80 protein-coding genes and 1 pseudogene are annotated in these 94775 nt (G+C 72.6%); 43 read left to right on the top strand and 38 right to left on the bottom strand.

The annotated features are described in order from the left end of the window. The 3 genes from HCN51_RS43050 to HCN51_RS43040 all read right to left on the bottom strand — a co-directional run. The coding region (locus HCN51_RS43050; RefSeq protein WP_206068546.1) for an early set domain-containing protein at positions 1-485 on the bottom strand (485 nt) is incomplete at its 3' end. 181 nt (positions 486-666) lie between these two features. Beyond that, positions 667-1647, bottom strand: coding sequence for a LacI family DNA-binding transcriptional regulator (locus HCN51_RS43045; RefSeq protein WP_240973838.1), 981 nt, complete (start codon positions 1645-1647; stop codon positions 667-669). 124 nt (positions 1648-1771) lie between these two features. Then, positions 1772-2833, bottom strand: a complete 1062-nt coding sequence (locus tag HCN51_RS43040; protein ID WP_168017761.1) for a LacI family DNA-binding transcriptional regulator — start codon at positions 2831-2833, stop codon at positions 1772-1774. A gap of 166 nt (positions 2834-2999) precedes the next feature. Here HCN51_RS43040 and HCN51_RS43035 point away from each other — a divergent pair, with 166 nt between their 5' ends. Genes HCN51_RS43035 through HCN51_RS43020 form a run of 4 tightly spaced genes read left to right on the top strand, consistent with a single transcriptional unit; the run spans position 3000 to position 7745 of the window. Then, complete coding sequence (locus HCN51_RS43035; protein ID WP_168017760.1) at positions 3000-4313, top strand: ABC transporter substrate-binding protein; 1314 nt, start codon at positions 3000-3002, stop codon at positions 4311-4313. A 1-nt stretch (position 4314) separates the two neighbouring features. Beyond that, positions 4315-5241: an ABC transporter permease subunit gene (locus HCN51_RS43030; protein WP_168017759.1), complete on the top strand. Its 927-nt coding sequence runs from the start codon at positions 4315-4317 to the stop codon at positions 5239-5241. Between the two features lie 49 nt (positions 5242-5290). Further along, positions 5291-6106, top strand: coding sequence for a carbohydrate ABC transporter permease (locus tag HCN51_RS43025; protein WP_206068544.1), 816 nt, complete (start codon positions 5291-5293; stop codon positions 6104-6106). Between the two features lie 25 nt (positions 6107-6131). After that, entirely contained in the window at positions 6132-7745 is a 1614-nt protein-coding gene (locus HCN51_RS43020) for a GH39 family glycosyl hydrolase (protein ID WP_168017757.1), read from the top strand. 52 nt (positions 7746-7797) lie between these two features. Here HCN51_RS43020 and HCN51_RS43015 read toward each other — a convergent pair whose 3' ends face one another. The 3 genes from HCN51_RS43015 to HCN51_RS43005 are packed head-to-tail and all read right to left on the bottom strand — an operon-like array spanning position 7798 to position 12114. Next, positions 7798-9375 carry a glycoside hydrolase family 27 protein gene (locus tag HCN51_RS43015; RefSeq protein WP_168017756.1) on the bottom strand — a complete coding sequence of 526 codons (1578 nt, stop codon included), beginning with the start codon at positions 9373-9375 and terminating at the stop codon, positions 7798-7800. A 22-nt stretch (positions 9376-9397) separates the two neighbouring features. Next, complete coding sequence (locus HCN51_RS43010) at positions 9398-10765, bottom strand: glycoside hydrolase family 43 protein (RefSeq protein ID WP_168017755.1); 1368 nt, start codon at positions 10763-10765, stop codon at positions 9398-9400. An 8-nt stretch (positions 10766-10773) separates the two neighbouring features. Continuing rightward, positions 10774-12114 (bottom strand): extracellular catalytic domain type 1 short-chain-length polyhydroxyalkanoate depolymerase, encoded by a 1341-nt coding sequence (locus HCN51_RS43005; protein WP_240973837.1) that lies wholly within the window; start codon positions 12112-12114, stop codon positions 10774-10776. A 464-nt stretch (positions 12115-12578) separates the two neighbouring features. On the opposite strand from HCN51_RS43005, the gene HCN51_RS43000 reads away from it, so the two are divergent. Both HCN51_RS43000 and HCN51_RS62640 read left to right on the top strand, forming a co-directional pair. Further along, positions 12579-14036 (top strand): endo-1,4-beta-xylanase, encoded by a 1458-nt coding sequence (locus HCN51_RS43000; protein WP_206068543.1) that lies wholly within the window; start codon positions 12579-12581, stop codon positions 14034-14036. A 165-nt stretch (positions 14037-14201) separates the two neighbouring features. Then, positions 14202-14429: pseudogene (locus HCN51_RS62640) on the top strand (hemerythrin domain-containing protein); the annotation flags it as partial. A 46-nt stretch (positions 14430-14475) separates the two neighbouring features. On the opposite strand, the gene HCN51_RS42995 reads toward HCN51_RS62640, so the two are convergent. The 5 genes from HCN51_RS42995 to HCN51_RS42975 all read right to left on the bottom strand — a co-directional run bounded on the left by HCN51_RS42995 (position 14476) and on the right by HCN51_RS42975 (position 22332). Then, positions 14476-17085, bottom strand: a complete 2610-nt coding sequence (locus tag HCN51_RS42995; RefSeq protein WP_168017754.1) for a multicopper oxidase domain-containing protein — start codon at positions 17083-17085, stop codon at positions 14476-14478. Positions 17086-17117: 32 nt separating this feature from the next. Then, positions 17118-18341: an MFS transporter gene (locus HCN51_RS42990; RefSeq protein WP_168017753.1), complete on the bottom strand. Its 1224-nt coding sequence runs from the start codon at positions 18339-18341 to the stop codon at positions 17118-17120. 181 nt (positions 18342-18522) lie between these two features. Continuing rightward, on the bottom strand, positions 18523-18933 hold the full coding sequence (locus HCN51_RS42985) for a DUF7144 family membrane protein (protein ID WP_080037986.1): 411 nt from the start codon (positions 18931-18933) through the stop codon (positions 18523-18525). 123 nt (positions 18934-19056) lie between these two features. After that, positions 19057-20583, bottom strand: coding sequence for a carboxylesterase/lipase family protein (locus HCN51_RS42980; protein WP_168017752.1), 1527 nt, complete (start codon positions 20581-20583; stop codon positions 19057-19059). Between the two features lie 573 nt (positions 20584-21156). Further along, a complete protein-coding gene (locus tag HCN51_RS42975) occupies positions 21157-22332 on the bottom strand; it encodes a hypothetical protein (protein ID WP_206068542.1) in 1176 nt (391 codons plus the stop codon). Between the two features lie 422 nt (positions 22333-22754). Between HCN51_RS42975 and HCN51_RS42970 the strand changes: the two genes are divergently transcribed. Further along, complete coding sequence (locus tag HCN51_RS42970) at positions 22755-23936, top strand: L,D-transpeptidase (RefSeq protein ID WP_168017751.1); 1182 nt, start codon at positions 22755-22757, stop codon at positions 23934-23936. Here the strand turns inward: HCN51_RS42970 and HCN51_RS42965 are convergent. The 3 genes from HCN51_RS42965 to HCN51_RS42955 are packed head-to-tail and all read right to left on the bottom strand — an operon-like array spanning position 23913 to position 25022. Beyond that, on the bottom strand, positions 23913-24281 hold the full coding sequence (locus HCN51_RS42965; RefSeq protein WP_168017750.1) for an ArsR/SmtB family transcription factor: 369 nt from the start codon (positions 24279-24281) through the stop codon (positions 23913-23915). The genes HCN51_RS42970 and HCN51_RS42965 overlap by 24 nt on opposite strands. Before the next feature lie 47 nt (positions 24282-24328). Further along, a complete protein-coding gene (locus tag HCN51_RS42960) occupies positions 24329-24649 on the bottom strand; it encodes a DMT family transporter (RefSeq protein WP_168017749.1) in 321 nt (106 codons plus the stop codon). Positions 24650-24677: 28 nt separating this feature from the next. Next, the gene (locus tag HCN51_RS42955; RefSeq protein WP_080037981.1) at positions 24678-25022 is read right to left on the bottom strand and encodes a DMT family transporter; all 345 of its coding nucleotides are present in this window, start codon (positions 25020-25022) and stop codon (positions 24678-24680) included. 115 nt (positions 25023-25137) lie between these two features. Between HCN51_RS42955 and HCN51_RS42950 the strand changes: the two genes are divergently transcribed. Then, positions 25138-25599 carry a MarR family winged helix-turn-helix transcriptional regulator gene (locus HCN51_RS42950; RefSeq protein ID WP_168017748.1) on the top strand — a complete coding sequence of 154 codons (462 nt, stop codon included), beginning with the start codon at positions 25138-25140 and terminating at the stop codon, positions 25597-25599. 637 nt (positions 25600-26236) lie between these two features. On the opposite strand, the gene HCN51_RS42940 is transcribed toward HCN51_RS42950, so the two are convergent. Together HCN51_RS42940 and xynC are read right to left on the bottom strand one after the other, a co-directional pair. Continuing rightward, positions 26237-29059: a glycosyl hydrolase family 95 catalytic domain-containing protein gene (locus HCN51_RS42940; RefSeq protein WP_168017747.1), complete on the bottom strand. Its 2823-nt coding sequence runs from the start codon at positions 29057-29059 to the stop codon at positions 26237-26239. A gap of 24 nt (positions 29060-29083) precedes the next feature. Beyond that, the gene (xynC, locus tag HCN51_RS42935) at positions 29084-30841 is read right to left on the bottom strand and encodes a glucuronoarabinoxylan endo-1,4-beta-xylanase XynC (RefSeq protein ID WP_277350227.1); all 1758 of its coding nucleotides are present in this window, start codon (positions 30839-30841) and stop codon (positions 29084-29086) included. Between the two features lie 688 nt (positions 30842-31529). Between xynC and HCN51_RS42930 the strand changes: the two genes are divergently transcribed. The 7 genes from HCN51_RS42930 to HCN51_RS42900 all read left to right on the top strand — a co-directional run bounded on the left by HCN51_RS42930 (position 31530) and on the right by HCN51_RS42900 (position 41766). After that, positions 31530-34256 carry a beta-L-arabinofuranosidase domain-containing protein gene (locus tag HCN51_RS42930; RefSeq protein WP_168017746.1) on the top strand — a complete coding sequence of 909 codons (2727 nt, stop codon included), beginning with the start codon at positions 31530-31532 and terminating at the stop codon, positions 34254-34256. Next, the gene (locus tag HCN51_RS42925) at positions 34253-36280 is read left to right on the top strand and encodes an RICIN domain-containing protein (protein WP_206068541.1); all 2028 of its coding nucleotides are present in this window, start codon (positions 34253-34255) and stop codon (positions 36278-36280) included. Before HCN51_RS42930 ends, HCN51_RS42925 begins: the two co-directional genes overlap by 4 nt. A 49-nt stretch (positions 36281-36329) precedes the next feature. Beyond that, positions 36330-37754 carry a non-reducing end alpha-L-arabinofuranosidase family hydrolase gene (locus tag HCN51_RS42920; protein ID WP_428981571.1) on the top strand — a complete coding sequence of 475 codons (1425 nt, stop codon included), beginning with the start codon at positions 36330-36332 and terminating at the stop codon, positions 37752-37754. 129 nt (positions 37755-37883) lie between these two features. Further along, the gene (locus tag HCN51_RS42915) at positions 37884-38900 is read left to right on the top strand and encodes a LacI family DNA-binding transcriptional regulator (RefSeq protein ID WP_168017744.1); all 1017 of its coding nucleotides are present in this window, start codon (positions 37884-37886) and stop codon (positions 38898-38900) included. A 109-nt stretch (positions 38901-39009) separates the two neighbouring features. After that, positions 39010-40146 carry a Gfo/Idh/MocA family protein gene (locus HCN51_RS42910; RefSeq protein WP_168017743.1) on the top strand — a complete coding sequence of 379 codons (1137 nt, stop codon included), beginning with the start codon at positions 39010-39012 and terminating at the stop codon, positions 40144-40146. Further along, positions 40139-41047 (top strand): DUF6807 domain-containing protein, encoded by a 909-nt coding sequence (locus tag HCN51_RS42905; RefSeq protein WP_168017742.1) that lies wholly within the window; start codon positions 40139-40141, stop codon positions 41045-41047. The genes HCN51_RS42910 and HCN51_RS42905 overlap by 8 nt, the downstream gene beginning before the upstream one ends. Next, on the top strand, positions 41044-41766 hold the full coding sequence (locus HCN51_RS42900) for a cupin domain-containing protein (protein ID WP_168017741.1): 723 nt from the start codon (positions 41044-41046) through the stop codon (positions 41764-41766). The genes HCN51_RS42905 and HCN51_RS42900 overlap by 4 nt, the downstream gene beginning before the upstream one ends. A gap of 63 nt (positions 41767-41829) precedes the next feature. Here the strand turns inward: HCN51_RS42900 and HCN51_RS42895 are convergent, their stop codons facing one another. Together HCN51_RS42895 and HCN51_RS42890 are read right to left on the bottom strand one after the other, a co-directional pair. Further along, positions 41830-43086 (bottom strand): glycoside hydrolase family 30 protein, encoded by a 1257-nt coding sequence (locus HCN51_RS42895; protein ID WP_240973836.1) that lies wholly within the window; start codon positions 43084-43086, stop codon positions 41830-41832. Between the two features lie 101 nt (positions 43087-43187). After that, entirely contained in the window at positions 43188-44195 is a 1008-nt protein-coding gene (locus tag HCN51_RS42890; protein WP_168017739.1) for a substrate-binding domain-containing protein, read from the bottom strand. 174 nt (positions 44196-44369) lie between these two features. Here HCN51_RS42890 and HCN51_RS42885 point away from each other — a divergent pair, with 174 nt between their 5' ends. Further along, positions 44370-45815: a glycoside hydrolase gene (locus HCN51_RS42885; RefSeq protein ID WP_168017738.1), complete on the top strand. Its 1446-nt coding sequence runs from the start codon at positions 44370-44372 to the stop codon at positions 45813-45815. A 30-nt stretch (positions 45816-45845) separates the two neighbouring features. On the opposite strand, the gene HCN51_RS42880 is transcribed toward HCN51_RS42885, so the two are convergent. Then, entirely contained in the window at positions 45846-47144 is a 1299-nt protein-coding gene (locus HCN51_RS42880; protein WP_240973835.1) for a cytochrome P450, read from the bottom strand. Positions 47145-47229: 85 nt separating this feature from the next. Then, the gene (locus HCN51_RS42875; protein ID WP_080037966.1) at positions 47230-47538 is read right to left on the bottom strand and encodes a hypothetical protein; all 309 of its coding nucleotides are present in this window, start codon (positions 47536-47538) and stop codon (positions 47230-47232) included. Between the two features lie 234 nt (positions 47539-47772). Between HCN51_RS42875 and HCN51_RS42870 the strand changes: the two genes are divergently transcribed. The 7 genes from HCN51_RS42870 (at position 47773) to HCN51_RS42840 (ending at position 56414) form a co-directional block, all read left to right on the top strand. After that, positions 47773-48354, top strand: a complete 582-nt coding sequence (locus tag HCN51_RS42870; RefSeq protein WP_230466091.1) for a hemerythrin domain-containing protein — start codon at positions 47773-47775, stop codon at positions 48352-48354. A gap of 66 nt (positions 48355-48420) precedes the next feature. Beyond that, positions 48421-49044: a hemerythrin domain-containing protein gene (locus HCN51_RS42865; RefSeq protein WP_168017737.1), complete on the top strand. Its 624-nt coding sequence runs from the start codon at positions 48421-48423 to the stop codon at positions 49042-49044. Between the two features lie 95 nt (positions 49045-49139). Next, entirely contained in the window at positions 49140-50285 is a 1146-nt protein-coding gene (locus HCN51_RS42860; protein WP_346434000.1) for a carboxylate-amine ligase, read from the top strand. A gap of 10 nt (positions 50286-50295) precedes the next feature. Then, positions 50296-52083, top strand: coding sequence for an N-acetylglutaminylglutamine amidotransferase (locus HCN51_RS42855; RefSeq protein WP_168017736.1), 1788 nt, complete (start codon positions 50296-50298; stop codon positions 52081-52083). A gap of 65 nt (positions 52084-52148) precedes the next feature. After that, the gene (locus tag HCN51_RS42850; protein ID WP_346433999.1) at positions 52149-53960 is read left to right on the top strand and encodes an alpha/beta fold hydrolase; all 1812 of its coding nucleotides are present in this window, start codon (positions 52149-52151) and stop codon (positions 53958-53960) included. A gap of 381 nt (positions 53961-54341) precedes the next feature. After that, entirely contained in the window at positions 54342-55310 is a 969-nt protein-coding gene (locus HCN51_RS42845) for an SDR family oxidoreductase (protein ID WP_168017734.1), read from the top strand. A gap of 69 nt (positions 55311-55379) precedes the next feature. Next, on the top strand, positions 55380-56414 hold the full coding sequence (locus HCN51_RS42840) for a C45 family autoproteolytic acyltransferase/hydrolase (RefSeq protein ID WP_168017733.1): 1035 nt from the start codon (positions 55380-55382) through the stop codon (positions 56412-56414). Between the two features lie 52 nt (positions 56415-56466). Here the strand turns inward: HCN51_RS42840 and HCN51_RS42835 are convergent, their stop codons facing one another. The 4 genes from HCN51_RS42835 to HCN51_RS42820 all read right to left on the bottom strand — a co-directional run bounded on the left by HCN51_RS42835 (position 56467) and on the right by HCN51_RS42820 (position 59965). Then, positions 56467-57372 (bottom strand): ABC transporter permease, encoded by a 906-nt coding sequence (locus HCN51_RS42835; protein ID WP_168017732.1) that lies wholly within the window; start codon positions 57370-57372, stop codon positions 56467-56469. Positions 57373-57499: 127 nt separating this feature from the next. Then, positions 57500-58087, bottom strand: a complete 588-nt coding sequence (locus tag HCN51_RS42830; RefSeq protein WP_168017731.1) for a TetR family transcriptional regulator — start codon at positions 58085-58087, stop codon at positions 57500-57502. A 41-nt stretch (positions 58088-58128) separates the two neighbouring features. Continuing rightward, complete coding sequence (locus HCN51_RS42825; protein ID WP_168017730.1) at positions 58129-59028, bottom strand: LysR family transcriptional regulator; 900 nt, start codon at positions 59026-59028, stop codon at positions 58129-58131. Positions 59029-59095: 67 nt separating this feature from the next. Then, a complete protein-coding gene (locus HCN51_RS42820; protein WP_168017729.1) occupies positions 59096-59965 on the bottom strand; it encodes a hypothetical protein in 870 nt (289 codons plus the stop codon). Positions 59966-60132: 167 nt separating this feature from the next. Here HCN51_RS42820 and HCN51_RS42815 point away from each other — a divergent pair, with 167 nt between their 5' ends. Together HCN51_RS42815 and HCN51_RS42810 are read left to right on the top strand one after the other, a co-directional pair. Next, complete coding sequence (locus tag HCN51_RS42815; protein WP_168017728.1) at positions 60133-60882, top strand: HAD family hydrolase; 750 nt, start codon at positions 60133-60135, stop codon at positions 60880-60882. Continuing rightward, positions 60879-63806 carry a pyridoxamine 5'-phosphate oxidase family protein gene (locus HCN51_RS42810; RefSeq protein WP_240973834.1) on the top strand — a complete coding sequence of 976 codons (2928 nt, stop codon included), beginning with the start codon at positions 60879-60881 and terminating at the stop codon, positions 63804-63806. The genes HCN51_RS42815 and HCN51_RS42810 overlap by 4 nt, the downstream gene beginning before the upstream one ends. A 13-nt stretch (positions 63807-63819) precedes the next feature. Here HCN51_RS42810 and HCN51_RS42800 read toward each other — a convergent pair whose 3' ends face one another. The 5 genes from HCN51_RS42800 to HCN51_RS42780 form a co-directional block, all read right to left on the bottom strand. Next, positions 63820-64938: an esterase-like activity of phytase family protein gene (locus HCN51_RS42800; protein ID WP_168017727.1), complete on the bottom strand. Its 1119-nt coding sequence runs from the start codon at positions 64936-64938 to the stop codon at positions 63820-63822. A gap of 190 nt (positions 64939-65128) precedes the next feature. Beyond that, positions 65129-65749: a TetR/AcrR family transcriptional regulator C-terminal domain-containing protein gene (locus tag HCN51_RS42795; RefSeq protein ID WP_240973833.1), complete on the bottom strand. Its 621-nt coding sequence runs from the start codon at positions 65747-65749 to the stop codon at positions 65129-65131. Between the two features lie 51 nt (positions 65750-65800). After that, positions 65801-66604 carry a putative protein N(5)-glutamine methyltransferase gene (locus tag HCN51_RS42790; protein ID WP_168017726.1) on the bottom strand — a complete coding sequence of 268 codons (804 nt, stop codon included), beginning with the start codon at positions 66602-66604 and terminating at the stop codon, positions 65801-65803. Between the two features lie 407 nt (positions 66605-67011). Further along, a complete protein-coding gene (locus HCN51_RS42785; protein WP_168017725.1) occupies positions 67012-67692 on the bottom strand; it encodes a TetR/AcrR family transcriptional regulator in 681 nt (226 codons plus the stop codon). Positions 67693-67819: 127 nt separating this feature from the next. Beyond that, positions 67820-68647, bottom strand: coding sequence for an NAD(P)H-binding protein (locus HCN51_RS42780; RefSeq protein WP_168017724.1), 828 nt, complete (start codon positions 68645-68647; stop codon positions 67820-67822). A gap of 60 nt (positions 68648-68707) precedes the next feature. Here HCN51_RS42780 and HCN51_RS42775 point away from each other — a divergent pair, with 60 nt between their 5' ends. After that, positions 68708-69187: a MarR family winged helix-turn-helix transcriptional regulator gene (locus HCN51_RS42775; protein WP_080046628.1), complete on the top strand. Its 480-nt coding sequence runs from the start codon at positions 68708-68710 to the stop codon at positions 69185-69187. 28 nt (positions 69188-69215) lie between these two features. Here the strand turns inward: HCN51_RS42775 and HCN51_RS42770 are convergent, their stop codons facing one another. Next, positions 69216-70361, bottom strand: a complete 1146-nt coding sequence (locus HCN51_RS42770; protein WP_168017723.1) for an FAD-dependent oxidoreductase — start codon at positions 70359-70361, stop codon at positions 69216-69218. Positions 70362-70545: 184 nt separating this feature from the next. On the opposite strand from HCN51_RS42770, the gene HCN51_RS42765 reads away from it, so the two are divergent. Continuing rightward, positions 70546-71133, top strand: a complete 588-nt coding sequence (locus HCN51_RS42765; RefSeq protein WP_168017722.1) for a TetR/AcrR family transcriptional regulator — start codon at positions 70546-70548, stop codon at positions 71131-71133. 7 nt (positions 71134-71140) lie between these two features. Here HCN51_RS42765 and HCN51_RS42760 read toward each other — a convergent pair whose 3' ends face one another. Together HCN51_RS42760 and HCN51_RS42755 are read right to left on the bottom strand one after the other, a co-directional pair. Continuing rightward, complete coding sequence (locus HCN51_RS42760; RefSeq protein ID WP_346433998.1) at positions 71141-72355, bottom strand: NAD(P)-binding domain-containing protein; 1215 nt, start codon at positions 72353-72355, stop codon at positions 71141-71143. A gap of 87 nt (positions 72356-72442) precedes the next feature. Continuing rightward, entirely contained in the window at positions 72443-72991 is a 549-nt protein-coding gene (locus tag HCN51_RS42755) for an OsmC family protein (protein ID WP_168017721.1), read from the bottom strand. 74 nt (positions 72992-73065) lie between these two features. On the opposite strand from HCN51_RS42755, the gene metX reads away from it, so the two are divergent. The 8 genes from metX (at position 73066) to HCN51_RS42715 (ending at position 80403) form a co-directional block, all read left to right on the top strand. Beyond that, positions 73066-74277 carry a homoserine O-acetyltransferase MetX gene (gene metX, locus HCN51_RS42750; protein WP_168017720.1) on the top strand — a complete coding sequence of 404 codons (1212 nt, stop codon included), beginning with the start codon at positions 73066-73068 and terminating at the stop codon, positions 74275-74277. Next, a complete protein-coding gene (locus tag HCN51_RS42745; RefSeq protein ID WP_346433997.1) occupies positions 74274-75653 on the top strand; it encodes an O-acetylhomoserine aminocarboxypropyltransferase/cysteine synthase family protein in 1380 nt (459 codons plus the stop codon). Before metX ends, HCN51_RS42745 begins: the two co-directional genes overlap by 4 nt. Next, complete coding sequence (locus HCN51_RS42740) at positions 75650-76132, top strand: CoA-binding protein (RefSeq protein ID WP_168017719.1); 483 nt, start codon at positions 75650-75652, stop codon at positions 76130-76132. The genes HCN51_RS42745 and HCN51_RS42740 overlap by 4 nt, the downstream gene beginning before the upstream one ends. 122 nt (positions 76133-76254) lie before the next feature. Then, complete coding sequence (locus tag HCN51_RS42735) at positions 76255-77106, top strand: ABC transporter permease (RefSeq protein ID WP_346433996.1); 852 nt, start codon at positions 76255-76257, stop codon at positions 77104-77106. Positions 77107-77137: 31 nt separating this feature from the next. Next, positions 77138-78166 (top strand): taurine ABC transporter substrate-binding protein, encoded by a 1029-nt coding sequence (locus HCN51_RS42730; RefSeq protein ID WP_168017717.1) that lies wholly within the window; start codon positions 77138-77140, stop codon positions 78164-78166. Continuing rightward, positions 78150-78929 carry an ABC transporter ATP-binding protein gene (locus tag HCN51_RS42725; RefSeq protein WP_080037942.1) on the top strand — a complete coding sequence of 260 codons (780 nt, stop codon included), beginning with the start codon at positions 78150-78152 and terminating at the stop codon, positions 78927-78929. Before HCN51_RS42730 ends, HCN51_RS42725 begins: the two co-directional genes overlap by 17 nt. Before the next feature lie 76 nt (positions 78930-79005). Further along, positions 79006-79872 carry a TauD/TfdA dioxygenase family protein gene (locus tag HCN51_RS42720; RefSeq protein WP_168017716.1) on the top strand — a complete coding sequence of 289 codons (867 nt, stop codon included), beginning with the start codon at positions 79006-79008 and terminating at the stop codon, positions 79870-79872. 24 nt (positions 79873-79896) lie between these two features. Beyond that, the gene (locus HCN51_RS42715; RefSeq protein WP_168017715.1) at positions 79897-80403 is read left to right on the top strand and encodes a nucleotidyltransferase domain-containing protein; all 507 of its coding nucleotides are present in this window, start codon (positions 79897-79899) and stop codon (positions 80401-80403) included. A 78-nt stretch (positions 80404-80481) separates the two neighbouring features. Here the strand turns inward: HCN51_RS42715 and HCN51_RS42710 are convergent, their stop codons facing one another. After that, a complete protein-coding gene (locus HCN51_RS42710; RefSeq protein WP_168017714.1) occupies positions 80482-80931 on the bottom strand; it encodes a hypothetical protein in 450 nt (149 codons plus the stop codon). Between the two features lie 373 nt (positions 80932-81304). Between HCN51_RS42710 and HCN51_RS42705 the strand changes: the two genes are divergently transcribed. From HCN51_RS42705 to HCN51_RS42695, 3 genes are read left to right on the top strand one after another with little or no spacing between them, the layout of a single operon-like run. Continuing rightward, on the top strand, positions 81305-82324 hold the full coding sequence (locus HCN51_RS42705; protein WP_168017713.1) for a CNNM domain-containing protein: 1020 nt from the start codon (positions 81305-81307) through the stop codon (positions 82322-82324). Further along, positions 82321-83661 carry a CNNM domain-containing protein gene (locus HCN51_RS42700; RefSeq protein ID WP_168017712.1) on the top strand — a complete coding sequence of 447 codons (1341 nt, stop codon included), beginning with the start codon at positions 82321-82323 and terminating at the stop codon, positions 83659-83661. Before HCN51_RS42705 ends, HCN51_RS42700 begins: the two co-directional genes overlap by 4 nt. Continuing rightward, a complete protein-coding gene (locus HCN51_RS42695; protein WP_168017711.1) occupies positions 83658-84674 on the top strand; it encodes a CNNM domain-containing protein in 1017 nt (338 codons plus the stop codon). The genes HCN51_RS42700 and HCN51_RS42695 overlap by 4 nt, the downstream gene beginning before the upstream one ends. Positions 84675-84750: 76 nt before the next feature. On the opposite strand, the gene HCN51_RS42690 is transcribed toward HCN51_RS42695, so the two are convergent. Continuing rightward, positions 84751-85605 carry an NAD(P)H-binding protein gene (locus HCN51_RS42690; protein WP_168017710.1) on the bottom strand — a complete coding sequence of 285 codons (855 nt, stop codon included), beginning with the start codon at positions 85603-85605 and terminating at the stop codon, positions 84751-84753. Positions 85606-85703: 98 nt separating this feature from the next. Between HCN51_RS42690 and HCN51_RS42685 the strand changes: the two genes are divergently transcribed. Continuing rightward, complete coding sequence (locus tag HCN51_RS42685) at positions 85704-86159, top strand: MarR family transcriptional regulator (RefSeq protein ID WP_168017709.1); 456 nt, start codon at positions 85704-85706, stop codon at positions 86157-86159. 52 nt (positions 86160-86211) lie between these two features. Here the strand turns inward: HCN51_RS42685 and HCN51_RS42680 are convergent, their stop codons facing one another. From HCN51_RS42680 to HCN51_RS42670, 3 genes are all read right to left on the bottom strand, one after another. After that, positions 86212-86586 carry a hypothetical protein gene (locus HCN51_RS42680; protein WP_168017708.1) on the bottom strand — a complete coding sequence of 125 codons (375 nt, stop codon included), beginning with the start codon at positions 86584-86586 and terminating at the stop codon, positions 86212-86214. 176 nt (positions 86587-86762) lie between these two features. Continuing rightward, a complete protein-coding gene (locus HCN51_RS42675; protein WP_168017707.1) occupies positions 86763-87776 on the bottom strand; it encodes a universal stress protein in 1014 nt (337 codons plus the stop codon). Positions 87777-88206: 430 nt separating this feature from the next. Next, complete coding sequence (locus HCN51_RS42670) at positions 88207-88980, bottom strand: DUF6544 family protein (protein ID WP_168017706.1); 774 nt, start codon at positions 88978-88980, stop codon at positions 88207-88209. Between the two features lie 426 nt (positions 88981-89406). Between HCN51_RS42670 and HCN51_RS42665 the strand changes: the two genes are divergently transcribed. Then, complete coding sequence (locus HCN51_RS42665; protein WP_168017705.1) at positions 89407-90171, top strand: HAD family hydrolase; 765 nt, start codon at positions 89407-89409, stop codon at positions 90169-90171. Here HCN51_RS42665 and HCN51_RS42660 read toward each other — a convergent pair. Continuing rightward, complete coding sequence (locus HCN51_RS42660; protein WP_206068539.1) at positions 90116-91465, bottom strand: YbfB/YjiJ family MFS transporter; 1350 nt, start codon at positions 91463-91465, stop codon at positions 90116-90118. The genes HCN51_RS42665 and HCN51_RS42660 overlap by 56 nt on opposite strands. Positions 91466-91665: 200 nt before the next feature. Here HCN51_RS42660 and HCN51_RS42655 point away from each other — a divergent pair, with 200 nt between their 5' ends. The 3 genes from HCN51_RS42655 to HCN51_RS42645 are packed head-to-tail and all read left to right on the top strand — an operon-like array spanning position 91666 to position 94699. After that, positions 91666-92574 carry an ABC transporter ATP-binding protein gene (locus HCN51_RS42655; protein WP_168017704.1) on the top strand — a complete coding sequence of 303 codons (909 nt, stop codon included), beginning with the start codon at positions 91666-91668 and terminating at the stop codon, positions 92572-92574. A gap of 25 nt (positions 92575-92599) precedes the next feature. Then, positions 92600-93340, top strand: coding sequence for an ABC transporter permease (locus HCN51_RS42650; protein ID WP_168017703.1), 741 nt, complete (start codon positions 92600-92602; stop codon positions 93338-93340). A 3-nt stretch (positions 93341-93343) separates the two neighbouring features. After that, positions 93344-94699 (top strand): histidine kinase, encoded by a 1356-nt coding sequence (locus HCN51_RS42645; protein ID WP_168017702.1) that lies wholly within the window; start codon positions 93344-93346, stop codon positions 94697-94699. The last annotated feature ends 76 nt before the right edge of the window (positions 94700-94775 follow it).

The raw sequence follows: 94775 nt of genomic DNA, 5'->3' as shown, positions 1-94775 counted from the left end.
GTGCCGCCCTGCCCCTGCGGCACGTCCGCGAGCAGGCGCACCGACTCGCCGGGCACGAAGAACGTGCTCCACAGCGGCTTGGAGGCCACGCCGGTGCTGTTCGTCGGATCCTTGAGCCCCTTGGTGTCATCACCCGTGACCTGGTACGAGTACAGGCCGGGCTTGAGCGGGCCGAGGACGCCGGACCAGACGTCGCCCCGCCGGGTCAGGCCGTACTCGGCCCAGGTGGCGGAGGGGCCGAAGTTGCCCTCGATGACGACCTGCGACACCTGGCCCACGCTGGCCTCGACGGCGGCGGCCGGGAGGCTGAAGGAGGCGTAACCGTCCTGGGAGAGGTTGAGCCACGGCGTGTCGGCCGCGGCCACGGCCGGGCGCGGCGCGGCTAACGCGGTGGCGATCAGCACGGCCCCGGTGACGGCCGCGTGGAGCCGGCGGCGCCCGCCCTGGGCGCGTGAGCTGCCGTGATAGGTTCCGGATGAAGGCATGCTTGAAGTCCCTTCGCGGGCCGGCTCCGGATGGCACCCGGCCGGCCCGATCTTTTTGCGCACAAACGTTGCTTGATCGATAAAGTTGTTATTGATCGATAAAGCTGTGATGACTGTGGTGTCCGCACCTCCGTTGGGGATCGATCGGGGAGGTGACGCGCGCCCGCGGGCGGCGTCAAGATTAGGGTGCTGCCGCGGTGGAGCCGCGCGTCACCAGGCGGGTCGGGAGCACGATCCGGCCGGGGCCCTCCCAGTCGCCGCACACCAGCGACTTGAGCATCCGGGCCGCCTCGTGGCCGAGCCGGTACATCGACTGGTCGACCGTGGTCAGCCCCGGCTCGCCGAGCGCGGACTCCGGGATGTTGTCGAACCCGGCCACCGACAGGTCACCGGGCACGCTCAGCCCCAGCTCCCTGGCGACCTCCAGGGTCTTCAGCGCCATCCCGTCGTTCGCCGCGAAGATCGCCGTCGGGCGGTCGGGCCGCTCCAGCAGCTCCCGCGCGAGCGGCGCCGCGGACTCGGCGTTGAAGTCGCCCCGCGCGATCAGGGCCGGGTCGGCCGCGATGCCGGCCGCGGCCAGCGCTCTGCGGTAACCCTCCTCCCGCGACCACGCGGCCTCCAGGCTGGAGCGGCCCGCGATGAAGCCGATGCGCCGGTGCCCCAGGGCGAGGAGGTGCTCGACCACGGCGGTGGCGCCCGCGAGGTTGTCGGCCGTCACCGCCGGCACCGTGGAGCCCATGGCGGGATCGATCGCGACGACCGGGGTGCCGCTGCGCACCTCGCCCGAGGGGGTTACCACGATGCAGCCGTCGGTGAGGGTGCCCGCCAGGCGGGCCAGGTGCCGCTGCTCCCAGCCCTCGGAGTAGGTGCCGTACAGGTCGCTGTTGGCGTAGATGATGAGGTCGAAGCCCGATTGGCTCAACGCGTCCATCACCCCTTTGAGCACCTCGGCCGTGTAGGACTGGAAGCTGTGGGTGACCAGCCCGAGCACGTTGGTGCGGCTGCGCCGCAGGCTCGTCGCGACGAGGCTCGACTCGTAGCCGAGCCGCTCGATCGCCGCGCGCACGTGGGCGACGGTGCTCGCGCTGACGCCGTAGCGCCCGTTGACCACCCGGGACACGGTCGCGGTGGACACGCCCGCCAAGCGTGCGACATCGCTCATCGTCACCGGCGCGCCGCCCTCGGCCATGCCGCCCTCACACGTTGCAATCGTTATCGGTTACGTTTGCAGCGCCAAGGTAAGCGATCAGGATGTCGGAAACAAGACCTTTTCACCAGGCCGTTCATCAGGTAGAAACATTGCCCGGAGCGTGTGGTCCCGGCCCGGTCGAGTCGCGGACACTCAGCGTCGTGGCGAGCTGGAGGTGGCGCGAGGCGGGCTGCACGCCGTCGGCCATGCCGAGGACGGTCTCGACCGCCATCCGGCCCATGCCGACGAGCGGCTGCCGCACCGACGTGAGCCGGGGCGTGGTCCACTGCGTCTGCGGCGTGTCGTCGAACCCGGTGACCGACAGCTCGCCGGGCACGGCGATGCCGAGCTCCTTGGCCGCGGCGAGCACCCCGACGGCGATCTCGTCGTTGCCCGCGACGATCGCGGTCGGCCGCTCGGGCAGCGAGAGCAGGTCGCGTCCGTGCCGCTGCCCCGCCTCGACGGCGAAGGCCTCGTGGCGCACCAGCGCGCGGTCGGGCGTGATGCCGGCCGAGTCGAGCGCGGCCTGGTAGCCGTGAAAGCGCTCCAGCGAGGGGGCCGAGCCGAGCGGCCCGCCGATCCAGCCGATGCGGCGGTGGCCGAGCCTGATCACGTGCTCGGTGGCCGAGCGGCCGCCCGCCCAGTTGGTGGAGCCGATGCTGACCAGGCGTGACTCGGTCGTGTCGATGGGGTCGATCGTCACGATCGGCAGCTCCAGCTCCTCGGCCGCGAGCAGCATCGCGTCGGGCATGGCGACGGCCAGCGCGATGAGGCCGACGACCCCGGAGGCCCGCTGCTCCTCCATCCAGCCGCGCGCCACCGCCGGGCTGGTGCTGACCGGCTCGCCCGGCGGCAGCCGCAGCAGCAGCTCGGCCTGCGCGGCGGTCGCGGCCACGAGGATGCCCTGGAGCACGGTGCCGGCGTAGCGGGACTCGACGATGTCGAGCACGGTGACGAGGGTGCGCTCGCGGGGCTGCTCGTGCCGTGCGGCCGTCGGCTTGTAGCCGATCTCGGCCATGACGCCGAGCACCAGATCGCGCGTCTTCGCCCCCACGTCGCTGCGACCGTTGAGCACCTTCGACGCGGTCGTCGGCGAGACGCCGGCCAGCCGGGCGACGTCCGCCAGCGTGGGCCGCTCGGAACGACCTCGCCGTCCCATCCAGGCTCCTTCCAGCAGGGCTTGCGAAATTATTTCGAAACCTACCACGAACGTTCCCGCCGGGTCGCCGCCCGTTGACAGGCGGCAGAGCAGGCTCCTAAGGTCTGCGCAACACCGAACATGTTGCGAATTATTTTCGTAACCAGCAGGACGAGAGGAGAGGCCGATGCGGCTCTCCCGCAAGCTCAGGCTCCTTTCCGCGGCCCTCGCGCCACTGCTCGCGCTGACCGCCTGCTCCGGCGGCAGCGGCGGCGGCGGGACGGGCCCGAGCGCGAACGAGCAGGTGAAGATCAAGGTTTGGAGCTGGGACGGCACCGTCGAAGGCGCCGTGGCCGGCTTCCAGGCCGCCAACCCGAACATCAAGGTCGAGGTCGTCAACGCGGGCTCCTCCCAGGACGAGTACAAGGCGCTCGACAACGCCATCCAGGCCGGCTCCGGCGTGCCCGACCTGGTGATGTTCGAGTACTTCGCCGTGCCGTACTTCGCCATCCCCGGCAAGCTCGCCGACCTCGGCGAGTTCGGCGCCGGCAAGCTCCAGCAGGACTACGTGCCCGCCGCGTGGAGCGACGTGACCGTGGGCGGCAAGGTCTACGCGCTGCCCTCCGACTACGGCCCGTCGGCGATGTTCTACAACGAGGCCACGCTGAAGAAGGCCGGCGTCGACAAGCCGCCGGCCACGTGGGACGAGTACTACGAGGCCGCCAAGAAGGTCCGCGCGCTCGGCGGCGACCACTACATCGCCCAGGACACCGGCGACATCTTCTTCCTGCTCTCGCTCATCTGGCAGGCCGGGGGCCGCCCATTCAAGGTGGACGGCACGAAGGTGCACATCGACTTCACCGACGCCGGCACGACCAAGGCCGTGGCCTTCTGGCAGAAGATGCTCGACGAGGGCCTGATCAACACGAAGATCACCGGCTGGTCCGACGACTGGAACCGGGCGCTCAACGACGGCAGCCTCGCCACCCAGACGATGGGCGGCTGGCTGACCTCGACGCTGCCCGAGCGCGCCCCGAAGGCCAGCGGCGACTTCAAGGTCGCCCTCATGCCGCAGTGGGAGCCGGGCACCAAGGTCGGGGCCGCCAACGGCGGCAGCTCCTTCGGCATCCCGGCGGCGGCCGAGCACAAGAAGGCGGCCTACAAGTTCCTGGAGTACTTCGCGCACGGCAAGGGGCTGTCGTCCCGCGTGGAGGCGGGCGCCTTCGTGCCGAACCTGTCGGTGCTGGACGACAAGGCGTTCCGCGACAAGGAGAGCACCTACTTCGGCGGCCAGAAGGTCGGCGCGGTGCTCGCCGAGGCCTCGGAGATCGTCGGCAGCGGCTGGCAGTACCCGCCGTTCTTCGAGTGGGCCCGCTCGATCTACGGCGACCTCGCCTCGCCGTTCTACACCACCGGCAAGGGCTCGCTGGCCGAGATCCTGGAGCAGTGGCGGCAGCGCTGCATCCAGTACGGCAACGAGCAGGGCTTCGAGGTGAGCTAGCGTGGCCCAGGCCCGTCAGCCCGACGCCGCCGCCGCTGCCCGCGGCCCGCGCAAGCCGCGCAGGCCGCAGGCGGGGCTGGCGTTCATCGCGCCCTTCGCGGCGCTGTTCGCCCTCGTGTTCATCGTGCCCATCCTGTACGCCGCCTACCTCAGCTTCTTCCAGGACAGGCTGGTCGGCGGCACCACGTTCGTCGGGCTCGACAACTACGCCAAGCTGGTGCGGGACCCGCAGTTCTGGGACGGCGTGGCGCGCGTGGCCCGGTTCACGCTCGTCCAGGTGCCGATCATGCTGGTGCTGTCCATGGCGCTGGCGCTGGCGCTCGACTCCATGCGCCTGCACGGCACGAAGTTCCTGCGGGTGACGATCTTCCTGCCGTACGCGGTGCCGGCGATCGTCTCGACGCTCATGTGGGGGTTCCTGCTGGGCGTCAAGTACGGCCTGTTCGGCAGCCTCAACAAGGCCCTGGGCACGGATTTCGACCCGTTCTCCCCCGGCACCACGCTCATCTCCATCGGAGTGATGGTGACGTGGGCGTTCACCGGCTTCAACATGCTCATCTTCTACGCCGCGCTCAAGGCGGTGCCGCGCGAGCTGTACGAGGCGGCCGCGATCGACGGCGCGAACGAGCTGCAGGTCGTGCGGGCGATCAAGCTGCCCGCGCTGCGCGGCTCGCTGGTCGTCACGGTCATCTTCTCGATCATCGGCACGTTCCAGATGTTCAACGAGCCGCAGATCCTGCCCTCGATGGTGGCCAACAGCGGCGTGACCACCTTCTACACGCCCAACCTGTACGCCTACAACCTGGCGTTCACCGGGTCCCAGCAGGGCTACGCGGCGGCGCTCGCCCTCGTCATGGCGGCGATCACGATCGCCGTCGCTTACGCCGTCCAGATCAGGGGGTTGCGCAATGCCTCGTCCGGCCGCTAGCCGCCTGCACACCGTGGGCAACCCGAGGAAGAGCACCACGCTCACGGTGATGACGGCCCTGTTCACCCTGTACTGCCTGCTGCCGCTGGTGTGGCTGGTGATCAACGCGACCAAGTCGCAGGCCGACTTCGTCTCGACGTTCGGGCTGGGGCCCGGCCGCGAGTTCGCGCTGTGGGACAACATCGCGCAGGTGTTCACCTACCAGGACGGGATCTTCGCCCGGTGGCTGCTCAACACCGTGCTCTACGTCGTCGTCGGCGCGACCGTGTCGACGTTCCTGGCCGCGCTCGGCGGGTACGCGCTGGCCAAGCTCGACTTCACCGGCAAGCGGGTGTTCCTCCTGGTCGTGCTGGGGTCGATCTCGGTGCCCGGCATCGCCCTGGCGATCCCGCAGTTCCTGCTGTTCGCGCAGCTCGGCATGACCGACACGCCGTGGGCGGTGCTCATCCCGTCCTTCATCAACCCGTTCGGGCTGTACCTGATGTGGGTGTTCACGGCCGAGGCGGTGCCGTCGGGGCTGCTGGAGGCGGCCAAGATCGACGGGGCCGGCGAGTTCAGGACGTTCCTGCAGATCGCGCTGCCGCTGCTGGCGCCGGCGGGCGTGACGGTGCTGCTGTTCTCGTTCGTGTCGATCTGGAACAACTACTTCCTGCCGCTGATCATGCTCAAGGATCCGGACTGGTATCCGCTGACGGTCGGCATCAACCAGTGGAACAAGCTCGGCTCGTCGGCCGGCAACGGCGCGCTCGTCCAGAACCTGGTGATCACCTCCGCGCTGCTGACGATCGTCCCGCTGATCATCGCGTTCCTCAGCCTGCAGCGGTACTGGCAGTCGGGCCTGGCGCTGGGCGCCGTCAAGGGCTGACCCTCTCCCCAACAGAAATGAGACCATGAACATCTGGATCGACGGCAGGCCGTGCGACGAGAGCGCGCTCCCGCACGTCTGGAGCCGGTGCGTCGGCGCCGGGCGGGCGAACGAGGCGCTGCGCGCCGACTGGCAGCGGCAGTTCGCCGAGATCGCCGCCCTCGGGGTGCGCTACCTCCGCTTCCACGGCGTCTTCCACGACGACATGTTCGTCTACCGGGCCCGCTACGGCGGCGGCTTCGGCCCCGACGCCCCGCTGCCCGCCCCCGTCCACACCTTCAGCTACGTGGACAAGGTGTTCGACTTCCTGCTCGACCACGGCGTGCGGCCCTTCGTCGAGCTGGGCTTCATGCCGCGCGACCTGGCGACCCAGACGGAGACCGTGTTCTGGTGGGGCGCCCACTGCAGCCCGCCCAACGACATGGAGCGCTGGGTCGAGCTGGTCACCCGGTCGGTCGAGCACTGGATCGGCCGCTACGGCCTGGACGAGGTGCGGCAGTGGCGCTTCGAGGTGTGGAACGAGCCGAACCTGGTCCCGCACTTCTGGACCGGCACCAAGACCGAGTACTTCGAGCTGTACGAGCGGACCGTGCGGGCGATCAAGGCCATCGACCCCGAGCTGAAGGTGGGCGGGCCCGCCACCAGCGTCTTCGTGCCGGACGACCGCTACAAGGGCGAGGTGGAGGACCGCTCCGCCGCGTTCGCCACCGCCGCCGCCGAGGACGTGGACGCGCTCGACTGGCGGCCGGTCTGGATCGAGGACTTCATCGCCTGGTGCGCCGAGCGCGAGCTGCCGGTCGACTTCATCTCCACCCACACCTACCCCACCGACTTCGCCTACGGCGCCAGCGGCGAGGCCGTGCAGATCACCCGGTACGCCGACGCCACGTACGACGACCTGACCCTGCTGCGCGAGCTGGTGCGCGGCAGCGCCTACCCCGACGCGGAGATCCACATCACCGAGTGGTCGACGTCGCCGTCCGCCCGCGACTTCATCCACGACACGCCGTTCGCGGCGGCCGCCATCACGCGGTCCTACCTGCAGTGCGCGACGCTGGCCGACTCGATCGCCTACTGGACCTTCACCGACGTGTTCGAGGAGGGCGGCGCGGGCATCGGGCCGTTCCACGGCGGGTTCGGCCTGGTCAACGAGGACGGGGTGCACAAGCCGACGTTCCACGCGTTCGCGATGCTGGCCCGGCTCGGGGACCGGGCGCTGCTGACGACGCCGCACGGGGTGGTGACGCGCGACAGCCGCACGTCGGCCGTCTCGGCGGTGTTCTTCAACTATCCCGAGGAGATGGGCGGCAAGGGGGTGGGGTCGGCGACCTCGTACGCGGCGGCCCGCTCGCTGGCCGGGGTGGGGCCGAGCCGGCGGATCCGACACTCGATCGGCGGGCTGGAGCCCGGCACCACGTTCCTGGTGGAGGTCGTGGACTGGCAGCACGGGAACGCCGCCGAAGCCTGGTACCGGCTCGGGTCGCCGCTGAACCTGTCCAGGGAGCAGGGCGCGTACCTGAGAGGGGTCGCCGATTCGCTGCTCAGGTACGCGCTGACCGTGCCCGCCGACGGGGTCCTGCACCTCGACGTCGAGCTCGCCCCGTGGGCGGTCATGTCCCTGCGCCAGTCGGGCGCGTAGCCCGGGTGGTCGCGCCGGAGGCGGTGGACCCCGCCGCCTCCGGCGCGGGACTTCAGGTGCGGGTCCAGCGCTGGTTGGCGCCGCCGTTGCAGGACCAGATGACCAGCTTGGTGCCGTTGGCGGTGGCGTTGTTGGGCACGTCCAGGCACTTGTTCGCGCCCACGGCCGTGATCGTGCCGTCGCTGTTGAGCCGCCACTGCTGGTTGGTCTGCCCGTTGCAGTCCCAGATGATCACGTTGGTGCCGTCGGCGGTGCCGCGGTTGTAGACGTCCAGGCACTTGGTGCCGAAGACGCGCAGCTCGCCGCTCGCGGTGGGCGTCCACTGCTGGTTCGGCTGGCCGTTGCAGTCCCAGATCTGCGCCTGCGCGCCGTTCGTCGCGGCGGCGCCGGTGACGTCCAGGCAGCGGCCCGAGCCGACGCCCTTGATCGTGCCGGTCGGCGTGGGCGTGATGCCGCCGCCGGTGACGAGGAACATGGCCGCCCCGTGCCCCGGCACGGACGCGCTGATCGTCCCCGTCGAGGTCGAGGTCGTGTGCGCCCACAGGTCACGCACCGTGTAGGAGGCGACCGAGCCCAGGCCCAGGGCGGCGGCGGTGGTGGAGATCGTCGAGGTCGAGGTGCCCCGGTTGAGCAGGACGACCGCGACCGAGCCGTTCGACATCGGCTTGCGCCACACCTCCAGGTTCCCGTTGTCGCTGATCTTGTGGCCCTGCCGGCCGCCCCAGTCCTGGTTGACCGCGATGACCTCGGTGTTCGTCAGGATGGTACGGGTCTCGGCGCTCATCGACCGGATGTCGTTGCCCGCGATGAGCGGGGCGTTCAGCAGCGACCACAGGCTGAAGTGCGCGCGCCCCTCGGTCGCCGTCAGCGAGCCGACGCCCACCTCCAGCATGTCCGGGTCGTTCCAGCCGCCCGGCCCCGAGTACGCCTCCAGCCCCACCTGCTGGTCGAGGATGCCCATGATGGAGTTCCAGTTGGCGGCGATGTCGCCCGTGGTGCGCCAGGAGTTGCCGACCGGCATCCCCCACGTCCACACGCTCTCCTGGCCCCAGTTGCACAGGCTGAACAGGATCGGCCGGCCGGTGGCGGCCAGCGCGTCCCGCATGGCGGTGTAGCGCTGCTGCCCGCTCTTGCCCTGGTGGTCGCCGCAGTTGTCGTACTTCAGGTAGTCGATGCCCCACGACGCCCACAGCGCGGCGTCGCGCTGTTCGTACCCCAGGCTGGCGGGGTAGCCCGCGCACGTGGTCGTGCCCGCCGAGGAGTAGATGCCGAGCTTCAGCCCCTTGGAGTGCACGTAGTCGGCCAGCGCCTTCATGCCGCTGGGGAACTTCTGCGGGTCCGCCACCAGATCGCCGGCGGCGTTGCGGCTCTTGGTCGACCAGCAGTCGTCGATGTTGACGTAGGTGTAGCCCGCCGCCGCCATGCCGCTGGAGACCATGATGTCCGCGGTCTGCCGGATCAGGCTCTCGTTGACGTTGCAGAAGAAGGTGTTCCAGTCGTTCCACCCCATCTGCGGGGTGCGGGCGAGCCCGTTGTCCAGGGCCGCGGCCGGCGTCGTGCCGCCGCCGGCGGCGACCAGGGCGCCGGCCGCCAGTAACGCCGCCAGGAGCCCTCTCATGATCTTGCGCATCCGGTTCCTCCTGTCCCGCCGGTCAGCCGCCGTTGAACTGCCACCAGTTCACGTTGAACAGGTAGCCGCTGCCGCCGGCGTACCTGAAGTACAGGTCGTGCGTGCCCGTCGCGCCACTCACCGGGCAGGTGACGGTCGTCCACGTCTGCCAGCCGCCGGTGCCGGGCACGGTGCACGTCCCCACGAGCTGGCCGTTGGCGCCGTCGAGGCGCAGCTCGATCCGGCCGCCGGAGCTCGCCGAGGCCACGCGGGCGGTGAAGGAGGTCGCGCCGGAGCCGAAGGCGACGCCCTTGACCTTGATGTAGTCGCCGTTCTCGATCCAGCCGACGTTCATGCCGCCCTCGCTGGCGCGCTCGGTCTCCACGCCGCTCTCCCAGGCGATCGTCTCGGCCTCCTGGCGCACGTACGGGTTCAGCGTCCCCACCTGCGGCGCCCCGGCCGTGGTCATCGTGATCGTCGGGATGGTGCCGTCGGCGTTGTAGGTGAACTTCTCCACCGCCACCGAGCGGGTGTAACCGCCGCCGCCCGGCAGCGCGCCGTTGTGGTAGAAGAAGTACGACCCGCCGTTGAAGTCGACGATGCCGGCGTGGTTGGTGAAGCTGCCGCCCTGCGTCGGCATGACCGTCCCCCGGTACGTCCAGGGGCCGGTGGGGCCGGGCGCCGTCGAGTAGGCGATGAACTCCGAGCAGCAGCGGGCGGCGAAGACGTTGTAGTAGAGGCCGTTGCGCTTGAAGATCCAGGGCCCCTCCTCGTACAGGGTGGGCCGGCTCGCGTTGCCGGTGCGGGTGCCGAACCCGGCCGTGGTCAGCGGGATCTGCGTGGGGCTGCCCGAGTACGAGATCATGTCGGCGTTCAGCCGGACGTACCACAGGTTCGGGTTGCCCCAGTACAGGTACGCCTGGCCGTTGTCGTCGATGAACACCGTGGGGTCGATCTCGCCGTTCCTGACCAGCGGGCGGCCGATGGCGTCGGTGAAGGGCCCGGTGGGGCTGGTGGAGACGCCGACGCCGATGGCCATCTGGCCGCTGGCCCGGTCCTTGACCGGCACGTACCAGTAGAACTTGCCGTTGCGCTCGATCGTCTGGCCGGCCCACGCGTCCGCGCTCGCCCAGGCGAAGGTGGACACGCTCATCGGGGAGCCGTGGTCGGTCCAGTTCACCATGTCCGCCGACGACCAGACCCGCCACTCCTTCATCGTGAAGTAGGTCGAGCCGTCCTCGTCGTGCCCGGTGTAGAGGTAGACGCGGCCGTTGTGCACCAGCGGGGCCGGGTCGGCGGTGTAGATGGTCTGGACGATCGGGTTGTCGGCCCTGGCCGGGCCGGTGATCACGGTCGCGGTGCAGAGCAGCGCCACGATCACGAGCCCGGCGCGCCGGAGTGCGGATGCCATTCTGTTCATCAGGCCCTGCTCCACTTCTGGTTCGCGCCGCCGTGGCAGGTGTAGAGCTGCAGCCGGGTGCCGTTGGCGGTGCCCTGGCCGACCGCGTCCAGGCACAGCCCCGACTGCACGCCGGTGATCGTGCCGTCCGTGTTGACGCGCCACTTCTGGTTGGCGCCGCCGTGGCAGGCGTAGATCTGGATGCGGGCGCCGTTGCCGGTGCCGGCGGCGTCCAGGCACTTGCTGCCGTAGACCTTCAGCTCGTCGGCGGAGGTCCGCGTCCACTGCTGGTTGGCCTGGCCGTTGCAGTCCCACAGCTGCACCTGCGTGCCGTCAGCGGTGCCGTTGTTCGGGACGTCCACGCAGCGGCCCGAGCCGACGCCCTTGATGGGCGCGGCCCCGTCGCCGGGCGTCGGGGTGGACGAGCCGCCGTCGTCCAGGCCGAAGAAGCGGATCGCGTACGCGGCCATCCCGGTGTGCGGCAGGTTGTGGCCGGCGCCGCTGATCGTGTACGACTCCACCTGCCCGGACCCGAACACCCGCCTGGTCCAGCCGGACTGCGGGCTGTCGGTCGAGGTGGGCGTCTGGCTCAGCCCGTGCACGTTCGTCCACTGGTCGACCTCCTCCTGCAGCATGGAGTACGCCAGGACGTTGTCGGCGGTGCCGTGCCAGGCCATCACGCGCGGCCGGGGCCCGGTGTAGCCCGGGTAGGCGTTCCTGACCAGGTCGCCCCACTGCTGCGGCGTCTTGTCGCCGCAGCCGGCCGGCCCGAGGCAGCCGTAGGGGACGCCGGCGAACGGCGCGCCCGCCTTGAACACGTCGGGGTAGGTGGCCAGCAGGTTGAGCGTCTCCATGGCGCCGGAGGAGAAGCCGGTGGCGAACACCCGCTCGGGGTCGCCGTTGTAGCGCTGCAGGGCGTAGCTCACCATGGACACGATCGACACGGGGTCGCTGCCGCCGGCGTGGCGCAGGGCCTCGTTCGACCACACGTCGAAGCAGTTCGACATGCCGTTGGCGCTCTTGTTCGCCTGCGGGTAGATGACGACGAAGCCGTACCGGTCGGCCAGGGAGGCGAACTCGGTGCCCTGGTGGAAGCCGGGGGCCCAGCCGTTGCAGCCGTGCATCGCGACCAGCACGCCCGGCCTGGCCGCCACCCGGTCGGGCACGTAGATGTACATCCGCAGGCCGCCGGGGTTGTTGCCGAAGCCCGTCACCTCGGTCAGGGCCGCGGCCGACGCGCGGGGCGCGCCCGCGAGAAACATGGCCAGCACGGTAGCCGCGACCGCGACCAGTGCCGCCAGGGCGCCGGCGAAGCCCGCGTACCCTCTCCTGCGCGCTTGCATGTCGTGCGCCTCTCTCATCGTTCCGCCTCCCGCTGTTAGCGCTAACAATCTGGAGCGCCGATCGGACTGCTGATCTTCGGGCCGGTGGGGGCCGGTGGCGGAGGGAGCAAATCCGAGGCGGAAAGGTACTGTCAAGACCAGTCAGGGCGGCGGTCGGGTGGCGGGGGTCGCGGCCGCCACGCTCACCTCGTATTTTCGGTTCCGGAGGCGAATGATCGGCATGAAACTTTCACGCCGAAATCATCCCGACCCGCCGATTCGAAAGTTTCAGGACCCGCGCTTCCCTATACAACGAGGCCAATCCGCCTACCCGCAAGGAGGTGATCCCGAAACTTTTCAGCTTTTCCTTGACAATTTTCGGGACGCTTCCCAAACTGAGTGCCCGAGACGATCTCCCCCATGACATGTCGCGCTCCCCATGAGCGCGGGTGCGGCCGGCCGGCACGCTCCTCCCCCCAGGATTCGTTTATGGAGGCTCAGGCATGAGCGTGAACGCCATGTCCCCATCCACCGCCCCCCGCCCGCGCGGCGCCCGCCGCCGCGCGATCATCGCCAGCGCGCTCGGCGCACTCGGCCTGATCACCGCGTTCGCGACGGCGATCCCCGCCGACGCCGCCGCCAGCACGCTCGGCGCCGCCGCCGAGCAGAGCGGCCGCTACTTCGGCACCGCCATCGCCGCCGGCAGGCTCGGCGACTCGGCCTACACGACGATCGCCAGCCGCGAGTTCAACATGGTGACCGCCGAGAACGAGATGAAGATCGACGCCACCGAGCCCAACCGGGGGCAGTTCAACTTCAGCAGCGGCGACCGCGTCTACAACTGGGCCGTGCAGAACGGCAAGCGCGTGCGCGGCCACACCCTGGCCTGGCACGCCCAGCAGCCCGGCTGGATGCAGTCGCTGTCGGGCAGCTCGCTGCGCCAGGCGATGATCGACCACATCAACGGCGTCATGAACCACTACAAGGGCAAGATCTACGCCTGGGACGTGGTCAACGAGGCGTTCGCCGACGGCAACTCCGGCGGCCGGCGCGACTCCAACCTCCAGCGCACCGGCAACGACTGGATCGAGGTCGCCTTCCGCACCGCGCGCAACGCCGACCCCGCCGCCAAGCTCTGCTACAACGACTACAACATCGAGAACTGGACCTGGGCCAAGACGCAGGGCGTCTACAACATGGTCAGGGACTTCAAGTCGCGGGGCGTGCCGATCGACTGCGTCGGCTTCCAGTCCCACTTCAACAGCGGCAGCCCGTACAACAGCAACTTCCGCACCACCCTGCAGAGCTTCGCCGCCCTCGGCGTGGACGTGCAGATCACCGAGCTGGACATCCAGGGCGCCTCGCCCTCCACCTACGCCGCGGTCGTCAACGACTGCCTGGCCGTGCCCCGCTGCAACGGCATCACCGTGTGGGGCGTGCGCGACCAGGACTCCTGGCGCTCCGGCGACACCCCGCTGCTGTTCAGCGGCAGCAACAAGAAGCCGGCCTACGACGCCGTGCTGAACGCGCTCAACGGCGGCACCACCACGACGCCGACGCCGGGCGGGAACGCCGGGCAGATCAAGGGCACCGCCTCCGGCCGCTGCGTGGACGTCCCGAACAACAGCACCAGCGACGGCCAGCAGGTGCAGCTCTGGGACTGCAACAACGGCAGCAACCAGCAGTGGTCGCAGACCTCCGCCGGTGAGCTGAAGGTGTACGGCAGCAAGTGCCTGGACGCCGGCGGCAGCGGCAACGGCGCCCGGATCCAGATCTACGCCTGCCACGGCGGCGCCAACCAGCAGTGGCGCGTCAACAGCGACGGCAGCATCGTGGGCGTCCAGTCCAACCTGTGCCTCGACGCCATCGGCCAGGGCACGGCCAACGGCACCGGGCTGCAGCTCTACACCTGCCACGGCGGCGGCAACCAGAAGTGGACCTACACCCCCACCTCCGGCTGACCCGCTGAGCGGCGGTCACGGACAGAGCCGGGCCTCGGTGGCGGCAGTAGCCGCCGGGGCCCGGCTCGGCAATGGACGGACGGCCCGCCACCGCAGCACCTTCGGCCATGCACTCCCCGCGCCCCGGCCGCCAGGGTGAGAGCAGGAGCCAGAAGGCGTGGACACATGTGCGATTACTGCGGTTGCCGGGACTTTCCGCTGATCGGCCACCTGTCCCAGGAGCACAGGGACATCCAGGAGTGCGCGGGGGCGCTGCGCCGGGCCCTGCGCGAAGGGCGGCACGGCGAGGCGGCCGCCCTCCTGGACGAGCTGCTGACCCGGCTGCTCCCGCACACCGCCGCCGAGGAGGGCGGGCTGTTCGCCGAGCTGCGCGCCGAAGGGTCGCTGGCCGGGGAGGTGGAGCGGCGATCTGGCGAGACGACCTGGCGCGGCCACCCTGTCACCTCACCTGGAACAGGCCGTGCGCGCCCGCCTCCGCCCGGCGCATCGCGTGGTCCACCACGGGATAGGTGCCCGCCTCGGGGAAGACCAGCTCGGCGAACCCGCCCTGGGCCGGCGCCAGGTCGAGCACCTGCGCCCCGCCCGGCTCGCCCGCCCGCAGCAGGTACGCGCCCTCCTTGTAGACGGTGTCGAACGGCGCGCCGACCACGTGCAGCGCCGCACCGGAGCCGGGCCCGGCCGCGACCGCCCAGATGCGCACCCGCTCCCCCGCCCTGGCCTGGAGCGGGGCGTGGTCGTAGCCGGCGGCGGTGCCGTTGAACATCCAGCCGTCCGGGGCGCCCTGCCGGATCTTGGCCACCTGGGCGTCGCCGCCCGGCTCGCCCAGGTACACCTCGCCGTGCACGAGCAGGAACTCGCGGTCCACCGCCGCCAGGCCGGGCGGGTCGATGACGACCGCGCCGTACATGCCGTTGGCCAGGTGCTGGCTCATCGGCATGGTCGAGCAGTGGTACAGCCACGCGCCCGCGTGCTCCGCCCGGAAGCGGTAGGTCAGCCGCTCCCCCGGCTGGATCGTCCGCATCACGCCGTCCGGCGCGTTCGCCCCGGCGTGGAAGTCGAGGCCATGCCCCATCGAGCCGGCGTTGACGAACGTCACCACGAACACGTCCCCGACCTTGCCGCGCAGCACCGGGCCCGGCACGGTGCCGTTGAACGTCCACACCCGCTGCCTGACCCCGGGCGCCACCTCCTGGACGGCCGTGTCGGTGGCGCGCAGCTCCACGTGGTGCTCGGTGCCGCCGGGCGCGGGGCGCAGCGTCGCGTCGTACGGCCGCCAGCCCTGGGACATGGGCGCGGCCGGGTCCAGCTTCGGGTGGGCCCCGTGGCCGGCGCCTTCCGCCGTGCCGCGGGCGCCTTCCGCTGTGTCGCCGGTGTCTTCCGCTGTTCCGGTCGGGACGATGCGCATGCTCATGCCCGCCGGCCGGTGCCCCGCGACCGTGCACCAGCCGTCCACCACCCCGGCCAGGGGCGGCAGGGTCAGCGTGGCGCTCCGGCCGGGGGCCAGCAGCGGGGTGCGCTCCCCGGTGGCCAGGCGCAGGTCGTGGCGCTGGGCGTCGGCGTTCGTCACGCGCAACGTCAGCACGGTGCCGGCGGGCGCCTCGATCACCGCCGGTCGGATGCTCATCCCCGCCAAGGTCACCTCGACCGTCCGGGAGCCGGTCGCGGTCACCGGCCATGATTCGCTCGTCGAGGCGACGACGACCGCGGCGGCGGTCAGCAGGCAGCCCACGGCCACCCCGGCGAGCGCGGGCAGGGACCGCCGCCACCTGCCGCCGCCTTCCGGGCCCGGTGCCCGGCCGCGGGTCACTTCCGGGCCGGGGGCCCGGCCGCGGGTCAGCGCGGTCACGGCCAGGGCGACGAAGGTCAGGACCGCGCCCAGCACCAGCGCCCAGCCCAGCACCGTCACCGGCCGCGGCACGGGCAGCGCGAGCAGCGGCACGCCGAGGTTGAGCGCCGCCAGCCGCACCGGCCAGCCGCGCTCCAGCAGCGCCGCGTTCTCCTTGAACCGGGCCGGGCCGCCGCCCAGCACCGCGGGCAGCAGGTGCAGCAGCGACCCGAGCAGCACCTGGGCGACGAACCCGGCCAGCACCAGCGGCAGCAGCGGCTCCAGCGCGGCGGCGACCTCGTCGGGCGTCCGGGTGGCGACGATCACCAGGTCGGCGGCCAGCGCCACCTCGAACCAGCCGGCGGCGGCGGCCAGCGTCCACGAGGCGCCGGTGTGCGGGCGCCGCCGCCGCAGCGCCTCGGCCAGCGGCACGAACGCCGCCAGTCCCCCGGCGGCGTAGGCGACCAGCCCGGCCAGGGCCGTCCACCGCGAGCCCGCCAGGAGCCCGCCCACGGTGAGCGCGAGCCCGGGCGCGGCCAGCCACAGCCCCGCGCGGGACGCCCGCCGCGTGCCGTCCGCCATGCGGGTGCGCAGCACCGTCGGCCACAGCGTGAACAGCGTGCCGAGCACGGTCAGGCCGACCCAGCCGAGCAGGTTCACCTGGGCGTGCGCGGCCTGCAGCCGCTCGTGCGCCGCCCCGTGCGCGGCGTGCGCGGCCAGCAGCCCGCCGAGGACGCCGCCGGTCGCGAGGGCGGCGGCGGCGCTGACGTACCAGCCGATGACGTGCCCGAAGCGGCCGGGCAGCGCCTGCCGCACCAGCCGGACCAGGACGGCGGCGTGCCCCAGCACCACCCCGGCGACCAGCGCCGCGCCCGCCACCGCCGCCTGCCACGGCCCCGTCGCGACGCCGGCCAGCACCGCCGCCGTGCCCGCGTTGAGCAGGGCGAGGCGGGCCAGTCCCGCCCGCCGGGACGGGGTGCGCACGCGCAGCAGCGCCACCGTGAAGTGCTCGCTCCAGACGAGGATCGCGGTGGAGACCGCGCCGAGGAGGAACACGTGGATCAGCAGCCAGCGCGGCGCCGGCAGGGCCTCGCCCGCCAGCGCGGTCGCCACGGTCAGGGCCAGCCAGGCGATCACGATCGCGTTCGCCCGCAGGTGCCAGGAGGCACGCGAGCGCGGCAGCGGCGGCCTGCCGGTCTCCACGCGGATGTCGACCGCGCCCACCCGGTCACCTCCTTGTCGTCGGGTGTCCCGGCTCAGCGGGCACCGGCGGGCTCGGCCGGGCGCCGGGCGGCCAGCGCACGGACCGCGGTGACCGTGAGGGCCAGGGTCAGGGCGGCGGTGACGGCCAGCAGGGCCAGGCCCAGCCCGTACGAGCCGAGCCGCCCGTACAGGAAGCCCATCACCAGGGGCGGCATGAAGCCGCCGAGACCGCCGGCGGCGCCGACCAGCCCGGTGACCGAGCCGACCTTGTCGGCGGGGGCGACCAGCGCGACCAGCGCGAAGGTGGCGCCGCTGCCGGCGCCCAGCGCGGCGGCCATGGTCAGGAAGGCGAGTGTGCCGACCGGCATCAGGCCGGGCGTGAGCGCCTGCACCCCCGCCATGACGGCGATCACCGCGAACACGCCGGTCAGCACCCGTACGGGGCCGAACCGGTCGGACAGCCAGCCGCCGAGCGGCCGGGCCAGGACGGCGAGCGCGACGAACCCGGCCATCCGGTTGGCGGCGTCGGCCTGCTCCAGGCCGTAGCCGGCCTGGAGGTAGGCGGGCAGGTAGACGGAGAAGGCCACGTAGCCGCCGAACGCGACCGCGTACAGCACGCACGCCTGCCACGTGATCGTCAGCTTCGCGGTGGCGGCCATGCGGGCGAGCAGCGGCTCGCTCGCGACGCTGCGGCCGGGCGCGTCCCGCAGCACCAGCCAGGCGACGGCGGCGTATCCGGCCAGGGCCGCCGCGGTGAGCAGGAACGGGGTGGCGGCGCCGCCGGCACGGACCAGGGGCACCGTGGTCAGCGCGCCGATCGCGGTGCCGCCCATCCCGGCGCCGAACACGCCGATCGCCAGGCCGCGCCGGTGTGGCGGGAACCAGGCGTTGACGAACGGCACGCCGACGGCGAAGACGGTGCCGCCGATGCCCAGGAAGAATCCGCCGGCGAGGAGCGCCGGCAGCGACGTCTGCCCGAACAGGCCGATGAACAGCACGGGCACGATGGTGGCGGCGGAGATCAGCGGGAACATCACCCGGCCGCCGAAGCGGTCGGTGAGCGCGCCGACGGGGATGCGGCCGAGCGAGCCGACGATCACCGGCACGGCGACCAGGAGCGCCTGCTGGCCCGCGGACAGGCCGAGCAGGTCCTTGAAGCGCGGGCCCAGCGGGCTGAGCAGGGCCCAGGCCCAGAAGTTCACCGCGAAGCCGGCGGTCGCCAGGCTCAGCATGAGCACGGGTCTGCGGTTCGTCATGGCGGTCGTCGTGTTCGTCATGCCTTCCTCACCTGTCGCGAGCCACGGGGGCGGCCGCCGCTGCCTGCGGCGCGTCTCTCATCCCAGCTCACGGGGCCTGGCGCGGCCTATGGACGAAGGTCCCGGCCTTATGGGACTTACGGCGGGGCACGACGGACGCCCCCTGGCCGGGAAGGCCAGAGGGCGTCCTTTCAAGGGGGGCTCAGGTGTCGAGTTGCCTGGCCTCGCGGCCGTGCACGATGAGGGCGTAGAGCACCAGCACGTCCACCGCGATGACCGCCAGCGACCACCACGGGTTCACGCCGATCCAGGTGAGCTGGGTCATCGCGTTCAGCATGACCAGGATCGCGGCGACCACGCGGGCCCACGTCTGGCCGACGCTCACGGCGAGGCCGGTGGCGAGGAGCACCACGCCGAAGATCAGGTGCAGCCATCCCCAGGTGGACACGTCGAAGAACAGCAGCCGCAGCGGCGTGCGGACGTAGACGTCGTCGTTGATGACCGCGTACAGGCCCCCGATGATGTTGAAGACGCCGGCGATGATCATGAGCATCCCGGCGAACCAGATCCAGCCGACCCAGCCGCTGACGTGCCGTGTGTGATGGTAGGTCATCGAAGCACCCTCCCCCTTCGGCCCTGACCCCGTGTCGGGCTCGTGGTCCCGTTCCGGCCTCCCCCTACCCCGATCGAACCCCCCAAAAGCACATAAAAAGGTATATATCGGACAGGCTTCACGTCAGCGTGGGCCGAGCGGGAGCGGATCGAAGGCGTACCCCGCCCACAGCGCGCGCGACGTCTCCTCCGGATACGCCGCCACGGCCGGCTCGGCGCCGACGACCCAGGCGAGGCGCTCTTCCGGCTCGTACGCCGGCCAGCCCGGATCTCCCGTCGCCGCGAAAGCGGTCCAGGCCGCCCGCACCCTGGCCGACAGCTCCGCCGCGGCCGGCGGCGGCTCCTGGCCGAGCAGCAGGGCCGCCACTCCCTCGGTCAGATTCCCGAACGTCAACGGCAGGCCGAGGCCGTGACAGGCGCCCAGCACGTCACCGCCCATGCCGGGGGCCGGCCAGGTCAGCTCGAACAGGCGGGTGCCGCCGCCGCGCCGCTGATGGGCCTCGGCCAGGCGCAGCGACGGCATCCGGAACAACCAGTCCGAGTGCACCAGCTCGAACAGCCGCTCCTCACCGGCGTCCGGGAAGGCGGCCCGGTAGGCGGCCGGGTCGGGGGCCAGCTGCCGCAGCGCGGCGTCCGTGCGTTCGGCGGTGATCTGGCCGAGGTCGCCCTTGATCAGCATGAAGAGGCGGTACTCGTCGCGATTGTGCCCGACGATCAACTCCACACCGGACGCGCCGTCCGCGGCCCCGGGCGCGGGCCCGTCCGGCACGGACCTCCATGGCACGTCGGGCAGCACCTCGCCGTCCACGACCGGCGCGAACGGCGTCTGGACGTACGCGGCTCCGCCCCACCGCGGGCAGCCGCCCGACTTGTCCGCCACCGCGTCACCGGCGTCGATCAGCCGCTCCGGCGGCAGGTTCCCCAGCTCGCCCGCGTCCGGAGGCAGGCCCAGCTCGGCGGCCACGGCGGCGGCGATGTCCGCGGCCACCTCGGCGGAGAAGAACAGGCCCGGCACGCTCAACGCGATCGCCCGGCGGAACAGCCCCGCGGCCGAGGGCATGGTCATCAGCGCCGCGATGCTGCCCGCGCCCGCCGACTCGCCGAAGACGGTGACCCGGTCCGGGTCCCCGCCGAACGCCGCGATGTTGTCACGCACCCACCGCAGCGCCGCCACCTGGTCGAGCAGGCCGCGGTTGGCCGGCGCCCCACGGAAGTGCCCGAAGCCCTCCGCCGAGACCCGGTAGTCGAACGTGACCACGACCACGCCGTCACCGGCCAGCACCCGGCCGTCGAAGAGCGGGTCGCCGGACCAGCCGTACATGTATCCGCCACCCTGGATCCACACCATCACCGGCAGCCGGGCGGCACCCAGGCTCGGGGACCAGACGTTGACGGTCAGCCAGTCGCCGTCGCCGCCGTCCGCGCGGGACGCGCCGAGCAGCCGCGACTGCGGCGGCGGCGCCCCGAACGTCACCGCCTCCCGCACCCCGTCCCACGGCTCGGCCGGCACCGGCGCGGCCAGCCGGAGCGCCCCGATCGGCGGCCGCCCGAACGGCACGCCGCGGAACACGGCCACGCCGCCCTCCATCCGGCCGCGCAGCCTGCCCGCCCTCACCCTGACCTCGGGACCTGCGGATCCGATGGCGCCCATGACACGCTCCTCGTCCGGGATACCGGCCTCCACGGGCCGGGCGCGGCCATCCTCCCCCGGCCGCCGCACCCACCGCACCCGGATAAACCACCGGCCCCGGTCCCCCGACGGCTTCAGGGGCCGCGGCGGGCGCGCCGGCGCGGCGGGCGGCGGCAGCGCGGTGGCAGCGCGGTGGCAGCGCGTGAACGGCACCGCCGATCACGACATCTCACGGACCGCCGACCCGGCGGACGGCCACGGGCCGGTGCGGACGTCCGCGAGCAGGACGGACGTGGCGCCGGGACGATCGCCTCGGTGCCAGGCCCGGTGCGGAGGCCGCGCAGCGCCGCGAACGGGTCGAGCGCGGCTTGGCCGCCAGTGACGCGGTGCTCGTCGCCGGAGCGGCCGGCCATAACGGCGGCCCGGTCCACACGGGCCGGGCCGCCCTGAGTGGCCCCCCGCATCCGCCGGAGGCGACTGGCCGAAAGCGACTCGCAGGCGATGCGCCCGTGGCAGGCGACTGGCTCGGCGAAGGCGACTCGGCCACCGACGGCGGCTCGCCCACCGAGGCGGCGAGGGTGCGGGGTGGGTGGTTCAGCACCAGGTCAGCGTGGAGTTCACCCGTGTCACGTTGCTGATCGTGTTGTTGCTGCCGGTGCACGGGCTCCACCGGATGCCGGTGTTGCTGACCGTCAGGTTCTGGAACCGGATGCCCGACGACGGCGGGAACTCCGTGCGGGCCGCGATGCGCACCTCGCCGCCGCCGCTGATCGTGCCCGACACGCCCGCGATGACGACGTTGTAGCAGTTCTCCACCAGGACGGAGTTGTTGCCGGTGTTGGCGATGTCGACCCGGTCGATGGTGGCGCCGCCGCTCTCCGAGACGCAGAAGACGCCGCGGCCGCCGCCGCGCGCCTTGACGGTGCCGACGCGGATGTTGTTCGGGTAGGAACTGCCGATGCGGCCGTTGCGGTTGGCCATGCGGAAGGCCGCGTAGCCGGTGCCGGCGCCGGCGTTGTCGGCGTCCACGGTGCCGATCGTGGCGTTGATGGTCTGGTTGAGCAGCAGGCCCGACTCGCCGACGCTGCGGGCCGTCACGGTGCCGACGGTGAGGCCGTCCACGCCGTACGTCTCCATGGCGTGCGAGCCGGCACCTTGCACGTACACGTTGTCGACCCGGACGTTGCGGGTCCACTGGCTGGTGTCGCCGCGGTTGTCGATGCGGACACCGAGGCCCGCGCCGAGCCGCATGTCGATCTGGCCGAGCCAGACGTTGGTGACGTTGCGCAGGAAGATGCCGTAGACGGGGGTGCCGGTGACGTTGAGGTACGGGACCTCGATGTTCGTGGTGCCCCGGGAGTAGACCGGCGCGTAGTCGCCGCTGCCGGAGCCGGTGACGTTGATCGTGCCGCAGACCGACAGGGACGTGTGACTGGGCAGCGAGATCCGGCTGCCGGCGCTCATCGAGCCGTTGCCGCGCACGACGATCCGCTGGATGGAGGTGCGCCCGGCGGTGAGGCTGCCGATGCCCGCCTGGACGGCCGCCCGGAAGTCGGTGCCGGTGTAGACGGCGGCGCCGGCGCTGTTGCGGGCGGTCCAGGTGCTGCCGCTGACCGTCACCTGCGCCTGGAAGGTGCCGTCGCCGCAGGCCGCGGCGGAGGCGGGGGGCGAGCCGAGTGCGAGGCCGCCCGCGAGGACGGCGAGGACCGCGCCGATCCGGGCGAGCCTGCGGCCCTTTTCGGGGGTGCGTAACGCGGGAGTGGTGGTCATGAGTTCCTCCGTTGCGTCGAGGGACGTCTCGCGGCCTTTCTTTGAACGTTTCAGAGAGGTTCGAGGCACGGCGGGCCGTCGAAGGGCCGAGGAGAGTCACGCAGCGTCGCCGCGACCCCGTACTTCATGGGCCGGACATCGAACTCTCGAAGCGCACCTCGTCACGGGATGTACATAACCGGGATAAAAACGATTCAGGCCGCCTTGCCCCCGAGAGGTTAAGGATCGATCACGGTGGTGTCAAGCGGGGTGACGTACGGGTGGGCGTGGCGGGTTTCCGCAGGGCTCTTGAACGTCCGCGAAAGACGAATGACGCTACCGCATGATTACACAGAGTGACGGGCATAACACTTCTCGTCCCGAAGAGGGATCACCTAGTCCGAAATAGGCCCATGTGTCGGGAGAAGTTGGGGGCATCGGCGATGCGGAACGGCAGCACCATCCTCGTCAGCACGTCCACGGCGGTGCTGCTCGTGACCGCCGGCTGCGCCTCGGGCGGCGGCACCGGCGCGCCGCCTCAGGAGTCCCGGCCGCTCCCGCCGCCCGGCCTGACGATCACGCCGGTGGACGGCGCGAAGAAGGTCCCGCCGGACACGGGGATCGGCGTCCGGGTCACCGGCGGCAAGGTCACCGCGCTGTCGGTCGCCGACGCCAAGGGGCGCGAAGTCAGCGGGGTCCTGGCGGCCGATGGCACGTGGCGGCCGCGCTGGCCGTTGCGGCCGGCCACGACGTACACGGTGCGGGCGCAGGCCACCGGCGCCGACGGCAGGCAGATGGTCACGGAAAGGTCCGCGTTCACCACGCTGAAGCCGAGGAAGGTGCTGGAGATCGGCATGTCGCCGCTGGACGGCGAGAGGGTCGGCGTGGGGATGCCGATCCAGGTCCTGCTGTCGAAGCCGGTGACCGCACGCGAGGACCGGGCGGCGGTGGAGCGGTCGCTGGAGGTGCGGATGTCGCAGCCGGTCGAGGGTGCGTGGAGCTGGGTGAGCGACCGGGAGGTGCAGTTCAGGCCGCGCGAGTACTGGCCGAGCGGCGAGCGGGTCACGGTGGTCGCCCACCTGGCGGGTCTGCGGATCGGCGGCGGCTTCTGGGGGACCAAGGACCGCACGTTGTCCTTCACCGTCGGCCCCGAGCACATCACCACGATCCGGAACAAGACGCACCGGGCGATCGTCCGCAAGAACGGCGAGGTCGTCCGGAGGATCCCGGTCAGCCTGGGCAAGCCGGGCTACGAGAGCTGGTCCGGCACCATGATCGCCCAGGAGAAGGCGGAGGACTTCCTGATGGACTCCGCCACGATCGGCATCCCGGGCGAGTACTTCCACCACACGAAGTGGAACGTGCGGATGACGTACAGCGGCATGTTCTTCCACGCCGCCCCCTGGTCGACCGGCGCGCAGGGCCGCCGCAACGTCAGCCACGGCTGCGTGAACGCGAGCACGAGCAACGCCCGCTGGTTCTACGGCTTCACGCAGCGGGGCGACATCATCGAGGTGACGGGCACCTCGCGGCGGCTGCGGTTCGGCAACGGGCCGACGCCCTGGGCCAAGTCGTGGCAGGAGTGGCTGGCGGGCAGCGCCCTAAACACTTCGACCGACGCCTGAGAGCAGCGCACCCGAGGGGGTGTCGGCCGCGACGAGGGCCAGCAGCCCGGGGAAGGCCCGCTCGACCTCGTCGCGGCGCAGCGCGTTCATGCGCGAGGTGCCGACGTAGTACTGCCGGATCAGGCCGGCCTCGCGCAGCACGTTGAAGTGGTGGGTGGCGGTGGACTTGCTGACCGGCAGGTCGATGACGCCGCACCGCAGGTCCTCGCCGGCGGCGTGCAGCTCGCGGACGATCTGCCGGCGCACCGGGTCGACCAGGGCTTCGAGGACCTGCTGCAGGCTGATCTCGGCGGGGTCGGGGTGCGGCGGCACCCGGTCCTGCCCGGCTCGTCGCGCTGTGACCATGGTCCCCATCGTACGACAACCATCGAACCATGCCGTCCCGGACGGGATCAGACGCCCGCCGCGATCTTGAGCAGGAGGACGCCGCCGATGATCGCGGCGAACGAGCCGAGCTTGGCCGGGGTGATCCGCTCCTTGTAGATGAGGGCGCCGAGCACGACCGTGCCGATGGAGCCGACGCCGGTCCAGATGGTGTAGCCCACGCCGACGTCGAGGGTGCGCAGCGCAAGGCTGAGGGTGAAGATGCCGCCGGCCGCCGCCAGCAGCGTGAAGACCGACGGCCACAGGCGGGTGAAGCCGCGGGTGGCGTTGGTGCCGAGGGCGAAGCAGATCTCGAAGACGATCGCGATGGACAGGTAGATCCAGGCCATGGTACGGAAACCTTTCTATGGGAGCGGGTCAGGCGGCGGACGGCTTGCTCGCGGACAGGCGGTCGGAGAGCTTGAGCCCGAGCACGCCGCCGATGATCAGCACGAACGCCAGGGCCTTCCAGATCGTGATCTGCTCGCCGAAGATGACGGCGCCGAGCACGACGGTGCCGACGGAGCCGATGCCCGTCCACACGGTGTAGCCGACGCCGACGTCCAGCGTGCGCAGGGCGAGGCTGAGGAAGAAGATGCCGCCGGCCGCCGCGCCCGCCGTGAGCAGGGACGGCCAGAGCTGCGTGAAGCCTTCGGTGGCGTTGGTGGCCAGGGCGAAGACGACCTCGAAGACGGCGGCGACGAGCAGGTAGATCCAGGCCATCACATGACTCCTATTTGTATGTATCTGCAAGTAAATGCCCGATGGGCAGAATGATGTATGTACATGTATTCTTCTGTCAAGCCGGTCTTCAAGATCCTGGAACGAGGAGATCCCCATGGCCTCCGAAGCCCCCGCCGCGCCGCCCGTCCCGGACGTCGCCGCGACCTGGCACCGCGTGCTGCTCCTGCACGCCAGGGTGGAGAGCAGGCTCGCCACCGCCCTGCAGCGCCACCACGGCATCGGCCTGTCGGAGTACCGGGCGCTCGGCCACCTCGCCGCCTCCCCCACCAGCGAGCTGCGCATGCAGGAGCTGGCCGACAAGGTCGGGCTCAACCAGAGCTCGGTGACCCGCCTGGTCGCCCGGCTGAACGCGGCCGGCTTCGCCTACCGCGACCTGTGCCCCGACGACAAGCGGGGCGTCTACACCGTCATCACCGAGGCGGGCCGGGCCAGGCACGCGGAGGCGAGCCGCACGTACGAGGAGACCCTGAGCGCCGCGCTGGAGGCGGCGGGCCAGGCGGACCCCCAGCTCTCCGGCACGCTCGCGGCGCTGAGCGCGCGGGTCGGCGGGGAGTAGCGGCAGCACGGCAGAGCACCGCTGCGCGAAGCGTCATCCTCTCCCCCGGGACGGGCCGTCGGCCCCGTTCCGGGAAAGCAGGACAGCGAGGCAGGAGAGGCGCATGCGTGGAGCAGTTCCGTACGCCCCGGGAGACGTCCGCGTCGAGGACCGCCCCGACCCGGAGATCATCGAGCCCACCGACGCGATCATCCGCCTGTCGGCGACCTGCATCTGCGGCTCCGACCTGTGGCCCTCCGGGGCGTGGACGAGCCCGAGGGAGCGGCGCGGTCGGGTTGTGCGGCGTGCTGGCCGCCAAGCGGCTGGGTGCCGAGCGGACCATCGCGATGAGCCGGCACGCGCCCCGGCAGGCGCTGGCCCGCCGGTTCGGCGCCACCGACCTCGTCACCGAGCGCGGCGACCAGGGCGTGGCACGGATCAAGGAGCTGCCGGGTGACGAGCTGTCCATGTCCCTGGTGCACCTGCTCGGCCTGTTCATGTCCCTGGTGCACCTGCTCGGCCTGTTCATGTCCCTGGTGCACCTGCACGGCGACCCCGCCCCGGTCCGTGCGTACCTGCCGGAGCTGATCGACCTGATCTGCAGCCGGGCCATCGACCCGGGCCACGTCTTCAGCCCTGACGATCAGCCCCCGACGGCTCAGACACCGGTGACGGTCCACTGGTTGTTGGTGCTGGAGTTCGGCGCCCACAGGGCCACCGTCGAGCCGGCGGTGCTGTTGCCCATGCCGTCCAGGGCGGTGCCGGTGCCCCGGTTGATGATCTGGTAGCGGCCGTTGCCGGTGCTGTTGAGCCGCCACTGCTGGTTGTTGCCGCCGCTCCAGGCCGCCTGCCGGGCGCTGGCGCCGTTGGCGGTGCTGCCCCAGCTGTCGATGACCATGCCGTTGGTGCGGTTGACGATGCGGTACCAGCCGCTGCCCAGGTCCACGAGCTGCCACTGCAGGTTGGTGCTGCCGTCCCAGCTCCACTGCTTGAGCACCGAGCCGGAGGCGACGTTGCCGCCGCTGTCCAGCACCAGGCCGGTGGTGACGTTCGCGATCCGCACGTAGGCGGCCGGCGGCCCGGAGGCGGTCATCCGGTACGTGTGCCCGGCCTGCCCGGTCAGCCCGATGACGTCGGACTCCGGCCTGGTGACGGTGACGGCCTCGCCGGTCGCGGCGTCGGTCACCTGGTGGCTGCCGGTGAACATGCGGCCGCGCACGTAGACGGTGCCGCCCCGGTCGAAGGTGACGCGGATCTCGGTGGCCGCGCCGGAGCTCCAGGTGGCGTCCACGGTGTAGCCGCCGCGTCCGCGCAGGCCCTGCACCTTGCCGTTCGGCCAGGCGGGCGGCAGGGCCGGCAGGACGTGCAGCTCGCCGTTGTGGCTCTGCAGCAGCATCTCGGCGATGCCGGAGGTGGCGCCGAAGTTGCCGTCGATCTGGAACGGCGGGTGCAGGTCGAACATGTTGGGCGCCAGCCGGTCCGGGGTCACCAGCAGGCGCAGCAGCGTGTGCGCGCGTGTGCCCTCCTCCATGCGCGCCCAGTAGTTGACCTTCCAGGCCAGCGACCAGCCGGTCCCGTCGTCGCCGCGCAGCTCCAGGGTGCGGCGGGCGGCGGCGTGCAGGGCCGGGGTGCCGCGTTTGGTGATCTGGTTGCTGGGGTGCAGGCCGTACAGGTGCGAGATGTGCCGGTGGTTGGGCTCGGTCTCGACCCAGTCGTACAGCCATTCCTGGATGTTGCCGCGCGAGCCGGTCTTCATCGGCGCGAGCCGGTCGCGGGCGGCCAGGACGCGCGCGCGGAAGTCGGCGTCGACGCCGAGCGCCTGCCCCGCCTGGGCGCAGCCGTTGAACAGGTCGCGCAGGATCTGGTTGTCCATCGTGGGGCCGGCGCAGACGCTGACGCCGGAGTGGTGGGCCAGCTCCGGCGAGTTCGACGGGTTGGTGACCAGGTAGCGCAGGGTCGGCTCCTCCACGAGGGTGTCGAGGAAGAACTGGGCGGCGCCCTTCAGCGCCGGGTAGTTCTGCCGCAGGAAGTCCAGGTCGCCGGTGAAGGTGTAGTGCTCCCAGATGAGGCTGGCCAACCACGCGCCGCCGGTCTGCCACATGCCCCACAGGGCGCCGTCCACGACGGATGTCGCGCGCCAGGCGTCGGTGTTGTGGTGGGTCACCCAGCCGCCCGCGTTGTACTGCACGCGGGCCGTGCGGGCGCCGGTGATCGCCAGCTCGTTGATCATCTTGAACACCGGCTCGAAGCACTCCGGCAGGTTCGTCGTGTCGGCCGGCCAGTAGTTCATCGGCAGGTTCGCGTTGATCGTGTACTTCGAGTCCCACGCCGGGGTCAGCGAGTCGTTCCAGATGCCCTGGAGGTTGGCCGGCTGGGTGCCCGGGCGGGAGGAGCTGATCAGCAGGTAGCGGCCGTACTGGAAGAGCAGCGCCGAGAACTGCGGGTCGTCGGTGGTGGCGTGCCGGGAGATGCGCACGTCCGTCGTCTGGTCGGCCGCCGCGGTACGCCCGAGGTCGAGCGTCGTACGGCCGAAGAGCCGCTGGTAGTCGGCGACGTGCCGGGCACGCAGGTCGTCGTAGGAGCGGCCGGCGGCCGCGTCGAGGTGGCGGCGGGCGATGCCCTGGTAGTCGCCGCTCACGTCGCGGAAGTCGACGTAGCTGGTGCCGATGGAGATCAGCACGGTCACGCTGTCGGCGGACCTGACCTGCAGCGTGCCGCCGGAGCTGGTGACGGTGCCGCCCGTGGCGACGGCCCTGGCCAGCGCCAGGAACCGGACCCGCCCGGCCACGCCCTCCATGTCGCCCGAGACGCCGTCGAGCGCGACCGTGGCCGCGTCCGGGCTGGAGCGGGTGGTGCGCTGCGGGCTGTCGAACGTCGCCGAGAACGTGATCGAGCCGGGCCGGTCGGCGGTCAGGCGCAGCGCGATCACCTGGTCCGGCGCGCTGGCGATCGTCTCTCGGCGGTAGCGCACGCCGTTCTGCAGGTACGACACGCCCGCCGTGGCGGTGGTCAGGTCGAGGTGGCGGGTGTACTCGCTGACGCCGGAGGTGCCGCCGAGGGTGAGCCGCAGGTTGCCGACGGTCTGGTAGGCGAGCTGGCCCGCCGGGCTGCCGAGCATGTTCTGGTCGATCAGGCTCTGGGCCTGGCTCCACTGGTTCTGGAAGACGAGCTGCCGGATCTGGCCCAGCGCCGCCGCGCCCTTGGTGTTGCTCTGGTCGTACGGGCCGCCCGCCCACACGGTGTCCTCGTTGAGCTGCAGCCGCTCGACGTCGACGTTGCCGAACACCATGGCGCCCAGGCGGCCGTTGCCGATCGGCAGGGCGCGCAGCCAGTCGGTGCCGGCGCCCTCGTCGTACCACAGGGCCAGGTCACCCGCCGGGGAGGCGGCCGCGTGGGCGGTGGCCGGCCACATCGGCAGCATGGCGGCACCGGCTCCGGCCGCGCCGAACCGCAGCACTTGCCTTCGCGATAAGTCAGACATGTCGCTTCCCTCGGGGGATGGTGGTCAGCCGACCCGGACGAGCTGCCATTGCTGGTTGGCGCCGCCCCAGTCGTCGTACTGGACGATGTTGGCGCCGTCGGCGGTGGAGGCGCCCTGCACCTCCAGGGCCTTGCCGCTGTTGCGGTTGATCAGGCGGACGTAACCGCCGGACTCGGCCGGCCGCCACTGCTGGTTGGTGCCGTTCAGGTCGGTCCACTGGACGACGGCGCCGCCGTTGGCGGTGGAGAAGCCGGAGACGTCCAGCACCTTGCCGGACAGCCGGGACTTGATGCGGTAGTAGCCGCCGCCCGCGTCGACGAACTGCCACTGCTGCTGGTCGCCGTTGTTGCGGGTCCACTGGGTGATGCGCGCGCCGTCGGCGGTGGACAGGTTGTAGACGTCCAGGGCCTTGCCGCTGTTGCGGTTGACCAGCACGTACCAGGCGGTGGTGTCGATCCCGCCGCCGGGCGTCTGCGTCACGCCCGTCACGAACGTCGTCACGCTGCGGGCGGGCAGGGTAGCCGTGAACGAGCCGTTCGAGACGGCGGCCGTGCCCTGCGCGGCGACGTTCCTGCTCGCGTCCGTCACCCAGGACGAGACGCTGGAGGCGGTGCCGCTCGCCAGCGTGAACTGCTGGCTCACCGCGGAGGCCGCCTTGTTGACCGCCACGACGGCGACCGTGCCGTCACCGCCCTGGTACGCCGAGACGTAGACGTTCGACACCGGGTTGGCCGTCGCGTCGATCCGCACGTAACCGGGGCGGACGAACCTGGCGAACTGCGCCATGCAGGCGCCGCGCTTGCTGAGCTGCCCGTCCTCCCGCATCGGCCCGTAGCTGCGCCTGATGTACCACCAGACGTACGCCTGGAACTCGGCGTCCACCATCGCGTGGTGGACGTGCTCGCCCACGTCGAGCGCCTGCGGCCACAGGTCGGCCGAGTCGGTGCTGTTGGGGTAGTACACCTCGGTCATCCACAGCTCCTTGCCCGCGCCCTTCTGCTTGAACAGCGGGTACGGGAAGTTGGCGTAGGAGGTGCCGTAGAGGTGGGCGCCGATGATGTCGACGTTGGCCAGCGCCGTGGCGTCGTTGAGTATCGGGTCCGACATGTTCTTCAGGTACTGGAACGACTCGGGGGCGATGACCCTGGTGCTGATCGAGCCGGCGTTCTCCCGTAAGAAGCGCACCATCTCGGTGGCGGTCCACCACGTCCATTCCTGGGCGTAGTCGGGCTCGTTCTGCACCGAGATGCCGTACAGGTTGACGCCGTTGTTGCGCAGGTGGGTGGTGAAGTCGTTGAGGTGCTGGGCGTAGGCGGCGTACGAGGAGTACTTCAGGCGCCGGGCGTTGGTCTGGCTGCCGCGCACGAACGTCTCGACCATGGAGGCGGGCGGGTTCCACGGGGAGGCGATGACGGCCGCCCCGAGCTCGGCCGCACGCCGCGCCGTGGCCAGGTCGCGGCTCCAGTCCGCCTGGTTCTCCGGGACGGGGATGCGCAGCACGGAGAAGCCCAGGCGGCCGTCGCCGGTGCCGAACGCGGTGTCCCGCTGGGCGGCGGTCAGGTCGCCGATCCAGGCCGCGTGGGCCATGCCGCCGAAGCCCCTGATCGTCTGCCGCCGCGCCGACGGGTCGATGACCACCGCGGCGGCGGCCGTCGCGGGCGTCGCCGTGGCCGCGAGCACCGGGAGAGCGCCCATCGTGGCCAGGACGGCTCTGCGGCTCAGCGGGCGACGGCCGCCCGCCTGCTGATCGGCCGCCCGCCGATCGGCCGGGCCTTGCGTCATGTCTCCTCCTAGTGGCTGGTGGGCGCGGCACGCCGAAGGGCGAGCCGGTCCGGGCATGGCAGGGAGAGGGAGTCGGCGGCGGCGTCGGAGCGCACGCGGGCGAGCAGCCGGTCCCGGCGGACCGGCTTCCTGGCGCGAGCGGCGGCTAGCAGCGCGGGCCGTTTGTTCGCGTTAACATCTCTTGCAGGAAGGTAAGGCTCTGACTGCCGCTCGTCAACAGAGCCCGGTCCAGAAACTTAACGAAGATCGGGTCCGGCACTCGCCCAGGCCGCCGATGAGCGGTGTCGGCCCAGGACAGGGCGGCAAGTGCTCCTGTCACGCGCGATGACCACGCTTCAGAGACGGCAACTTAACCGCTGATCTTTCGCAACTTACCCTGTTGCCTTCGAGTAACTTCTGTGAAACTTTCACAGTCACCAGCAGTGCGGCGTGATCTCCTGGAGGCGCGAAACTCCAGGCGGGACGCCGTTCCGGCGGCGACCGCCCACGTGGCGAGGGGTGCCCCTCGTTGACGTGAGGGCGGGCCGTCGGATGTACTCCGCGACAACGCACAAGGGAGTCGGCCGCACGGCTGTCCGCAGGACCGGATGTTAGCGCTAACAACACACCGCAGACCATCCGAGGCCCGGCCTCGTGAACGCGTGCCCGGCGGCGGCCGGGCACGCGCCCCGACCTCGAAGGAGTTCCCATGTCCTTGAGCCGTCGCCAGCTCTTACAGGCCGCGGGCGCGACCGCCGCCCTCACGGTCGCCGGAGAAGTGGCCGGCGCTGCACCCGCCCTGGCCGCGGTCGCGTGGGCCAGGCCCGACATCGGGGTCTCGGCCTACGAGTTCGACCTCGGCCAGGTCCGGCTGACCTCCGGCCGCCTGCTGGACAACCAGAACCGCACGCTCAGCTACCTGCGCTTCGTCGACGTCGACCGGATGCTGTACGTCTTCCGCGCCAACCACCGGCTCTCCACCGGCGGTGCGGCGGCCAACGGCGGCTGGGACGCGCCCAGCTTCCCGTTCCGCTCCCACATGCAGGGCCACTTCCTGACCGCGTGGGCGCAGGCGTACGCCGTGCTCGGCGACACCACCTGCCGCGACAAGGCCGCCTACATGGTGGCCGAGCTGGCGAAGTGCCAGGCCAACAACGGCGCCGCCGGCTTCACCGCGGGCTACCTGTCCGGCTTCCCCGAATCCGACATCACCGCCCTGGAGAACCGCACGCTGAGCAACGGCAACGTGCCGTACTACTGCATCCACAAGACCCTGGCAGGGCTGCTGGACGTGTGGCGGCTGACCGGCAACACCCAGGCCAGGACCGTCCTGCTGGCCCTGGCGGGCTGGGTGGACACCCGCACGTCGCGGCTGAGTGCAAGCCAGATGCAGGCCATGCTCGGCACCGAGTTCGGCGGCATGAACGCCGTGCTGACGGACCTGTACCAGATGACCGGCGACTCCCGCTGGCTGGCCACGGCGCAGCGGTTCGACCACGCGGCCGTGTTCAACCCGCTGGCCGCGGGCCAGGACCAGCTCAACGGGCTGCACGCCAACACGCAGGTGCCCAAGTGGATCGGCGCGGCCCGCGAGTACAAGGCGACGGGCACCACCCGCTACCGCGACATCGCCGCCAACGCCTGGTCGATCACCGTCGGCGCGCACTCGTACGTCAACGGCTCCAACAGCCAGGCCGAGCACTTCCGCGCCCCGAACGCGATCGCCGCCTACCTGAGCAGGGACACCGGCGAGGCCTGCAACACCTACAACATGCTCAAGCTGACCCGCGAGCTGTGGCTGCTGTCGCCGAGCCGGGCCGACTACTTCGACTTCTACGAGAACGCGCTGTTCAACCACCTGCTCGGCCAGCAGAACCCGGCCGACGCGCACGGGCACGTCACCTACTTCACGCCGCTCAACCCCGGCGGGCGCCGCGGAGTCGGCCCGGCCTGGGGCGGCGGCACCTGGAGCACGGACTACAACTCCTTCTGGTGCTGCCAGGGCACCGGCATCGAGACCAACACCAAGCTGATGGACTCGATCTACTTCCACAACGGCACCACGCTGTTCGTGAACCTGTTCGTGCCCTCCACGCTCACCTGGAGCCAGCGCGGCATCACGGTCACCCAGACGACCTCCTACCCGGTGAGCGACACGACGTCGTTGCAGGTCACCGGGGACGTGAGCGGCTCCTGGTCGATGCGGATCCGCATCCCGGCCTGGACGCAGGACGCGACGATCAGCGTCAACGGGGTCCAGCAGGACGTGGCCACCACCCCGGGCTCCTACGCCGATCTCACCCGCACGTGGGCCTCGGGCGACACCGTGACCGTGCGGCTGCCCATGCGGGTGATGATGAAGGCCGCCAACGACAACGCCGCCCTGGCCGCCGCCGTCTACGGCCCCGTCGTGCTGTCGGGCAACTACGGCAACACCTCGCTGTCGTCGGCCCCGTCGCTGACGCCGTCGTCGATCACCCGGACCAGCACGTCGTCCCTGGCCTTCACCGCCACCGCCAACGGCGCGAGCGTCGGCCTGGGCCCGTTCTACGACGCCTCCGCCCACAACTACGTCGTCTACTGGAACACCGGCGGCCAGGGCGGGACGGGCGCGGCGAGCTTCCGGCTGCTCAACGCGGCCAGCGGGCTGGCGCTCGGCATCCAGAACATGTCCACCGCCGACGGCGGCCTGGCCCTGCAGTGGACCGACAACGGCACCGCCGACCACGACTGGATCCCGGTCGCCGACGGCAGCGCGGTGCGCCTGCGCAACGCGAACAGCGGCAAGGTGCTCGGCGTCGAGAACATGTCCACCGCCGACAACGCCCGGGTGCTCCAGTGGAGCGACAACGGCACCGCCGACCACCGCTGGACGATCACCGACGTGGGCGACGGCTCCGTCAAGATCCGCAACGTCAACAGCTCCAAGCTGCTCGGCATCCAGAACGGCTCGACCGCCAACGGCGCGCAGGCCGTCCAGGACTCCGACAACGGCGGCGCCGACAACCAGTGGCGGCTGGTGCCGAACGGCGCGCGGCGCATCCAGAACGTCGGCACCGGCATGGTGCTGGGCGTCACCGGCATGTCGACGGCCGACGGCGCGCTCGTCGTGCAGTGGGGCGACACCGGCACCGCCGACCACCTGTGGACGGCGATCGTCGACACCGGCGGCTACCTGCGGCTGCGCGTCTCCCACAGCCAGAAGGTGCTGGGCGTGGAGGGCGGGGCCACCGCCGCCGGGTCGCGCGTCGTGCAGTGGGGCGACACCGGCACCGCCGACCACCGCTGGCGGCTGCGCCACACCTCCGGCTTCACCTTCCGCATCCAGTGCGCCAATGGCGGCCGGGTCCTCGGCCTGGCCGGCACGTCCCAGGGCGCGCAGGTGGTGCTCGCCGACGACAACGGCTCGACCAACAACCTCTGGAGGTTCCTGTGAGACGCGTGCTCGCGCTGCTCTCGACACTGCTTCTCCTGGGCCTGTTACCCGTGCCCCAGGCGTCGGCGGCGACGGTCGACCCGAACGCCTGGTACGTGCTGGTCAACCGCAACAGCGGCAAGGCCCTGGACGTCTACAACCTGTCCACCGCCGACGGCGCCCGCATCACCCAGTGGACCCGCAACAACGGCGACCAGCAGCAGTGGCAGTTCGTCGACTCCGGCGGCGGCTACTACCGCATCAAGTCCCGCCTGTCGGGCAAGGTGCTGGACGTCTCCGGCGCCTCCACGGCGAACGGCGCGAGCGTCGTCCAGTGGAGCGACCACAACGGCACCAACCAGCAGTGGCGGCTGGCCGACTCCCCCGACGGCCACGTCCGCCTGATCAACCGCAACAGCAACAAGGCCCTCGAAGTGCAGAACGCCTCCACCGCCGACGGCGGCAACATCGTCCAGTACGACGACTGGGGCGGCGCCAACCAGCAGTGGCAGCTCGTGCCCATGGGCGGCGGCAACCCCGATCCCGGCGGCGGCACCTACAACAACCCGGTCGTCTGGCAGGACTTCGCCGACGGCGACATCATCCGCGTCGGCGACGCCTACTACTACTCGGCCTCGACGATGCACTACTCGCCGGGCGCGCCCATCCTGCGCTCGTACAACCTGGTCGACTGGGAGTACGCGGGACACTCGGTGCCGAGGCTCGACTTCGGCTCCAGCGCCTACGACCTCAACGGCGGCCGGGCGTACGTGAAGGGCATCTGGGCCTCGACCCTGAACTACCGGCCCAGCAACAGCACCTACTACTGGATCGGCTGCGTCGAGTTCAACCGGACCTATGTCTATACGGCGTCCGCCGTGGACGGCACGTGGACCAAGCGCTCGCAGATCAACAACTGCTACTACGACGCCGGCCTGCTGGTCGACACCGACGACACCATGTACGTCGCCTACGGCAACACCACCATCAGCGTCGCCCAGCTCTCGGCCGACGGGCTCAGCCAGGTGCGCAGCCAGCAGGTGTTCCAGACGCCGAGCAGCGTCGGCACCCTCGAGGGCGCCCGCTTCTACAAGCGGAACGGCTACTACTACATCTGGCTGACCCGCCCCGCCAACGGCCAGTACGTGCTGCGCTCCACCTCGCCGTGGGGCCCGTACGAGATGCGCCAGGTCCTGCTGAACATGCCGGGCCCCATCTCCGGCGGCGGCGTGCCGCACCAGGGCGGCCTCGTCCAGACGCAGGGCGGCGACTGGTACTACATGTCGTTCGTCGACGCCTATCCCGGCGGCCGGGTGCCGGCGCTCGCGCCGATCACGTGGTCCGGCGACTGGCCGACGATCCAGACCGTGAACGGCGGCTGGGGCGCCACGTACCCGAAGCCGAACATCCAGACCAGCAAGACCGTCGCGTCCATGATCGGCCCGGACATGTTCACCTCGCCCACGCTCGGCCACCGCTGGGAGTGGAACCACAACCCCGACACCAGCCGCTACTCCACCGGCAACGGCCTGCGCCTGCAGACCGCGACCGTCACCAACGACCTCTACAACGCCCGCAACACGCTCACCCACCGCATCCAGGGCCCGTCGTCCACGGCGACGATCGAGCTCGACTACTCGCAGATGGCCAACGGCGACCGCGCCGGCCTGGCGATGCTGCGCGACCAGTCGGCCTGGATCGGCGTCAAGCGCGACAACGGCGTCAACCGGGTGGTGATGACCAACGGCCTGACCATGAACGGCTCGTGGCAGACCACCGGCACCGGCACCGAGGCGGCGGGCGCGAACATCTCGGGCGGCCGCATCTGGCTGCGGGTCAACGCCGACATCCGGCCCGGCTCCGGCAGAACGGCCCGCTTCTCCTACAGCACCGACGGCACCACGTTCGTCAGTCTCGGCCCGGCGTTCACGCTGAACAACGCCTGGCAGTTCTTCATGGGTTACCGCTTCGGCATCTTCAACTACGCCACCCAGTCCCTCGGCGGAGCGGTGACCGTGCGCCGCTTCGACCTCACCACCCCCTGACAGGAAAGGCACACACGTGAGATCCAGATCCCTGACCGTCCTCGCGACGGTGGCCACCTTACTGGCGAGCCTGTTCATCGGCCTGCAGACGCAGCCGGCGAACGCGGCCACCGTGGACACCACCGCCTGGTACGTCCTGGTCAACCGCAACAGCGGCAAGGCCCTGGACGTCTACAACCTGGCGACCAACGACGGGGCCCGCATCACGCAGTGGACCCGCAACAACGGCAACCAGCAGCAGTGGCAGTTCGTCGACTCCGGTGGCGGCTACTACCGGATCAAGTCCCGGCTGTCCAGCAAGGTCCTGGACGTCTACAACTTCTCCACCGCCAACGGCGGCTCCATCGTCCAGTGGTCCGACCTGAACGGCACCAACCAGCAGTGGCGGCTGGCCGACAGCTCCGACGGCTACGTGCGCTTCATCAACCGCAACAGCAACAAGGCGCTGGAGGTGCAGGGCGCCTCGACCGCCGACGGCGGCAACATCGTCCAGTACGACGACTGGGGCGGCACCAACCAGCAGTGGCAGCTCGTCAAGGTGGACGGCGGCACCGGCAACCCCGGCCAGTGCGACCTGCCCTCGTCCTACCGGTGGACCTCGACCGGGCCCCTGGCCACCCCGAAGGCGGGCTGGGTCTCGCTCAAGGACTTCACCGTCGCCCCCTACAACGGCAAGCACCTCGTCTACGCCACGACGCACGACACCGGCACGCGCTGGGGCTCGATGAACTTCAGCCCCTTCACCAACTGGTCGGAGATGGCCACGGCGAGCCAGAACGCCATGACCAACTCCACGGTCGCGCCCACGCTGTTCTACTTCGCGCCGAAGAACATCTGGGTGCTGGCCTACCAGTGGGGCGGGACCGCGTTCTCGTACCGGACCTCGACCGACCCGACCAACCCGAACGGCTGGTCGGCGCAGCAGACGCTGTTCTCCGGCAGCATCTCCGGCTCGGGGACGGGCCCCATCGACCAGACCGTCATCGGTGACGGCACGAACATGTACCTGTTCTTCGCCGGGGACAACGGCAAGATCTACCGGGCCAGCATGCCGATCGGGAACTTCCCCGGCAGCTTCGGCTCGACGTCCACGGTGATCATGAGCGACTCGACGAACAACCTGTTCGAGGCCGTTCAGGTCTACAAGCTCAAGGACCAGAACAAGTACCTCATGCTCGTCGAGGCGATCGGCGCGCAGGGCCGCTACTTCCGCTCGTTCACGGCCACCAGCCTGAACGGCTCGTGGACGCCGCAGGCCGCGACCGAGAGCAACCCGTTCGCCGGCAAGGCCAACAGCGGCGCCACGTGGACCAACGACATCAGCCACGGTGAGCTGATCCGCACCAGCGCCGACCAGACCTTCACCGTCGACCCCTGCAACCTGCAGCTCCTCTACCAGGGGCGCAGCCCCAACTCGGGCGGCGACTACGGTTTGCTGCCCTACCGGCCGGGCCTGCTGACCCTGCAGCGCTGACGGCGTGACAGCCCTGGACACGGCCGGCTGGGGACGTGTCCAGGGCTCTCGCCCTCTATGGGGCGAAAAATCCGATCTTGGTGCTGCGGGGCCGCCCGCCCGCGGGGGCTCGCTGGCTAGACTGCCGCCATGACCACGGAGTCGTCCCCTCTCACCATCGCCCAGCTCGCCGAGCTGGCCGGCGTGTCCACCGCGACGGTCTCCAAGGTCGTGAACGGCCGCTCCGAGGTCTCCTCCGAGACCCGCGCCGCCGTGGAGGAGCTGATCCGCCTGCACGGCTACCGCCGCCAGCGCCGCCGCTCCACCCCGACCGCCCTGGTCGAGCTGGTCTTCCACGCGCTCGAAGGCGACTACCCCGTCGAGATCACCAAGGGCGTCGCCCAGGTCGCGCGCGAGCACGACCTCACCGTGGGCATCTCCGACCTGCACCGCGACCACACCGCCGCCGACGCCTGGATCGACGGCGTGCTGCGGCGCCGCCCGAGCGGCGTGATCGCCGTGTTCTCCGGCCTGACGGAGGCGCAGCACGAGCAGCTGACCCGCCGTGAGATCCCGCTGGTGCTGCTCGACCCGGCCGACGCCCCCGGCAAGAACGTCCCCTCGGTCGGCGCGGGCAACTGGAACGGCGGGCTCACCGCCACCCGCCACCTGCTGGAGCTGGGGCACCGCCGCATCGCGATCATCACGGGGCCCGACTCCGCACTGTCCAGCCGGGCCCGGCTCGACGGCTACCGCACCGCCCTCGACATGGCCGGCGTGCCCGCCGACCCGGAGCTGATCGGCCGGGGCGACTTCCTCATCGAGGGCGGCCTGGCCGCGGCGCACCGGATGTTGTGCCTGCCCGACCGCCCCACCGCGATCTTCGCCACCAACGACGGCCAGGCGATCGGCGTCTACCACGCGGCCCACCGGCTCGGCCTGCGCATCCCGGACGACCTGAGCGTGGTCGGCTTCGACGACCTCCCCTCGATGCGGTGGGCCATCCCGCCGCTGACCACCGTCCGCCAGCCGCTCAGCCAGATGGCCGCCGCGGCCACCCGGATGCTGCTCCAGCTCGCCAACGGCGAGGAGCTCGCGCAGAGCCGCATCGAGCTGGCCACGGAGCTGGTCGTCCGCGACAGCACCGCCCCTCCCCCTCTCTCCTGACCTCCGTCCAGGGGGTTGACCCTCGCGGGCTGATCGACATAGGTTGACCAGGCAAAAGTGATCGATCACTTCTGGGTGGGCCCAGGGGTGTCGTCCGAAGGAGTTACGCATGCCTGCGTCCTCGCCCCCGATCCGGGTCGCCGTCATCGGCGCCGGGGGCATCGCGAAAGCCTGTCACCTTCCCGCCCTGGCCGCCGCCGGCGACGAGGTGGAGATCGTCGCCGTGTGCGACGTCGACCCCGCCCGTACCCGCGAGGTCGCCGACGCCTTCGGCGTCCCGGCCCGCCACACCGACCCCGGCGAGATGCTGGCCGCGCACCGCCCCGACCTGGTGGTGGTCGCCACGCCGCCGGTCGCGCACCGCGAGGCGGTCACGGCGAGCCTGGACGCGGGCGCGTGGGTGTGGTGCGAGAAGCCGCCGACGCTGTCGCTGGCCGAGTACGACGAGATCACCGCCCACGAGCGGGACGGCGGCCCGTACGCGAGCTACGTCTTCCAGCACCGCTTCGGCAGCGCGGCACAGAGGCTGCGGCGGCACATCGGCGACGGCGAGCTGGGCGCGCCGCTCGTCGCCGTGTGCAACACGCTGTGGTACCGCGGCCACGACTACTTCGAGGTGCCGTGGCGCGGCAAGTGGGAGACCGAGGGCGGCGGCCCCACCATGGGCCACGGCATCCACCAGATGGACCTCATGCTGAGCCTGCTCGGCGACTGGCAGGAGGTGCACGCCGTCGCGGCCACGCTCGGCCGCCGGGTCGAGACGGAGGACGTGTCGTTCGCGATCGTCCGCTTCGCGTCGGGCGCGGTCGCCTCGGTCGTCAACAGCGTCCTGTCCCCGCGCGAGACGAGCTACCTGCGCTTCGACTTCGCCGACGCCACGGTGGAGGTCGAGCACCTGTACGGCTACGACAACGGCAACTGGCGCTGGACGCCCGCCCCGCACGTCACCGACCAGGACCGCATCGCCGGCTGGGCGCCGGAGGAGAACACGCCCAGCTCGCACCGCGCCCAGCTCGCCGCCCTGCTGGCCGCCATGAGGGCCGGCGAGCGGCCCCAGGCCGGCGGCGCCGACGGCCGGCGCGTCATGGAGCTGATCACCGGCATGTACCAGTCGGCGCTCACCGGCCGCCCGGTCTCCCGGGCCGAGCTCGTCCCCGCCAACCCCTTCTACCACGCGCTGAACGGCGGCGACCCGCGGGCCGCCGCCGCCCGCCTGCGCCCCTCCAAGGAGAGCACCCATGCCTGAACCCCGGCTCAGCGTCCGCGACGCGGGCAAGTCCGTGATCATCACCGCCGGAGACGTGGACATCGCGCAGTACGTCCACCACCCGGACGCCCCCGACTCCGAGTCGCCCAAGCCCTACCTCCACCCGATCCGCAGCCTGTCCGGCGCGCCCATGTCGAGCTACCGGCCGCACGACCACCGCTGGCACAAGGGCCTGCAGATGACGTGGGCGCACCTGTCGGGGCAGAACTTCTGGGGCGGCCCGACCTTCTCGGCCGAGCGCGGCTACCACTCGCGCGACGACCACGGGCACATGAACCACCTCGGCTTCACCGAGCTGTCCTGCGACGGCGAGCGGGTCGTGGCCGAGGAGAGCCTGCACTGGGTCTCCTCGAAGGGCGAGCACTGGATCACCGAGCGCCGCCGCCAGGTCTTCCACGGCGTGGACGCCGCGCGCGGCCTCTGGGCGCTGGACTTCACCACGTCGCTGCGCAACGTCCGCGGCGCCACGCTGGAGTTCGGCAGCCCCACCACGCACGGCCGGCCGCTGGCCGGGTACGCCGGCTACTTCTGGCGCGGCCCCCGCTCCTGGACCGGCGGCACGATCGTCGCCGCCGGCGGCCGGGGCGGGCAGGAGATGATGGGCGAGCAGGCGCCGTGGCTGGCCATCGTCGGGCAGCACGACGAGATCGACGGCGGCGGCACCGTGCTGGCCTTCGCCGGGCACTCCAGCGCGTCCGTGCCGATCAAGTGGTTCGTCCGGAACGAGGCGTTCGCCGTGATCAGCCCGTCCCCGTCGTTCGACGAGGAGATCGCGCTCGCCGACGGGGACACGCTGGAGCTGGCGCACCGCTACGTGTTCATCGACCACATGTGCGAGCGGGACGAGCTGGAGGCGCTCGGGGCGGAGTTCGCCCTGTGACGCCGCTGTTCCCCGGCGGCACCTCGATCAGCGACCTCGCGGTCTACGACTGGGAGTGCGCCGACGGGGTGCACGGCGGCACGCCGCACCTGCACACGGTCTCGACCGAGGCGTACGTCGTGACCGCCGGGCGCGGCGAGGTGCACACGCTCAGCGCCGCGGGCTTCGCCCGCGACCGGCTGGAGCCGGGCTCGGTGTTGTGGTTCTCGCCCGGGACGATCCACCGCCTGGTCAACGAGGACGGCCTCCGGCTGGTGGTGATCATGCAGAACGCGGGCCTGCCCGAGGCCGGGGACGCCGTCCTCACCTTCCCCTCCGCCGTCCTGCGCGACCCCGACGCCTACCGGGCCGCCGCCACGCTGCCGGAGCAGGCGTCCGAGGACGAGCGGGCGGCGGCCGCGCGGGCCCGCCGGGACCTGGCGATCGACGGGTTCGGGCAGCTCCTGCGGGAGGTGGAGGAGCGAGGCGGGCAGGCCCTGGCGGACTTCCACCGGCTCGCCGTGGAGATCGTCCGGCCGCGGGCCGCGTCCTGGAAGGAGCTGTGGAACGGGACCGTCGCGGCCGAGACCGAGCGCACCCGCGCCCACCTCGACGCCATCGAGAGCGGCGATCCCGCCCATCTCGGGCAGGCCACCGTGGTCAGGACCGCACCCAGGCCGGGGCCGCGCGCCTTCGGCATGTGCGGGCGGCTGCGCACCTGGACGCCGCTGACGGGCTGACGACACCGGCCTGACGACACCGGGCCGCCGGGGCACACGCCCCGGCGGGCCGGGGTGAGGTGATCAGGGCAGGACGATCGTGGTCAGGCCGCGCGGCGGGAACGTCACCGCCCCGTCGAGGATCGGCACCCGGGCCAGCGAGGCGGTCGCGTCCGTCAGGTACACCTCGGCCGGCTCGTCCACGTCCTCCCACGTGCGCGGCGCCACGCCGGTGTTGAGCACCTCGACCACGCGCGAGCCGTCGCGGTTGCGGAACGCGCACACCTTCAGCGACGGCACCGCGCCCGCCGCCCCGATCCTGACCGCCCCCGGCCGGATGAACCTGCTGAAGGCGGCCAGCGCCCACATGCGCTTCGAGACCCGGTACGTCCCCGTCTCCTCGTCGATCCGCAGCAGCGCCCGGGTGTTGCCCTTCGAGGCGCCCAGCCAGTAGAGGTAGCCGGAGACGTTGGCGAAGGTGAGCGCGTCGTGCACGGCGGAGGCGATCGTGTAGCCGTCGGAGCCGGTGCCGTCGTACCAGCTCTCGTTCCACGTGCTGCCGTTCGGGTTCCACTCCGACATCCAGGTGGGCCGCCTGGTCGGCAGCGGCGCGTCGACGGGCGTGCCGTAGCCGTGGCCGGTGAAGACCTTCACCCAGCGGCGGGCCTCGGGATCGGCGGCGATGGCCGCGATGTACGCCCTGGCCTCGTTCCAGCCCAGCGACTCGCAGCACACCAGCCGCACGCCCGAGGCGAGCGGCCCGAGGATCTTGACGAACTCGGCGGCCTCCTGCGGCGTGAACCGCATCGAGGGGTGTGGGGCGGTCCAGTCGGGCTCGTTGGCGAAGGCGAGGTCGGTGATCCGGATGCCCTCCTGCCGGTAGAACCTCGTGTACTGCACCAGGTAGTCGGCGTAGGCGCGGCGCCATTCGGGCTTGAGCCGGCCGCCGTTCTTGTCGTCGCCGTTGTCCTTCATGTAGCCGGGCGCGCTCCAGGCGACGGCGAAGAACCGCTTCACGCCGTACTCCTGCGCCGCCTTGGCCACCCAGAGCTGGCTGTTGTCGTCGCCGTCCCAGACGTAGCGGGGCGGGGCGTCGGGGCCGCCCGGGTCCTCCGGCTGGATCGAGACCATGTCGTCGTACGGGCTGCCGGCCGGCGCCGAGCCGATGCCCAGGCGCAGGATGGTCAGCCCGGCCCCCTTGACGGGGTCGAACCACAGGTCGAGGATCTCGCGGCGCGTCTGCTCGGGCAGGGTTTTGAGCAGCTCGTTGCGCCGGAAGGCGGTGGAGATGCCGAACCCGTCGATCTCCTGATGCCGGACCTGGTCATCAAGGGTGATCATCCGCGGAGCGGCCGGCCGCGTTGCGCTCATCGCTGGAGCTCCGGGCGGGTAGGGTCCATGGCGCCATAGAGTTAGCACATCAGCGCCGTCGGGCTCAACGGTCATGCCCGGCGGGGCGGCGGGCCGGCCGACTCGCGCACGATGACCCGGTTGATCGAGCGTTCGGGCGGCGGCGGGGCGGGCTCGCCGCGTACGGCCGCGATGAGCCTGGCCATCGCCTCCCGGCCCTGCACCTCGCGGTCGACGGCCACGGTCGACAGCGAGGGGGTGGCGAAGCGCCCCAGCTCCTCGTCGTCCCAGCCGAACACGCTGACGTCGCCGGGCACCCGCCAGCCGCGCGACAGCGCGCCCCGCACGGCGCCCATGGCCACGTGGTCGTTGCCGGCGACGATCGCGGTGACGCCGCACCCGTCGGGCAGGCCGCGCACGGCGTCGTAGCCGGACTGGGGGCTCCAGTCGCCGAGGGCGACGCCGTAGGAGGTGAGCCCGAGGCGCTCGACCGTCTCCTCGTAGACGAGCTTGCGGTTGCGGGCGGAGGCCCAGCTCTGCGCGCCCGCGATGTGGAAGAAGACGCGGTGGCCGAGCGAGGCGAGATACTCGACGATCTCCCGGACGGGGGAGGCGTCGGCGAGCTCGTTGACGCCGCGCAGCTTGTCGTCGTAGTCGCCGGTGACGACGACGGGCACCGGCGAGGCGGCGGGGTCGATCTCCATCGGCGTCAGCGACAGGATGCCCTCGACATGCCCCGACGCGGCCAGCTCCAGCACCCGCTCCGCCCTGGCGCGCGGGTCGCCCTCGACGCTGACGACCTCCAGCTGGAAGCCCTCCTCGTGGGCGGTGGCGGAGGCGGCCCGCAGCAGGCGCACGGGCCACTGGTAGCTGGAGACGGGCAGGGTGATGGCCAGCCGGTTGGTGCGGCGGGTGCGCATGGAGCGGGCGACGAGGTTGGGGCGGTAGTTGAACTGCTGGACGACCGAGTCGATCTTCGCGCGAGTGGCCGGTTTCAGGGTCTCGTTGTGCCGGAAGTATCGGGACACGGTCTGGTGGGAGACCCCCGCGAGCCGGGCCACCTCATGGATGGTGAGGCGCGGCGTCTCGACCTCGTCCACGTGACCCCTTCCCTCGCTCCGCGCGTCACAGCCTAGCCGCTCCCCCGCTCACCGGGGCATTGACGCAGATGTGATCGATCACTAGTCTGCCTCGGAACGCAAAAGTGATCGATAACTTAGCGTCCGGCGGCCTCCGGCCGTCCCCACCCCCCGCACAGACCAGAGGAGCAGAGGGTGCTTCGATCCCTCACCGTCGCGGCGGCACTCGTGCCCGCCATCGCCCTGACCGGTCCCGCCGCCGGCGCCGCACCCAAGCCGCAGCTCGACATCCAGCGGTCACAGACGCACCAGACCATCGACGGGTTCGGCTACTCCACCGCGTTCCAGCGCGCCACGCTCGTGCACAACCTCTCCCCCGCCAAGCAGGCGGAGGTGCTCGACCTCCTCCTCGACCGCCGCAAGGGCGCCGCGCCCAGCATCCTGCGCCTCGGCATCGGCTCCTCGGCCACGAACGTCTACGACTCCATGCTGTCCATCCAGCCGGCGGACCCGGGCGGCCCCGACGCCCCGCCGAAGTACACCTGGGACGGCTGGGACGGCGGCCAGGTCTGGTTCTCCAAGGAGGCCCGGCGGCGCGGCGTCGAGCGGTTCTACGCCGACGCCTGGAGCGCCCCCGGCTACATGAAGACCAACGGGACCGACATCAACGGCGGCTCCCTGTGCGGCCTGCAAGGCGCCACCTGCGCCGGCGGCGACTGGCGCGCGGCCTACGCCCGCTACCTGGTCCAGTACGCCAAGTTCTACGAGCGGGAAGGCATCCGGATCTCCGACCTCGCCTTCCTGAACGAGCCCGACTGGACCACCGGCTACGCCTCCATGCGCTTCACCCCGGCCCAGGCCGCCGAGTTCGTCAAGGTGCTCGGCCCCTACGCCGACCAGGCCGGACTCAACGTGGTGTGCTGCGAGTCGATCGGCTGGAAGAACTCCGAGGCCTACGCCCAGGCCATCGAGAACGACCCCGAGGCCCGCGAGCACCTCGACATCATGTCCGGCCACGGCTACGCCAGCGGCGCCGACTTCCCGCTGCCCACCTCCAAGCGCACCTGGATGTCGGAATGGGCGCCGTCCAGCGTCGCCGACGGCTGGAACGAGGCGTGGGACAGCAGCACGGACAGCGACACGGACAGCGGCACGGACAGCGGTAAGGTCACCGACGGCATCAACGTCGCCGAGCGCATCCACGACACCCTGGCCCTGTCCGGCAGCACCGCGTTCGTCTACTGGCTCGGCGGGTCCCGGGGGAAGACCGCCGCGCTGATCCAGATCGACGACGCCGCCGACGCCTACCGCGTCTCGTCGCGGCTCTACGCCTTCGCCGCCTACAGCCGCTTCATCCGGCCCGGCGCCGTCCGCCTCGGTGTCGACGGGGCCGCCGGCGGGCTGAAGGTCTCCGCGTACCGCAACACGGACGGCACCGAAGTGGTCGAGCTGCTCAACACCTCCACCGAGCCCGTGACCACCACCGTCGACCTGAAGCGGCCCGACGCCTACCTGACGGACTCCGGCCACAACCTTGAGCGGGACCAGTCGCTGGTCTCCCGGCGAGGCCCCCACACCTCCGTCACCCTCGCGCCGCGATCGCTCACCACGCTGGTCAGCGACCACCCGCAGCACGACTGATCCCCGGCGGCTCACGGGCCTCCCACGGGGTCACCGGTGCAGGGCGCGCTCCTGCGGGCGGGTGACCGCCGGGCGGGCGCCGGTCAGGAGGAAGCCGCTCGCCGGGCGCGTCGGGATGCGCCGCAGGGAGATGGTCAGGTCCTGGTCGGGGACGTCGTAGTCCAGCGCGGCGAGCCGGGCCGCCAGGGTGCGCAGCAGGGCGAGCGTGATGCCCTCGCCAGGGCAGCGGTGGCCGGTGCGCGCGTCGCCGCCGCCCTGCGGGATCAGCTCGTACGGGCCCGGCTCGCGGCCGACGAAGCGCCCCGGGTCGAAGGTGTACGGGTCGTCCCACAGGCCGGGGTCGTGGTTCTGGCCGTAGATGTCGAGCAGCACCAGGCTGCCCTCGGGGATGCGCTCGCCCGCCCAGGACAGGTCGCGGACCGCCCGGCCGCCGACGAACGGGGCGAACGGGTAGAAGCGCCGCACCTCCTGCGCGAACGCCTCGGCGTAGGCGGCGTCGCCGTCACGGAGTGCCTGGCGGTGGCGGGGCCAGCGGTGCAGGGCGTGGGCGGCGAAGGCCACGTACCAGGTGACCGCCACGGTCGGGCGGATGATGTTGAGCAGCTCGACGGCCGCCGTGTGGGCGTCCAGCGGCTCGCCGTCGGCGTCGCGGTGCGCGACGACGGCGGTGAACGCCGAGCCGTCCGGCGCGAACGCCGAGCCGTCCGGCGTGCCGGCCTGGTGCGGCGCGGCGGCCATGCCGTCGCGGAATCGCTGCACCAACGCGGTCAGCCACGCCTCGCGGCGCCTGCGGGCCAGGCGGCCCCGCACGTTCCTGGGACCGCCGCTGCCGAAGCCGTCGACCATGGCCGTCAGGTCGGCGGCCAGGGACGGGACGTCGGCCTCGTCGAGCGGGATGCCCGCCCACCGGCACACGCTCCTGGCCAGCACCCGGGCGGTCTCGTCGAACAGGACGACCGGCCGCCCGTCGCCCCACCGGGCCACCGCCTCGTCCCAGGCGGTGACGGTGTGCTCCACCAGAGTGCCGACGCCGTCGCCGGTCAGCAGGGGCATGAACATGGCCTTGCGGGCGCGGTGCGCGGCGCCGTCCAAGGTGTGCACCGCCCCGTGCCCCACCAGCGTGCTCGTGACCGGCTCGGGCAGCGCCGTGCGGCGGTGGACGTGGTCGTCGTCGTAGAAGAAGCGGGCGGCGTCCGGGCCGCGCAGGCCCACCGCGCGCCGGCCCATCAGCCGCGTGCGCACCACCTCGCCTCCGGCGCGCCGCCGCAGGCCGGGCAGCCAGGCATAACCGTCGAGCAGCAGGAACAGCGTGTCGTCCAGCATCAGCATGAGGTCCGTCCCTGCCCTTGAGCCCGCGGGGGAAACGGCGGGCAGCCGCCGTCGCGGGCTGGGGCGCACCAGCCGGCGTCCGCCGTCAGGGGCGTGGGGAGTGGCGGGTCCAGCGGGGGCTCCAGCCACGGTGGGAGCGGTGGCCCGACGCGGCGACGCAGCGGCGGCACACCTCGCCGACGTGCTCGGCCGCCCCGCCCGACTCCGGGAACACCTCGGGCCAGGCCACGTGGTGGAAGCGGAGCAGGCCGGCGCGACTGAGCGGCACCCCGCACAGTGTCTGGTTCGTCCCGGGGAGCCAGGCGTGCGCCTCGCCCGACGGGCGCCGTACGCCCTGCTCGTCGCGCCACTGCCCGGAGGCGGCGACCGACGGCTCGCCCCGCGTCCTGCCCATCTGCGTTCTCCTCCGTCGTGTTGAGCGGTCGTGTTGAGCGGTCGTGCCTGCGCGGCTGCCCGCCGGCCGCCCCGGCAAACGGCGGGGACGGCGGGGACGGTGGGGATCGGGCCGGGGACGGGCCGGGATCGGGGACGGATTCGGTAAGGAGCTCGACCGGCCTTCACCTGTCCAGGCGTGGCCCGGGTCCTGCCGGGTAGGCCACGCGCGTACGCGAAGAAGGAGAGGAACGTCATGACCAGGACGGCCCCGGAGACGATGGGCGAGACGGACGTCATCGACCTGCTGCTGGCCCAGCACGGCATGATCAGGAACCTGTTCGACGAGGTCGAGCAGGCCCCGGCCGGCGAGGCGCGCGCGGAGGCGTTCACCCGGCTGGTGCGGCTGCTGGCCGTGCACGAGACGGCGGAGGAAGAGATCGTCCACCCGTACGCCCGGCACGCGATCGACGGCGGCGACGGGGTGGTGGACGACCGTCTGGCCGAGGAGCGGGAGGCCAAGGAGCTGCTGTCGCGGATGGACGAGGCCGGCCCTGACGCCCCCGACTTCATGCAGAACCTCCTGATGCTGCGCGCCGCCGTGGAGGCGCACGCCCGCAGCGAGGAGCGCTACGAGTTCACGAAGCTGCGCGGCCAGACCAGCGACGCCGAGCGCCGCACGATGGCGGCCGGCGTCAAGGCCGCCGAGGCGATGGCGCCCACGCACCCGCACCCCGGCACGGAGTCGGCCACCAAGAACGTGCTGATGGGCACCCCCATCGCGATGATGGACCGCGCCCGCGACGTCATCCGCCAGGCCATGGGCAAGAAGCCCTGACGCCCCGGCCGGCACCGGGAAGCAGCGGCCGGGCTTGAGGTCAAGGCGACAGGGTAGCGAGCCGCCATGGCAGACGACGTCATCACCCTCATCACCGCCGACCACCGCAAGGTCGAGGAGCTGTTCGCCCGGCTGACCTCCGGCAAGGGCGACCGGCGCGCCATCGTGGCCGCCCTGCACGCCCTGCTCACCGCCCACGCCCGGGCGGAGGAGGACGTGGTCTATCCCTGCCTCGACGCCCACCACGGCCTGGAGGAGCACAAGGAGGCCGAGGTGCTGCTCGACAGCCTGAGGCGGGCCGAGCCGGGCAGCGCGGAGTTCGCCGGCGCGCACGCGCTGCTGGCCGCCTCGGTGAGCCACCACGTGCAGGAGGAGGAGAGCACCCTCCTGCCGCTGCTGGCCCGCACCGTGGACGGCCGGCGGCTGCGCGAGCTGGGCAAGGCGTTCCAGCAACGGCGGCAGCAGGAGCTGCGCGCGCTGACCGTCCCGAAGAAGGACGGGGCCGCCTCGAAGAAGGGCCGGGCGGCCGCCTCCGGCGGCGGCCGTCGCACGAAGACGCGAGCCGGCGCGCCCGCCCCGACGCTCACCAAGACGGAGCTGTACGAGCGGGCGCGCAAGGCCGACATTCCCGGGCGGTCGCGCATGACCAAGAACGAGCTGGAGAAAGCGCTGGCAAAGGCCCGTGGCTGAAGCGTTACCCGGCCCACAAAATCATGACGTGCATGAGGCCGATCTCGGGGGAGTAGACAACCCTGCATGAATCGTATGAGCCGGGGGTGATGGTCGTGGAGGGAGAAGAGAAATCGATCAGGGTGGGAGTGGAGGAGGAGTTCCACATCGTCGACGTCGGCACGCGCCGGCTGGCCGCGCGGGCCGATCTGCTGCTGGAGGCGCTGCCTGAGGCCAGCTTCGCGCAGGAGCTGCAGCGCTCGACGGTGGAGTCCAACAGCAGGCCGTGGACGCGGCTGGAGGAGCTGGCGCGTGACCTGTGCGAGCTGCGCGGTCGGCTGATCCGCCAGGCCGACGAGGTGGGGCTGGGGATCAGCGCGGCGGGCAGCGCGCCGCTGGTGGAGATGGCCGAGGTGAAGGTCTCGCCGGAGCCGCGCTACGAGCAGATGCTGAACGACTACCAGCAGCTCACGCGCGAGCAGCTGATCTGCGGCACGCATGTGCACGCGGAGGTGCCCGATCCGGACGTGGCCGTGGCGGTGGCGCACCGGCTGACGCCGTGGCTGCCGCCGTTGCTGGCGTTGTCGGCGAGCTCGCCGTACTGGGACGGCGAGGACACGGGGTACGCCAGCTTCCGCAGCCTGGTGTGGCAGCGCTGGCCCACGGCCGGCCCGATCGCCAAGTACGAGTCGGCCGCCGAGTACGAGGAAATGATCAGGGAGCTCATCCGGTCGGGCGTGATCACCGATCCGGGGATGCTCTACTTCGACATCCGGCCGTCGCAGCACGTGCCGACGGTCGAGCTGCGCATCTGTGACTCCTGCCCGCGCGTGCAGGAGATCGTGCTGATCGCCGGGGTGTTCCGCGCGCTGGTGGCCAGGGAGCTGGAGGCGGTGCGGCAGGGCGTGGAGCGGGACGTGCATCTTGAGGCGGTACGCGCGGCCACCTGGCAGGCGGCGCGCTCGGGGCTGGAAGGGGAGCTGATCGACCCGGTGGGCGGCCTGCCACGGCCGGCGCCCGTGGTGGTCCGGCGCATGTTGGAGGGCCTGCGGCCGCAGCTGGAGGAGGCGGGCGACTGGGAGCTCGTCTCGGAGCTGGCCGGGGAGGTGCTGGCCACGGGCAGCTCCGCGCAGCGGCAGCGGCGCGCGTTCGCCCGGCGGGGCCGGCTGGCGGACGTGGTGGACCTGCTCCTGAGCGAGACCAGGGCCTGCGAGTGGGACCGGCCGGCGGGCGACCCCCCGGCGTACCGGTCGGCGTCCTGAGGAGGCCGGGATGTGCGGACTGAGCGGAGAGGTACGTTTCGACGGCACCGCGGCCGACATCGGGGCCGTCGGCCGGATGACGGAGGCGATGCACGAGCGCGGCCCGGACGGCTGCGGCCTGTGGTCGCAGGGTCCGGTCGCGCTGGGGCACCGCAGGTTGAAGATCATCGACCTGTCGGAGAAGGCGGCCCAGCCGATGGTGGACGGCGAGCTGGGGCTGGCGGTGGTGTTCAACGGCTGCCTTTACAACTACGGCGAGCTGCGGGAGGAGCTGCGCGGCGCGGGCTACCGGTTCTTCTCCACCTCCGACACGGAGGTGCTGGTGAAGGCGTTCCACCGGTGGGGGCCCGCCTGCGTGGAGCGGTTCAAGGGTATGTTCGCCTTCGCCGTCCACGAGCGGGACACCGGGCGGCTCATCCTGGGCCGGGACCGGCTCGGCATCAAGCCGATGTACCTGGCCGGCGACGGCCGCCGGCTGCGCTTCGCCTCCACGCTGCCCGCCCTGCTGGCGGCCGGCGACGTCGACACCGGCATCGACCCGGTGGCGCTGCACCACTACATGACCTTCCACTCGCTGGTGCCCGGCGAGCGCACGATTCTCAACGGGGTGCGCAAGCTGCCGCCCGCCACCGTACGGGTCATCGAGGCCGACGGCACCGCCACCGAGCACCGCTACTGGGAGCCCTCCCACACGCGGGGCGCCCTGCCCGAGCACGCCGGTCTCAGCGCCGAGGAGTGGCGTCAGGCCGTGCTCGAAGCGCTGCGCGTGGCGGTGCGCCGCCGGATGGTCGCCGACGTGCCGGTCGGCGTCCTGCTGTCCGGCGGCCTCGACTCCAGCCTCATCGTGGCCCTCCTGGCCGAGCAGGGGCAGGAGGACCTGGCCACGTTCAGCATCGGCTTCGAGGCGGCCGGCGGCGAGCAGGGCGACGAGTTCGCCTACTCCGACCTGGTCGCCCGGCGGTTCGGCACCGACCACCACCGCATCCGCATCCCCGACGCCCGCCTGCTGGACGGGCTGCAGGACGCGGTGCGGGCAATGAGCGAGCCGATGGTCAGCCACGACTGCGTGGCGTTCTACCTGCTGTCGCAGGAGGTCGCCCGGCACGTCAAGGTCGTGCAGTCGGGGCAGGGGGCCGACGAGGTGTTCGCCGGGTACAGCTGGTTCCCGCCGCTGGCGGGCGCGCCGCGCGAGCAGGCCGCCGACATCTACGCGCGCGCGTTCTTCGACCGCCCCCACGACGGGCTGGCCGCGATCGTGTCACCCGGGCTCCTGCCGGCGCACGACGCCAGCGGCGACTTCGTCCGCGCCCACCTGGCCCGGCCGGGCGCCGACACCGCGCTGGACGCCGTGCTGCGCCTGGAGACCACCGCCATGCTCGTGGACGACCCGGTCAAGCGGGTCGACAACATGACGATGGCCCACGGGCTGGAGGCGCGCACCCCGTTCCTCGACCACGACCTGGTCGAGCTGGCCGCCGCCTGCCCCGCCGAGCTCAAGCTGGCCCACGGCGGCAAGGGCGTGCTCAAGGACGCCGTGCGGCGGCTGCTGCCCGCCCAGGTCATCGACCGGCCCAAGGGCTACTTCCCCGTCCCCGCCGTCCGGCACGTGGACGGGGCCCTGCTCGATCTCGTCCGGGACGCGCTCACCAGCCGGGCCGCCCGCGAGCGTGGCCTGTTCCGCCAGGACTACGTGGACCGGCTGCTCGCCGACCCCGAGCAGGACCGGGCGACGACCGGCGTGAACACGCTGTGGCAGCTCGGGCTGCTCGAGCTGTGGCTGCAGACCCACGGCGTGTGATGCGACCTGCGACGGAAAGCGTGACACCGGGCCTGGCCGGTGGCCCGCCGCACCCTGATGGGAGGGTGCACCTGCTCGGCGGGCTGCCGCACCTGCCCGCCGCCGAGAGCCTGACCGCGTGGAGCTGCCTGGCGCCCGCGCTGGCCCCCGACAACGGCGCGGTGGCGTTCGTCAGCGACCACGGCGGCTCTCCCCGGGTGTGGATCCAGCCGCTCCGGGGCGCCGACGAGGCGTGGGTCGTGGACACCGGCCCGCAGCCGGCGGTGGACGTGAGCTGGGCGCCGACCGGGACGCACCTGGCGGTGCTCGTGGCGCCGGGCGGCGGCGAGCACACGCAGGTGTGGACGGTCCAGCCGCACGGCGGCGACCTGCGGCTGCTGTCGGCCCCGGAGGGCGGCTCGGCCGCGCTGATCCGCTGGACGGGCCGGGGCGAGACGCTGCTGGTCGCCGAGACGTCGTCCACCGGCCTGACCCAGGCCGTGCTCATCGACGCGGTCACGGGCGGCCGACAGGTCATCGCGTCCGGCAGGCTGCTGCGGCCGGTGGCCATCAGCCGGGACCACGCGACGATGCTGCTGCGGCGGGGCGCGCGCGGCCGGCGGCGCATGTTCGTGGCCGACCTGCGCGCCGAGGCGCTGGGCGCGCACCTGCCGAGCGGCGAACGCCCGCTGCTGCCCGGCCTGCCCGGCACCACCGACGCGGGAGCGCTCTCCCCCGGCGGGGACATCGCCTACCTCGTCTCGGACGCCGGCCGTGACCGGGCCGCGCTGCTCGCCGTGCGGAACGGCGCCGAGGCCGTCGTCCTGGCGGAACGGCCAGACGCGGAGCTGGACCGGCTCGCGCTCAGCGCCGACGGCCGCCGCGCGCTGCTGCTGTGGAACGTGCACGGCCGCTCCGAGCTGGACGTCATGGAGCTGGAACGCGGCGAGCTGCGGCACCTCCCGCCGCCGCCGGCCGACCTGGTCACCTCGGTCAGGATCGGCTGGGACGGCACCCTGGCCGCGCTGGCCGCGCAGAGCCCGCGGGAGCCGTCCCACGTGCTGCTGTGCGACCTGGACCGGGGCGGCTACCGGCACGCCGCCGGCGCCGGCCCGCTGCCCACGGCGGCCGGCGCCGAGCTGGTGCACCTGCACGCCCGCGACGGCCTCGACCTGGCCGCCTGGCTCTACCGGCCGCCGCACGTGCGCGGGCCGGCGCCGTTCGTGGTGTTCCTGCACGGCGGCCCCGAGGACCAGGAGCGGCCCGCCTTCAACCCCCTCTACCAGAACCTGCTGGCCGCCGGGATCGGCGTGCTCGCCCCGAACGTGCGCGGCTCCGGCGGGTACGGCCGCGCCTTCCGCCAGGCCGACGACCGCGAGCTGCGCTTCCACGCCGTCGACGACGTGGCCGACTGCGCCGCCGCGCTGGTCCGCCTCGGCGCGGCCGACCCGTCCCGGCTGGCCTGCATGGGCTGGTCGTACGGCGGCTACCTCACCCTCGCCACGCTCGTCACCCACCCGCGCCTGTTCCGGGCCGGCGTGAGCGTCAGCGGCATCGCCGACTTCGAGACCTTCTACGCCCGCTCGGAGCCGTGGATCGCGGCGGCCGCGGTCGGCGAGTACGGCCACCCGGAGACCGACCGGGACCTGCTGCGCGCCCTGTCCCCGCTGCGCGCCCTCGACCGGCTGGCCGTGCCCCTCCTGGTCGTCCACGGCGCCCAGGACACCAACGTGCCCCTGTACGAGGCCGAGCAGGTGATCAAGGCGGCCACCGCCCTCGGCATCCCCTGCGACCACCTCATCTTCCACGACGAGGGCCACGAGATCCGGCAGGTCGCCAACCGCATCAGCTTCGTGACCAAGGTGGTGGGCTGGTTGTCCGGCCACCTCCGTCCCTGAGACACCCGCCGCCCACGCCGGACCGTGCTCGCACCGCCCGGCGTCCAGGTCGGCCCCGCTCGCCCCGCACAGCGGGCAGGCCGCCCTCCAGGAGATGAGGGGCCTTCGCACCATGACATCAGCCCGCCACCGGTCATCGCCCGGGACATCGCCGCCGACCTGCACGGCGTCCTGCCCCGAAGCCGCCCGCCCCCAGGGCCCGCCGGCGCGCGGCACCGCCCTCTCCCGGCGCGCGAGCCGGAGCATGAGGTGGCGCGGTGGTGCCGGCGGGTCCGGTCGGACGGCGGGCGAGCGGGCGAGAGCGACCTCCTGCTCGCCCCGACGCCACCCTCCTGAGGGGTGGTCGTTTAGGCGGGGGGCGGTGGGTAGGTGTCGCTGCCCATGAGAGTCAACGACAAGGTCGTGGTGATCACGGGGGCGTCCAGCGGGATTGGGAGGGCCACGGCGCTGGCGTTCGCCGCCAAGGGGGCCGCGGTGGTGCTGGCGGCCCGGCGGCGGGAGGCGCTGGAGGAGGCGGCGCTGGAGTGCGAGCGCCGAGGCGGGCGGGCACTGGCCGTCCCCACCGACGTCACGGACGCGGACGCCGTCGAGGAGCTCGCCCGGCAGGCGGTGGCCCGGTTCGGGCGCGTCGACGTGTGGGTCAACTGTGCGGCCGTCACGCTGTTCGGGCCGTTCGGGGAGGTGCCGCTCGACGAGTTCCGCCGGGTGCTGGACGTCAACGTCATGGGGTACGTGCACGGGGCCCGCGCCGCCCTGCCCCACCTGCGGCAGCGGGGCGAGGGCGTGCTGGTGAACGTGGCGTCGATCGTGGGCGTGGTGGCGCAGCCGTACGCGCACGCGTACGGGATGTCGAAGCACGCGGTCCGGGCGCTCGGCGCGAGCCTGCGGCAGGAGCTGCGGCTGGACGGGGTGCGCGGGGTGAAGGTGTGCACGGTCCTGCCGGCCACGATCGACACGCCGCTGTTCCAGCACGCGGCCAACCACACCGGGCGGAGGGTCGTGGCGATGCCGCCGGTGTATCCGGCCGAGCGGGTCGCCCGCGCCGTCGTCGGCCTCGTGCGCCGGCCGCGCCGCGAGGTGGTGGTGGGCGGCATGGGGCGTAACCTGGTCGCGCAGTCGAGGCTCGCTCCCGGGCTGACGGAGCGGATGATGGCGGTGCAGGTGGACCGTACGCACCTGTCGCGCAAGGAGCCGGCGCCCGACACGCCGGGAAACCTGTTCCGGCCGGGCGAGGGGCCGGGCACGGTGGCGGGCGGCTGGCACGGCAAGCGGAAGACCGTCGTCCGCCGCGCCCTGACCGCCGCGGCCGTCGTCGGCACGATCGCGGCGGCGCGGCGCGTGCTGCGCTGATCTTGGACCGCCTGGCGGGTTGCCGGTGATGGAGGAGACGATGGCGAGGGCGTACCCGGGCGGGTCGCGATGACGGTGATCGAGTGCGCGGGCACCCACCTCGACATGGGGCGGGCGCACGGTGAGCAGGCGCGGGCGAAGGTGCGGCGGGCACTGGAGGTGTGGCGGGAGTCGACGGCCCGCTCGACGGCGGAGCTGGTCACCGGCTCGCCGCTGCTGGGCACCGTCCGGCGGCTGCTGCCGGGGCTGGCGGACGAGCTGCGCGGCATCGCGGAGGGCGCCGGGGTGCCGTTCGCGGACGTGGTGGCCTACAACTGGATGGACGAGGCGTGGTGGATGCGCCGCCGGCACCTGCGCCGGCATGGTTGCAGCGTCGTGGGGGCCTGCCGGGGCGGCTCGGGCTCCCGGCTGGCGCAGAACATGGATCTGCCGGCGTTCATGGACGGCTCGCAGCTGGTCCTGCGCCTGCGCCCGCGCGACGCTCCCGAGCAGCTCGTGCTGACCTCCGCCGGGATGCTGGCGCTGACCGGCGTGAACGCGGCGGGCGTCGCGGTGTGCGTGAACACGCTGGGCATGCTGAACGGTGACCCGCACGGGCTGCCGGTGGCCGCCGTGATCCGCGGCGCGCTGGCGCACCGTGACCGGGCCGGGGCGGCGGCATTCGTGCGGGGCGTGCCGCATGCCAGCGGCCAGCACTACGCGGTCGGCGACGGTGGCGGCATCGAGAGCCTGGAGTGCTCGGCGGGCGGCGCGGTGCCCGTCCCGCTGCGGGAGGGCCGCCTGGTGCACACGAACCATGCCCTGGCCAGCGCGGATCTGGACGAGGGCGCGCTGCGGGAGCTGCGGGAACGGGGCAGCGTCCGGGATTCGCAGGCCCGGCTGAGCTTCCTCGACGCCGCCTGGCGGGCGGAGGGGTCGGCGGCCGAGGCCGAGGAGCTGCTGACGGACGACACGGTGCCGATCTGCGTGCCGGGCGTCCCGGAGTGGCCGATCCGGACGTTCGGCTCGGTCTCCTACCGGCTCGGCCAGGCGCCGCGGGCCCGCTTCCGGCTGGGGCTGCCCGAAGTCGCGGGGTGGGTGGAGCCGGGCTGGCGTACCGTCTGAGCGCCGGGGTCAGCCGCGCCCGTACCGCCCGCGAGCCGTCTGAGCGCCGGGGTCAGCCGCGTCCGTAGCGGTCCTCGGCGCGCCAGAAGTACCAGAAGCCGGCGGCGAGCGCGACGACCGCCCACACGACGCACGACATCCACACCAGCTGCGGCGGGGTGTGGCCCGCGATGAGGATGTCGCGCATCCATTCGATGTAGGAGGCCGCCGGGTTCAGGTACATGACGGTGGCCACCCATTCGGGCAGCCCGGCGCTGTTGACGACCTTGTCGTGGATGGCGAAGAACACGCCGGAGGCGTACAGCCACGTCCGCATGATGAACGGCAGGAGCTGGTTGAGGTCCCGCAGTGACGCACCGAGCCTGGCCAGCACCAGCCCCGCGCCGATGTTGAACATGGTCTGCAGCACCAGCACGATCGGGATCATCAGCCAGAACAGCGTCAGCGGCTCGTGCGTGAGGAGCACGATGACGAGCAGCACGCCCATGGAGATGACGAGCTGCTGCAGCTCCTGGATCGTGTACGCCAGCGGCAGTGACGCCCGGGGGAAGTGCAGGGCGCGGATCAGCGACAGGTTGCCGGAGATCGACTTGGCTCCGGCGGTGACGGTGCGCTGGGTGTAGGTGAAGACGAACATGCCGGTGAGCAGGAACGCGGGATAGTTGTGGATGTTCTTGCTGCCGCCGAGGATGAGGCCGAACATCACGTAGTAGATGGCCGCGTTCAGCAGCGGGGTGAGCACCTGCCAGAGCTGGCCCAGGGCCGAGCCGGAGTACTTGGAGACGTTGCGGGAGGTCGCGTACGTCAGCACGAAGTGCCGCCGCTGCCAGAGCTGGCGCAGGTAGACGGGGAATCGGGGACGCGCGATGGCGGGCCTGAGCCCGTACCTGCGGGCCAGCTCCGCCAGAGACTGCGCCTGCGACCGGGGCTGCGGCGCGGGGTCTTCCACTTGGGTCATGAGCACCTCGAAGCGTTGCGGCCACCGTGCCGTCGGCCCGGTGGCCATGGGTCCTGCGGTAACGATCATGCCTCGCGGCGGGGGCCGTCGGTCCAGTCTTGGCCCGGAGCGTCGCGGAGTCGAGAACTCATCCGGCGAGGTACGGGCGCAGCGTCTGGGCGAGGGCGGCGCGCATCGCGCCGGGGAGCGGGCCGTCACCGGTCAGCGCCCACAGGATGAGGGTGCCGTTGTAGGCGGTCTGCACCGCCCTGGCCAGCGGGCCCGCCTGCGCGTCGCCGCGCAGCTCCCCGGCGGCCACGGCGTCGGCGAGCAGGGCGGCGATCTCGTCGCGGGTGCGGCGGGCGTGTTCGGCCGCGTGCGCGCGGAAGTCGGGGTCGGTCAGGTCGAGCTGCAGGAACCCGAGGCTGCCGGACAGCTCCTCCGGCGTGGACACGCCTTCCGACAGGTGGACGAGCGCGGCCTGGAGGGCGGCCAGGGGTGAGCGGTGCTCCTGACGGGCGCGTTGGAACGGCTCGGCGGCGGCGCCGGCGGCGTGCGCGGCGAAGGCGAGCAGCAGGCCGCGCTTGGAGCCGAACCGCTGCACGAGCGTGGCCGGGGACAGCCCGGCCTCCTGGGCGACGGCGGCCAGCGTGAGGCCCTGCGGGCCGTGCCGCCCGATGGCGCGGGCGGTCGCACCGAGGATGGCCTCGTCGCTGGTGGTGCGGGGCCTGCCCATGATCGTGTCCCCCCGACGATTAGTGAATGCTCGTTCGTAAACTAGCAGTCCGGCCCGAGGTCGGGCAGGTGGCCGCGGGCGTGCTCGACGAACGCCCTGGCGGCGGGGCTGAGCTCGCCGCCGCCCCGCCACACCAGGCCCATCCGGCCTCGCAGGCCGGGCCCGGTGAAGGTCAGCACGCGCAGCTCGGACGCCGGCGCCGCGACCGCCGACTCGGGCAGGACGGCCACGCCGAGGCCGCGCGCGGCGAGCTGCCACAGCACGTACGGCTCGCTGGCCTCGAACGTCACGTGCGGCGCGAACCCCGCCCGCGCGCACATCTCCTCCAGCGCCGTGCGCAGCCCCGTGCCGGGCGGCATGCTGATCAGCGGCAGCCCCTTCAGCTCCGCCACCTCGATGGGCCCCGCCCCGGCCAGCTCGTGCGCGGGGTGCATGGCCGCCACCAGCTCCTGGTCCACGACGACCCGCACCTCCAGCCCCGGCGGCAGCGGCGCGCCGAGGCCGAGCAGGGCGAGGTCGATCCGCCCGGTGACGACGCCGTCGAGCAGCCGCCCCGGGTCGGACTCCACGAGCGAGATCTCCACCGCCGGATGCCGCTCGTGGAAGCCGGCCAGCATCCCCGGCAGGTCGAGCACGGACGGCGTGGACACGGCGCCCATCACGACGCGGCCCCGCAGCAGCCCGCTGAACTCGTCGGCGACCATCCGCATCCCGGACACCGCCGCCAGCGCGGCCCGCGCGTACGGCAGCACGGCCTCCCCCACCGCGGTCAGCCGCACCACCCGCCCCGACCGGTCGAACAGCGGCTCGCCCAGCTCCCGCTCCAGCTGCCGGATCTGCGCGCTGACGCCGGGCTGGGCCACGTGCAGCCGCTCGGCGGCCCGGGTGAAGCCGGCCTCCTCGGCGACGGCCACGAAGTACTCAAGCTGCCGCAGCTCCATGCCCACCCATGCTAGGGCCAGGTCAGGCCGGGTGAGGTCAGGCCGGGTGAGGTCAGGGCGGGTGAGGTCAGGGCGGTGAGGTCACGCCCGTCACCGCGAACCGCTCGACCTTCGCCACGTGGCCGCCGGTCGAGGCGACGATGGTCAGCGTCCGCCCCGGCTGCCGCCTGAACGTGACCGACGCCGACCAGGGCGCGTTCTGGCCGCCCGCGCTGACGCAGCACCGCTGCCCCACCGGCGGGCCGGAGCCGGGGTGGCGGACCTGGATCCTGATGCTCTCGTCCACGCCGGTGGCCCGCCCGCCGACGGTCACCGGGGAGCGGACCGCGGCCCCGTAGGCGGGTCTGGTCAGGGAGAGCGTGGTGTCGTCGGTGCCGACGACCTCCCAGGGGGCGTCCTGGCCGAAGCCGTAGCGGACGAGGTGCACGACGGCCGCGACCGGCGGGTCGGCGACGCCCTCGGCGCCGAAGCCGACGTGGACGCGCGCGTGCGCGCCGTCCGTGACGGTCTTGACGGCGCGGTCGATGCCGGAGAAGCCGAGGAAGTCGCGGCTGAAGGCGATCGCGGTGCCGCGCGCGTCGAGGTGCCACGGCTGGTGGCCGCCCGCCCGGTACTCGCGCTGCCAGGCCGCGACCTCCTCCGGGCTGGAGAACGGCCACAGCGGCTGGTAGCGGCCGGCGACCAGGGCATCCCCCGCTCCAGGCGGCCCCGTGCTCGCGGAAGCCGAGGGCGAGGCGGGCGGTTCCGTGGCGGGATCGGTCGCCTCCGGAGCCGGGCTGGTCGAAACGGGCGTGTCCGGGGCGGGCGGGGTCGGGGCGGGTGCGGGGCTGAGCGTGGCGGTGCCCTGGGAACGCGGCGGCCCGGCGTCGCCGCAGCCGGCCACACCCACCCCCAGCACGGCCAGCAACGACAACGATCCTGCGGTCAACGCTCTCATCCGGGGCGCCTCCTGCCATGGCGGTGGGAACGGGGATTCACGTGGCGCGGCCTGGTGAGAGGTTTACCCACTGCGCGCTCCCGCTTCCCGTGAGGCGGGCCGGAGGTCCCGTGCCCTGAGGTCCAAGGACCATGGCTGGTCAGCACGTACGCGGGTAGCGTCCCTGCATGGCCACCTTCGATCTGACCGGTTTGCGCGCCGTCGTCTTCGACACCGACGGCGTGGTCACCGACACGGCCCGGGTGCACGCCGCGGCGTGGAAGCACGTCTTCGACGCCTTCCTGCGCGGGCGCTCGGCGCCCTTCGACATCCGCGCCGACTATCTCGCCCACGTGGACGGCCGGCCGCGCCTCGACGGCGTGCGCACGTTCCTGGCCTCGCGCGGCATCACGCTGCCCGAGGGCGGCCCGGACGACGAGCCGGGCGCGCCGACGGTGCACGGGCTGGGGCTGGCGAAGGACGCGTTGTTCGTGGAGCAGATCCGGCGGCACGGCGTGGCCGCCTTCCCCTCGACGGTCGCGCTGCTGCACGAGCTGCGGCGGCGCGGCTGCCGTACGGGGGTGGTGTCGGCGAGCAGGCACTGCCGGGCGGTGGTGTCGTCGGCGGGGCTGCTGCACCTGTTCGACGTGCTCGTGGACGGTGACGACGCGGCCCGGCTGGGGTTGCCGGGCAAGCCGGATCCCGCGCTGTTCCTGGAGGCGGCGCGGCGGCTGGAGCTGCCGCCGCGCGAGGTGGCGATCGTGGAGGACGCGCTGCCGGGCGTGGAGGCGGGCCGGCGGGGTGGGTTCGGGCAGGTGGTGGCCGTGGACAGGAGCGGCACGCAGGCCGCCGCGATGCTGGCGGCCGGCGCCGGCGCGGTCGTCTCCGACCTGGCGGAGGCCGACGTGACGGGCCGCGTGCCGGTGGGCCGGCGATGAGCCCGCCGCCCGCACCTCCGTCTGAGGATGCGTGGACGCTGGTCTACGAGGGTTTCCAGCCGGAGGGCGAGGGGCTGCGCGAGGCGCTGTGCACGCTCGGCAACGGCCGCTTCGCCACGCGCGGCGCCACCCCGGACGGGCATCCGCGCACGCCGGGCACGTACCTGGCGGGCTGCTACGACCGCCTCGACTCGGTGGTGTCCGGGCACACGGTGACGAACGAGGACATCGTCAACCTGCCCGACTGGCTGCCGCTGACGTTCGCCATGCCCCGCTCGGACTGGTTCCGCCCCGAGCAGGCCGACCTGCCGCTCTACCGGCACGTCCTGGACCTGCGGCGCGGCGTGCTGGTGCGGGAGCTGCGCGTGCGCGACGGCGAGGGCCGGGTCCTGCGGGTACGCCAGAGCCGCCTGGTGTCGATGGCGGACCCGTACCTGGCGGCGATGCGCACCACGTTCACCGCCGAGAACTGGTCCGGCCCGCTGCGTGTGCGCGCCACCCTGGAGGGCCGGGTGCGCAACGAGGGGGTGGCCCGCTACCGCGACCTGCGCGGCGACCACCTCACCGGGCACGCGACCGGCTCGGAGGACGACCTGGCGTGGCTGACGGCGAGCACGCGCTGCTCGCACGTCGTCGTGGCGCTGGCCGCCAGGATCGACACCGGCGCCCCCGCGAAACCGGTGCTCCACCCGGGTCACATCACCTCCGAGCACGTGCTCGACCTGGCCGAGGGCGTGCCGGTCGACTTCACGAAGGTGGTGGCGCTGACGTCCTCGCGCGATCCGGCCAGCCACGACCCGCGCTCGTCGGCGCTGCGGCACGTGCGCCGGGCGCCGCCGTTCGAGGAACTGCTGGCGCGGCACGAGGCGGCGTGGGAGCGGCTGTGGCGGCGGGCCCGGCTCGACGTGGACGGCCCCGAGCTGTCGCGGGTCGTGCACCTGCACATCTTCCACCTGCTGCAGACGCTGTCGCCGCACACCGCCGACCTCGACGCGGGCGTCCCGGCGCGGGGGCTGCACGGGGAGGCGTACCGGGGGCACGTGTTCTGGGACGAGCTGTTCGTGCAGCCGTGGCTGGACCTGCGGCTGCCGCAGATCTCGCGCGGGCTGCTGCGCTACCGCTGGCGGCGGCTGCCGGAGGCGCGGGACGCGGCCAGGGAGGCCGGCCACGAGGGCGCGATGTTCCCGTGGCAGAGCGGCAGCGACGGCCGGGAGGAGACGCAGACCCTGCACCTCAACCCGGCCTCCGGCCGCTGGCTGCCGGACCGCTCGCGGTTGCAGCGGCACGTCGGCCTGGCCATCGCCTACAACGTGTGGCACCACTACCTGGCCACCGGCTCGATGCCGCCGTGGTGCGCCGAGCTGCTGCTCGACATCGCCAGGTTCTTCGCCTCGCTGGCCGTGCCCGCCGGCGACCGCTACGAGATCCGCGGCGTCATGGGCCCGGACGAGTACCACGACGCCTACCCGGGCGCCGCCACGGCCGGGCTGGACAACAACGCCTACACCAACGTCATGACGTCGTGGCTGATGGCGCGCGCCCGCGAGACGGCCGCGCTGGTGCCCGACCTGGCGCCGCCGGCCGCCGAGCTGGCCCGCTGGGACGAGGTCGGCCGCCGCCTGCGGGTCGACTTCCACGACGGCGTGATCAGCCAGTTCACCGGGTACGCCGACCTGCTGGAGCTCGACTGGGGCCGCTACGCGGGCGTGCGCCGCCTCGACCGGGCGCTGGAGGCCGACGGCGACGACGTCAACCGGTACAAGGCGTCCAAGCAGGCCGACACGCTCATGCTCTGCTACCTGCTGACCGGCGACGAGCTGCTCGGCATCCTGCGGCGGCTCGGTTATCCGGCCGATCCGGACCTGATCTCCCGAACCGTCTCCTACTACCTGCGGCGCACCAGCCACGGCTCGACGCTCAGCGCCGTCGTGCACGCCTGGGTGCTGGCCCGCTCGAACCGGGCGCAGTCGTGGCGGTTCTTCATCGAGGCCCTCTACAGCGACATCAAGGACGTGCAGGGCGGCACCACGGCGGAGGGCGTCCACCTGGGCGCCATGGGCGGCACGCTCGACCTGCTGCAACGCTGCTACCTCGGCCTGGAGCTGCGCGGGGACGGGCTGCGGCTGGACCCGCTGATGCCCGACGAGCTGGGGCTGGTGTCGATGCCGATCCGCTACCGGGGGCGGCAGATCTTCATCGACGCCGACCATCACGAGGCGCGGCTGAACGGCACCGCCCGCCGAACCTATGGCAGAGGAGAGGTCATCATGGCAGGCACCGGGGATCTCGGCCGGCGCATCATCCATCACCGCGAGCGGCTGGGGCTGACCCGCGAGCAGGTCGCCGAGCACGCGGACATGTCGCCGGGCTACCTGAAGTACCTGGAGGAGAACGCCGACACGCCCGACACGGGGGCGCTCTACCGGCTGGCCGACGCGTTGCGGACGACGGTGGAGGACCTGCTGGGCGGCGGCCAGGACCGGCCGCGCGGGCGCGGCCCCGCGATGGCGCACCCGAAGCTGGAGACGCTGGACGAGGCGGAGTGCCGGCGGCTGATCGCGCCCGGCGGGATCGGGCGGGTGGCGTTCAACGGCTCGCACGGGCCCACGGTGCTGCCGGTCAACTACAAGGTGCACGAGGGCGCGATCGTCTTCCGCACGGCCGCGGGCGGCGCGATGGACAAGGACCTGCGTACCGGGCTGGAAGGCGTCGACATCAAGATCGCCTTCCAGATCGACAACATCGACGAGACCAACCGGGAGGGGTGGAGCGTGCTGGTGCAGGGGCCCGCCCATCACGTGCCGCCGGAGGAGGTGGCCGGCGTGACCGGCTCGGGCGTCACGCCGTGGGCCGGGGGCGAGCGGCAGCTCTACATCCGCATCGTCCCCCAGCAGATCACGGGCCGCCGCATCCACGGCATGTGACGGCCGGAGGGGGTCAGCGGCAGCAGGTGACGCCGAAGGCCATGAGCTGGGTGACCTCGTCCTCGGAGAAGTTGTCGTCGGAGCCGATCACCAGCGTGCACTCGCCGCTGGCCAGCCTCGGCCCCCACGACATGCCCTCCAGGTTCTGCACCGGCGGGCGGAAGGCGCCGAGGTCGCGCACCAGCCGCTTGGAGACCGGCCGGTAGGTGCGGTACCGCGTCAGGGAGCCGCGGTTGCGCACGTCGGAGGCGTCACGCACGTCGATCTCGTACAGCTTGACCCGGTAGCCGACCCCCTGGATCCAGGAACGTTCCAAAGCCAGGTAGCGGTGGTCGTCGATGGCCAGCAGCTCCGACACGCCGCTGTCGGTCTGCCCCGTCGGGGGGCTCGGCGGGGCCGCGAGCGCGTCGAGCGGGTAGGCGTACTGGGCGCGCACCCGGCCCCGGCGGTCCCACACGGTCAGCCGGGTCACCGAGCCGTCGTCGGCCGTCGGCACCGGCCCGTCCTCGAAGCGCGGTCCCTCGGTGATGGCGGTGATACTGCGCTCGGTGACGGCCACGCCCTCGAACCCGAAATTGCGCCGGGGCCCGCTTTCCGTGGTCGTGAACCGCAGATTCGACGGCAGCGGCAGCGCGCCGGTCTCGCGCCCGCCGAGGTTCGTCTCGCGCACCGTCGAATGCGAAACGGGAATATCCGGATTCGACCGGTCGGGCCGGTCCCCTTCGTCGCCCCACAGCAGCCGCCCGCTCCACCGGTCGACCCTGATCGACTCGGGGTCGGCCGAGCCGGGCTTGCCATAGCCCGGGTACGGCGTGCCGTCGGGCCTGGTCAGCGTGGTGACGCCGGTCAGCCGCACGCCGGTGAAACCGCCCGTCACCCGGTCGAAGGCCAGCCGGCCGGTGTAGAAGCGGGCGGGGCCGTAGCGCCAGCGGTCGTCGGAGACGAAATACCACACGCCGGTGCGCGGGTCACGGTCGAACCCGGACAGGCCGCCCACGGTCGTGCCCGCGAACGTCTCCTTGTACGGGATCCGCTGCTCACCGAGGAAACGGGTGATCCGTACGGGCTCGGGCGGGGCCGCCGCCACGGCGGGCGGGGCCGTGGCCGCCACCACCGCGAACGCGAGGGTCATTTCGGTAATTCTTCGTGCACTTCTCCGTGTACGAGACAATTGTTCCTCCGTCCCGGAATTCGACGGAGGAAATGAAAGCGGTTCTCAACGGAGAAGTCCACGAACAAAACAATCGCATGCCGCACTGCAAAAGGTGCGAAATCACTGCGCGAGGCCGGGCGCCCGCGCTCCCCTCACGCCCGCGCTCCCCTCACGCCGGCGCGGAGGCGGCGATGCCGTCGAGGATGAGGCGCAGGCCGTGCGCGAACGCCTCGTCGCTCGTGGGCGCGCCGCCCGTCCGGACCCCTTCGACCGTCAGCGGATGCTCGGCGGCGAAGGCGGCCAGGTCGAAGCCGGCGCCGCTCGCTCGCCGGTCGAGCGCGGCCTGCTCGTTCAGCACGAAACCGAGCGTGTAGTGGCTGATCGCGGTGATCGCGTGCAGGCCCCGCGCGGGCGTGAAGCCGAGCCCGGTCAGCGCCCGCAGCTCCGCCTCGAAGCTCCTGGCCACCTCCGGCCCCGGGTTGCCCACCGCGACCAGGCGCGCGCCGTCGCGGTGCGCGAGCAGCGTGCGCCGGTAGCGGTGCGCGCGGCGCGTCAGCCACGCCCGCCAGCCCTCCCCCTCGGCCGGGCCGCCCATGTCGTGGGCGAGCAGCTCGCGGGCCATCTCGTCGAGCAGCTCCTGCTTGTTGCGGAAGTGCCAGTAGAGCGCCGGGTTCTGGACGCCGAGGCGGGCGGCGAGGCGGCGGACGGACAGACCCTCCAGGCCGGTCTCGTCGAGCAGCTCGAGAGCCGCACGGACGACGGTGTCACGCGCCAGTCCCTTCTGTGCCATCGCCGATCACCTTAACACCGCTAAGCCGACCGCCCCGACTCCGCTGAGCTGTCAGCCGTCCCGGTGCCGGGTGCCGATGACGGCCGTGGCGTCCAGGTCGTCGGAGATGGCCACCTGGGCGGCGAGCCCGGCGGCCCGGACGGACTCGGCGGTCGCCTCCGCCTGGCGCTCGCTGGTCTCCACCAGCAGCCGGCCGCCGGGCGCGAGCCAGGTGGGCGCGCCGGCGATCACCCGGCGCACCACGTCGAGCCCGTCGGCGCCGCCGTCGAGCGCGAGCAGCGGCTCGTGCAGCCGGGCCTCGGGCGGCAGCAGCCCCACGGACTCCGACGGCACGTACGGGGGGCTGGCGATGAGCAGGTCCACCCGTCCGCGCAGGGTGAGGGGCAGCGGGTCGTACAGGTCGCCCTCGTACACCGCCGCCGAGCCCGCCAGGTTCCGCCGCGCGCACCGCACGGCGGCGGGGTCGAGGTCGGCGGCGTGCAGCTCGGCCCGGGGCAGCCCCGCCGCCACCGCGGCGCCCATCGCGCCCGTGCCGCAGCACATGTCCAGGACGACCGGCGTGCCCTCGACCTCGCGCGCCAGGGCCACGGCCGCCTCGATGAGGAACGCGGTGCGCGGCCGCGGCACGAACACGCCCGGCTCGACGTACACCCGCAGCCCGCAGAACTCCGCCCACCCCAGCACGTGCTCAAGGGGCTCCCCCGCGACCCGGCGCGCCACCATGGCGTCGAGGTCGGCGGGGGTGGAGGCGGTGGACAGGAGCAGCTCGGCCTCGTCCTCGGCGAAGACACAGCCGGCGGCGCGAAGGCGGGCAACGATGGCAGCAGTACGGACAGATGACGAGAAAACCGACATGGGAGCCTTCCGGGATGCCGATGGGCGCTCCCGCGGTCACCTAATCCCTGTGGGCCGCTTGAAGAGGAGGGAGCACCCAGACTGACGCAGCGGTAATGGGTCTCACCTCCCAAGAACGGTCCTCCGACGAGACCGACACAGTATCAGCCCGCAGAATCCTCCGCCGGACGGGGGCCACCCGGGGGTCTACGGCTCCCCCGCCGATCGCCGGATCTCCGCGCTGGGCAACGGGGGGCGGCGTGCACGGGCGGTGGGCCGTCGTGCGGGGCGGTGCCCGTGCAGGCGGATTCGCCGTGGATGAGGTGGCAGGTCGGCCGACGGGCCGGACGGCTCGTACACCGGCCACCATCGAGGTGCGCCGGTCCGCACCTCAGGCACGACCGAGCCTCACCAGGCCGGTGCGCTCCTTAGGCGCGGCCGAGCCGGACCATGGCGCGGTACAGGGCCGTGGGCTCCGGCGCCGGCTCCATGGGAGGCAGGTCGGCGCCGGGGGCCGCGTACGCCCGCAGCATCTGCCCCACCAGGCGGCGCCAGGCGCCGGGGGCGCTGTCGGCGGTGGCGGCGACGACGCCGGCGTTGGCCATCAGCAGGACGATGAGGTCCTCGGCGGTGAAGTCGGCGCGCAGGTTGCCGGTGGCCTTGGCGCGGGAGATGAGCTCCAGGAAGCCGTGGTAGGCCTCGGCGCGGCGCGCCTCCAGCGCCTTGGCGGCCGGGAACGTCATGGCCAGCACAGCCGCGAAACCGCGGTCGGCGGCCTGCATCGCGCACACCGACCGGATGAACCCGACGAACCCGTGCCACGGGTCGGGGTCGGCGAGCGCTTCGGCGGTGGTGGCGGCGTAGGCGTCCATGCGGTCGGTGAAGACGGCGTTGATGAGCTCTTCGCGGGTGGCGAAGCGGCGCGACAGGGTGGCCTTGCCGACGCCCGCCTCCCGGGCGACGCACGCCATGGAGACGTCGAGCCCCTGGTCGGCGTACAGGCGGCGGGCGGCGGCCAGGATGCGCTCGCGGTTCCGCTCGGCGTCGGCGCGCAGCTCCGCTCGGGGCTGCGCGCCGTCGGACGGGTCGGGCTCGGCCGTCGTGCTCATCCCCCCATCCTACCGAAGTGGAACGGCCTATCCGTTTTGTTGCAAGGGTGGCGCCACGGAAGCAGCCCTGCACGGAGCGCGAGGCGCCGGGTGTTCCTGCCCCTCGGCGTCAGCGTCAGTGTCAGCGTCAGCGGAACGCCGCAGCGTTGCGGGCCGCCCAGTCGGCGTAGGGGTGCGGGTCGCGGCCGGTCAGGTCCCGTACCGCCGGGGACACCTCCGCCACCTGGCCGACGAACGAGGCGAACAGCGTCAGCATCGAGTCCACCACCGGCGCCGGCGTCTGCGGGATCATCTCGGCCCGAACCTGCTCAGGGGACAACTCCTCCAGGCGCAGCTCGCGCCCCAGGACCTCGCCGAGGATGCGGACCCGCTCCGCCGTGGTCAGCGAGGCGGGGCCGGTCAGTTCGTACGCCTTGCCCGCGTGCCCGTCCTCCAGCAGGGTACGCGCGGCGACGGCGGCGATGTCGCGTTCGTCGATGGGGGCGGTGGCGGCCTCGGCGAAGGGTGCGCGGACGACGCCGTCGTTCTTGACGCCAGGCGCCCACCGCAGGTCGTTGGCCATGAACGCGCCCGGCCGCAGGAACGTCCACGGCAGCCCGGATTCGGTCACGGCCTGCTCGAACTCGGCGTGGAGGCTGCCGATAACCCCCGACTGCTTCATGGTCACCGCCAGCGCGGACAGCAGCACCACGTGCTCGACGCCGGCGCGCTCGGCCTCGTGCAGGAAGCCCCGCACCTGGCCGGCGGCCGGGAACAGGTATGCCCGCCGGGCCCCGCTCAGCGCGGCCCGCAGGTCGTCCGGGCTGGACAGGTCGGCTCTGACCACCTCCACGCCGTCGGGCAGGCCGGCCCGCTCGGGGTTCCTGCTGATCGCGCGGACCCGCTCGCCCGCCTGGAGCAGCAGGTCGACCAGATGACGGCCGACATTGCCCGTCGCCCCTGTCACCAGTATCACGGCTACCTCACTTCGGATATCCGAACTGTTGGGATATCAGGACTGTATCCTGTGGCCGTGATGGACGACGCACCGCCCCCTCGGCTGCCGCGACCGGAGGAGGTCAAGGAAGCCCTCGGCTTCGTGCCGCTGGTGGAGGCCTACTTCCGCCGGGCCCAGACCGAGATGCCCGACGAGCTGCGCGAGATCTTCCGCGGCCACCGGCTCACCGCCCGGCACGGCGCGGTCCTCCCGCAGCTGACGGTGGAGACGTCGCTGAGCGTGAGCGAGCTGGCCGGCCGGATGGGCATGTCGCTGACGACCGCCAGCGAGCTGCTGGGCGATCTCAGCCGGGCCGGCCTGGTCGAGCGCCGGGAGGACCCGGCCAACCGCCGCCGCACGCTGGTGTCGCTGGCCCCTCGGCATCGGGCCATGATCGAGGGGTTCGTCGCTCTCCGTGCCGCGCCTCTGCTGCGCGTCCTCGACGAGCTGTCGCCCGTGGAGCGGCAGGGGTTCGTGGCGGGGCTGGTCGCCTGGGCCCACGAGGTGCGGAACTGGTGACACGGCCGCGACGTACGGTGTGCGCCTTTCAGGCGTGGGCGTGGTCGGGCGGGCCGTTGCCGTCGGGGACCTCCAGGAGGAACTCGGCGCCGCCCTCCAGCGTCCGGGCGATCTCCGACGAGCGCGCCAGCATCGTCTTCTCGTAGTCGCGGACGGCGTCGTCGATGGTCGCCGCGTGCGCGAGCGCGAGCGCGAGGTCGCAGGCGTCGAGCATGGCGAGGTTGACGCCGACGCCCAGCGGCGGCATGAGGTGCGCGGCGTCGCCCAGCAGGGTCACGCCGGGCGCGTGCTCCCAGGTGTGCGGTACGGGCAGGGCGAACAGCGGGCGGTCGACGTACGGGCCGTCGTTGTCGGTGATCAGCCGCAGCAGCGGCGGCGACCAGGACGCGTACTCGCGGGCGAGGTGCGCGCGGATGCCCTGGGTGTCGTCGGGGCGGAGCCCGGCGGCCGCCATCCAGTCGAGCGGGACCTTCCGCATGATGTAGACGCGCAGGTGGCCGCCGCCGTTGCGTTGCGCGAACAGGCCGCGCTCCCCGTCGGCGGCGTGGGCGCTCCCCTGGCCGACCAGCTCGGCGACCTCGGGGTGCGCGTCGCCGAGGTCGTCGAACCACGCCTCCACGAAGCCGACCCCGGTGTAGTGCGGCGTCGCGGGTGACACGGCCGGCCGGACGCGGGAGAAGGCGCCGTCCGCGCCGATGACGAGATCCGCCTCGGCGACCGTGCCGTCGGTGAACGACAAGGTGCGCGGCCCATCGGCCGATCCGCCGACCGAGGCGAGGGTGCGGCCCCACTGGACCGTCCCCTCGGGCAGCGAGCCCAGCAGGAGGTCGCGGAGCCGGCCGCGGTCGATCTCGGGTTTGCGCTTCTCGCCCTCCTCGGGCACGTGGTGGGCCAGGACCCGCCCCGCCGTGTCCATGCTGCGCATCTCCTGCCCCTCGAACCTGGCCAGCGCGTGGAACCGCTCCAGCAGCCCGGCCTCGCGCAGGGCGAGCTGGCCGTCCTCCTCATGCAGGTCGAGCGAGCCGCCCTGGTCGCGGGCGTCCCCGGCGGGGTCGCGGTCGTAGACGGTCACCTCGATGCCGTGCCGCTGAAGGATGCGGGCGCAGGTGAGGCCGCCGGGGCCGGCGCCGATGACGCTGATCCGCGCGTGGGCGGGCGTCGGTGAGCTGCTCATGGTGGATTCCTTCCGGAGGAGGTGAGGCTTCCCGGGGTCAAGAGGGGACCGGGGCCGCGCCTCGGTGGCGCGGTGAGCCGTACGGAGACCACCAAAGCAGAAGTGAGTACAGAAATGCAATAGCTTCAAAAGTGAACTCAGACCAGTTTCGGTTCCGGTCCGGTCATGGGCTACAGTGGCGCCCATGCCCGACTCCCCGCCCGTTGGCCGTCGCGAGCGCAAGAAGGCCGCGACCAGGCAGGCCATCGCCGACGCCGCCCTGGAGCTCTTCCTGGAGCGCGGCTTCGAGCAGGTGAGCGTCCGCGACGTCGCCGACCGGGCCGACGTGTCGACGACGACGCTGTTCACGCACTTCCCGAGCAAGGAGGCGCTGGTCTTCGACCGCGAGGAGGACGTCGAGGCCGGCCTGATCGCCGTGGTCCGCGAGCGGCCCCCTGGTCAGGACGTCGTCGAGGCGCTGCGCGCCCACGCGCTGGAGATGTGGGTGCCGCTCGCGTCGGATCCGCGGCTGCGCGGCTTCACCGAGCTGGTGGACCGGACACCCGCGCTGCGCGAGTACGCGGAACGGATGTGGACGCGGCACGCCGCCGCCCTGGGCTCCGCGATCGCGCAGGAGCTGGGCCGGGACGCCGACGATCTCGCCTGCTGGGCGCTGGCCCGGTTCGTCCTGCAGATCCCGGCCCTGGCCAGAAGCCGGCAGGATCCGCGGACGGCGGTGCAGACGGTGTTCGACCTGCTGGTCCACGGCTGGCGGGCGCAGTCCGCCTCTTGACGCCGGTTCAGCGCGCCCCGGCCGCCAGGTGGCCGGTGAGGTGGGCGATCACCTCGCGGGCGTCCGCTTCGATGCCGTTGATGAACGTGGACCGGCGCCGGCGCAGGAAGGGCAGCCCGAGCGCGTACAGGCCGGGGTGATCGACGATGCCGCCGTCGTGGCGCAGCCGTCCCTTGTCGTCGAGCACGGGGACGTGGAGCCAGTCATGGTCGGGGCGGAAGCCGGTCGCCCACACGATCGTGCGGATCTCGCCACCGCGCAGGTCGAGCCGCAGGCGAGCCCGTTCGGGCACGCGGGTCGGCGGTAGCCGATCAGCGGGGCCGGGATCGACGCCGTGCGTGCGGGCCCACGCGTCGAACGTGTCGAGCAGGCGTTCCATCTTGAGGTCGGCGAGCGAGAACACGTTCCGCAGCCCGCCGGAGAACAGCGCCCACCCGTCGCGGACGGCGGCCCAGCGGCCCACCAGCTCGACGCCCATGGCGGTGAGCGCGTTGAGGTCGAGCGTGGCGCGCTCGGGGGTGCCGGCGAGCTGGGGCGAGGGCAGCCGGCGGGCCCGCGCCAGGTCCTCGACCTCGTCGTGGCGCTGGTCCCAGACGCCTGAGGCGTCCATCCACCACAGCACGTCGCGCCCGCGGTAGGTGCGGGGCAGCCGCACGTGCTCCCCCACTGACAGGACGACCGGCCGCCCCGAGCGGCGCAGCTCGGCGGCGAGCTGCACGCCGGTCGCCGACGCGCCGACCACCAGCACGCCGCCGTCGGGGAGCTGCCCCGGCTCGCGGTAGTCGAACGCGGTGAGCTGCCGCACGGACGGCGGCACCGCCTCGCTGAACGGCGGCACCACGGGCCGGTTGCAGGCGCCGCCGGCGATGACGACGACCCGGCAGCGGATCTCGCCGCGGCTCGTCGTCACGCGGTAGCCGTCGCCGTCCGGCCGCACGGAGGTGACCTCGGTGCCGGTCCTGACGGGGGCCTGCGAGAGGGCGGCGAAACCCTCGATGAACCGGGTCACCTCCTTGGCGGTCATGTAGCCGTCGGGGTCCGGCCCTTCGTAGGCGTGGCCGGGCAGGCGGGTCTGCCAGTTGGGGGTGAGCAGCCGGAAGGAGTCCCAGCGCTCGCGCCGCCAGGAGTTGGCGACCTCGCCGCGCTCGATCACGAGGTGGTCGATGGAGCGTTCGCGCAGGAAGTGGCTCGCGGTGAGACCGGCGTGCCCGGCGCCGACCACGACGGCGGTGACGTGCTCGATGACTGGCCCCTCTCAGATGCGCTCGGCTCTCTCATACGCGCTCGGCGCCTCAGACGTGCCCGGCTCTCAGGCGACCTGGACGGTGACGTTCGTCGGGTTCGTCAGGGCGTCGAAGACGGCCGAGCGCTTCTGCGACTGGGCCACCAGCGCCTGGATGTCCTGCTTGGAGGCGTCGGCGTCGATGTGGAAGGTCACGGTGATGTCGTCGAAGCCGTTGCGGACGTCGGGGTCGGCGCCGAGGATCCCGCGGATGTCGTGGGTACCTTCGAGGGTGGCCTCGACCGAGCGGAGCTGGATGCCGCGGTTCTGGGCGACGGACGCGACGCCGGCGGTCAGGCAGCTCGCCAGGCCGACGAGCAGGTACTCGATGGGCGTGATGCCCTGGTCCTCGGCGGCGAAGACCTCGGGGTGGTCGGCGTCGAAGACGGCCTCGCTCTTGTGGCTGCGCTCCTGCCCGAGGCCGTAGAACTCCTTGACGGTCGTGGTGCTGTGGACGCCGCCGCGCCACGTGGAGGTGGCCCGCCAGACGAACCGGGCGGCCTCGGGCGCGCCCTTCAGTACCTCGCGCGCCTCCAGCAGCGCCTGGACGTTGACTCCGTTGGCGACCGTGGTCATACCGCTCCTCCCACTCCCTGCATTTCCGGTAGGTATTTGACCATACACCGCCCGTGGCGGTTACGATAAGACCCATGTCGCAGCCGGCCACCACGCTCGCGCCCGGCAGCGTCGGGGTGGTGGAGACCCGCCACCTCGACCTGCCGGAGCCGGTCCCCCTCGACTGCGGCCGGGAGCTGCACCCCGTCCGGGTCGCCTACGAGACCTACGGCACCCTGTCGCCCCGCCGCGACAACGTCGTCCTGGTGTGCCACGCGCTCAGCGGCGACGCGCACGCGGCGGGCCTGTCCAGGGCGCCGTCCGGCGGCAGCGCCCGCGACGGGTTCGGGGCCGAAGGGCACGGCAAGGGGCTCGGCTGGTGGGACGGGATGATCGGCCCCGGCAAGGCGTTCGACACCGACCGGTTCTTCGTCGTCTCGACGAACCTGCTAGGGGGCTGCCGGGGCACGACCGGGCCGTCCTCGATCGACCCGGCGACCGGCGAGCCGTACGGGCCCGACTTCCCCGTGATCACGGTCGCCGACATGGTCCGCACGCAGCGCGCCTTCCTCGACGCGCTGGGCATCGAGCGGCTGGCGGCGGTGGCCGGCGGCTCGCTCGGCGGGATGCAGGCACTGCAGTGGGCGGTGCTCTACCCCGACCAGGTCGACGCGGTCATCCCGATCGCCAGCACGCACGCGCTGCACCCGCAGGGGGTCGCCTGGAACGCGATCGCGCGCGAGGCGATCCTGCGCGACCCGGCCTGGCAGGGCGGCCGCTACCACGGCACCGGCCGCGCCCCCGACGCCGGCATGGGCATCGGGCGGATGGTCGGCCACATCACGTACCTGTCGGCGCCCGCGCTGGAGGTCAAGTTCGGGCGGCGGCTGCGCTCCGGCGACGGCCCGCACTACACGATCACCGACCCGGAGTTCGAGGTGGAGGGCTACCTGCGCCACCAGGCCGAGGCGTTCGTCAAGCGCTTCGACGCCAACACCTACCTCTACACCTCGCGCGCGCTGACGTACTTCGACCTGGCCCGGCAGCACGGCGGCGGGTCGCTGGCGCGGGCGCTGGAGGGCGTCTCGGCGCGCACCCTGCTGATCGCCTTCAGCTCCGACTGGCTGTATCCGCCGTCGGCGTCGGAGGAGATCGCGGGGGCGCTGCGCGCGCTCGGCAAGCCGGTCGAGCTGCACGTCATCGAGGCGCCCTACGGGCACGACTGCTTCCTGCTGGAGGAGGCGCGGCAGACGCCCGTCATCCGCCGGTTCCTGGCTCAGCCCGTCCAAGAGAGAGGCTCTTCGTGACCGACCAGCTCCCCCGCGCCGAACAGGCCCGCGAGTTCGGGTTCGAGACCCGGCAGCTGCACGCCGGGCAGCGGCCGGACCCGAACACGGGCGCCCGCGCGGTGCCGATCTTCCAGACGACCAGCTACGTCTTCGAGGACCCCGAGTCCGCGGCGGCGTACTTCAACCTCCAGGAGTACGGGAACACGTACTCGCGCATCATGAACCCGACGGTCGCGGTGTTCGAGGAGCGGGTGGCGAACCTGGAGGGCGGCGCCGGCGCGGTGGCCTTCGCCAGCGGCATCGCCGCGCAGGCGGCCGCGCTGTTCACGCTGCTGCAGCCGGGCGACCACGTGGTGTCGTCCTCGGCCCTGTACGGCGGCACGGTGAACCAGCTCAAGCACCTGCTGCGCAAGATGGGCGTCGAGCTGACCTGGGTCGATCCCGACGATCCGGACGCGTGGCGGAAAGCGGTGCAGGCGAACACGAAGGCGTTCTTCGGCGAGACGATCGGCAACCCGGCCGGGAACGTGCTCGACATCGAGACCGTGGCGGCCGTCGCGCACGAGCACGAGCTGCCGCTGATCGTGGACAACACGTTCGCGACGCCGTACCTGTGCCGCCCGATCGAATGGGGCGCCGACATCGTGGTCCACTCGGCGACCAAGTTCATCGGCGGGCACGGCACGAGCATCGGCGGGGTGGTCGTGGAGGCGGGCACGTTCGACTGGTCGAACGGGCGCTTCCCGGTGGTCGCGGACCCGTCGCCGGCCTACCACGGGCTGCGCTTCCACGAGACGTTCGGCGAGTACGGCTACCTGATGAAGCTGCGCGCCGAGACCCTGCGCGACCTCGGCGCGGCGCTGTCGCCGTTCAACGCCTTCCTGTTCCTGCAGGGGCTGGAGACGCTGTCGCTGCGCATGGACCGCCACGTGGGCAACGCGCGGGCGGTCGCCGCGTTCCTCCGGTCGCACGAGCTGGCCTCCGCCGTCACCTACCCGGGCCTGCCCGACAGCCCTTACCGGCCGCTGGTGGACAAGTACCTGCCGCGCGGCGCCGGCGCGGTGTTCTCCTTCGACTGCGCCGGCGGCCGGGCGGGCGGGCAGGGGCTGATCGGCGGCCTGACGCTCTGGTCGCACCTGGCGAACGTCGGCGACGCCAAGAGCCTCGTCATCCACCCGGCCAGCACCACGCACCGCCAGCTCGGCGACGACGAGCTGCGCGCGGCCGGGGTCGGCCCCGGCACGGTGCGGCTGTCGGTCGGCATCGAGAACGTCGAGGACCTGATCTGGGACCTGGAGCAGGCCCTGGCCCGCGTCGCAGAAGGGATCGGCGCCGCAGAAGGGATCGGCGCCGCAGAAGGGATCGGCGCCGGAGAAGGGATCGGCACGGCATGACCGGACTCGACCGCTACCAGGACCCGCTGACGATCCAGCGCGTGCTGCACTCGACCACGACGATCGCGATCGTCGGCCTGTCCGGCAACGAGCTGCGGGCCAGCCACTTCGTCGGCTACTACCTCAAGCGGCACGGCTACCGGGTCATCCCGGTCAACCCGCGCGAGAAGGAGATCCTGGGCGAGACCAGCTATCCGGGCCTGGCCGACGTGCCCGTCCCGGTCGACCTCGTGAACGTCTTCCGCGCCCCCGACGCCCTGCCGGGGATCGCCCGGGAGACGGTGGCGATCGGCGCCAAGGCGCTGTGGTGCCAGTTCGGCGTGATCAACGAGGAGGGGGCGCGGATCGCCGAGGACGGCGGCGTGAGCGTGATCATGGACCGGTGCCTGAAGGTCGAGCACGCGCGGTACGTGGGGCGGATGCACTGGCTCGGCTTCAACACCCGCCGCATCACCTCGGTCCGGAGCGGCCTGCAGTAGCCCGGCGCGCCTCGGTGACGCACCATGAGCCTTCCCCATAAATCTGGTAGGTAATATTGACTTTAAGCGGCCGGTCGCCGTAGCTTCGTGCTCATGAGCCCCCCGAGCAGGCGGTCGAGGTGGTGACCTCGACCGCGGCCCCCTCGACCACCGTCCCCGGCGGCGGACCCGCGTCCGCCACCAGGCGCGCCCGTCCGGCCGCCCGCAGGATCGCGGTGCGCGTGCTCGCCGCCGCCGCGCTGCTCGGCCTGTGGCAGGTCGCCGCCGCCGCGGCGGCCAACCCCGCCTTCATCCCCTCCCCCGGCGCCGTGTGGGAGCAGCTCCTGCGGCTGTCCACGACGCACGACGGCGTCCGCGGCTACAGCGGCAGCCTGCTCGTCGAGCACCTGGGCGTCAGCCTGCGGCGCATCCTCATCGGGTCCGCGATCGGCGTGGCCGGCGGGCTCGTCGCGGGCGTCGTGCTCGGCACCGTGCCGTGGATCCGCGTCGTGGCCGAGCCGGTGGTGACGTTCGTGCGGGCGCTGCCGCCGCTGGCGTACTTCAGCCTGCTCATCATCTGGTTCGGCATCGACGAGACGCCCAAGCTGTGGCTGCTGGCGATCGCGGCGCTGCCGCCGGTCGCGGTGGCCACCGCCGCCGCCGTGCACGGCGCGCCGGCGCACCTGGTCGAGGCGGCCAGGGCGCTCGGCGCCTCGCGGCGCGACGTCATCAGAGACGTGGTGCTGCCCAGCGCGCTGCCGGAGATCTTCACCGGGGTACGCCTGGCCGTCGGCATCGCGTACTCGTCCGTCGTCGCCGCCGAGACCGTCAACGGGGTGCCCGGCATCGGCGGCATGGTGCGCGACGCCCAGCGTTACCTGCAGACCGACGTCGTGGTGCTGGGCCTGCTGGCCATCGGCCTGTCGGGCCTGCTCATCGACGGCCTGCTGCGGCTCGCCGAGAAACGGCTCATCCCCTGGCGGGGCCGCTCGTGACCCGCCGCACGTCCCCCATGAGGAAGCCGCCATGCGTCTGAGAATCCTGCTGACCTTCGTGCTGGCCGCCGTCCTGGCCGCCTGCGGCGACGGCACCGCGTCCCAGGGAGGCGGCGCCCCGGCGAACCGCATCCGCCTGGCCTACCAGGCCTTCCCCAGCGGCGACCTCATCGTCAAGAACAAGAGGTGGCTGGAGGAGGCGTTGCCCGGATACCGGATCCAGTGGACGAAGTTCGACTCCGGCGCCAGCATCAACACGGCCTTCGTGGCCGGCAGCGTGGACATCGCCGCCATCGGCTCCAGCCCCGTCGCCCGGGGGCTGTCGGCGCCGCTGAACATCCCGTACCAGGTGGCGTTCGTGCTCGACGTGGCCGGCGACAACGAGGCCCTGGTCGTCAGGAACGACAGCGGCGTGTCGTCCATCGAGGGCCTGCGCGGCAAGAAGGTCGCCACGTCGTTCGCCTCGACCGCCCACTACAGCCTGCTGGCCGCGCTCGACCGGGCCGGGATCCGCGAGTCGGAGCTGACCGTCGTCGACCTCGAACCGCAGGACATCCTCGCCTCCTGGACGCGCGGCGACATCGACGCCGCCTACACCTGGCTGCCCACCCTCAAGGAGCTGAAGAGGAACGGCAAGGTGCTCGTCGCCAGCCGGGAGCTGGCCACGGCCGGCAAGCCCACGCTGGACCTCGGGGTGGTCTCCACCGCCTTCCTCAAGGCGCACCCGCAGGCGGTGGACGCCTGGCGCAAGGCCGAGGCCAGAGCGTTGCGGCTCATCGCCGACGACCGGGCCGCGGCCGCCGCGGCCGTCGCCGCCGAGCTCAACCTCACCGCGCAGGACGCCGAGGAGCAGCTCGGCCAGGGCGTCTTCCTCAAGCCCGCCGACCTGGCCTCCCCGGAGTGGCTCGGCACGCCCGAACGGCCCGGCGCCCTGGCCGCCGGCCTCGTCAGCGCCGCGCAGTTCCTCAAGGACCAGCAGAAGATCGACGCCGTACCCGACCTGGCGACCGTGCGCGACGCCATCTACACCAAGGGCCTGCCCGATGTCCTCGCCCCCTGACAGCGCCGTGCACGTGCGGGACGTCGTCCACGTGTACGGGACCGGCTCCGACATGGTGACCGCGCTCGGTCCGATCTCGCTCGACGTGCCGCGCGGCTCGTTCCTCGTGATCGTGGGCGCGTCCGGCTGTGGCAAGAGCACGCTGCTGCGCCTGATCGCCGGCTTCGAACGGCCCACCGCCGGGATCGTCCGCACCGCCGGAGCCGCGCCGGTGCCCGGCACCGGCGCCGGGATCGTCTTCCAGCAGCCCCGGCTGTTCCCGTGGAAGAGCGTGGGCGGCAACGTGGAGCTGGCCCTGCGCTACGCCGGCGTCCCGCGCGAGGAGCGCGCCCGCCGGGTGCCCGAGCTGCTGGACCGGGTCGGCCTGCACGACGTGACCCGCCGCCGGACGTGGCAGCTGTCCGGCGGGCAGCAGCAGCGGGTGGCCATCGCCAGGGCGCTGGCCGGTGACGATCCGCTGCTGCTGCTCGACGAGCCGTTCGCGGCCCTGGACGCGCTCACCCGCGAGCGGCTGCAGGAGGACCTGCGGCGGGTCAGCGAGCAGACGGGACGCACGTCCGTGTTCGTCACCCACAGCGTCGAGGAGGCCGTCTTCCTCGGCAGCCGGGTCGTCGTGCTGACCAGCAGGCCCGGCCAGATCGCCCTCGACCTCGACATCCCGCTGCCCCGCGACGGCCTGGAGCCCGACGAGCTGCGTGCCCTGCCCGAATACGCGGCCCTGCGCGCCACCGTCGGCCACGCCGTCCGCGAGGCCGCCGGCTGACCACCACACCAAGGCTGACCACCACACCAAGGCTGACCACTCCGCAAGGCTGACCACCGCACGACAAGGAGCGCCCATGTCCACACCCCTGGCCACCGAGCTCACCCTGCGCCCGCTCGGCCCGCACTTCGGCGCGCGCGTCGAAGGGCTCGACCTGGCGACCGCCGGCGACGAGGAACTGGCCGCCGTCCGGGCCGCCCTCGTCGAGCGGAAGGTGCTCTTCTTCTCCGGGCAGACCCTCGACGAGGACGGCCAGGTCGCGCTGGGCCGCCGCCTCGGCGAGCTGACCGCCTCCCACCCTGTCGTGGGCGGCGTGGACGAGGACCACCCGGAGATCTACGCGCTCGACAGCGCCGACAACGGCTTCGCCGACGTCTGGCACACCGACGTGACCTTCATGCCCCGCCCGCCGCTCGGCTCGATCCTGCGCGCCGTGACGCTGCCGCCCACCGGCGGGGACACGAGCTGGGCCGACAGCCAGCTCGCCTACGACTCCCTGTCCGCCCCGGTACGCGAGCTGGCCGACCAGCTCACCGCCGTGCACGACGGCAACCGCGAGTTCGGCTACTACCTGGCCCAGCGGCGCGGCGGCCGGGGCAGCGTCTGGGACGGCGAGGTCGTCACCCGGCTCGACCCGGTGGAGCACCCCGTCGTCCGCGTCCACCCGGAGACCGGGCGCAAGGGCCTGTTCGTCAACCCCGGCTTCACCTCGCACATCGTCGGCGTGTCGGAGGCCGAGAGCCGGCACCTCCTCGACCTGTTCTACGGCCACCTGACCAAGCCGGAGCACATCGTCCGCCACCGCTGGAGCCTCGGCGACGTCGCCATGTGGGACAACCGCAGCACCGCCCACTACGCCAACCGCGACTACGGCACCGCCCACCGGGTCATGCACCGCATCACGCTGCGCGGCGACCGCCCGTTCGGGCCCGCCCGCCCATAAGACGGCACCGGTTACGCTGCCGGGATGAACGCCGACGAAGTGCTCGCGATCCACCACGGCCTCGCCGCCGAGAACGTCCCGGTCTGGATCGACGGCGGGTGGTGCGTCGACGCCCTGCTCGGCAGGCAGACCCGCGAGCACTCCGACCTCGATCTCGCCGTCGCTCGCGAGCACGCCCGGCGTCTCGCGGAGGTGTTCGCGGAGTGGGGTTATGCGCGGCAGGAACGGAAGGGTACGACCGACTGGAACTACGTGGTGGCGACCGGCAGCGGCGGCACGGTCGACGTCCACGTGTTCGCCTACGACGACCAGGGACGCCACACGTACGGGATCGAGTATCCCTACGGGTCCCTGACGGGCAGCGGGGTCATCGGCGGGCAGGAGGTGCGGTGCGTGGCCCCTGAGTGGATGTTCCGGTTCAAGACGGCGTACCCGCCGAAGGACAAGGATCTCGAGGACGTCCGCGCTCTCGCCGAGCGGTACGGGTTCGAGATCCCGGCCACGCATCGCCGCCCCGCGCCTCCGTCCTGAAAACGCCCCGCTGAAAACGCCCCGCTGAAAAACGGCCCGCTGAAAAACGGCCCGCTGAAAAACGGCCCGCTGAAGGCGCTACGCGCTCGCCGCGGCGCCTTCGTCGTCGTCCTCGCGCTTCGCGGGCTCCGGCGGCGGCTGCGAGGTGAGCCTCGCGGTCATCCAGCACGCGGCTCCGGAGACGGCCAGAGCGCCGCCGATGGCGGCCAGCGTCAGCAGGCCCGCCTTGCCGTCGGCCCGCAAGCGCTCCGGCGGGGCAGAGCCGGGGCCGGGGGTCTTCGCGCCGGCGGCGTCGTCGCACTCCTGCATGCGGCCGGTGATCGTGTCCGGCTCCCAGCAGAGCGGGTCGTCGGGGAAGAGGGCGTCGTCGTCATCGGGGCCCTCCCCGTGGTCTCTCTGCGCCAGGTACGCGGGCGCCGGCAACGGGGGTGCCAGAGCGTGGGCTCCGGCTTCGAGCAGCGGCATCGTCGCCAGGACGACGACCATCGTGCCTGCGACCGGTGCGAGCCGCCGCATCACCAGCCCCATTTTCCTCCCTCACCCCAGGTGCCCCGCTCACATCGTCCCCCGCGACGCGGCTGTGGAACCCTGACCTGGGCCTTCGATCGGCCGGGCCGGGAACCTGGCGGGCGGGCCGCTCGTTGGCGTTGCTGACCGGTGCCGTCATACGAACACGAAACGGAGCAGCGAGCCCTCTGTGGAGGAGTGCAGTACCAGGCCGGGCCCCGTCCCGGCATCCCTTCACGAACGCGGGCGCGCGCCGCTGACGTGCACCGTCCTTCCCTGCGGGCCTTCGGTACGCCTGCCGTTCCCCTGCCCGGCCCGGGCCGCCGCGTGCCCGCGCGGCCCGCCGGCGCGGCTTCTGTCATCCCCACTTCTGTCGCAAGGAGCATGTTCTGCCGTGGACGGCTATTGGGTGCAGCTCGCCCTCGTCGTGGTCCTGGTCATCCTCAACGCGGTGTTCGCCGGTAGCGAGCTCGCGCTGATCTCGCTGCGCGAGGGCCAGCTATGGCTGCTGGAGCGGCACGGCGCGGGCGGCCGCCTCGTGGTGCGCCTGGCCCGCGACCCGAACCGGTTCCTGGCCACCATCCAGCTCGTCATCACCCTGTCCGGCTTCCTGGCCTCCGCCACCGCGGCCGTCACCCTGTCGGAGCCGCTGGTGCCGCTGCTCGGCTTCCTCGGCGACGCCGCGGGGCCGGTCGCGATCGTCGTGGTGACGATCGTGCTGACGTTCCTGACGCTGGTGTTCGGGGAGCTGGCGCCCAAGCGGGTCGCCATGCAGCGGGCCGAGACGTGGGCGCTGCTCATGGCCCGCCCGCCGAGCGTGATCGCGACGCTGTCCCGTCCCGTGGTGTGGGCGCTGGCCAGGTCGACGGACGTGGCCGTCCGCCTGATGGGCGGCGACCCGGCCCAGCACCGCGAGGAGATCAGCCCGGAGGAGATCCGCGACGTGGTGAGCGTCCGGCGCGCGCCCGACGGCAGCCTGCTGCTGCCCGGCGACTTCCCCGTCCACGACCTGACCGACCTGGACATCGACCTGGAGGGCCGCCCGGACGGCGACTACACCACGGTCGCCGGCCTCGCCCTCACCCTGCTGGGCCGGGTGCCGACGGCGGCGGGCGACCGGGTCACGGCGGGCGAGTGGGAGCTGGAGATCGTGGCCGTGGAGCGGCACGCGATCACCGGCATCCGGGCCCGCCCGGCGGGCGCGGCCGACGACGCCGCGCCCGCCGGCCGTCGAGCAGCGCGGCTGATCCAGGTGGCACCCGCCGTCCCCGGGACCCCGTGCGGCGGCGTGCGGGCGGATGGCCGATCATTGTCAGGGACGGGAAGCCGCGGCGCACGCCGGGGCACATCCGCACGACTGAGGGGACCGAAGGTGCCGGTGAACCTGACCAGCCCGCAGGGGTGCTCCCGGTGAGCGTGGCGCTCGGCCTGCTGGCCGTCTTCCTGCTCACCGCGGCCACCGGCTACTTCGTCGCCCAGGAGTTCGCCTACGTCAGCGCCGACCGGCTGGCCCTGTCGCAGCAGGCCGCCGCCGGTGACCGCAAGGCCGCCAAGGCCGTGCGGGTGATGGAGCGGCTGTCGTTCATGCTGTCCGGGGCGCAGCTCGGCATCACGGTGACGGCGCTGGTGGTCGGGTTCATCGCGCGGCCGGCGCTGGCCGAGCTGATCGCGCCGGGGCTGACCGCGCTCGGCCTGCCGGAAGGGATGGTCGGCGCGGTGGCGCTGGCCGTCGGGTTCGCGCTGGCCACGATCATCCAGATGGTGCTGGGCGAGCTGGCCCCCAAGAACCTCGCGCTGGCCAGGCCCGAGCCGCTGGCCCGCGCCCTGGCCGGCTCCACCCTCGTCTACCTGACGATCGCGGGGCCGGTCGTCAGGCTGTTCGACACCGCGGCCAACCGGCTGGTGCGCGCGGTCGGCATCGAGCCCGTCGAGGAGCTGCACCACGGCGCCACGCTGGAGGAGCTCGGCCACATCATCGGCGAGTCCGAGGCCCACGGCCACCTGCCCGGCAGCCAGGCCGACGTGCTGGAGCGGGCGCTGGCCTTCTCCGAGCACACCGCCGACGAGGTGATGGTGCCGCGCGCCGACGTCGTCGCCATCGCCGGCAACGCCACCGTGGCCGACCTCGACGAGCTGATCGCCGCCCACGGCCACACCCATTACCCGGTGCTCGGCGCCACGTTCGACGACGTGACCGGCGTGGTGAGCCTGCGCGACGCCGCCGCCGTACCGACGGAGAAGGCCGCGGAGACGCGCGTCGCCGGGATCGCGCGGGACGTGCTCGTCGTGCCGTTCTCGCTCGCCCTGCCCGAGCTGGCGCGCCAGCTGCACGAGCGCGGCGAGGAGGTCGCCTGCGTCGTGGACGAGCACGGCGGCCTGGCCGGGCTCATCACCTGGGAGGACGTCGCCGAGGAGCTGGTGGGCGAGATCGCCGACGAGAACGACCGCGACGCCCCCTCCCTCGTCCGGCTCGACGGCGGCGCCTGGGAGCTGGACGCCGGGCTGCGCATCGACGAGGTCGCCCTGGCCACCGACCTCGACCTGCCCGACGAGGACGAGTACGACACCCTGGCCGGGCTCATCCTGCACCGGCTCGGCCGCTTCGCCGTCCCCGGCGACGTCCTGGCCGTCGGCCTGCCCGCCACCCTCGACCCCGGCGCGCCCACCCACGCCCGCGTCGAGGTCCTGACGCTCGACCGCCACGTTCCCGAACGGGTCCGCCTGACCCCCTACCGCGAGGAGCAGCCGTGAGCCTCACCACCGGCCTGGCCCTGACGCTGCTCCTGCTGGCCGGCAACGGCTTCTTCGTCGCCGCCGAGTTCGCCCTGGTCGCCGCCAAGCGTCACCGCCTGGAGAAGGCCGCCGCCCAGGGCAGCCGGGCCGCCTCCGCGGCGCTGTCCGGCATCAAGGAGCTGTCGCTGATGCTCGCCGGGGCGCAGCTCGGCATCACGCTGTGCTCGCTCGGGCTGGGCGTGGTGTCCGAGCCGCTGATCGCCGGGACGCTCGCGCCGCTCTTCCACGCCCTCGGCCTGCCGGAGGCGGGCGCGCACGCGGTGGCGTTCGTGATCGCGCTGGCGCTGGTGACGTTCCTGCACATGGTGCTCGGCGAGATGGCGCCCAAGTCGTGGGCCATCGCCCACCCGGAGCGCTCGGCCACCGTCCTGGCGCTGCCGTTCCGGGGCTTCACGCTGCTGGTCCGGCCGGTCATCAGCGCGCTGAACGGCATCACGAACGGGCTGCTGCGCCTGGTCAAGGTGCCGCCGCGGGGCGAGGGCGACAATCCCCGTACGCCCGCCCAGCTCCAGCACCTGGTGGAGGAGTCGCGGCGGCTCGGGCTCATCGAGGCCGACGACCACGCCGTGCTCAGCCAGGCGCTCCAGGCTCCGCACGCGCCCATCACGGCGCTCATCACTCCTCCCGAGCGGATCGTGACCGTGCCCGCCGACGCCGGCCCGCAGGAGATCATCGACGCGGCGATCCGCGCCGGCCGCTCCCGCCTGCTCGTCGGCCCCGCCGGCGCCCCGACCGGCGTCGTCCATCTGAGGGACGCCTACCTCGCCCGCCGCCGCGCCACCGCGACCGCCACCGCTGGGGGCCTCGCCTATCGCCTTCCCGTCCTGCCGCCCGAGCTGCCCGTCTCCGACGCGGTGGCGCGGCTGCGCGCGGCGCGCGGCCAGATCGCCCTGGTCCGGCACGAGGACGGGCGGGTGGCGGGGCTGATCGCCCTCGACGACCTGCTGACCACGCTCCTGGTCCCCGCCTGACCCGGGTCAGCGGCGCGGCGCCGGACGGCGGCCGGGCGGATCAGGTGGCCCGGAAGTCCTCGACGGTGCTGGCGGATCAGGTGGCGCGGAAGGCGTCGGCGTTGCGGGCGCACCAGGCGGCGAAGGTGCGGGGTCCGCGCCGGAGGAGGCGCTCCACGGTGTCGGTGCGGAATCCGGCGGTGTCGGCGCGCATGAGGTGGAACCCCTCGATGATGGCCTCGGCCAGCTCCGGCGGTGCCCCTTGCGGGAATCGGGAGGCGACGGCCTCCTCCGCGGTGCTCACCGGCCGGATCGCGATGTCCCGTCCTGCCGCCGCGGCGAGGATCTCGACCTGTTCGGTGACGGTGAGCCGCTCCTCGCCGGTGAGGACGTATTCCTGGCCTTGGTGGCCGTCCCCCGTCAGAGCCAGGGCGGCGACGGCGGCGATGTCGGCGGGGTCGATCGGCGCGAATTGTCCGGGACCGGCCGGATCGAGGACGTAGCCCGCCCGGCGGATGGTGGGCAGCCAGTCGAAGGCGTTCGTCATGAAGGCGCCGGGCCGCAGGAACGTGGCCGGGATGCCGGAAGCGCGGATGAGCTGTTCGCGTTCGTGGTGCCAGCGGCCCATGGCGGGCACGGGGTCGCCGAGCACGTTGAACGAGGACAGGTGCACGATGTGACGCACCCCGGCGGACCGGGCGGCGGCGACGGCGTGCCTGGTGTGGTCGAGGCCGATGCCGGGGGTGAGGAGGAACAGCCGGCCGGCCCCGGCGAAGGCGGGCGGCAGGGTCGCCGGGTCGTTCAGGTCGGCCACGACCCGTTCGGCCCGCTCGGGCAACGCGGCGGCGCGGGCCGGGTCGCGGACCAGGACGCGGAACGGCACGCCGAGCCGGTCCAGCTCGTGGACGAGCTCGCGGCCGATGTTCCCGGTGGCGCCGGTGACGAGTATCATCGAACCCCTAAATCATGTACCGGTTAACGAATGGAGAGGACGTTAACCGGTACACGATTTGCGGTCAATCGCCCGACGACATCACCGGAGGCCCCCACGTGCCCGAGTTCCTGGACCTGCACAGCAAGGCGTCGAAGGCGCTGCGCGCGGCGGCCGAGGCAGCGGTGCGGCGGCACGGGCTGCACCTGGGGCAGGATCACCTGCTCGCGGTGCTGTGGCGGCAGGACGGCCGGACCCCCGGCGAGGTCGCCGCGGCCCTGAACGTCACCACCCCCAACGTCGTCAAGGCCGCCACCCGGATGGCCGCCGCCGGCCTGCTCACCCGGCGCCGCGACGACCGGGACAACCGGCTGGTCCGGTTGTGGCTCACCGACGCCGGACGCGCCCTCCAAGCCCCCATCGAAAGGGAACGGCGGCTGCTCGAAGAGCAGGTCACCGCCGACCTCACCGACGCCGAGCGCGAACATCTCCTCAGGGCACTGACGAAGATCCACCACTCGGCGACGGCCTTGCTGGACGCCCGCTCCGATCGGCACGGCCCGGCCACCGCCTGACGCCTCGCGCTTCAGGGCTGAAGGTCTCGGCCGAGACCTTCAGCCCCGGCTCTCACCTGAGCACCTCCGTCTCGGCCGGCATGATCGCGTGCCGCACGGTGGCCATCAGCCACAGCGCCATGGTGGCGTAGAACAGCACCGCCAGGGCGAGCTCACTGCCCACGATCAGCCCGGTCACGCCCGCCACGAGGGCGATCCCGCCGGTGGTGGTGGCGACGATCATGTACGGGCCCTTGCGCTCGTACGCATCGGCCGCCGCGCTCAACGAGCAGCCGCCCACGAGGCCCAGCAGCAGGATCGTCGCGGTGGCGCCGCGCACGCTGTCGATGATCGGCACGTCCGCGCCCTGCGTGAAGGCGACGTAGACGGCGACGTTCGCGCCCGCGACCCCTGTCGCCAGCGCGTCCTTCCAGGTCAGCCTCATCATGCCACCTCCTTTCACTCCGAGCCTGCGCGCCCGGCGGGTGTGGCGGCCAGTGCCACAGGTCCTCACCGAGGAGGCGTTCGCCGCCCGGCCCGCCACTTCGCGGAGCTCGTGCCGGGGCCCTCGCCGTGCGGAGCTCGTGCCGGGACCCTCGCTTCGCGGGGCTCGTGTCAGGGCCGTCACTTCGCCGGGCTGCGCACCACGGCCACGGGGCAGCGTGCCCGGTGCAGCACGCCGCGGCTCACCGAACCGGGCAGGGCGGAGGCCAGGCCGCTCCGTCCGCGGCAGCCGACCACGACCAGGTCGGCCACGCGGGAGACCCGGACCAGGGCGGGCACCGGATGGCGTCCGGCGAGCGATTCGGTGATCTCGACGTCCGGATGGGCGTCCCGCCAGGGCGCGAGCCGCTCTTCCAGCATCGCGGCGACCGTAGGGCGGGGCTCGGGCCAGCGCGGCGGGTCCGGCTGGCGCTGGGGTTCGGGCCGATGCTGGGATTCGGGCCGATGCTGGGATTCGGGCCGATGCTGGGATTCGGGCCGATGCTGGGATTCGGGCCGATGCTGGGATTCGGGCCGATGCTGGGATTCGGGCTGGCGCGGTGGGCCGGGTCGGCGGGCCAGCGGGGTGATGGCAAGTGCGAGGGCCGGCTCGGCGTACAGGACCTTCAGGCGGGCCCGCCGTGCGCGGGCCTGCTCCACCGCGTACGCCAGGGCGGCCTCGGCGTCGGGCGAGCCGTCGTAGCCGGCGACGACCTCGCCCCACTCCCCCGGGACGGTCCGGCGGGCGATCACGACAGGGCAGGGCACGTGCCCGGCCAGGGTGTCGCCGGCCGCCCCGAGCACGCGGCCGGCGAGCGTGCCGAGCCCTTCGCTGCCCAGGACGAGCGTGTCGGCGAGCTCCGTCTCCGCCTTCAGCCGCTCGGTCACCGCGCCGGTGACCAGCGCGGTCATGACGGACAGGGCGGGGTGCCGCTGGTGTGCCCGGTGCGCGGCGGCGGCCAGCAGCCGGCCGTCCCGCTCGGTGCGGGAGCGGTGGTACGCCGCAGCGTTCAGCGGGTGCTCCCGCGCCCACGGCTCGCGTACGTGCACGATGCGCAGGCCCCGCCCGCGCCGTGCCGCGTCGTCGGCCGCCCAGTCGAGCGCCAGTCCCGCCGCCGCCGATCCGTCGATCCCGACCACGACCTGTTTGTCCATCTCCGGCCTCCCATCCGGGGGAAGGGCGGGCGGGAGCCTTTCGCCGCTCCCCTGACAGCCTCACCCCACACCGACGGACGGCGGCGTCCCAGAGGCCAAAGACCCTTCCTCACGAACGATCGGCCACGCCGGGCCGTACGGCGCCGGTGCATGGACACTGCGGCGGTACCGGGACACCGCGGCGGTGCTCGGACAAGGCGTGCGGCGGTGCCTGGCACCGCGGTGGTGCTCGGACAAGGCGGCAGTGCCCGCGACGTTCGCCCCTGCTGCCGGTCCAAGCCGCCCGGCTCGCCCCGGTGCCGGGCAGCGCGAGCAGTTCCCCTCGATCACGTACGTGAAGACCCGCGACGCGGGCGGGCACACCCAGCAGCAGCCCCATGGCCCGTCCTCCGCCGTCCCGGACGGCCTCGGACCGTGACGCCGGCGGCGTTCACCGGAAGAGTGCGTCGTCGAGGGCGTAGCGGATGAACTCGCCCGCCACCCGCTGATCGGTGCCCGGCCACCATCCGCCCACGACGCGAACGGGGATGGTGAACCCGTCGAACATGCCCTCCTCGACGCACTCGACGCCGAACCGGTGCTCGCGGAAGGCCTGGCCGTCCGGGTTGCCCCAGCGGTCCATGGAGACGCGCTCCAGCCGCCCGTCCGGCGCGATGTCCAGGGTGACCTCGTGGTCCTCGCCGCCGATGGGGAGGGTGGCGACCGCCTGGCGGTCGTCGAGCGCCTTCCACCGGACGCGCGGGTCCAGCGCGGCGGCGGGCGCCAGGACGAACTCGCAGGCCAGCCGGCCGGCCGCGCTCCGCGTGATGTCCGGCCCCGAGCCCGACATGACCGGCACGGCGTCCAGCAGCCGCCAGCGCATCTCGCCCGCTCCGGCGCGGTAACGGTCGAACCCGTGCACCGGCGCCGGCCCCAGCCGGCTGCCCGCCGCCCACACGTACCCTTCCAGCGGCAGCAGCGCCTGGTTGGCGTGGAAGCGGCGCCACTCACCGATCCTGATCATGCCCCGCATGCTGAGCACGACCGCCCGCCGCAGGGGCGTGCCCGGCGCGATGGCGTGCAGCAGCCAGCTCCGGGCCGGCTCGGGCAGCAGGCCGGCCTGCTCGGGATCGAACGCGGGCGCCCGCTGGGTCGGGGACTGCAGCAGGTCCCAGTCCCGCCGGGCCTGCTCGGTGAGGTGCGGCGGCGCGACGACGACGGTCATGATCGTCTCCTGGGTACGGGGGTTCCTGTCCTGATCCTCATGGGCCCTCCTCGGCGCCGGTCATGGGGGGCGAGCAGCCGTACCATCGCGGCCCCGGTGAGCGCGCCCGGCGTGATGAGCCAGGAGTCGCCCGACACGACTACCCACCTCGGCGCCACCCGCACATGCCCGCGCACAACCCGCCACCGCGGCAGGCTCACGGCCATGGCCGCCGGCTGCTCTTCCCGGGGGTTCGCGCACCTGTCCAGCACACCGTCCCGGACGGCCGCCGGGTAGTGCCGGACAGCCTGCCGCCCCGGGACCTTCGGCCCCTTCGCCGGGGAACAGCGGCAGGTGACGGACGCGGCGTCATCAGGGCCGTTCGCCCCTGATTCGGCGCCCCCTGGCCGGGCAGCATGGACACCACGATCTCTGGAGGAGGACGTCATGACCGTGATCGACCTCCACCGCAGCACAGCGGTGATCTTCGAAACCGACGGGGTGCTCACCGACACCGCCCGCGTCCACGCCGCCGTCTGGAAACGGGTGCTGGACGCCTACCTGCGCCGGCACGCCGAGCGGTCTGGCACGTCGTGGGAGCCGTTCGCGATCCCCGGCGACTACCTGCGGCACGTGGACGGCAAGCCCAGGATCGACGGGGCGCGGGACTTCCTGGCCTCGCGCGGCATCGTCCTGGACGCCGAGAAGGACCACGACGTCCTGACCGGCATGGCGTGCCTCAAGGACGGCCTCTTCCTGGCCGAGATCCGCAACTACGGCGTGGCGCCCTTCCCCGCCGCCGTCTCCCTGCTGCACGAGCTGCGCCACCACGGCGCCCGCGTCGCCGCCGTCTCGGCGAGCCGGAACTGCGCCGAGATCCTGCACCGGGCTGGGCTGTCCGGCATGATGGACGCCCGGGTGGACGGGGTGGTCGCCGCCGAGGCGGGGCTGGCCCCGATGCCGGACCCGGCCGTGCTGCTGGAGGCCGCCCGGCGGCTGGGCGCGGAGCCGTACGAGACCGTGGTGATCGCCTGCACGGCCCCCGCGCTGCGAGCCGCCGCGAACGCCCGCTTCGGCCTCGTGATCCCCCTGCGCCGCCCGTCCCCCACGTCCGGTGAGGCGGCGTCCGGCGTGGCGGCGGGTGCCGTGGACGATCTCACCTCCGTGCGCGTGGTCGGGCGGGTGCCGCTCTTCGCGCATCACGGACGGTGACACCTGGCTGGTCGGGATAGCCGCGGCGCAGGACGAGGGCGGCCAGCGCGGCGGTTAGGACGACGGCCGCGGCCAGCACGAGCGCCTGCCGGTAGCCGTCACGGAGCAGGGGTGTGACGGCCAGCGGGCCGAGGATCTGGCCGGCCGAGTATCCGGCGGTCAGCAGCGCCACGGCGCGGGGGAAGCGCAGGTGCGCGCCCGCGCCCAGGGCCAGCGTGCTCACGCCGATGAACGTGCCGCCGAAGAGCACCGCCGAGATCAGCGCGGGGATCAGGGCGGGGATCAGCGTGGGTGCGACCCCGGCGGTCAGCGCGGGCAGCGCGATGCCTACGGCCTGTACGGTGAGCGCGGCGACGAGGAGGGCCGGGCGGGACCAGCGGCGGGCCGGCCCCGCCCAGAGCGCGGCGGAGGGGACGGCGGCCAGCCCCACCAGCACCCACGCGCCGCTGCCGATCCAGCCGGGCGCACTCTGCTCGATGGCCGCGACCAGGAAGGTGCCGGCGACGATGTACCCGACGCCTTCCAGCGTGTAGGACGCGAACAACGCCCCGAACGAGCGATACGGACGCGAACCGGCCTCCCGTTCCGTCCGCCGAGGTGCGGACGTGCCGGCTTCCTGTTCCCCCGTACGGGACGGACCGGCTTCTCGTACGCGGCCACAAGACACAGGAGGCGGGCCGGGTGAGGCGGTGGGAGGCGGGGGTGGTGGCGGTGGGTCGGGGTGGAGGGGCCAGGCGGGGAGGGTCAGGACGGCGGCCAGGGCGGCGGAGGCCGTCCAGGCGGTTTGCCAGGAGCCGGATTCCCGCAGGAGCAGGATCAGGGCCCCGGACAGGGCGATGCCGGCGCCCACTCCGCCGAACCCCCACCCCGGCAGATGGGCCGGGTGGGCGTGGAGGTGGCTGTGCAGGGAGTTGACGGCGATCACGAAGATGAGGGCGCTGGAGACGCCGGCCGCCAGCCGGAGCAGCGCCCATACGGCGACCTCGTGCGTCAGCGGCATGGCGGCGAGGGAGGCGACGAGTGCCAGCAGGCCGGCGCGTAGCACGGCCGTGGAGCGGGCCAGGGCGGGGAGGAGGGTGCCGGCGAGGGCGCCGATGAGGTAGCCGGCGTAGTTGGCGGTGGCGAGGTTCGCTCCGGCCGCGGCGGTCAGGCCGTTCTGGGTCTGCATGAGGGGCAGGATCGGGGTGTAGGCGAACCGGCCCACGCCCATGGCGGCGGCCAGCGCGGCGGCGGCGCGGAAGACGTGGAGCCATGGCCGGGGCGATGCGACGGGATGGGGTGGGGTGGTCGCCATGCCGTCCAGCGTGCGTCAAGGCCGGCGCCGGCCGCCAGAATCGGTTTCCTTCCAGGTGGGAGGCTCAGGCTCGTACGTCTGCATGAACGAGCCGACCCGCGCATCAACCGATCGGTTGATGCGCGGGTCCGCCGGGCCGGCCGCCGTTCCTGGCCGCGTGGTCGATTCGCGGCAGCCCGGCCCGGCGGGACGCTGGTCGCATGACGATCATCGAGGTGGACGGCCTCGTCAAGCGCTACGGCGAGCACACCGTCGTGAACGGTGTGAGCTTCGCCGTCGAGCAGGGCGAGATCTTCGGCATCCTGGGCCCCAACGGGGCGGGCAAGACCACGACCGTCGAGTGCGTCGAGGGGCTGCGTGCTCGTGACGGCGGCACGATCCGGGTCTGCGGCATCGACCCGCGCGACGACTCCGGCGAGCTGCGGCACCTGCTCGGCGCCCAGCTCCAGGCCAGCGAGCTGCCCGACAAGCTGAAGGTGGGCGAGGCGATGGAGCTCTACAGCTCCTTCTACCGCCGCCCGGCGGACTGGCGGGAGCTGATCGCCACCCTGCGCCTCACCGGCAAGCTGGACACGCAGTTCCGCCGGCTGTCCGGCGGCCAGAAGCAGCGGCTGTCGATCGCGCTGGCGCTCGTCGGCGCCCCGAGGGTGGCGGTGCTGGACGAGCTCACCACCGGTCTCGACCCGCAGGCGCGGCGCGACGCGTGGGACCTGATCGAGGGCGTCCGCGACAGGGGCGTGACGATCCTGCTGGTCACGCACTTCATGGAGGAGGCGGAGCGGCTCTGCGACCGGCTGGCGGTGATCGACTCCGGCCGCGTCGTCGCGCTCGACACCCCGGCGGGGCTGGTCTCGCGGGTCGACCACGAGCAGCGCATCCGGTTCCGGCCGTCCGCGCCGCTGGACCCGGCCGTGCTGACCGCGTTGCCGGAGGTGACCGCCGTCGAGCGGGCGGGGGGCCAGCTCGTCGTGTCGGGGACGGGGAACCTGCTGCTCGCCGTGACCACCGCGCTCGCCCGGCACGACGTCGTCGCCGCCGACCTGCGGGTCGAGCAGTCCACGCTGGACGACGCGTTCGTCGCGCTGACCGGCCGCCGCGCCGACTCCTGAGCCCGAAGCCGAAAGGGAGATGATCATGTCCGCGCTGTTGCGGCTCACCACGACCGAGACCAAGCTGTTCTTCCGCGAGCCGATGATCGTGTTCTTCACGCTCGCGTTCTCCCCCATCCTGCTCGTCATCCTGGGCGCGATCCCCGCCATGCGGGAGCCGGCCGAGGAGTTCGGCGGGGCGCGGATGATCAGCGTGTACGTGCCGATCATCGTCGCGATGACCCTGTCCATGTTCGCGCTGACCAGCCTGCCCCAGCTCCTGGCCCTCTACCGGGAGAAGGGCGTGCTGCGGCGCATGCGGACCACCCCGGTCAAGCCGGGCGTCCTGCTGGGAGCGCAGTTGCTGATGTCGACGATCCTGTCGGCGGTGGCGACGACGGCGCTGCTCGCCATCGGCCGGCTGGCGTTCGGCGTGGCCCTGCCCCGGCACTTGCCGGGGTACGTGGTGGGCTACCTGCTGGGGACGCTGGCCATGTTCGCGATCGGCCTGCTCGTCGCCTCGCTCGCGCCGACCGGCAAGAGCGCGGTCGCGATGGGGACGGTGATGTTCTTCCCGACGGTGTTCTTCGCCGGGCTGTGGGTGCCGCGCGACAAGATGCCGGACATCCTGCGGACGATCAGCGACTTCACCCCGCTGGGTGCCGGCGTGCAATCATGGCAGGACGCCACAGCCGGTCAGTGGCCGCAGCTCCTGCACCTGGCCGTCATGCTGGGCTGGACGCTCGTGGCCGGGGGGCTGGCCGCACGGTATTTCCGCTGGGAGTAGGTCGTGAGCATCGAGGCCGAGCTGCGTGCGGAGTTCGACCGGTGGGAGCGCAACGAGAGCGCGGTGCTGAAGGTGCTCCCGTACATCCTGCTGGCGCTGAGCACCGTCATCACGCTGCTGCAGCCGCTCTGGGGCGTGCCGGTGCACGTCCCGGCGGTGCTCGGGCTGTCGGTCGTCGCTGCGGTCTGGGTGCTCTGGTTCCACACGCTGCGGCCGGGCCGGCACGGCAGCGGGCCGCCGATGGGCGTGTACTACGTGGGCGTGGTGGCGCTGAGCGCCTGCCTGGTGGCGTTGACGCCGTGGTTCGGCTTCTTCGCCTTCCTCGGCTACGCGCACGCCTTCCAGTACCTGAAGGGGCGCTGGCGTTACGTGGGGGTCGCCGCCACGGCGATGGTGGCGGCGATGTCGTACATGGGCGGGGCGGCCGGCATCAAGGAGGAGGAGTGGTGGGCGTGGCTGGGCCTCAGCGTGATCGTCATGCTGCTGGCCGGGGCGTTCTTCTACTTCGCGGAGCTGGCCGACCGGCGCATACTCAAGCAGAAGCAGGCGCTGACCGAGCTGCACGAGGCCAACGTGAAGCTGGAGGCGGCGCTGGAGGAGAACGCCGCCCTGCACGCCCAGCTCCTGGTCCAGGCCCGCGAGGCCGGGGTGCTGGACGAGCGGCAGCGGATGGCGCGCGAGATCCACGACACGCTCGCGCAGGGCCTGGCGGGCATCCTCACCCAGCTCCAGGCCGCCGAGCAGACGATGGGCGAGCCGCCGGCGTGGCGGCGGCACGTGACGAACGCGATGACGCTGGCCCGCGAGAGCCTGACCGAGGCCCGCCGCTCGGTCCACGCGGTGGAGCCGGCGATGCTCGCCGAGGCCCGGCTGCCCGACGCGATCGGCGACGTGGCGCGGCGCTGGGCGGAGGTGAACCACGTGGAGGTGGTGCTGACCACCACGGGCGACGCCCGGCCGATGCACACCGACGTCGAGGTGGCGCTGCTGCGCACCGCTCAGGAGGCCCTGGCGAACGTGGCCAAGCACGCCCGGGCCGGGCGGGTGGGCCTGACCCTGTCGTACATGGAGGATCTGGTGACGCTCGACGTGCGCGACGACGGCGTGGGGTTCGAGACCGACGCCAGGCGCGCGGCCGGCTCCGGCGGCGGCGGGTTCGGGCTGGCCGGCATGCGGCAGCGGGTGCAGCGCCTGGCGGGCCGCCTCGACATCGAGTCGGAGCCGGGCGGCGGCACGGCGATCTCCGCCACGGTGCCCGCCATCCCGGCAAGCGGCGGCACGGTGACGGTGCCGGCCATCCCGGCGGGCGGCGGCACGGCGGCGGTGGTTCCGGCGGTCCCCGCGGGAGGCGGCGCGTGATCAGGCTGCTGATCGTGGACGATCATCCGGTGGTGCGCGACGGGCTGCGCGGCATGTTCAGCGCCGACCCGCGCTT

Source organism: Nonomuraea composti (assembly GCF_012034275.1).
In the GTDB taxonomy this organism is placed as follows: domain Bacteria; phylum Actinomycetota; class Actinomycetes; order Streptosporangiales; family Streptosporangiaceae; genus Nonomuraea; species Nonomuraea composti.
The sequence above is the reverse complement of the archived record's forward strand: the minus strand, read 5'-3'. Positions and strand labels throughout refer to the sequence as shown.

What these genes read in the sequence shown, in the direction of transcription:
- HCN51_RS43010 (WP_168017755.1), bottom strand. Translation starts at nt 10,765, where the DNA reads ATGGCATCCGCACTCCGGCGCGCCGGGCTCGTGATCGTGGCGCTGCTC.
- HCN51_RS43020 (WP_168017757.1), top strand. Translation starts at nt 6,132, where the DNA reads ATGAACATCTGGATCGACGGCAGGCCGTGCGACGAGAGCGCGCTCCCG.
- HCN51_RS42985 (WP_080037986.1), bottom strand. Translation starts at nt 18,933, where the DNA reads ATGACCTACCATCACACACGGCACGTCAGCGGCTGGGTCGGCTGGATC.
- HCN51_RS42875 (WP_080037966.1), bottom strand. Translation starts at nt 47,538, where the DNA reads ATGGGCAGGACGCGGGGCGAGCCGTCGGTCGCCGCCTCCGGGCAGTGG.
- HCN51_RS42725 (WP_080037942.1), top strand. Translation starts at nt 78,150, where the DNA reads ATGTCCTCGCCCCCTGACAGCGCCGTGCACGTGCGGGACGTCGTCCAC.
- HCN51_RS42730 (WP_168017717.1), top strand. Translation starts at nt 77,138, where the DNA reads ATGCGTCTGAGAATCCTGCTGACCTTCGTGCTGGCCGCCGTCCTGGCC.
- HCN51_RS42755 (WP_168017721.1), bottom strand. Translation starts at nt 72,991, where the DNA reads ATGACCACGGTCGCCAACGGAGTCAACGTCCAGGCGCTGCTGGAGGCG.
- HCN51_RS42650 (WP_168017703.1), top strand. Translation starts at nt 92,600, where the DNA reads ATGTCCGCGCTGTTGCGGCTCACCACGACCGAGACCAAGCTGTTCTTC.
- HCN51_RS43015 (WP_168017756.1), bottom strand. Translation starts at nt 9,375, where the DNA reads ATGCGCAAGATCATGAGAGGGCTCCTGGCGGCGTTACTGGCGGCCGGC.
- HCN51_RS42955 (WP_080037981.1), bottom strand. Translation starts at nt 25,022, where the DNA reads ATGGCCTGGATCTACCTGCTCGTCGCCGCCGTCTTCGAGGTCGTCTTC.
- HCN51_RS42715 (WP_168017715.1), top strand. Translation starts at nt 79,897, where the DNA reads ATGAACGCCGACGAAGTGCTCGCGATCCACCACGGCCTCGCCGCCGAG.
- HCN51_RS43025 (WP_206068544.1), top strand. Translation starts at nt 5,291, where the DNA reads ATGACGGCCCTGTTCACCCTGTACTGCCTGCTGCCGCTGGTGTGGCTG.
- HCN51_RS42790 (WP_168017726.1), bottom strand. Translation starts at nt 66,604, where the DNA reads ATGTCGGTTTTCTCGTCATCTGTCCGTACTGCTGCCATCGTTGCCCGC.
- xynC (WP_277350227.1), bottom strand. Translation starts at nt 30,841, where the DNA reads ATGACGCAAGGCCCGGCCGATCGGCGGGCGGCCGATCAGCAGGCGGGC.
- HCN51_RS42765 (WP_168017722.1), top strand. Translation starts at nt 70,546, where the DNA reads ATGCCCGACTCCCCGCCCGTTGGCCGTCGCGAGCGCAAGAAGGCCGCG.
- HCN51_RS42870 (WP_230466091.1), top strand. Translation starts at nt 47,773, where the DNA reads ATGACCAGGACGGCCCCGGAGACGATGGGCGAGACGGACGTCATCGAC.
- HCN51_RS42990 (WP_168017753.1), bottom strand. Translation starts at nt 18,341, where the DNA reads ATGACGAACACGACGACCGCCATGACGAACCGCAGACCCGTGCTCATG.
- HCN51_RS42655 (WP_168017704.1), top strand. Translation starts at nt 91,666, where the DNA reads ATGACGATCATCGAGGTGGACGGCCTCGTCAAGCGCTACGGCGAGCAC.
- HCN51_RS42825 (WP_168017730.1), bottom strand. Translation starts at nt 59,028, where the DNA reads ATGGAGCTGCGGCAGCTTGAGTACTTCGTGGCCGTCGCCGAGGAGGCC.
- HCN51_RS42810 (WP_240973834.1), top strand. Translation starts at nt 60,879, where the DNA reads ATGAGCCCGCCGCCCGCACCTCCGTCTGAGGATGCGTGGACGCTGGTC.
- HCN51_RS42830 (WP_168017731.1), bottom strand. Translation starts at nt 58,087, where the DNA reads ATGGGCAGGCCCCGCACCACCAGCGACGAGGCCATCCTCGGTGCGACC.
- HCN51_RS42905 (WP_168017742.1), top strand. Translation starts at nt 40,139, where the DNA reads ATGCCTGAACCCCGGCTCAGCGTCCGCGACGCGGGCAAGTCCGTGATC.
- HCN51_RS42960 (WP_168017749.1), bottom strand. Translation starts at nt 24,649, where the DNA reads ATGGCCTGGATCTACCTGTCCATCGCGATCGTCTTCGAGATCTGCTTC.
- HCN51_RS43040 (WP_168017761.1), bottom strand. Translation starts at nt 2,833, where the DNA reads ATGGGACGGCGAGGTCGTTCCGAGCGGCCCACGCTGGCGGACGTCGCC.
- HCN51_RS42775 (WP_080046628.1), top strand. Translation starts at nt 68,708, where the DNA reads ATGGACGACGCACCGCCCCCTCGGCTGCCGCGACCGGAGGAGGTCAAG.
- HCN51_RS42840 (WP_168017733.1), top strand. Translation starts at nt 55,380, where the DNA reads ATGACGGTGATCGAGTGCGCGGGCACCCACCTCGACATGGGGCGGGCG.
- HCN51_RS42660 (WP_206068539.1), bottom strand. Translation starts at nt 91,465, where the DNA reads ATGGCGACCACCCCACCCCATCCCGTCGCATCGCCCCGGCCATGGCTC.
- HCN51_RS42975 (WP_206068542.1), bottom strand. Translation starts at nt 22,332, where the DNA reads ATGACCACCACTCCCGCGTTACGCACCCCCGAAAAGGGCCGCAGGCTC.
- HCN51_RS42820 (WP_168017729.1), bottom strand. Translation starts at nt 59,965, where the DNA reads ATGAGAGCGTTGACCGCAGGATCGTTGTCGTTGCTGGCCGTGCTGGGG.
- HCN51_RS42865 (WP_168017737.1), top strand. Translation starts at nt 48,421, where the DNA reads ATGGCAGACGACGTCATCACCCTCATCACCGCCGACCACCGCAAGGTC.
- HCN51_RS42795 (WP_240973833.1), bottom strand. Translation starts at nt 65,749, where the DNA reads ATGGCACAGAAGGGACTGGCGCGTGACACCGTCGTCCGTGCGGCTCTC.
- metX (WP_168017720.1), top strand. Translation starts at nt 73,066, where the DNA reads ATGTCGCAGCCGGCCACCACGCTCGCGCCCGGCAGCGTCGGGGTGGTG.
- HCN51_RS43005 (WP_240973837.1), bottom strand. Translation starts at nt 12,114, where the DNA reads ATGAGAGAGGCGCACGACATGCAAGCGCGCAGGAGAGGGTACGCGGGC.
- HCN51_RS42970 (WP_168017751.1), top strand. Translation starts at nt 22,755, where the DNA reads ATGCGGAACGGCAGCACCATCCTCGTCAGCACGTCCACGGCGGTGCTG.
- HCN51_RS42770 (WP_168017723.1), bottom strand. Translation starts at nt 70,361, where the DNA reads ATGAGCAGCTCACCGACGCCCGCCCACGCGCGGATCAGCGTCATCGGC.
- HCN51_RS42915 (WP_168017744.1), top strand. Translation starts at nt 37,884, where the DNA reads ATGACCACGGAGTCGTCCCCTCTCACCATCGCCCAGCTCGCCGAGCTG.
- HCN51_RS42710 (WP_168017714.1), bottom strand. Translation starts at nt 80,931, where the DNA reads ATGGGGCTGGTGATGCGGCGGCTCGCACCGGTCGCAGGCACGATGGTC.
- HCN51_RS42930 (WP_168017746.1), top strand. Translation starts at nt 31,530, where the DNA reads ATGTCCTTGAGCCGTCGCCAGCTCTTACAGGCCGCGGGCGCGACCGCC.
- HCN51_RS42800 (WP_168017727.1), bottom strand. Translation starts at nt 64,938, where the DNA reads ATGACCCTCGCGTTCGCGGTGGTGGCGGCCACGGCCCCGCCCGCCGTG.
- HCN51_RS42965 (WP_168017750.1), bottom strand. Translation starts at nt 24,281, where the DNA reads ATGGTCACAGCGCGACGAGCCGGGCAGGACCGGGTGCCGCCGCACCCC.
- HCN51_RS42880 (WP_240973835.1), bottom strand. Translation starts at nt 47,144, where the DNA reads ATGCTGATGCTGGACGACACGCTGTTCCTGCTGCTCGACGGTTATGCC.
- HCN51_RS42950 (WP_168017748.1), top strand. Translation starts at nt 25,138, where the DNA reads ATGGCCTCCGAAGCCCCCGCCGCGCCGCCCGTCCCGGACGTCGCCGCG.
- HCN51_RS42670 (WP_168017706.1), bottom strand. Translation starts at nt 88,980, where the DNA reads ATGACCGTCGTCGTCGCGCCGCCGCACCTCACCGAGCAGGCCCGGCGG.
- HCN51_RS42815 (WP_168017728.1), top strand. Translation starts at nt 60,133, where the DNA reads ATGGCCACCTTCGATCTGACCGGTTTGCGCGCCGTCGTCTTCGACACC.
- HCN51_RS42665 (WP_168017705.1), top strand. Translation starts at nt 89,407, where the DNA reads ATGACCGTGATCGACCTCCACCGCAGCACAGCGGTGATCTTCGAAACC.
- HCN51_RS42740 (WP_168017719.1), top strand. Translation starts at nt 75,650, where the DNA reads ATGACCGGACTCGACCGCTACCAGGACCCGCTGACGATCCAGCGCGTG.
- HCN51_RS42940 (WP_168017747.1), bottom strand. Translation starts at nt 29,059, where the DNA reads ATGTCTGACTTATCGCGAAGGCAAGTGCTGCGGTTCGGCGCGGCCGGA.
- HCN51_RS42785 (WP_168017725.1), bottom strand. Translation starts at nt 67,692, where the DNA reads ATGAGCACGACGGCCGAGCCCGACCCGTCCGACGGCGCGCAGCCCCGA.
- HCN51_RS42690 (WP_168017710.1), bottom strand. Translation starts at nt 85,605, where the DNA reads ATGATACTCGTCACCGGCGCCACCGGGAACATCGGCCGCGAGCTCGTC.
- HCN51_RS42895 (WP_240973836.1), bottom strand. Translation starts at nt 43,086, where the DNA reads ATGATCACCCTTGATGACCAGGTCCGGCATCAGGAGATCGACGGGTTC.
- HCN51_RS42675 (WP_168017707.1), bottom strand. Translation starts at nt 87,776, where the DNA reads ATGGACAAACAGGTCGTGGTCGGGATCGACGGATCGGCGGCGGCGGGA.
- HCN51_RS42845 (WP_168017734.1), top strand. Translation starts at nt 54,342, where the DNA reads ATGAGAGTCAACGACAAGGTCGTGGTGATCACGGGGGCGTCCAGCGGG.
- HCN51_RS42855 (WP_168017736.1), top strand. Translation starts at nt 50,296, where the DNA reads ATGTGCGGACTGAGCGGAGAGGTACGTTTCGACGGCACCGCGGCCGAC.
- HCN51_RS43035 (WP_168017760.1), top strand. Translation starts at nt 3,000, where the DNA reads ATGCGGCTCTCCCGCAAGCTCAGGCTCCTTTCCGCGGCCCTCGCGCCA.
- HCN51_RS42835 (WP_168017732.1), bottom strand. Translation starts at nt 57,372, where the DNA reads ATGACCCAAGTGGAAGACCCCGCGCCGCAGCCCCGGTCGCAGGCGCAG.
- HCN51_RS42910 (WP_168017743.1), top strand. Translation starts at nt 39,010, where the DNA reads ATGCCTGCGTCCTCGCCCCCGATCCGGGTCGCCGTCATCGGCGCCGGG.
- HCN51_RS43045 (WP_240973838.1), bottom strand. Translation starts at nt 1,647, where the DNA reads ATGAGCGATGTCGCACGCTTGGCGGGCGTGTCCACCGCGACCGTGTCC.
- HCN51_RS42980 (WP_168017752.1), bottom strand. Translation starts at nt 20,583, where the DNA reads ATGGGCGCCATCGGATCCGCAGGTCCCGAGGTCAGGGTGAGGGCGGGC.
- HCN51_RS42720 (WP_168017716.1), top strand. Translation starts at nt 79,006, where the DNA reads ATGTCCACACCCCTGGCCACCGAGCTCACCCTGCGCCCGCTCGGCCCG.
- HCN51_RS42680 (WP_168017708.1), bottom strand. Translation starts at nt 86,586, where the DNA reads ATGATGAGGCTGACCTGGAAGGACGCGCTGGCGACAGGGGTCGCGGGC.
- HCN51_RS43000 (WP_206068543.1), top strand. Translation starts at nt 12,579, where the DNA reads ATGAGCGTGAACGCCATGTCCCCATCCACCGCCCCCCGCCCGCGCGGC.